The 115343-nt window shown below is 34.1% G+C and carries 120 protein-coding genes, 16 tRNA genes and 2 other annotated features (2 of these 138 cut by a window edge); of the genes, 98 read left to right on the top strand and 38 right to left on the bottom strand.

The genetic code is table 11. The features are described from left to right. From hydF to tnpB, 7 genes are all read right to left on the bottom strand, one after another. Window positions 1-489: the beginning of a [FeFe] hydrogenase H-cluster maturation GTPase HydF gene (gene hydF, locus CKV65_RS07515; protein ID WP_027890628.1), read on the bottom strand. The gene continues 711 nt to the left of window position 1, outside the view; the window shows 489 of its 1200 coding nt (coding positions 1-489); the start codon lies at window positions 487-489; the stop codon falls past the left edge of the window. 15 nt (window positions 490-504) lie between these two features. Further along, a complete protein-coding gene (gene hydG / locus CKV65_RS07510; protein ID WP_027890627.1) occupies window positions 505-1923 on the bottom strand; it encodes a [FeFe] hydrogenase H-cluster radical SAM maturase HydG in 1419 nt (472 codons plus the stop codon). Between the two features lie 57 nt (window positions 1924-1980). Beyond that, on the bottom strand, window positions 1981-3048 hold the full coding sequence (gene hydE, locus CKV65_RS07505) for a [FeFe] hydrogenase H-cluster radical SAM maturase HydE (protein WP_027890626.1): 1068 nt from the start codon (window positions 3046-3048) through the stop codon (window positions 1981-1983). Between the two features lie 2 nt (window positions 3049-3050). After that, a complete protein-coding gene (locus CKV65_RS07500; protein WP_027890625.1) occupies window positions 3051-4793 on the bottom strand; it encodes an NADH-dependent [FeFe] hydrogenase, group A6 in 1743 nt (580 codons plus the stop codon). Window positions 4794-4808: 15 nt separating this feature from the next. After that, window positions 4809-6050: a complex I 51 kDa subunit family protein gene (locus tag CKV65_RS07495; RefSeq protein ID WP_027890624.1), complete on the bottom strand. Its 1242-nt coding sequence runs from the start codon at window positions 6048-6050 to the stop codon at window positions 4809-4811. A 33-nt stretch (window positions 6051-6083) separates the two neighbouring features. Continuing rightward, on the bottom strand, window positions 6084-6584 hold the full coding sequence (locus CKV65_RS07490) for an NADH-quinone oxidoreductase subunit NuoE family protein (protein ID WP_027890623.1): 501 nt from the start codon (window positions 6582-6584) through the stop codon (window positions 6084-6086). Window positions 6585-6734: 150 nt separating this feature from the next. Beyond that, window positions 6735-7844 carry an IS200/IS605 family element RNA-guided endonuclease TnpB gene (gene tnpB, locus CKV65_RS07485; protein ID WP_095197723.1) on the bottom strand — a complete coding sequence of 370 codons (1110 nt, stop codon included), beginning with the start codon at window positions 7842-7844 and terminating at the stop codon, window positions 6735-6737. An 805-nt stretch (window positions 7845-8649) separates the two neighbouring features. Between tnpB and CKV65_RS07480 the strand changes: the two genes are divergently transcribed. From CKV65_RS07480 to CKV65_RS07470, 3 genes are read left to right on the top strand one after another with little or no spacing between them, the layout of a single operon-like run. After that, window positions 8650-10575: a hypothetical protein gene (locus CKV65_RS07480; RefSeq protein WP_036254287.1), complete on the top strand. Its 1926-nt coding sequence runs from the start codon at window positions 8650-8652 to the stop codon at window positions 10573-10575. Next, the gene (locus tag CKV65_RS07475; RefSeq protein ID WP_027889327.1) at window positions 10559-11425 is read left to right on the top strand and encodes a hypothetical protein; all 867 of its coding nucleotides are present in this window, start codon (window positions 10559-10561) and stop codon (window positions 11423-11425) included. Before CKV65_RS07480 ends, CKV65_RS07475 begins: the two co-directional genes overlap by 17 nt. Before the next feature lie 16 nt (window positions 11426-11441). Continuing rightward, window positions 11442-12161, top strand: a complete 720-nt coding sequence (locus tag CKV65_RS07470) for a DUF6339 family protein (RefSeq protein WP_155909537.1) — start codon at window positions 11442-11444, stop codon at window positions 12159-12161. A 55-nt stretch (window positions 12162-12216) separates the two neighbouring features. Here CKV65_RS07470 and argH read toward each other — a convergent pair whose 3' ends face one another. The 10 genes from argH to CKV65_RS07420 all read right to left on the bottom strand — a co-directional run bounded on the left by argH (window position 12217) and on the right by CKV65_RS07420 (window position 22842). Further along, on the bottom strand, window positions 12217-13641 hold the full coding sequence (argH, locus tag CKV65_RS07465) for an argininosuccinate lyase (RefSeq protein ID WP_027889329.1): 1425 nt from the start codon (window positions 13639-13641) through the stop codon (window positions 12217-12219). Further along, window positions 13641-14855, bottom strand: a complete 1215-nt coding sequence (locus tag CKV65_RS07460) for an argininosuccinate synthase (RefSeq protein ID WP_027889330.1) — start codon at window positions 14853-14855, stop codon at window positions 13641-13643. Before CKV65_RS07460 ends, argH begins: the two co-directional genes overlap by 1 nt. 67 nt (window positions 14856-14922) lie before the next feature. Further along, a complete protein-coding gene (gene argF / locus CKV65_RS07455; RefSeq protein WP_027889331.1) occupies window positions 14923-15855 on the bottom strand; it encodes an ornithine carbamoyltransferase in 933 nt (310 codons plus the stop codon). 41 nt (window positions 15856-15896) lie between these two features. After that, a complete protein-coding gene (locus CKV65_RS07450) occupies window positions 15897-17093 on the bottom strand; it encodes an acetylornithine transaminase (protein WP_027889332.1) in 1197 nt (398 codons plus the stop codon). A 14-nt stretch (window positions 17094-17107) separates the two neighbouring features. Beyond that, window positions 17108-18010: an acetylglutamate kinase gene (gene argB, locus CKV65_RS07445; RefSeq protein ID WP_027889333.1), complete on the bottom strand. Its 903-nt coding sequence runs from the start codon at window positions 18008-18010 to the stop codon at window positions 17108-17110. Then, complete coding sequence (gene argJ / locus CKV65_RS07440; protein WP_027889334.1) at window positions 18010-19215, bottom strand: bifunctional glutamate N-acetyltransferase/amino-acid acetyltransferase ArgJ; 1206 nt, start codon at window positions 19213-19215, stop codon at window positions 18010-18012. The genes argB and argJ overlap by 1 nt, the downstream gene beginning before the upstream one ends. A 21-nt stretch (window positions 19216-19236) precedes the next feature. After that, window positions 19237-20274, bottom strand: coding sequence for an N-acetyl-gamma-glutamyl-phosphate reductase (gene argC, locus CKV65_RS07435; protein WP_036254290.1), 1038 nt, complete (start codon window positions 20272-20274; stop codon window positions 19237-19239). 222 nt (window positions 20275-20496) lie between these two features. Further along, window positions 20497-21084 carry a hypothetical protein gene (locus CKV65_RS07430; RefSeq protein WP_027889336.1) on the bottom strand — a complete coding sequence of 196 codons (588 nt, stop codon included), beginning with the start codon at window positions 21082-21084 and terminating at the stop codon, window positions 20497-20499. 105 nt (window positions 21085-21189) lie between these two features. Beyond that, window positions 21190-22110, bottom strand: a complete 921-nt coding sequence (locus CKV65_RS07425; protein ID WP_027889337.1) for a SufB/SufD family protein — start codon at window positions 22108-22110, stop codon at window positions 21190-21192. Between the two features lie 12 nt (window positions 22111-22122). Further along, window positions 22123-22842 (bottom strand): ABC transporter ATP-binding protein, encoded by a 720-nt coding sequence (locus CKV65_RS07420; RefSeq protein ID WP_027889338.1) that lies wholly within the window; start codon window positions 22840-22842, stop codon window positions 22123-22125. Window positions 22843-23131: 289 nt separating this feature from the next. On the opposite strand from CKV65_RS07420, the gene CKV65_RS07415 reads away from it, so the two are divergent. From CKV65_RS07415 to truA, 50 genes are all read left to right on the top strand, one after another. Beyond that, window positions 23132-23207: transfer RNA gene (locus CKV65_RS07415), tRNA-Thr, on the top strand. A 17-nt stretch (window positions 23208-23224) separates the two neighbouring features. Continuing rightward, a tRNA-Met gene (locus tag CKV65_RS07410) sits at window positions 23225-23300 on the top strand. Window positions 23301-23314: 14 nt separating this feature from the next. Beyond that, window positions 23315-23390, top strand: a tRNA-Thr gene (locus CKV65_RS07405). 19 nt (window positions 23391-23409) lie between these two features. Further along, window positions 23410-23486: transfer RNA gene (locus CKV65_RS07400), tRNA-Met, on the top strand. A gap of 233 nt (window positions 23487-23719) precedes the next feature. Further along, window positions 23720-23869 (top strand): 50S ribosomal protein L33, encoded by a 150-nt coding sequence (gene rpmG / locus CKV65_RS07395; protein WP_027889339.1) that lies wholly within the window; start codon window positions 23720-23722, stop codon window positions 23867-23869. Between the two features lie 31 nt (window positions 23870-23900). Continuing rightward, a complete protein-coding gene (gene secE / locus CKV65_RS07390) occupies window positions 23901-24119 on the top strand; it encodes a preprotein translocase subunit SecE (RefSeq protein ID WP_027889340.1) in 219 nt (72 codons plus the stop codon). 33 nt (window positions 24120-24152) lie between these two features. After that, on the top strand, window positions 24153-24710 hold the full coding sequence (gene nusG, locus CKV65_RS07385) for a transcription termination/antitermination protein NusG (protein WP_027889341.1): 558 nt from the start codon (window positions 24153-24155) through the stop codon (window positions 24708-24710). A gap of 58 nt (window positions 24711-24768) precedes the next feature. Beyond that, window positions 24769-25194: a 50S ribosomal protein L11 gene (gene rplK, locus CKV65_RS07380; RefSeq protein ID WP_027889342.1), complete on the top strand. Its 426-nt coding sequence runs from the start codon at window positions 24769-24771 to the stop codon at window positions 25192-25194. Window positions 25195-25261: 67 nt separating this feature from the next. Beyond that, the gene (rplA, locus tag CKV65_RS07375; protein WP_027889343.1) at window positions 25262-25966 is read left to right on the top strand and encodes a 50S ribosomal protein L1; all 705 of its coding nucleotides are present in this window, start codon (window positions 25262-25264) and stop codon (window positions 25964-25966) included. 8 nt (window positions 25967-25974) lie between these two features. Next, window positions 25975-26111, top strand: a sequence feature (ribosomal protein L10 leader region). 34 nt (window positions 26112-26145) lie between these two features. Next, the gene (rplJ, locus tag CKV65_RS07370) at window positions 26146-26688 is read left to right on the top strand and encodes a 50S ribosomal protein L10 (protein ID WP_027889344.1); all 543 of its coding nucleotides are present in this window, start codon (window positions 26146-26148) and stop codon (window positions 26686-26688) included. A gap of 69 nt (window positions 26689-26757) precedes the next feature. After that, window positions 26758-27126: a 50S ribosomal protein L7/L12 gene (gene rplL / locus CKV65_RS07365; protein ID WP_027889345.1), complete on the top strand. Its 369-nt coding sequence runs from the start codon at window positions 26758-26760 to the stop codon at window positions 27124-27126. 325 nt (window positions 27127-27451) lie between these two features. Beyond that, window positions 27452-27688: a L7Ae/L30e/S12e/Gadd45 family ribosomal protein gene (locus CKV65_RS07360; protein WP_051177557.1), complete on the top strand. Its 237-nt coding sequence runs from the start codon at window positions 27452-27454 to the stop codon at window positions 27686-27688. 114 nt (window positions 27689-27802) lie between these two features. Then, the gene (gene rpsL / locus CKV65_RS07355; RefSeq protein WP_008538888.1) at window positions 27803-28180 is read left to right on the top strand and encodes a 30S ribosomal protein S12; all 378 of its coding nucleotides are present in this window, start codon (window positions 27803-27805) and stop codon (window positions 28178-28180) included. Between the two features lie 39 nt (window positions 28181-28219). Next, window positions 28220-28690 (top strand): 30S ribosomal protein S7, encoded by a 471-nt coding sequence (gene rpsG / locus CKV65_RS07350; protein WP_008538887.1) that lies wholly within the window; start codon window positions 28220-28222, stop codon window positions 28688-28690. 42 nt (window positions 28691-28732) lie between these two features. After that, the gene (gene fusA / locus CKV65_RS07345) at window positions 28733-30811 is read left to right on the top strand and encodes an elongation factor G (protein ID WP_027889347.1); all 2079 of its coding nucleotides are present in this window, start codon (window positions 28733-28735) and stop codon (window positions 30809-30811) included. 20 nt (window positions 30812-30831) lie between these two features. Continuing rightward, window positions 30832-32019, top strand: coding sequence for an elongation factor Tu (gene tuf, locus CKV65_RS07340; RefSeq protein WP_027889348.1), 1188 nt, complete (start codon window positions 30832-30834; stop codon window positions 32017-32019). Between the two features lie 168 nt (window positions 32020-32187). Beyond that, on the top strand, window positions 32188-32499 hold the full coding sequence (gene rpsJ / locus CKV65_RS07335) for a 30S ribosomal protein S10 (RefSeq protein ID WP_027889349.1): 312 nt from the start codon (window positions 32188-32190) through the stop codon (window positions 32497-32499). 16 nt (window positions 32500-32515) lie between these two features. Beyond that, entirely contained in the window at window positions 32516-33157 is a 642-nt protein-coding gene (gene rplC, locus CKV65_RS07330) for a 50S ribosomal protein L3 (RefSeq protein ID WP_027889350.1), read from the top strand. Between the two features lie 26 nt (window positions 33158-33183). Beyond that, a complete protein-coding gene (rplD, locus tag CKV65_RS07325; protein WP_027889351.1) occupies window positions 33184-33807 on the top strand; it encodes a 50S ribosomal protein L4 in 624 nt (207 codons plus the stop codon). A 1-nt stretch (window position 33808) separates the two neighbouring features. After that, window positions 33809-34090, top strand: coding sequence for a 50S ribosomal protein L23 (rplW, locus tag CKV65_RS07320; RefSeq protein ID WP_027889352.1), 282 nt, complete (start codon window positions 33809-33811; stop codon window positions 34088-34090). A gap of 30 nt (window positions 34091-34120) precedes the next feature. After that, window positions 34121-34945, top strand: a complete 825-nt coding sequence (gene rplB, locus CKV65_RS07315; RefSeq protein ID WP_027889353.1) for a 50S ribosomal protein L2 — start codon at window positions 34121-34123, stop codon at window positions 34943-34945. A gap of 62 nt (window positions 34946-35007) precedes the next feature. Then, window positions 35008-35289 (top strand): 30S ribosomal protein S19, encoded by a 282-nt coding sequence (gene rpsS / locus CKV65_RS07310; protein ID WP_027889354.1) that lies wholly within the window; start codon window positions 35008-35010, stop codon window positions 35287-35289. 21 nt (window positions 35290-35310) lie between these two features. Continuing rightward, entirely contained in the window at window positions 35311-35643 is a 333-nt protein-coding gene (rplV, locus tag CKV65_RS07305; RefSeq protein ID WP_008538875.1) for a 50S ribosomal protein L22, read from the top strand. A 19-nt stretch (window positions 35644-35662) separates the two neighbouring features. Further along, window positions 35663-36337: a 30S ribosomal protein S3 gene (rpsC, locus tag CKV65_RS07300; RefSeq protein WP_027889355.1), complete on the top strand. Its 675-nt coding sequence runs from the start codon at window positions 35663-35665 to the stop codon at window positions 36335-36337. Continuing rightward, window positions 36337-36774: a 50S ribosomal protein L16 gene (gene rplP / locus CKV65_RS07295; protein WP_027889356.1), complete on the top strand. Its 438-nt coding sequence runs from the start codon at window positions 36337-36339 to the stop codon at window positions 36772-36774. The genes rpsC and rplP overlap by 1 nt, the downstream gene beginning before the upstream one ends. Continuing rightward, entirely contained in the window at window positions 36764-36958 is a 195-nt protein-coding gene (gene rpmC / locus CKV65_RS07290) for a 50S ribosomal protein L29 (protein WP_027889357.1), read from the top strand. The genes rplP and rpmC overlap by 11 nt, the downstream gene beginning before the upstream one ends. A gap of 46 nt (window positions 36959-37004) precedes the next feature. Next, entirely contained in the window at window positions 37005-37262 is a 258-nt protein-coding gene (gene rpsQ, locus CKV65_RS07285; protein ID WP_027889358.1) for a 30S ribosomal protein S17, read from the top strand. Window positions 37263-37301: 39 nt separating this feature from the next. Then, window positions 37302-37670 carry a 50S ribosomal protein L14 gene (rplN, locus tag CKV65_RS07280; protein ID WP_027889359.1) on the top strand — a complete coding sequence of 123 codons (369 nt, stop codon included), beginning with the start codon at window positions 37302-37304 and terminating at the stop codon, window positions 37668-37670. Between the two features lie 24 nt (window positions 37671-37694). Further along, window positions 37695-38027, top strand: a complete 333-nt coding sequence (gene rplX / locus CKV65_RS07275) for a 50S ribosomal protein L24 (protein ID WP_027889360.1) — start codon at window positions 37695-37697, stop codon at window positions 38025-38027. A 21-nt stretch (window positions 38028-38048) separates the two neighbouring features. After that, window positions 38049-38588, top strand: coding sequence for a 50S ribosomal protein L5 (rplE, locus tag CKV65_RS07270; protein WP_027889361.1), 540 nt, complete (start codon window positions 38049-38051; stop codon window positions 38586-38588). Between the two features lie 24 nt (window positions 38589-38612). Further along, entirely contained in the window at window positions 38613-38798 is a 186-nt protein-coding gene (locus CKV65_RS07265) for a type Z 30S ribosomal protein S14 (protein ID WP_027889362.1), read from the top strand. Window positions 38799-38825: 27 nt separating this feature from the next. Continuing rightward, window positions 38826-39224 (top strand): 30S ribosomal protein S8, encoded by a 399-nt coding sequence (rpsH, locus tag CKV65_RS07260; protein WP_027889363.1) that lies wholly within the window; start codon window positions 38826-38828, stop codon window positions 39222-39224. Window positions 39225-39252: 28 nt separating this feature from the next. Beyond that, entirely contained in the window at window positions 39253-39798 is a 546-nt protein-coding gene (gene rplF / locus CKV65_RS07255) for a 50S ribosomal protein L6 (RefSeq protein ID WP_027889364.1), read from the top strand. Window positions 39799-39834: 36 nt separating this feature from the next. Beyond that, window positions 39835-40194, top strand: coding sequence for a 50S ribosomal protein L18 (gene rplR / locus CKV65_RS07250; protein ID WP_027889365.1), 360 nt, complete (start codon window positions 39835-39837; stop codon window positions 40192-40194). A 22-nt stretch (window positions 40195-40216) separates the two neighbouring features. Continuing rightward, window positions 40217-40717, top strand: a complete 501-nt coding sequence (gene rpsE / locus CKV65_RS07245; protein ID WP_027889366.1) for a 30S ribosomal protein S5 — start codon at window positions 40217-40219, stop codon at window positions 40715-40717. A 14-nt stretch (window positions 40718-40731) separates the two neighbouring features. Further along, window positions 40732-40917: a 50S ribosomal protein L30 gene (rpmD, locus tag CKV65_RS07240; RefSeq protein ID WP_027889367.1), complete on the top strand. Its 186-nt coding sequence runs from the start codon at window positions 40732-40734 to the stop codon at window positions 40915-40917. A gap of 21 nt (window positions 40918-40938) precedes the next feature. After that, window positions 40939-41379: a 50S ribosomal protein L15 gene (gene rplO / locus CKV65_RS07235; RefSeq protein ID WP_027889368.1), complete on the top strand. Its 441-nt coding sequence runs from the start codon at window positions 40939-40941 to the stop codon at window positions 41377-41379. After that, window positions 41380-42636 (top strand): preprotein translocase subunit SecY, encoded by a 1257-nt coding sequence (gene secY, locus CKV65_RS07230; protein WP_027889369.1) that lies wholly within the window; start codon window positions 41380-41382, stop codon window positions 42634-42636. It abuts the gene before it with no gap. A gap of 11 nt (window positions 42637-42647) precedes the next feature. Next, window positions 42648-43292, top strand: a complete 645-nt coding sequence (locus CKV65_RS07225; protein ID WP_027889370.1) for an adenylate kinase — start codon at window positions 42648-42650, stop codon at window positions 43290-43292. 261 nt (window positions 43293-43553) lie between these two features. Then, a complete protein-coding gene (gene infA / locus CKV65_RS07220) occupies window positions 43554-43772 on the top strand; it encodes a translation initiation factor IF-1 (RefSeq protein WP_027889371.1) in 219 nt (72 codons plus the stop codon). Window positions 43773-43821: 49 nt separating this feature from the next. Then, window positions 43822-43935 (top strand): 50S ribosomal protein L36, encoded by a 114-nt coding sequence (gene rpmJ / locus CKV65_RS07215; RefSeq protein WP_004092858.1) that lies wholly within the window; start codon window positions 43822-43824, stop codon window positions 43933-43935. A 15-nt stretch (window positions 43936-43950) separates the two neighbouring features. Then, window positions 43951-44319 (top strand): 30S ribosomal protein S13, encoded by a 369-nt coding sequence (rpsM, locus tag CKV65_RS07210; protein WP_027889372.1) that lies wholly within the window; start codon window positions 43951-43953, stop codon window positions 44317-44319. A 19-nt stretch (window positions 44320-44338) separates the two neighbouring features. Further along, complete coding sequence (rpsK, locus tag CKV65_RS07205; protein ID WP_018998532.1) at window positions 44339-44731, top strand: 30S ribosomal protein S11; 393 nt, start codon at window positions 44339-44341, stop codon at window positions 44729-44731. Window positions 44732-44752: 21 nt separating this feature from the next. Further along, complete coding sequence (rpsD, locus tag CKV65_RS07200) at window positions 44753-45346, top strand: 30S ribosomal protein S4 (RefSeq protein ID WP_027889373.1); 594 nt, start codon at window positions 44753-44755, stop codon at window positions 45344-45346. A 43-nt stretch (window positions 45347-45389) separates the two neighbouring features. After that, window positions 45390-46346, top strand: a complete 957-nt coding sequence (locus tag CKV65_RS07195; RefSeq protein WP_027889374.1) for a DNA-directed RNA polymerase subunit alpha — start codon at window positions 45390-45392, stop codon at window positions 46344-46346. Between the two features lie 20 nt (window positions 46347-46366). Further along, the gene (gene rplQ / locus CKV65_RS07190) at window positions 46367-46708 is read left to right on the top strand and encodes a 50S ribosomal protein L17 (protein WP_027889375.1); all 342 of its coding nucleotides are present in this window, start codon (window positions 46367-46369) and stop codon (window positions 46706-46708) included. A gap of 225 nt (window positions 46709-46933) precedes the next feature. After that, on the top strand, window positions 46934-47791 hold the full coding sequence (locus CKV65_RS07185) for an energy-coupling factor transporter ATPase (protein ID WP_036254301.1): 858 nt from the start codon (window positions 46934-46936) through the stop codon (window positions 47789-47791). Next, a complete protein-coding gene (locus tag CKV65_RS07180; RefSeq protein WP_027889377.1) occupies window positions 47782-48648 on the top strand; it encodes an energy-coupling factor transporter ATPase in 867 nt (288 codons plus the stop codon). Before CKV65_RS07185 ends, CKV65_RS07180 begins: the two co-directional genes overlap by 10 nt. Beyond that, window positions 48642-49469 carry an energy-coupling factor transporter transmembrane component T family protein gene (locus tag CKV65_RS07175; protein ID WP_027889378.1) on the top strand — a complete coding sequence of 276 codons (828 nt, stop codon included), beginning with the start codon at window positions 48642-48644 and terminating at the stop codon, window positions 49467-49469. Before CKV65_RS07180 ends, CKV65_RS07175 begins: the two co-directional genes overlap by 7 nt. A 24-nt stretch (window positions 49470-49493) precedes the next feature. After that, the gene (gene truA, locus CKV65_RS07170) at window positions 49494-50264 is read left to right on the top strand and encodes a tRNA pseudouridine(38-40) synthase TruA (RefSeq protein WP_027889379.1); all 771 of its coding nucleotides are present in this window, start codon (window positions 49494-49496) and stop codon (window positions 50262-50264) included. Between the two features lie 74 nt (window positions 50265-50338). Here the strand turns inward: truA and CKV65_RS07165 are convergent, their stop codons facing one another. Then, a complete protein-coding gene (locus CKV65_RS07165; protein WP_027889380.1) occupies window positions 50339-51118 on the bottom strand; it encodes a DUF134 domain-containing protein in 780 nt (259 codons plus the stop codon). A gap of 158 nt (window positions 51119-51276) precedes the next feature. Between CKV65_RS07165 and CKV65_RS07160 the strand changes: the two genes are divergently transcribed. The 5 genes from CKV65_RS07160 to mgrA all read left to right on the top strand — a co-directional run bounded on the left by CKV65_RS07160 (window position 51277) and on the right by mgrA (window position 54991). Further along, window positions 51277-51765, top strand: coding sequence for an NAD(+) diphosphatase (locus CKV65_RS07160; RefSeq protein ID WP_027889381.1), 489 nt, complete (start codon window positions 51277-51279; stop codon window positions 51763-51765). A gap of 187 nt (window positions 51766-51952) precedes the next feature. Beyond that, window positions 51953-52399, top strand: a complete 447-nt coding sequence (locus tag CKV65_RS07155) for a DUF6978 family protein (RefSeq protein WP_051177559.1) — start codon at window positions 51953-51955, stop codon at window positions 52397-52399. Window positions 52400-52417: 18 nt separating this feature from the next. Next, window positions 52418-53176, top strand: a complete 759-nt coding sequence (locus CKV65_RS07150) for a DUF1829 domain-containing protein (RefSeq protein ID WP_027889383.1) — start codon at window positions 52418-52420, stop codon at window positions 53174-53176. Window positions 53177-53254: 78 nt separating this feature from the next. Next, window positions 53255-53839 (top strand): sugar O-acetyltransferase, encoded by a 585-nt coding sequence (locus CKV65_RS07145; RefSeq protein WP_027889384.1) that lies wholly within the window; start codon window positions 53255-53257, stop codon window positions 53837-53839. A gap of 156 nt (window positions 53840-53995) precedes the next feature. Next, the gene (gene mgrA, locus CKV65_RS07140; RefSeq protein WP_027889385.1) at window positions 53996-54991 is read left to right on the top strand and encodes an L-glyceraldehyde 3-phosphate reductase; all 996 of its coding nucleotides are present in this window, start codon (window positions 53996-53998) and stop codon (window positions 54989-54991) included. 53 nt (window positions 54992-55044) lie between these two features. On the opposite strand, the gene CKV65_RS07135 is transcribed toward mgrA, so the two are convergent. Continuing rightward, entirely contained in the window at window positions 55045-55692 is a 648-nt protein-coding gene (locus CKV65_RS07135; RefSeq protein WP_036254304.1) for a flavodoxin, read from the bottom strand. Between the two features lie 86 nt (window positions 55693-55778). On the opposite strand from CKV65_RS07135, the gene CKV65_RS11005 reads away from it, so the two are divergent. Beyond that, window positions 55779-57005, top strand: a complete 1227-nt coding sequence (locus tag CKV65_RS11005) for a methylated-DNA--[protein]-cysteine S-methyltransferase (RefSeq protein ID WP_071601697.1) — start codon at window positions 55779-55781, stop codon at window positions 57003-57005. A gap of 3 nt (window positions 57006-57008) precedes the next feature. On the opposite strand, the gene CKV65_RS07120 is transcribed toward CKV65_RS11005, so the two are convergent. Then, window positions 57009-58169 carry an MFS transporter gene (locus CKV65_RS07120; protein ID WP_027889387.1) on the bottom strand — a complete coding sequence of 387 codons (1161 nt, stop codon included), beginning with the start codon at window positions 58167-58169 and terminating at the stop codon, window positions 57009-57011. A 97-nt stretch (window positions 58170-58266) separates the two neighbouring features. Continuing rightward, window positions 58267-59106 (bottom strand): SDR family oxidoreductase, encoded by an 840-nt coding sequence (locus CKV65_RS07115; RefSeq protein ID WP_027889388.1) that lies wholly within the window; start codon window positions 59104-59106, stop codon window positions 58267-58269. Between the two features lie 247 nt (window positions 59107-59353). Here CKV65_RS07115 and CKV65_RS07110 point away from each other — a divergent pair, with 247 nt between their 5' ends. Both CKV65_RS07110 and CKV65_RS07105 read left to right on the top strand, forming a co-directional pair. Beyond that, window positions 59354-60244 (top strand): LysR family transcriptional regulator, encoded by an 891-nt coding sequence (locus CKV65_RS07110; protein WP_027889389.1) that lies wholly within the window; start codon window positions 59354-59356, stop codon window positions 60242-60244. 82 nt (window positions 60245-60326) lie between these two features. Beyond that, window positions 60327-60806: a flavodoxin gene (locus CKV65_RS07105; RefSeq protein ID WP_027889390.1), complete on the top strand. Its 480-nt coding sequence runs from the start codon at window positions 60327-60329 to the stop codon at window positions 60804-60806. A gap of 76 nt (window positions 60807-60882) precedes the next feature. Here the strand turns inward: CKV65_RS07105 and CKV65_RS07100 are convergent, their stop codons facing one another. From CKV65_RS07100 to CKV65_RS07085, 4 genes are all read right to left on the bottom strand, one after another. Then, window positions 60883-61332 carry an Hsp20/alpha crystallin family protein gene (locus tag CKV65_RS07100; protein WP_027889391.1) on the bottom strand — a complete coding sequence of 150 codons (450 nt, stop codon included), beginning with the start codon at window positions 61330-61332 and terminating at the stop codon, window positions 60883-60885. A gap of 61 nt (window positions 61333-61393) precedes the next feature. Beyond that, on the bottom strand, window positions 61394-61855 hold the full coding sequence (locus tag CKV65_RS07095; RefSeq protein WP_027889392.1) for an Hsp20/alpha crystallin family protein: 462 nt from the start codon (window positions 61853-61855) through the stop codon (window positions 61394-61396). Between the two features lie 64 nt (window positions 61856-61919). Beyond that, on the bottom strand, window positions 61920-62399 hold the full coding sequence (locus CKV65_RS07090) for an Hsp20/alpha crystallin family protein (RefSeq protein ID WP_027889393.1): 480 nt from the start codon (window positions 62397-62399) through the stop codon (window positions 61920-61922). 353 nt (window positions 62400-62752) lie between these two features. Beyond that, complete coding sequence (locus CKV65_RS07085; protein WP_027889394.1) at window positions 62753-63484, bottom strand: putative quinol monooxygenase; 732 nt, start codon at window positions 63482-63484, stop codon at window positions 62753-62755. 466 nt (window positions 63485-63950) lie between these two features. On the opposite strand from CKV65_RS07085, the gene CKV65_RS10990 reads away from it, so the two are divergent. Further along, window positions 63951-66806, top strand: coding sequence for an autotransporter domain-containing protein (locus CKV65_RS10990; RefSeq protein WP_051177560.1), 2856 nt, complete (start codon window positions 63951-63953; stop codon window positions 66804-66806). 41 nt (window positions 66807-66847) lie between these two features. Here the strand turns inward: CKV65_RS10990 and CKV65_RS07075 are convergent, their stop codons facing one another. Then, window positions 66848-71071 (bottom strand): 2-hydroxyacyl-CoA dehydratase, encoded by a 4224-nt coding sequence (locus CKV65_RS07075; protein WP_027889395.1) that lies wholly within the window; start codon window positions 71069-71071, stop codon window positions 66848-66850. A 304-nt stretch (window positions 71072-71375) separates the two neighbouring features. Between CKV65_RS07075 and CKV65_RS07070 the strand changes: the two genes are divergently transcribed. The 11 genes from CKV65_RS07070 to CKV65_RS07020 all read left to right on the top strand — a co-directional run bounded on the left by CKV65_RS07070 (window position 71376) and on the right by CKV65_RS07020 (window position 76250). After that, window positions 71376-71452, top strand: a tRNA-Asp gene (locus CKV65_RS07070). A gap of 1 nt (window position 71453) precedes the next feature. Then, a tRNA-Phe gene (locus tag CKV65_RS07065) sits at window positions 71454-71529 on the top strand. A gap of 5 nt (window positions 71530-71534) precedes the next feature. Then, window positions 71535-71610: transfer RNA gene (locus CKV65_RS07060), tRNA-Thr, on the top strand. 3 nt (window positions 71611-71613) lie between these two features. Continuing rightward, window positions 71614-71687 (top strand) — tRNA-Gly (locus CKV65_RS07055). An 86-nt stretch (window positions 71688-71773) separates the two neighbouring features. Then, a tRNA-Leu gene (locus tag CKV65_RS07050) sits at window positions 71774-71862 on the top strand. Window positions 71863-71892: 30 nt separating this feature from the next. After that, window positions 71893-71978, top strand: a tRNA-Leu gene (locus CKV65_RS07045). A 23-nt stretch (window positions 71979-72001) separates the two neighbouring features. Next, window positions 72002-72087 (top strand) — tRNA-Leu (locus CKV65_RS07040). 64 nt (window positions 72088-72151) lie between these two features. Beyond that, a tRNA-Glu gene (locus CKV65_RS07035) sits at window positions 72152-72226 on the top strand. Between the two features lie 224 nt (window positions 72227-72450). After that, window positions 72451-73647 carry an SAM-dependent methyltransferase gene (locus CKV65_RS07030; protein WP_027889396.1) on the top strand — a complete coding sequence of 399 codons (1197 nt, stop codon included), beginning with the start codon at window positions 72451-72453 and terminating at the stop codon, window positions 73645-73647. A 159-nt stretch (window positions 73648-73806) separates the two neighbouring features. Next, window positions 73807-74766: a biotin synthase BioB gene (gene bioB / locus CKV65_RS07025; protein ID WP_027889397.1), complete on the top strand. Its 960-nt coding sequence runs from the start codon at window positions 73807-73809 to the stop codon at window positions 74764-74766. A gap of 140 nt (window positions 74767-74906) precedes the next feature. Beyond that, window positions 74907-76250, top strand: a complete 1344-nt coding sequence (locus CKV65_RS07020) for an anaerobic C4-dicarboxylate transporter (protein ID WP_027889398.1) — start codon at window positions 74907-74909, stop codon at window positions 76248-76250. Between the two features lie 120 nt (window positions 76251-76370). Here CKV65_RS07020 and CKV65_RS07015 read toward each other — a convergent pair. Next, window positions 76371-76455 (bottom strand) — tRNA-Tyr (locus CKV65_RS07015). An 8-nt stretch (window positions 76456-76463) separates the two neighbouring features. Beyond that, window positions 76464-76541: transfer RNA gene (locus CKV65_RS07010), tRNA-Arg, on the bottom strand. A gap of 137 nt (window positions 76542-76678) precedes the next feature. Here CKV65_RS07010 and CKV65_RS07005 point away from each other — a divergent pair. Next, window positions 76679-77293, top strand: coding sequence for a hypothetical protein (locus CKV65_RS07005; protein ID WP_027889399.1), 615 nt, complete (start codon window positions 76679-76681; stop codon window positions 77291-77293). A 12-nt stretch (window positions 77294-77305) separates the two neighbouring features. Beyond that, on the top strand, window positions 77306-78778 hold the full coding sequence (locus CKV65_RS07000) for a hypothetical protein (RefSeq protein ID WP_169711914.1): 1473 nt from the start codon (window positions 77306-77308) through the stop codon (window positions 78776-78778). A 52-nt stretch (window positions 78779-78830) separates the two neighbouring features. Here the strand turns inward: CKV65_RS07000 and CKV65_RS06995 are convergent. Both CKV65_RS06995 and CKV65_RS06990 read right to left on the bottom strand, forming a co-directional pair. Further along, window positions 78831-78915: transfer RNA gene (locus CKV65_RS06995), tRNA-Tyr, on the bottom strand. Between the two features lie 8 nt (window positions 78916-78923). Next, window positions 78924-79001 (bottom strand) — tRNA-Arg (locus CKV65_RS06990). Window positions 79002-79264: 263 nt separating this feature from the next. On the opposite strand from CKV65_RS06990, the gene CKV65_RS06985 reads away from it, so the two are divergent. The 4 genes from CKV65_RS06985 (at window position 79265) to aroF (ending at window position 83210) form a co-directional block, all read left to right on the top strand. Continuing rightward, window positions 79265-80107: a Rossmann-like and DUF2520 domain-containing protein gene (locus tag CKV65_RS06985; RefSeq protein ID WP_027889401.1), complete on the top strand. Its 843-nt coding sequence runs from the start codon at window positions 79265-79267 to the stop codon at window positions 80105-80107. After that, a complete protein-coding gene (panB, locus tag CKV65_RS06980; protein ID WP_027889402.1) occupies window positions 80104-80931 on the top strand; it encodes a 3-methyl-2-oxobutanoate hydroxymethyltransferase in 828 nt (275 codons plus the stop codon). The genes CKV65_RS06985 and panB overlap by 4 nt, the downstream gene beginning before the upstream one ends. A 63-nt stretch (window positions 80932-80994) precedes the next feature. After that, window positions 80995-81246: a binding site (T-box leader), on the top strand. 52 nt (window positions 81247-81298) lie between these two features. Next, window positions 81299-82138: a prephenate dehydratase gene (gene pheA, locus CKV65_RS06975; protein WP_027889403.1), complete on the top strand. Its 840-nt coding sequence runs from the start codon at window positions 81299-81301 to the stop codon at window positions 82136-82138. 34 nt (window positions 82139-82172) lie between these two features. Beyond that, window positions 82173-83210 (top strand): 3-deoxy-7-phosphoheptulonate synthase, encoded by a 1038-nt coding sequence (gene aroF, locus CKV65_RS06970; protein ID WP_027889404.1) that lies wholly within the window; start codon window positions 82173-82175, stop codon window positions 83208-83210. A 59-nt stretch (window positions 83211-83269) separates the two neighbouring features. On the opposite strand, the gene CKV65_RS06965 is transcribed toward aroF, so the two are convergent. The 4 genes from CKV65_RS06965 to CKV65_RS06950 all read right to left on the bottom strand — a co-directional run bounded on the left by CKV65_RS06965 (window position 83270) and on the right by CKV65_RS06950 (window position 87485). Continuing rightward, window positions 83270-84214: an AEC family transporter gene (locus CKV65_RS06965; protein WP_036254309.1), complete on the bottom strand. Its 945-nt coding sequence runs from the start codon at window positions 84212-84214 to the stop codon at window positions 83270-83272. Between the two features lie 172 nt (window positions 84215-84386). Then, a complete protein-coding gene (locus tag CKV65_RS06960; RefSeq protein ID WP_027889406.1) occupies window positions 84387-85361 on the bottom strand; it encodes a TDT family transporter in 975 nt (324 codons plus the stop codon). Between the two features lie 165 nt (window positions 85362-85526). Continuing rightward, on the bottom strand, window positions 85527-85883 hold the full coding sequence (gene aroH / locus CKV65_RS06955) for a chorismate mutase (RefSeq protein ID WP_027889407.1): 357 nt from the start codon (window positions 85881-85883) through the stop codon (window positions 85527-85529). Between the two features lie 60 nt (window positions 85884-85943). Beyond that, on the bottom strand, window positions 85944-87485 hold the full coding sequence (locus tag CKV65_RS06950; protein ID WP_248616159.1) for an ABC1 kinase family protein: 1542 nt from the start codon (window positions 87483-87485) through the stop codon (window positions 85944-85946). Window positions 87486-87886: 401 nt separating this feature from the next. On the opposite strand from CKV65_RS06950, the gene CKV65_RS06945 reads away from it, so the two are divergent. The 11 genes from CKV65_RS06945 (at window position 87887) to CKV65_RS06895 (ending at window position 100947) form a co-directional block, all read left to right on the top strand. Beyond that, a complete protein-coding gene (locus tag CKV65_RS06945) occupies window positions 87887-88102 on the top strand; it encodes a helix-turn-helix transcriptional regulator (protein ID WP_036254313.1) in 216 nt (71 codons plus the stop codon). A 597-nt stretch (window positions 88103-88699) separates the two neighbouring features. Continuing rightward, on the top strand, window positions 88700-88945 hold the full coding sequence (locus tag CKV65_RS06940; RefSeq protein WP_081654830.1) for a helix-turn-helix domain-containing protein: 246 nt from the start codon (window positions 88700-88702) through the stop codon (window positions 88943-88945). Between the two features lie 89 nt (window positions 88946-89034). Further along, window positions 89035-90339 (top strand): hypothetical protein, encoded by a 1305-nt coding sequence (locus CKV65_RS06935; RefSeq protein WP_027889410.1) that lies wholly within the window; start codon window positions 89035-89037, stop codon window positions 90337-90339. A 34-nt stretch (window positions 90340-90373) separates the two neighbouring features. Continuing rightward, a complete protein-coding gene (locus CKV65_RS06930) occupies window positions 90374-90877 on the top strand; it encodes a hypothetical protein (RefSeq protein ID WP_027889411.1) in 504 nt (167 codons plus the stop codon). Next, entirely contained in the window at window positions 90874-92349 is a 1476-nt protein-coding gene (locus CKV65_RS06925) for a hypothetical protein (protein ID WP_051177562.1), read from the top strand. The genes CKV65_RS06930 and CKV65_RS06925 overlap by 4 nt, the downstream gene beginning before the upstream one ends. A gap of 12 nt (window positions 92350-92361) precedes the next feature. Continuing rightward, the gene (locus CKV65_RS06920; protein WP_027889412.1) at window positions 92362-95721 is read left to right on the top strand and encodes an acetate and sugar kinases/Hsc70/actin family protein; all 3360 of its coding nucleotides are present in this window, start codon (window positions 92362-92364) and stop codon (window positions 95719-95721) included. Beyond that, window positions 95708-96745: a hypothetical protein gene (locus CKV65_RS06915; RefSeq protein WP_027889413.1), complete on the top strand. Its 1038-nt coding sequence runs from the start codon at window positions 95708-95710 to the stop codon at window positions 96743-96745. The genes CKV65_RS06920 and CKV65_RS06915 overlap by 14 nt, the downstream gene beginning before the upstream one ends. Before the next feature lie 26 nt (window positions 96746-96771). Beyond that, window positions 96772-98610, top strand: coding sequence for a zinc ribbon domain-containing protein (locus CKV65_RS06910; RefSeq protein ID WP_027889414.1), 1839 nt, complete (start codon window positions 96772-96774; stop codon window positions 98608-98610). Between the two features lie 60 nt (window positions 98611-98670). After that, on the top strand, window positions 98671-99831 hold the full coding sequence (locus CKV65_RS06905) for a glycoside hydrolase family 3 protein (RefSeq protein WP_036254318.1): 1161 nt from the start codon (window positions 98671-98673) through the stop codon (window positions 99829-99831). A 27-nt stretch (window positions 99832-99858) separates the two neighbouring features. After that, on the top strand, window positions 99859-100416 hold the full coding sequence (locus tag CKV65_RS06900) for a DUF805 domain-containing protein (RefSeq protein WP_051177563.1): 558 nt from the start codon (window positions 99859-99861) through the stop codon (window positions 100414-100416). Window positions 100417-100437: 21 nt separating this feature from the next. After that, window positions 100438-100947, top strand: coding sequence for a hypothetical protein (locus CKV65_RS06895; RefSeq protein WP_027889417.1), 510 nt, complete (start codon window positions 100438-100440; stop codon window positions 100945-100947). A gap of 80 nt (window positions 100948-101027) precedes the next feature. On the opposite strand, the gene CKV65_RS06890 is transcribed toward CKV65_RS06895, so the two are convergent. Together CKV65_RS06890 and CKV65_RS06885 are read right to left on the bottom strand one after the other, a co-directional pair. Next, window positions 101028-101837, bottom strand: coding sequence for a glucosaminidase domain-containing protein (locus tag CKV65_RS06890; RefSeq protein WP_027889418.1), 810 nt, complete (start codon window positions 101835-101837; stop codon window positions 101028-101030). 31 nt (window positions 101838-101868) lie between these two features. After that, window positions 101869-103170 (bottom strand): NCS2 family permease, encoded by a 1302-nt coding sequence (locus tag CKV65_RS06885; RefSeq protein ID WP_027889419.1) that lies wholly within the window; start codon window positions 103168-103170, stop codon window positions 101869-101871. A gap of 181 nt (window positions 103171-103351) precedes the next feature. On the opposite strand from CKV65_RS06885, the gene CKV65_RS06880 reads away from it, so the two are divergent. The 8 genes from CKV65_RS06880 (at window position 103352) to CKV65_RS06845 (ending at window position 113814) form a co-directional block, all read left to right on the top strand. Continuing rightward, a complete protein-coding gene (locus CKV65_RS06880) occupies window positions 103352-103969 on the top strand; it encodes a hypothetical protein (protein ID WP_027889420.1) in 618 nt (205 codons plus the stop codon). Window positions 103970-104017: 48 nt separating this feature from the next. Beyond that, window positions 104018-105625, top strand: a complete 1608-nt coding sequence (locus CKV65_RS06875; RefSeq protein ID WP_231922652.1) for a DUF4127 family protein — start codon at window positions 104018-104020, stop codon at window positions 105623-105625. Between the two features lie 62 nt (window positions 105626-105687). Further along, window positions 105688-107337, top strand: coding sequence for a DUF4127 family protein (locus CKV65_RS06870; RefSeq protein WP_036254321.1), 1650 nt, complete (start codon window positions 105688-105690; stop codon window positions 107335-107337). Between the two features lie 158 nt (window positions 107338-107495). Then, a complete protein-coding gene (locus tag CKV65_RS06865; RefSeq protein ID WP_027889423.1) occupies window positions 107496-107870 on the top strand; it encodes a YkvA family protein in 375 nt (124 codons plus the stop codon). Window positions 107871-107883: 13 nt separating this feature from the next. Next, window positions 107884-110241, top strand: a complete 2358-nt coding sequence (locus tag CKV65_RS06860; protein ID WP_027889424.1) for a DNA topoisomerase 3 — start codon at window positions 107884-107886, stop codon at window positions 110239-110241. A gap of 198 nt (window positions 110242-110439) precedes the next feature. Next, window positions 110440-111765 (top strand): hemolysin family protein, encoded by a 1326-nt coding sequence (locus tag CKV65_RS06855; RefSeq protein ID WP_027889425.1) that lies wholly within the window; start codon window positions 110440-110442, stop codon window positions 111763-111765. A gap of 121 nt (window positions 111766-111886) precedes the next feature. After that, a complete protein-coding gene (pfkA, locus tag CKV65_RS06850) occupies window positions 111887-112849 on the top strand; it encodes a 6-phosphofructokinase (RefSeq protein WP_027889426.1) in 963 nt (320 codons plus the stop codon). 92 nt (window positions 112850-112941) lie between these two features. Continuing rightward, window positions 112942-113814 carry a DUF5131 family protein gene (locus tag CKV65_RS06845; protein ID WP_027889427.1) on the top strand — a complete coding sequence of 291 codons (873 nt, stop codon included), beginning with the start codon at window positions 112942-112944 and terminating at the stop codon, window positions 113812-113814. Window positions 113815-113856: 42 nt separating this feature from the next. On the opposite strand, the gene CKV65_RS06840 is transcribed toward CKV65_RS06845, so the two are convergent. Continuing rightward, a complete protein-coding gene (locus CKV65_RS06840; RefSeq protein WP_027889428.1) occupies window positions 113857-114600 on the bottom strand; it encodes a tRNA threonylcarbamoyladenosine dehydratase in 744 nt (247 codons plus the stop codon). Window positions 114601-114617: 17 nt separating this feature from the next. Further along, window positions 114618-115343, bottom strand: partial view of a cell division protein FtsZ gene (ftsZ, locus tag CKV65_RS06835; RefSeq protein WP_027889429.1) — the 3' portion only. 438 nt of this gene lie beyond the right edge of the window; only the last 726 of its 1164 coding nucleotides appear in the window; its start codon lies off the right edge, out of view; it ends in the stop codon at window positions 114618-114620.

Genomic DNA, 115343 nt, shown 5'->3' with positions numbered 1-115343 from the left:
TAATTTTTCTTTTAGTTCATGAATGCCTTCACCAGTTGATGCACTGACAAAAATAGTGTGTTCATCTGTTTGTAATTGCTGTTTTAAAGATTTTTGTAAATCTATTTTGTTATAGGCGATTACATACGGTATTTTTTGCTTTATGATTAAATTTAAAATTTCTTCATCAAAAAATGAAATACCGCAAGTGCTATCAACTACGAGCACGGCAATATCTGTTTTGCGCAGTATTTGCATGGTTTTTTCTGTGCGCAATTTGCCGAGAGCTCCTGTATCATCAAGCCCAGCCGTATCAATGATGGTTACAGGGCCGAGTGGTAAAAGTTCCATTGATTTTAAAACAGGGTCAGTTGTCGTTCCTTTTACATCAGATACAACGGCTAGATTTTGACCGGTAACGGCATTCATAAGACTTGATTTGCCAGCATTGCGCATGCCGAAAAATGCAATGTGAATGCGGTTAGCTGATGGTGTTTGATTTAAATCCATGAGAAAATACCTCGCTTAAAATCTGAAATCGCGTTGTCCGTCTTCGATTAAATGAAGTTGTTTTTCTACGATAGCGCGTACTTTATCACTTTTTATCAATGGAATTTGTTTTGCGATTAAAGCATTGCCAGTATTTTTAGTATCTTCACTAGCATAATCGCAAAGGTATTCTTTTAAAGTCATTAAAGCATTTGGCAAACAGCAATTAGAGATTTGACCGCTCTTGCACAAGCTCATAAATCTATCGCCGACACGACCGGCACGATAGCAAGCTGTGCAGAAGCTTGGAACAAAGTCTTGCTTCATGAGCCAATTTACTACTTCATCAAGCGTTCTATTATCGCTTACATCGAATTGACTGGAATTTTCTTCTGGTAATTCTTTTTCAGCATAACCGCCAACGCTAGTGCGAGAACCACCGCTGATTTGAGAGATACCGAGTTGAAGTACACGTTCACGGCATTTTTGGCTTTCGCGTGTTGATACAATCATTCCTGTATATGGTACAGCAACGCGAATACAAGCGACAATTTTAGCAAAAGTATCATCATCAATGCCATTATCAAAAGTAGATGGGTCGATATCATCAGCACGGCGAATGCGTGGAACGCTGATGGTATGAGGACCAACGCCGAAGCGAGCTTCAAGATGTTCAGCGTGCATTAGTAATCCTGCAAATTCATAGCGATATTTTTCAAGACCGAATAATACGCCACAGCCAACATCATCGATACCGCCTTCCATTGCTCTATCCATAGCTTCTGTATGGTATGCATAATCGTGTTTTGGTCCTGTTGGGTGAAGTTGTTCATAGCTTTCTTTATGGTAAGTTTCTTGGAAAAGAATATAAGTGCCAATGCCTGCTTCTTTTAATTTGCGATAATTTTCAACAGTTGTTGCAGCGATGTTGACATTTACACGGCGGATTGCTCCGTTTTTGTGTTTTATGCTGTAGATTGTTTTGATGCTTTCAAGCACGTATTCAATTGGATTGTTTACAGGGTCTTCGCCAGTTTCTAGAGCTAAGCGTTTATGTCCCATATCTTGAAGTGCGATTACTTCGCGTTTAATATCTTCTTGAGTTAATTTTTTGCGTGGAATGTGTTTATTTTTTGCATGGTATGGGCAATAAACACAGCCATTGACGCAGTAGTTAGAAAGATAAAGCGGAGCGAATAAAACAATTCTATCGCCGTAAAAGTCGTCTTTGATTTTTTTAGCGAGATGGAAGATTTCTTCATTTAGTTCAGGAATATCGCAAGCTAAAAGTACAGAAGCTTCACGATGGGATAAGCCTTTTTCTAATTTAGCTTTAGCTAAAATTTCTTTGATTAAAGTTGCATTGTGTTTGTTTTCATCTGCATAAGCAAGTGTAGCGAGAATTTCTTCATGGTTGATGAATTCTTCTGCTTTTGAAGATTTTGGATTGTACAAAGCTATCATACTTCTTTCTGAAAAATATTATTGATAATTGTATTTAAATATTGATATCTATATTAAACTATCTCCACGAGTTGCGACTGCTTGATAACCGTGAGCATTTAGCATGTCTTTTAATTTGTTAATGCCTTCAAGCGACTCACCGCCCGTTATTTTCTTGTTGTTATATAGAGTATATAGATTTCTAATGTCAATAGGAGAAATATTCGGCATTATGACATTAGCACCAGCTTCTAATCCTTTTATTGTGCCGTTTTCACTCAGTGTAGCAAGTGCTGTTGTAGCTGGTAATAATACTTTAGGCAGTAAGAGGCGCACCAAAGATAATATCACGAGTGTGAGTGGTACACTTCCAGCTAATCGGTCTTTAAATGGCGTTTGATTATGAGGTATAAAAGGCCCCATTCCTATCATATGCGGTTTAAAATTGCTTAGAAATTTTAAATCAGTGATTAAATTGTTCATTGTTTGATACGGTGAACCAATCATCATGCCAGCGCCGACTTGAAAGCCGATATCTTTTAATTCTTGTAAGCACTGCATGCGATGTGCGAAGTTCATTTCAGCAGGGTGAAGTTTTGCGTAGTGACTATAGTCAGCCGTTTCATGGCGCAGTAAAAATCTATCGGCTCCGGCTTTAAAATACGCTTTATAATCAGCTAAATCTTTTTCACCGATGGAAAGTGTAATAGCACAATCAGGATAATTTTTTTTGATAGCAGAAACGATATCTACTACTCTTGAAGTGGTGAAATACATATCTTCGCCACCTTGTAAGACGAAGGTGCGAAGTCCGTTATTGTAGCCAATTTTACAACAAAGTAAAATATCCTCTAATGATAGGCGATAGCGAGTGGCTTTACTGTTAGAGCGACGAATACCACAATAATAACAATCGTTTTTGCAGTAATTGGTAAATTCAATCAAGCCACGCAAAAATACTTTATGACCGTAATGAGGTTCACGAACGAAACGAGCCGCCGCAAATAAATATTCGCTAAGCGGCCCTGTATAATTTTCATTTCGTAAATCCTCTAAGATTGATTGAATATCGCCTTCGTTAAAAGAGGGGTTGACTACTAATTCATCAATTATTTTATAGGATTTAGTTTTATTCATGATTATTTATCAAAATCGTACATCTTTTTTCTAGCATGGTAATGTGTATGCAAGAGTTCATGAGCGATTTTACTACCTGGTTTTTCTAAGAATTCAGCGTAAAGTTTCTTCAAATAAGGATTTTCATGTGATTTGCGGTATTTAGTATTTTTATCTATAGTGTAGAGTGCTTCCATACGTTTTTTATTTACAGCCATAGTAGTGTCTACAGGTTGACCGCCACCGCCGAGGCAACCACCAGGACAAGCCATCACTTCAAAGAAATCATATTCGCATTCGCCAGCACGTATTTTATCCATGATTACTTTAGCGTTTTTGAGCGTATGAGCAACAGCTATACGGATTTTTTTGCCGTCAATATTTATTTCAGCTTCTTTGATGCCGTCAAAACCGCGAACAGGAGTGTATTCTACATTTTGCATTTCTTTGCCAGTAAGCCATTCGTATGTTGTGCGAAGTGCTGCTTCCATAACGCCACCAGTAGTACCGAAAATAGCAGCTGCACCAGTTGCTTCACCCATTGGGTTATCGAATTCACTTTCTGGTAAGTTGTTGAAATCAATACCGATGTATTTTATGAGTTTGATTAAGCCACGTGTAGTGATAACAGCATCAGTATCTTGGTAGCCATCACGTCCCATTTCAGGGCGAGTGATTTCATATTTTTTAGCAATACATGGCATAACGGCAACTGTGAAGATTTTTTTCGGGTCAATATGTTTTTGTTGAGCGTAGTGCGTTTTAGTGATAGCAGAGAAAATCTGCATTGGAGATTTTGTTGTAGATAAATGGTCGAGTAAATCAGGATAATGTTTTTCTACATAATTTACCCAGCCAGGACAGCAAGATGTAGCCATTGGCATTTTTTGACCAGACTTAATGCGTTCGATTAATTCGTTAGCTTCTTCTGTGATAGTGAGGTCAGCGCCATAATTTGTATCAAATACTTTATCAAAACCAATCATGCGAAGAGCTGTAACCATTTTTTTAGTTACGATACTTCCTTTTGGTAAGCCAAAGGCATCACCTAAAGCAACGCGCACGCTTGGAGCAGTCTGAACGATTACGATTTTATCAGGGTCGAAAATTGCATCGAGTACGCGTTCAGTATCGTCTTTTTCAACGAGCGCGCCAACAGGGCAAGCTAAAGAGCATTGACCGCAGAGAACGCATTGTGTGTTATTGAATTCATCGTTAAATGGTGTTGTTATATGGATATCAGTGCTACGACCAGCAAAGCCGAGGACTTCAATGCCTTGAATATCTTTACAAGCACGGATACAACGACCGCATTTTACGCATTTTTCTGGGTCATGTAAAAGACTTGGATTGTTGCCAAATTTTGGCTGTGGTTTGCTTACATGTGGAATTTTTGGTTTTAATACATTGAAACGACTGCAAAGGTCTTGCAATACACAATTGCCATTACGTGGGCAAGTGAGGCAGTTTTCTTCATGGTCAGCCATTATGAGCTGTAAAATGCCACGCTGTGTATCGCGAACTACTTGAGTATCTGTATATACTTCCATGCCTTCCCAACATTCTGTAGAGCAAGCAGCTAATAGACGGCGTTTGCCCACTACTTCAACGGAGCAAATACGGCATCTAGCTTTAATTTTTTGGTCAGGATGGTAACATAAATGTGGAATATCGATATGAAGCATGCGAGCCGCTTCAAGGATTTTTGTGCCTTTTTTTACAGTTACAGGCATATTATTTATTTTAAGATGGATTAATTCTTCCATTAACTATAGCTCCTCCTATTCGTTGACTTTAAATACATCAGGGAATATTTTCATAGCGGATTTTAAAGCATTTTGTGCCGTTTCGCCAAGACCGCATAATGAAGACATAGGCATGACTTTAGCAAATGTAGCCATTGTCTTTAAATCTTCCTGTGTATGAGTGCCAGCTTTGATTTTATCCAAGAACATCTTAATATGGCGATTACCTTCACGGCATGGTGTGCATTGACCGCAACTTTCATGTAAGAAGAAATCTTGTGTATAGCGTAGAAAATCAATTACAGAAGTGCGTTCATCAATTACGAGTATAGAACCAGAACCGATGATTAAATCGTGTTTATCAAAATCTTCATAAGTATAAGGTACATCTAAAACACTGCTGTCAGCGATTTTACCAGAAGCTCCACCGAACTGGATTAATTGAATATTTCTATCGCCTTGAATACCGCCAGCCATATCATAAATGATTTCGCGAATAGTTGTGCCAAAAGGAATTTCATAAACACCAGGTTTTTTTACATTGCCACCAACGCTGACGAGTTTTGTGCCGAGTGACTCGCCTACACCGTATTTCATATAAGTTTTAGCGCTATCGCGTAAGAGATGTGGTACGATAGATAAACTTTCAACGTTATTCATGCAAGTTGGACGAGCGAATAAACCACTTTGTTTCATAAATGGCGGTTTCATGCGTGGACGACCGGCTTTTCCTTCCATAGAACGGATAAGCGCAGTACCTTCGCCACATACATAAGCACCAGCACCAGTGTAGAGATGAATTTTATAATCCCAGCCTGTGCCTAAGATATTTTTGCCCAAAAAGCCATTTTCTTCTGCTTGTTTTATGGCATTTAAAAGGCGTGGACGAAGATGGCTGTATTCAGCGCGCATATAGATATAACCATCTTCTGCGTTTACTGCCCAGCCAGCAATGATAATAGCTTCGATTAAATTAAATGGGTCATTTGTGATGAGTTCACGGTCTTTAAATGTGCAAGTTTCGCCTTCATCAGCATTACAAATAACGCAGTGATGTGGGCGCGGAACAGCGCGAGCCTGTGACCATTTGCGTCCCATTGGATAAGCTGCACCACCACGACCTTTGATTTTTGCTTCACTCAAAAGAGCAGCAATATCATCGCCGTCCATAGTTACAGCTTTTTTTAAAGCAGAAAAACCGCCAATGTTCATATAAGATTCAATAGAAAATACATCATATTTGCCAAAATTTTCGGTTATGTACTGTACTGTACTCATATAATAAAAACCCTGCCTTTCCCTAGATTTTGATTAGATAAATTTTTCGAGTAATGCTCTGATTTTTTCTTCGCTGTCGAGATTGCCATAAACCTGACCGTTAATTCTTACAGCAGGAGCTTTATCACAGGCACCGAAACATGATACTTTTTCAAGGGTAAATCTTCCATCATATGTTACACTATCAAAACCGATATTTAAAAGTTTTTGTAGAGTATCAATTAAAAACTGATTGTTGTTTACTTTGCAAGCGATATTATCGCAAACTTCGATTGGATAACGGCCACGTGGTTTATCAGAGAGAGCATCATAGAAAGTGATGCAATCATAGATAACGGATACTTTAACATCAGGTAAATTTTCAGCAATATAATACGCTACGATTTTTGGAATATAATGCTGAGGAATTTCCTGTTGGACTTCAACTAATATACCAACAATTTGAGTGAAATCATAATCATGAGCTGCAATGATATTTTTGATTTTTTCTTTTAATTCATCTGTAAGCTCAAAATTTGTGCTGTCAGCAATCATGTTATCAACCTACCTTTATAATATATACATAAGAATACTCTGAACCTCCCACGACTAAAGTCGCAGGGTTCTCGGTCAAGTATTCTAACGAATACAGTATCTCCGAGCTATCCCCATAGTTCCTACGGTTCTTGTATATGTTATTCAAGATTAAGCTATGTTTAATATTCTTAATCCTTCATTTCTAATATTTATAGCTGCATTTACATCTCTATCGTGATGTGTTTTACATTCAGGACAGTTCCACTTTCTAACATTTAAGTTTTTTACTTCAGTATTTTTATACCCACAAATATGACATAATTGGCTTGAAGGATAAAATTTATCTATTTTGACAATAACCCTGCCAAACCATTTGGCTTTATATGTTAGTTGTCTCATAAACTCTGACCAACTGACATCAGCTATATTTCTTGCTAATTTATGATTTTTCATCATGTTTTCAACTTGCAAATCTTCAAGACAGATTACATCGTAGTTTCTGATAAGTTGACATGTTACTTGATGTAGTAAATTGCGTCTTTGATTGGCAATTCTATCATGCAACTTTGCTACTTTTACTCTAGCCTTTTCCCAATTTGAACTTCCTTTTGTTTTTCGAGAAAGCTCTCTTTGGAGTTTAGCTAATCTAGTCAATGATTTCTGCAAGTATTTAGGATTGCTATATTTTACTGCATCTGAGGTTATGACAAAATCCTTTATTCCTAAATCCAAGCCGACATATTTATTCGTTTTTATGAATTCAGGTTGAGGCAGGTCTGTACAACATAGTGCAACGTAATATTTTCCACTAGGAGTCTGTGATACTGTAGCACTTAAAATCCTACCTTCTATTTGGCAATATTTATCTCTTATTTTTATCTTACCTATTTTAGGTAATTTTATTTTATTTCCTAAAAATACAATGTTGTTATTTGTCATATTTGTTTTGTACGATTTATACCGATTCTTTTTAGATTTGAATTTTGGAAAGCCTACTTTTTGTCTATTAAAAAAGTTTTTATAAGCTGTATCTAAATTCTTTAAAGCATTTTGTAAAGAGGATTTATCTGGTTCTTTAAGCCACTTTTTTTCTTTTTTTAATTGAGTAAGCTCTTTTGAGCATTCATTATAACCTATATTTTTCTTATTTTGTTCATATGCTTTAATTCTTCTATCTAAAAAGTGATTATATATAAAACGTACACAGCCAAAAGTTTTTTGAAGTAAACTTTCTTGTGTTTTATTGGGGTATATCCTAAATTTATAAGCTTTTTCCATAATAAACACTTACGCTTTCTTCTAATTAATGAATAAATATATCCTTTACCACGTATTACTTCCATACTATCATCTAATATAATCATGACATATGTATAGCAATATAACAAGTGTTTATATATTAACTGCCTATTTTAAATAACATATACAAGAACTGTAGGTTCTGCTTTAGTCGTATTATGAGGTCTCGTTCATATAGAAACGCTACTTTCTATACAGTTCTCTTATGAACTTCCGTTACTTTCGTAACGGCACAGACTATATCTTATCCCTCAGCTTTACCTGTTAGAGTCTGTCCACTTCCTCAGTCAATAGCTTACTGAGTACTTCCCTCAAGAGGAATAGTCGTTGAACGTTCTCCTATTCGGAGCTTCGCTGCTGATTGTCCATTTTTCAACACTTAGGATTTAACCTTATGCTATATATCTGATTTTTTCTGCTTTCGCCACATTCACGTTTAACTTTATTTCATGTTTACGTTGTAGTTCAGATATCTTTAGGGCTTTCCAGCAATTCAAACAGTATTGGATAGATCTTAGTCTATCTCTACGTACATATTTCTATATACGCTGACTATTTTGTTCGCCTAACTCATGATTAAAATCACAAGTGTGCGGCTCACAATAATCAAAATTAAATAGAATTTATATTATTTCTATATTATCATAATTTTATTTTAGAAGAAATATATAGATGTAAAGTATACAAAAATATAGATAATGAAGTATTTGTAAATGTATTATAGTAAGAGTATATAGCTTAAATGATATGCTATAATTAATCTAAATAATAGGGAGTGATAAATTTGAAAAAAATAGGCTGGAATTTTCCAAGTAATGATAATGGATGTGTTAATGGTGTTAGTGAAGCGGGTATTGAAACTTTTAGAGGCGATGTATTTAAATCGTTAGCAAAAGAAATATGTCAAAACTCACTGGATGCTCGTTTAGATGATGATAAACCTGTGAGAATAGAATTTTATTTGAGTAATATAGACATAGAAGATATACCTGATTTTGAAAGATTGCAGGAAGTGTTTGTTTTATCTAAAAATTATTGGGAGAATAATAAAAAAGCTAATAATTTTTATGAAAATGCTTTAAAAATTATTAAATCGAAAAAAATAAGATTATTGCGAATAAGTGATTTTAATACAACGGGAATAACTGGTGCAAGAGAAGAAAAATCTTCTAATTGGATTGATTTAGTAAAATCTTCTGGTGTATCGAATAAAACAGGAACAGCAGGTGGCAGTTATGGTATAGGTAAAAATGCACCATTTGCAAGTTCTGAATTAAGAGTTGTTTATTATAGTACATTCGATAAAGATAATATACGGGCATATCAAGGAGTAGCTAAATTAGCTTCTTTTGAGGAAGAAAAATTAAGTAAGGATACTATTTGGGATAGTTTTTCTAAAAAAAAGAAAAAAGTAATGACTCAAGGTATGGGTTTTTATGGAGTTATAGAAAATAATTTACCTGTTTTTGAAGATTTTTCTCTGGATAATTTTAAAAGAACAGAAATAGGTACAGATTTATATATTCTAGGTTTTATAAAAGACGATGATTGGGAAAATGAGATGATAAAATCTGTACTTAGTAGTTATTTATTAAGTATTTATAATGGCGATTTAGAAATAAAAATAGAAAATGTATTAATAAGTAAAATGAACTTAGAAAATTTAGTACAAGAATATGCAGATGATTTAACTAAAGGATATTATCAAGTTTTATGTTCACCAAATACAGTACATAAAGAAAAAGAATTTGCGGGATTAGGAAATATAACTTTAGATATTTTGATAGGAAAAGATTTGAATAAACGTAAAGTTTTAATGGCTAGAGGAAATGGAATGAAAATATTTGATAAAAATCGTATTTCTTCTACCATGCAATTTGCGGGGATTTGTGTTTTAAAAGATAAAAAAGTTGATGAATATTTTCGTTCAATGGAGACGCCGCAACATGATAAGTGGGAAGCAGATAGACATTCTAATAAAAAAGAAGCTGAAAAAATAATAAAAGAATTGAATAAGTTTATAAAGGACGAAATAAAAGATTTAGGAAGAAATACAATTTTGGATGAAATGGATGCAGTAGGAGCTAGTGAATATTTACCAGATGATGTTGTAAATGTAAATACTAAAGAACAACATAAAAAAGAAAGTTTATTAAACAAGACAAGCAGTATATCTAGTTTGAAAAAAGTAAATGTGGTCTCATCAAGTAAGGAAGGAACGCAATTTATTGATGAATCAAATTTAGATGATGGAAATGTCAATACTAATGGAGAAATAAATGATGATGGCAATTTACCAGCTAGAAAAAAACATAATAAGACTAGTAAAAATAAAAATTTTAATGTCTGTGAATATTTTGGAATACCATCTAGTGAAGGTGATAGTTTATTAAAAAATCCTATAAAAATAGAGCCATTAAGTTTTAGGTTATTTCTTTATGATAAGGATAATAAACAATATAAATTGAGTTTTATACCCAAAATGAGTTCTCGTCATTCATATATTCAAATTTATTTAATGGGTGAACAAGATAGATTATCAACCTTAGTAAGAATGGCATATGATAGTAAAAAAAATAAACTATTATGTAAAGAAGATAAAATATATGTTGGAGATTTAATAGCAAATCAAAAGTACACAATTATATATTCTATTGATAGTGATGAATTATGCTCAATGGAGGTATCAATTCATGGATATAATAAATAAATTGTATCCTTATCCAGTTTTATGGAAGAATAATGATGATTATATTAATTCTTCTTTTGACTGTGATATTAAGATAGAAGAGAATTTTAATATTATAACGGTAAAAGCAAAGTTTAAGTTGAAAAATAAAGAAATTAATACTTTGATAGAAAATGGAAAAGCAGAATATTTATTGCATGTAGAGTCACCAGCAACTTCATATCGCTTTATAAAATGTTCAATGCAAAATGAATTTTCTTTTGATATAGAAGATAGCCATTTATTAGGAGAGGTATCGTTATGTCCGTTTATTGTCGTTAAAGAAAAAATAATAGATTATTATAACTCTAAATTTAATGTAGATTATGAAGGTGTAACTTTTAATTTAGATATTGGAAATATCTTAGCTATTGGAGAGCAACGTAAATTTTCTGTTGAAAAAGATACAAAAGACCTTGCAGATGTGCCATCTATTTTTATCATATATAAGCGAGAAGATGATGATAAGATAGATATGAAAGTAGAAATAAATTCTGATAAGATAAGAATTGGTTTAAATAGAGATGTTTATGAGAATTATAATTATGCAGTATCTTTACAGTCAAATATGGTAGATATAGTAAACACAGCAATAATATTTCCAACATTGGTATATGTTTTTGAACAATTAAAAGAAGGTTTAGAGGATTATAAGGATTATCGTTGGTTTAGAGCAATAGAAAGACTTTTAAGTAAAGAGTCAATATATTTAAATGATGAAACAATGGACAGTATTATATCAATTGATTTGGCACAAAAAATAATGTATATGCCAATAGCGAAAGCTTTGTTAACTATAAAAAATATAGATACGAATATAGAGGATGAATAAAGTGAAATTATATTTTATGACAGAAGATGCTTTGGCATATTTTAAAGGAAATGTTAAAAATAACTTACATTATTATAAAGATGATAATACGAATTGGATAAAAACAGTTTATCCAGATAATCCATTACAGGAATTTAAAATTAAAGTAAATGATTTTAAAATGGATATGACAAGAGAAAATCCATCAGATGCAGATTATTATAATGTTAAAATTTTATATGAAAAATTAAGGGATATATCAGATGCACAAGCTACGGATGAGCGATTATGGGTAGGATTAGCACATGATTGTCTTTTTGAATATATGCAGTATAGATTTAATTTGAAAAATGGTGCATTTAGTGAAGATAGAATAAAAAAGAATTTCTTTTTTGCATATGGAAAGAAACGAAGTTTAATACGTCACCCTATTGCTAGACTTTGGTGGATTGGTAGATTAACTTATGATAAAAATGCACAAAATCCATACTATGCAATTGAATATCTAAAAAAAGATTTTCAAACTAAAGTACTTACTTTGTTTTCAAGTAATTTTGCTAATAACTCTAAAATAGCAAGAGTTTTTTTAGATAGTATGAGAATTATTGAAGAAAAGGGAAGAGTTGTAACTCGTGGACAGTATCGAGAATTAATAAAGTATGTTAATCTTTTAAGTGGTACGACAATATTAGATTATTTACCAAAGGAATATTTACAGGAAAAAATAATAAATCATTATTTTAAACAAAATAAGTAAAAAGAAAAGCACGTAAATACGATTTGTATTTGCGTGCTTTCTATATCTTAAGATATTAAAGTTTTATTTGTTTATCTTTATAGATATCAAGTTGAGCTTGTTCATCATTTAAGATTTTATCTGCAAGTTCGAGCTGCATATCTACTTGTTGATAAGAAGTTCCACCATAGGAATTGCGGTTTTTAACGCAAGTTTCTGGTTTGATAGCTTCATAAATGTCGTCTTCAAATAAATCGGACATCTGTTTGAATTCATCCATAGTCAAATCTTCAAGCCATTTTTTATGTTCAATGCAGTAATGAACAGCATGACCAGATACGCTATGTGCTTTTCTAAATGGCATACCTTTTTTAACGAGATAGTCTGCAAGGTCTGTTGCATTAGAGAAGTCTTCGCGAACAGCTTTGAGCATTATATCTGCTTTAACTTTCATACCGCGAATGAGTTGAGCATAAACAGCAAGGCTAAATTTAATTGTATCGATGGCATCAAATAAGCCTTCTTTATCTTCTTGTAAGTCTTTGTTATAAGCGAGTGGCAAACCTTTTACAGTTGTGAGCATAGCCATTAAATGACCAATTACACGACCAGTTTTACCGCGAACAAGTTCAGATACGTCTGGATTTTTTTTCTGTGGCATCATGCTAGAACCTGTGCAATGAGCGTCATCAAGTTCTACAAAAGAGAATTCACGAGAGCACCAGAAGATGATTTCTTCACTGATACGGCTCAAATGAATCATGAGAATAGATGCTGCGGATAAAAATTCCATGATGTAATCTCTATCGCTTACAGCGTCGAGGCTGTTAGAGTAGATAGCGTCAAAGTTGAGTTGTTCAGCTACAAATTGACGGTCGATAGGGAAGGTTGTACCAGCGAGTGCACCTGCACCAAGTGGCATGATGTCGCAACGTTCGTATACGCCTTTAAAGCGAGAGAAGTCACGGCTGAGCATGGAGAAATATGCCATCATATGGTGGGAGAATAAAATCGGCTGTGCACGTTGCAGATGAGTATAACCAGGCATGATTACATCTTTGTATTTTTTTGCTGTATCTGCGAATGCTAATTGAAGTTCTTTGATTAATTTTGCGACTTCAATTGTTTCGCGGCGTACATACATATGTGTATCGAGTGCTACTTGGTCATTACGGCTTCTTGCTGTGTGAAGTCTTCCACCAGCATCGCCAATGGCTTCTGTAAGGCGTTTTTCGATATTCATATGAATGTCTTCAAGGTCAACGGAAAAATCGAAATTACCTTGTTCAATTTTAATTAAGATATTTTTCAGACCTGTGATGATAGCATTAGTATCTTCATCATTTAAAATGCCAACTTTGTTGAGCATTTTTGCATGGGCAATACTGCCAGCAATGTCTTCATGATACATGCGTTTATCAAAATTGATAGAAGCCTGAAATTCATTAATCATTTCGTCGGTAGATTTGGCGAACCTGCCGCCCCACATTTGTTCAGCCATTATTTAAGACCTGCTTTTTCTTTCATTAAAGCGCGAACTTTAAGTGGAAGACCGAAGAGGTTGATAAAGCCTGTAGCATCAGCCTGATTGTAAACATCGTCTTCTTCAAATGTAACGAATTCTTGGCTGTAGAGGGAATATGGAGATTTTGCACCAGCTGGGCAAATGTTACCTTTGTAAAGTTTGAGTTTAACAGTACCAGTAACTGTTTCTTGAGTTGCATCAACGAATGCTGCAAGAGCTTCACGAAGCTGGGAGAACCACATACCATCATAAACAAGTTCAGCGTATTTGATAGCAACTGTTTCTTTGTAGTGAAGAGTCTGACGGTCGAGGCAGAGATATTCGAGTTCTTGATGAGCTGCATATAAGATTGCTCCGCCTGGGTTTTCATATACGCCACGGGATTTCATACCAACGAGACGGTTTTCTACGATATCAGTGATACCGATACCATTTTTAGCACCGATGTCATTTAATGTTTCTAAGAGCTGTACAGGTGCCATTTTTTCACCGTTAACAGCAACAGGAATACCTTTTTCAAAGTCAATTGTTACATATTCAGCTTTGTCTGGAGCATCTTCTGGAGCTTTGCTGATTAAGTACATGCTGTTTTTAGGTGCATTCCATGGGTCTTCAAGGTCAGAACCTTCATGGCTTAAATGCCAGATGTTTCTATCCATGGAGTAAGTTTTATTTTCTTTAGCAATTGGAATACCGTGTTTTTCAGCATAAGCGATTTCTTGTTCACGGGAGCGGAGTTCCCATTCACGCCATGGAGCGATTAATTTGATGTTTGGAGCAAGAGCTTTAACGGAAAGTTCGAAACGAACTTGGTCATTACCTTTACCAGTAGCACCATGAGCGATAGCGTCAGCGCCTTCAGCTTTAGCGATTTCTACAAGACGTTTAGCGATGAGTGGACGAGCAAAAGAAGTACCTAAGAGGTATTTGCCTTCATAAATTGCACTAGCTTTTAATGTAGGGAATACATAGTTTGCTACGAAGTCTTCAGTTAAATGTTCGATATAAACTTTAGAAGCACCAGATTTTAATGCTTTATCATGAACAACATTTAATTCATCGCCCTGTCCGATATCAGCACAAACAGCGATAACTTCACAGCCATTGTAATTTTCTTTAAGCCATGGAATGATAACAGATGTATCAAGTCCGCCAGAATAAGCGAGGACTACTTTTTTAATATTTTCCATTTTGACATCTCCTTAAATCTATTCGAGTAATTTAATCATAAATATGACTAATGATATATTAACAAATTTAGTCGCCCATTAAAAGAGCCATAATTGCTTTTTGTGTATGCAAGCGGTTTTCAGCTTCATCAAAAATAACATTTGCATTGTTTTCGAGAACATCTTCAGCGATTTCTTCGCCACGATGAGCTGGTAAACAGTGCATAACGATAGCGCGTTTATCAGCTACATTTAACAAGTCTTGATTAATTTGATAATCTTTGAAGATTTTTACACGAGCATCGTGTTCAGCTTCTTGTCCCATGCTTGCCCAAACGTCAGTGTATAAAATATCTGCATCTTTAGCAGCTTCATATGGGTCATTTAAAATTTCAATAGTAGAACCGGATTGTGCAGCATCAAGTTTTGCATTAGCTACAACTTGAGCATTTGGTTCATATCCTTTTGGACTAGCGCTAGCAAAATTCATGCCTACTTTAGCGCAAGCGTACATTAAGGAATGAGTCATGTTATTGCCATCACCGATATATGCCATTTTAAGACCTTTTAAGTCTTTGCCTTTATGTTCCTGAGTTGTTAAGAGGTCAGTTAAGGCTTGGCAAGGGTGAAGTAAATCTGTAAGAGCATTGATTACAGGAATATCAGCGTATTGAGCGAATTCTTCTACGATATTATGACCGAAAGTACGAATCATAACGCCGTCTAAGTAGCGGGAAAGTACGCGAGCTGTATCTTTAATTGGTTCGCCACGGCCGATTTGAAGGTCGCGGTTGGATAAGAATAAAGCTTGACCGCCGAGCTGATACATACCAACTTCGAAGGAAACACGTGTACGAGTAGAGGATTTTTCAAAAATCATACCGAGTGTTTTACCTTTTAAAAGGTGATGTTCAATGCCGGCTTTTTGTTTAGCTTTTAATTCATGAGCTAAATCGAGGATTTCAAAAACTTCTTCAGTTGTTAAATCATGTATGGATAAAAGGTCTTTGCCCTTTAGCATTATAAAACCTCCAATTATTGTATAAACGTATTATTTCTATGTTAAGCGTATTTTGGTAATACTTTATCTAAAACAGCGATTAATTCATCAACATGTTCTTTAGTGATATTGAGTGGTGGTACAAAACGAAGTACATTGCCTGCTGTGCAATTTATGATTGCGCCGTAGTCAAGACATTCGTTAGCGATTTCACGGCCTGGACGAGTTAATTCCATACCTAAGATAAGACCGCGGCCACGAACTTCTTTGATGAGTGTAGGATATTTTTCTTTATAAGCTTCGAATTTAGATTTTAAATAAGAGCCTACTTCTTTGACATTATCCATTAAGTTATCGTTAATTAAAGCATCTAAAACAACGCAAGCAGCAGCACAAGCGAGTGGATTGCCACCGAATGTAGAACCATGGTCACCAGCATGGAATGCACTAGCTACTTTATCTGTTGCCATGAATGCACCGATTGGCACACCGCCAGCAAGACCTTTAGCTAGAGTTACGATATCTGGTTTTACGCCGAACTGTTGGCAACCAAAGAATGTGCCAGTACGACCCATACCGCATTGAACTTCATCGAAGATTAAAACGGCATTGTATTTATCGCATAATGCGCGAACTTTAGGAAGGTAATCTTCATCAGGTACATGAACGCCACCTTCACCTTGGATTGCTTCGAGCATAACAGCACATGTTTTATCGCTCATTTTAGCTTCGAGAGCGTCAATATCATTAAATGGAACGTAATCAAAGCCAGCAGGAAGTGGACCAAAGCCATGATGATAGTGGTCTTGACCTGTAGCTGTGAGTGTTGCAATAGTACGGCCATGGAAACTATGGATAGCAGATATTATCTGAATTTTTTCAGGGTCGATATCAGTTGCGTATTTACGAGCAAGTTTAATAGCGCCTTCGTTTGCTTCAGCGCCGGAATTGCCGAAAAATACTTTATCCATGCCACTTAATTTTTTGAGTTTTTCAGCTGCTTCAACTTGAACTTCAGTGTAGTAAAGGTTGGAGCAGTGTATCATTTTTGCAGCTTGGCGACTTACAGCGTCAACGAGTGGTTTATAATTATGACCAACTACGTTTACAGCGATACCAGCTAAAAAGTCGATATATTTTTTGCCCTGTGTATCATAAACATATGGGCCGTCGCCATGGTCTAAAACTATATTGTAACGCGCAAAGACAGGAATGTAATCTTCTTTGTCTTTGGCGAAAATTTGTTCATTAGTTAACATATAAATTCCTCCGATTAACGAACAACTTCTGTACCAATACCTTGAGATGTGAATAATTCAAGGATTAAAGAATGGCTTTCACGTCCATCGATGATGCAGGCTTTACCTGTACCACTATCGAGAGCATGAAGGCAAGCTTCAACTTTTGGTATCATTCCGCCAGCAATATTACCGCTATTTATGAGTTTTTTAGCTTCATTTTGTGTGAGTGTAGAAATAAATGAAGATTTATCTTCAAAATCGCGATAAATACCTTTTGTATCAGTGAGTAATAATAATTTTTCTGCTTGCAGTGCACCAGCTATTTCAGCTGCTACATAATCGGCATTGATATTAAATGACTCATCTGCTTTGCCTGCACCGATTGGAGCGATTACAGGTACATAATCTTTGTCGAGTAAATCGTTGATTAAAGGTGTGTTTATTTTTTCAACTTCACCTACATAGCCGATATCTACATGTTGAACTTTATCAGAACCATCATGAACTTCAGCTAATTTTTTGTGAGCGATGATTAAATCAGCATCTTTACCACTTAATCCTACAGCATGGACGCCGAGGCGGTTGAGTCGATTTACGATTTCAGAATTTATTTTGCCAGCGAGAACCATTTCAGCAATTTGAACTGTTTCTTTATCTGTAACGCGCAATCCGCTGATAAATTCAGTTGCTTTGCCGAATTTTTTCAAGAATGAAGTGATATCAGGGCCACCACCGTGTATGATTACAGGGCGAATGCCAACGTATTTCATGAGGACGATATCCTTCATTACTTGTTGTTTGAGTTCTTCGTTAATCATGGCATTACCACCGTATTTGATTACAATGGTTTTGCCATAGAATTCTTGGATATAAGGAAGGGCTTCTACAAGGATAGAAGCCTTATCTTCAGCTGTAATTTTTTCAATATTGCTCATCAGGTGTGATACTCCCCATTAATTTTCACGTATTCATAAGAAAGGTCACAAGTCCATACAGTAGCATCACTGTCGCCTAAATTGAGTTCAATATCGATGACAATATCATTTTCTCTCATAACTTTAACGAGTGCTTCACTGTCGTATTGTGCGCCTACGCCACAATCAAAAATAGTGATGCCACCGAATTTAACGACTGTTTTTTCAGGAACCATATCTGCTCCGGAATAACCTACTGCGCAGATTACACGACCCCAGTTAGGGTCTTCACCGAAGAATGCAGTTTTAACAAGTGGAGAATTAGCAACAGCCATACCAACTGTCTTAGCATCAGCGAAAGATTTTGCACCTTTTACATTGATTGTTAAGAATTTGCTAGCGCCTTCACCATCTGCTGCGATTTCTTTAGCGAGTTCAACGCATAAAGCCATTAAGTTAGAGCAGAAAATATCGTAATCAGCATTTTCTTCTGTGATTTTTTTGTTGCCAGCTAAACCATTAGCGAGAACAACAACAGTATCATTTGTGCTCATGTCGCCATCAACGGAAATCATGTTGAAGGATTTTTCTACACAAGTAGATAATGCTTTTTGTAAAAGAGATTGTTCAATATCAAGGTCAGTTGTGATATAGCAAAGCATAGTTGCCATATTAGGGCGAATCATACCAGAACCTTTAGCGATAGCACCCATATGAACTTCTGCATCGCCGATATCGAATTTAACTGTCATTGTTTTGCAATGAGTATCAGTTGTGATGATAGCATTAGCAGCGTTGATACTGCCAGTTTCGGATAAATCAGCTACAGCATCTTTGATGCCTTTTTCTAATTTGTCCATAGGAAGAGTAACGCCGATAACGCCAGTGGAACCAACGATTACATCATCTGCATTGATGCCAAGTTCTTTAGCAGCGATTTCTCTTGTTTTATATGCATCGTCCATGCCTTGTTTACCAGTGCAAGCATTAGCACAACCTGCATTAGCTACGATAGCACGAGCACTGCCAGTAGCAACTGTTTCTTTAGAAACGTATACAGGAGCAGCAGCTACTTTATTTTGAGTGAATGTACCAGCAATTGCTGCTGGAGTTTCTGTATAGATTACAGCAACATCAAGGTTACCGCTTTTCTTTATACCAGCTTTTACGCCGGCTGCTTTAAATCCTTTAGCGTAAGTTACGCCTTGAGTATCTTTTTTTATCATGGAAATCCTCCTTATAATCAATCATGGATAAATTGGAGTAATATCTAAACCAGTTTTTTCATCTAAACCGCAAGCGATATTCATATTTTGAATTGCCTGTCCAGCTGCACCTTTTACGAGGTTATCGATAGCAGAAAGGACGATTATGCGACCTGTGCGAAGGTCGATATGCCAGCCGATATCGCAGAAGTTAGAACCGCGAACTTCTTTAGTAGATGGATAGCCACCACGACCTAAGAGGCGAATGAAATATTCTTTGCCATACATTTCATTATAAGCGGCGTCAATCATTTCTGGAGTAACCCATTGTTTAATATTGGCGTAGCAAGTGCTTAAAATGCCACGGCTCATAGGCACGAGATGAGGTGTGAAGTTAAGCATAACTTTGCGGTGACAAAGATGACCGAGTGCTTGCTCGATTTCTGGAGTGTGGCGGTGTGTAGCTACACCGTAAGCTTTAAAGTTATCATAGAATTCTGGGTAGTGGTTCATGAGTTTTGGAGAACGACCAGCACCAGAAGTACCAGATTTTGCATCAACAATGATGGTATTTGTTTCAATGAATTCATTTTTTACGAGTGGAGCAAGTGCCAAAATACTTGCTGTAGTATAACAACCCGCATTACCGATGATTTTAGCTGATTTTATTTCATCACGATACAGTTCAGCTAAACCGTAAACACGTGGAGCATCTTTATGTGTATGAGGTACTTTATACCACTGTTCATAAACGGTAGTATCATCAAATCGATAATCTGCTCCGAGGTCTATAATACGTACATTAGTATCAGCTAAAGCTTTGCCGACTTCCATTGCATGACCATGAGGCAGACCGATGAAAACGAAGTCACTATCTTTAGCTATTACGTCTAAATCCTTCATGCTGATTAATTTTTGGTCGTATAAACCGCGCAGATGAGGATAGACTTCTGATATAGCCTTACCAGTGTGACTTTCAGAGGTAATGTGCACTACTTCGACTTGAGGATGATTGTACAAAAGACGTAGCAATTCTGCTCCTGCGTAGCCGGTAGCACCGATAATACTTACTTTTATCATGATACCCTCCTATAAAAATAATTGTGTAAAATTGTAAATCACAGCACAAATATTATAGCACAATATTACAATTTAAATTAAATAAAAACGCCAATGAATAAGATGTTAATAATTATACAACCATTAACAATAAAATTTCAATAGTAATTTGTTAATTTTTTAAAATAAAAATAGCAATATGTATAACTATGAATAAAATATACATATTGCTATTTAAATAATTTATTTTTCGTTTGTGAGTGTAAGCATGCGATAGAATTTATGCATAAACATGTTGTAATTTTCTATAGTATCATTTTCGGTTTTACCATTGACAATGCGATAAGATAAAATCCAGCTGTTGTCTTTAGCGTTATAAATATCAGCAGTCATAGAAACGAAACTATCATTAGAGAAAGTGAATACTACGTAAGCATCAGCATAATTTTTTATGTTATCTTTGTATAGTTTTTTAGCATTTACTTTATCAAGTGTAGTGATATCTGTACCCGTACTATTTAAAATAGCACTGTTGATTTGTTTGTCAGATAAAACATTAATGCCAGTGCCATCTTCTTTAGCTACATCAACGGCTGCTTGAACAATCATATCAGTAGTGACAAGTTTTGGAGCGTTAGGACGATTGTTTTCGTTAAGATAAACGCTTAAAGCTGAAGGCTTGTAATATGGAGTAGCGATAGCTAAGGTTTTAATGGATTTTAAGTCGTAATTTTCATCAATGACAGTGGTCTTTTCCGTTGCAGCAAATGCTGTAGCAATACTGAAAAGCATCATAGCCAGTAAGGAAACAATAAAAATAGATTTTTTCATAAAGTAACCTCCTATTATTTTATATTCTATAAAAGAATATTCGAGTTAAAAAAGTCTATTCCTGCAAAAAAGTCTAGGATAAAGTACTCTTAAATTTATAGAAGGTTATTTTAAGAAACCATTGATAATCTGATTTTCAGCTTCTTTTTCTGTAAGACCGAGGCTCATTAATTTGATGAGTTGTTCTCCAGCAATTTTACCGATAGCTGCTTCATGGATTAAGTTGGATTCTGGATGATTTGCTTTGATTTCTGGAATAGCGGAGATATTTGCTTCATCCATGATGATTGCATCACATTCAGAATGGCCATGACATTTATTATTACCGTAAATTTTAGCGATAAATATTTGTTTGGATTTATCTTGAGCAACAGCGCGGGAAATGATGTTAGAATGAGAATTTTCACCATCTAAATTTACTTCAAAATCACTTTCAGCAAATTGTTGACCATGAGTTAATAATTTTTCTTTTACAATCAATGTAGAATTTTTGCCAACTGTTCCTTTTGTAATACGTTTTGTGGAATTTATACCGCGGATTTGAGTTGTTTCCATTTCCATATAGGAATTTTCATCCATTTCAACGATAGTGGTAGGGTTCATGATACGTTTGCCTTCGCCGTCACCAGAACCGTAATGTTTTTCAAGGTATTTTACTTTAGAATTTTTGCCGATATAAAAAGTATGGATACCATCATGTTCGGAGTCAGCTTTACCACAATTATGAATACCACAACCAGCAACGATTGTAACATCGCAGTCATCACCAATGTAAAAATCGTTATATACGCATTCTGTGATACCAGCTTTATCCATGATTACAGGAATGTAGCAAACTTCTTTTTTTGTACCAGGAGCGATGCGGATATCGATACCATCTTTATCTTCTTTTTTTGTAATGGCGATATTAGAGCTAGAAGAGCGGTCAATGGCTTTGCTGTTTAAACGAATGTTATAAGCTCCTTTTGGTTTATCTTTAAGACCAGAAACTTTTTCTAGTAAATCTTTTTCTATATTATCAAGCATGAGATTACCTCCTTATTTTTTATAGAAATCGCATACACCAGCAACTTCCATGAGTTGAGGCATGATTTCTTCTTTAGTACCGATTTGCTGAATAGAGCCGTTAGCGATTAAAACGATTTCGTCAGCAATATTTAAAATACGTTCTTGATGGGAAATAATCATAATAGAGCGCTGTTCTTGGTGCATTTTTTCAAATACACTGATGAGTTTTTGGAAACTCCATAAGTCAATACCAGCTTCTGGTTCATCAAAAACTGCTAATTTTGTCTGTTTGCGAGCTAAAATTGTAGCGATTTCAATACGTTTGATTTCGCCACCGGATAAAGATGTATCTACATCACGGCGCACGTAATCAGCAGCGCAAAGTCCAACTTCAGAAAGATAAGTGCATGCGCCACTTGTAGTTAATTTTTCACCAGCCGCAATGCTTAGTAAATCTTTTACGCCGATACCTTTAAAGCGAACTGGTTGTTGAAAAGCAAAGCTTATGCCAGCATTAGCACGTTTAGTGATATCCCAATCAGTGATATCTTCGCCGTTGAAAATGATTTGACCAGATGTAGGTTTTTCTATACCCATGATTATTTTGGCAAGTGTGGATTTACCGCCGCCATTAGGGCCTGTTATTACAATAAATTTTTTGTCATCAATTTTCAGATTGATATTGTTAAGAATTTCCTTAGATGAATTGCCTTCATTAACGGAAAATGATAGATTTCTTAATTCTAACATTTAACAAACTCCTATCATAATATATTTATTTGATTTATTATTAAACTACATATAATATATCATAACTATAATATACCATAAATATTATACAGTTTTTAGTATGGATTAGCAAAATTATAATTTTTGAATAAAGGTTTCCTTATTAATATATACATATTGTTTGTGAAAGAGCAAAATAAACTTTTTTAAACTTTTTTTAAATTTTTTTCAAAAAAGGGGTTTACAAACTCGTTGCGTTGTGATAACATTATTAACTGTCAGCGCGGTGCTGAGCAAGAAAACAAAAAATGCTGGTGTAGCTCAATTGGCAGAGCAGCTGACTTGTAATCAGCAGGTTGGGGGTTCGATTCCTCTCGCCAGCTCCATAAAATCTTTACCAAATCGCGGGGTGGAGCAGTTGGTAGCTCGTCGGGCTCATAACCCGAAGGCCAGAGGTTCAAGTCCTCTCCCCGCAACCAAAAAGCCGATTTCTGCTGATGTAGCTCAGTCGGCAGAGCGTATCCTTGGTAAGGATAAGGTCACCGGTTCAATCCCGGTCATCAGCTCCATTATAAAATATCATAACATGGCGGCGTAGCTCAGTTGGCTAGAGCATGCGGTTCATACCCGCAGTGTCCGGAGTTCGAATCTCTGCGCCGCCACCAATAAAAACGATAACCCCTTAAAATTAGGGGCTTTATTTATGTTAGTGGCTTTGTGAGTTTAATTTGAATATTTCAAATTAAATATTAATATTGCCAGTGTCAGGCGGTTTTGGTATTCTCAATTTCGCCTGTAGTCGTTATTTATTTGACACAAACAATCAATTGTGATAAATTATATAGACGACGTTCTAAGACGAATATTATACTAATTAATGTAAAGAGGGGTGCATGAGATGCGCAATGCTATTACTTTAGCCTGCACTGAATGCAAACAGCGCAATTATAGGACTAATAAAAATAAAAAAAATGATCCTGATAGAATTGAAATGAAAAAGTATTGCAAATTCTGTAAAAAACATACTTTACACAGAGAAACTAAATAAGTTTTTTTCGTTAGTGTGAGGATGTGAAAAAATGGCACAGAATGAAAATACTCCAGTAAAACAGGAAAAGTCTGGTATAATAGGTTTTTTATCCGGTGTTAAAACTGAATTAAAAAAAGTTGTTTGGCCTACTCGCAAAGAACTTGTTTCTTATACAGGAGTAGTTTTTATTGCGGTAGCATTTGTTTGTGCTTTAATTTGGGTATGTGATACTGTTTTTGCCCGTATATTTAATCTCATATTACAATAATTTACAGGAGGTGGAGATGTCTTGTCCCTTGGCATGGAAACAGAAAAGAAATGGTATGTAATCCATACATATTCCGGTTATGAAAACAAAGTAAAAGCCAATCTTGAAAGAAAAATCCACTCCATGGGCATGGAAGACAAAATCTTCAATGTAATCGTGCCTGTAGAAGAAGAGATTGAAAAGAAAAATGGCAAAGAAAAAGTAGTTCAAAGAAAAATCTTTCCGGGCTATGTGCTTTTGGAAATGATTGTAGATGAACGTTCCTGGTATATCGTTAGAAATACTCCAGGAGTAACAGGTTTCGTTGGTTCAAATACAAAACCTGTTCCATTGACTGATGAAGAAGCAAAAAGAATTTTAAAAGCAATGGGTATGGATGAACAGGGTGAAGAATCTACTGAAGATAAAAAACTTGTTGATTTAGATATTGAAATAGGCGATAAAGTAAATATTAAATCCGGAGCTTTTGAAAATTTTGTTGCAACTATAACAGAAATTGATTATAGTAAGAATAAGATTAAAGGCGTTGTTGATATGTTTGGAAGAGAAACTGCTGTTGAATGCGGTTTTGACCAGATAGAAAAAATATAAATCAGCAAATAAATATAACAAACGTTATATTCAAAATCCTAAGGAGGTGTAAATAACAATGCCAAAGAAAGTTGTTAAACTTGTAAAACTGCAAGTTCTCGCTGGTAAAGCTACTCCTGCTCCTCCAGTTGGTCCTGCTTTAGGTCAGGCTGGTGTTAATATCATGGCTTTCGTTAAAGAATTTAACGAAAGAACTGCTAAACAGGGCGGTTTAATCATCCCAGTTGAAATTACAGTTTTTGAAGATAGATCCTTTACATTTATTACAAAAACTCCACCGGCAGCTGTACTCTTAAAGAAAGCAGCTGGAATTGAAAAAGCATCCGGTGAACCAAATAAAAAGAAAGTAGCTAAATTGCCACGTGCAGAAGCTATGAAAATTGCTGAAACAAAAATGCAAGACCTCAACGCTGCAGATATTGAAGCAGCAACTCGCATGATTGAAGGTACTGCACGCAGCATGGGTATCGAAATCGTTGACTAATTGTCGGTGATAGATGCTTATCTGTGGGAGGCTTATACCGTTAAAACCACAAAGGAGAGATTTTTAAATGGCTAAATTTGGTAAAAAATACCAAGAAGCTGCTAAATTAGTAGAAGCTGGTAAAGCTTATGATTTAGTAGAAGCTGTAGAAGTTGTTAAGAAAACTGCTACTGCTAAATTTGATGAAACTGTTGATGTAGCTGTTCGTTTAGGTGTTAACCCTAAATATGCTGATCAGCAAGTTCGTGGTGCTGTTGTACTTCCACATGGCACTGGTAAAACAAAAAAAGTATTAGTTTTTGCTAAAGGCGATAAAGTTGCTGAAGCAGAAGCTGCTGGAGCTGACTATGTTGGTTCCGATGAATTCGTAACAAAAATTAAAGAAGGCTGGTTCGACTTCGACGTTACTGTTGCAACTCCAGATATGATGGGTGTTGTAGGTCGTCTTGGTAGAATCCTCGGTCCTCGTGGCTTAATGCCAAACCCTAAACTTGGTACTGTTACAATGGATTTAACAAAAGCTGTTAAAGAAATTAAAGCAGGTAAAGTTGAATATAGAACAGATAAAGCAGGTAATGTTCATGTTCCAATCGGTAAAGCTTCTTTCGAAAGCGAAAAACTCGTACAAAACTTACAGACATTACTTGATACATTAGTAAAAGTAAAACCAGCAGCAGCTAAAGGTCAGTATATGCGTAATATCACTATTAGCACTACTATGGGACCAGCTGTTACTGTTAACACAAACTTTAAAGCTGTTAAAGCAGAATAAAATTAAATATTTATTTGATAAAGCGACTTAAGACAGCAGGTGTTGCTACGGCAACATAATAATAGCCTGCCGAGGTCAGATACTTGGCAAGGCATGAAAATTGCGGTCTCTGGTCGTCGGCTAGAGACCGTTTTTAGATTTCGTAATAAATATATCCACTTGAGAGGGGGTGTCATGAAATGGCAAACATTCGTCCAGAAAAACAAGCCGCTGTAGCTGGCTTAAAAGAACAATTAAGCACTGCAAAAGGCGTTGTATTAACAGGTTATAAAGGTTTAACTGTAGCTCAGGATATGAAACTTCGTGCTAAATTCCGTGAAGCAGGTGTTAGCTATCATGTAGTAAAAAATACTATGCTCCGCATCGCTGCTAACGAAACTGGTTTAGAAGGTTTAGATCCAGTACTCAACGGTACAACAGCTATCGCTGTATCCGCTGATGATGCAGTAGCTCCAGCTAAAGTTATTTATGATTTCATCAAAGAAAATAAACTTGAAAAAACAGAAGTTTTAACTATTAAAGCTGGTGTTGTTGAAGGTAAAATTATTGGCGTTGATGAAGTTAAAGCTTTGGCATCCCTACCATCTCGCGAAGTTCTCATCGCAAAAGTGCTTGGCAGTATGCAAGCTCCTATCTCTGGTATGGTCAATGTACTTCAAGGTACTATCCGCAATATGGTATATGTGCTTGATGCAATCCGTGCTCAGAAAGAATCTGCATAAGCAGACTCTCTCTATATAAATAAATTATAAAAAAAGAAATTAACGATTTAAATTTGGAGGAATATAAAAATGACTAAAGAAGAAATTATGCAAGCCATTGAAGAAATGACTGTTCTTGAATTATCCGAACTCGTAAAAGCTATGGAAGAAAAATTTGGTGTTAGCGCTGCTGCTCCTGTAGCTGTAGCTGCTGCTCCTGCTGCTGGCGCTGCTGCTGCTGAAGAAAAATCTGAATTTGATGTTGTTTTAGCTTCCGCTGGCGACAAAAAAATCAACGTAATCAAAGTTGTTCGTGAAATCACTGGCCTTGGCTTAAAAGAAGCTAAAGCTCTCGTTGATGGCGCTCCTAAAGCTGTAAAAGAAGGCGTTTCCAAAGAAGACGCTGAAGCTTTAAAAGCTAAATTAGAAGAAGCTGGCGCAACTGTAGAACTCAAATAATTTTATTTGATAATACGAAAGGACATTGGACTTGTTCCAATGTCCTTTTTTGCGTTTTAGTGAAAAAATTCATTTAAGTTTGACAGATGTTTTACTCTATTATAAAAAGAAATGTAAATTTTTAGAAAATAATTTTATTGATGTAAGAAAATGCCATTAAATCCTTATATATCAAGGCTTTTCGCCACTTTACACTTTAAAAATGATACGCCAGGCAGCGTGTATATAAAAATACTTGTAAAATAAGTGTTGACAATACTTTTTAATGATGATAATATTAGTAAGTGCCTGAAATCCTGTCAGTTAGTATTTAGGAGTGATAAAAATGGTTACACTAAAAAATGCTAAACGCGTTATCGGTATAAAACAAGTTACTAAAGCGGTAAAAAACGATTTAGCAAAATGTGTTTACATAGCAGATGACGCGGACGATAGAGTTTTAAGCCCTTTAAAAGAGCTGTGTAAGACTAAAAATGTAGAAATGATTTTTGGTTGTACCATGGCTGAACTTGGTAAATCCTGCAATATTGAAGTAGGAGCTGCAGCAGTAGCACTGCTTTAAGGATTACCGCTAACTATGCTGAAAGTCTTACAGAAGTGTGAGATTTCTTAATCTAAATATCCGCAGTTGGATAGGGCTTGGGAGCCTTTTAATCTTTAGGAAGGAGGTGCATGTATGCCTACAATTAATCAGTTGATTCGTAAGAGCAGACAGAGCATGCAGGAAAAATCTACAGCACCGGCATTAAAAAATTGCCCGCAAAAACGTGGTGTTTGTACAAGAGTATATACTACTACTCCTAAAAAACCAAACTCCGCATTGCGTAAAGTTGCCCGTGTTCGTTTAACGAATAGTATTGAAGTAACAGCTTATATCCCTGGTATTGGTCACAATCTTCAGGAACATAGTGTTGTTTTAATTAGAGGCGGTCGTGTTAAAGACTTACCAGGTGTGCGTTATCACATCATTCGCGGTTCTTTGGATACTGCAGGTGTTCAAAATCGTGAACAGGGAAGATCTAAATACGGTGCAAAACGTCCTAAGAAAAAATAATTACTAAATGATTGAAGACTAAGACAAGGAGGGGTAGTAATGCCAAGAAAAGGTTCTGTACCTAAAAGAGATGTATTACCAGATCCGGTGTACAAATCCAAGGTCGTAACTAAATTTATAAATAAAGTTATGCTTTCCGGTAAAAAAGGTGTTGCTGAGAAAGTAGTTTATGATGCATTTGACATCATTAAAGAAAAAACTGGCAAAGACCCAATGGAAGTTTTTGAAACTGCATTGAAAAATGTAATGCCAGTATTAGAAGTTCGTGCACGCCGTGTTGGTGGTGCTAACTATCAGGTTCCTGTAGAAGTTCGTCAGGACCGTCGTATGACACTCGGTATTCGTTGGATCGTTAATTATGCTAGACTTCGTGGTGAAAAAACTATGAACGAACGTCTTTCTGGCGAATTAATGGATGCAGCAAACAATACTGGTGCAGCAATTAAGAAAAAAGAAGATACTCATAAAATGGCTGAAGCTAATAAAGCATTTGCTCATTATCGTTGGTAATTTGAGAGTGTCTTTTATATAAAACAAGGAGCGATGAAGTAAGTGGCAAGAGCGTTTTCACTTGAAAAAACTCGTAATATTGGTATTATAGCACATATCGATGCAGGTAAAACCACCACTACAGAGCGTATCCTGTTCTACACAGGTATTCTTCACAAAATGGGTGAAGTTCATGAAGGTGCTGCTACAATGGACTGGATGGCACAGGAAAAAGAAAGAGGTATCACAATTACTTCTGCCGCAACAACTTGCCATTGGAAAAACCATCGTATCAACATCATTGATACACCAGGCCACGTGGATTTCACAGTTGAAGTAGAACGCTCTTTGAAAGTACTTGATGGTGCAGTTACTGTATTATCTGCAAAAAGCGGTGTAGAACCACAATCTGAAACAGTTTGGCGTCAAGCTGAAAGATATCATGTACCTCGTATGGTATACGTAAATAAAATGGATATCATCGGTGCAGATTTCTATAACGTTTTAAAGATGATGGTTGAACGTTTAAATGCAAATCCGGTAGCAATTCAGATACCAATTGGTGCTGAAGATACTTTCCAAGGACTTATTGACTTAATTAAAATGAAAGCTGTAATCTACGAAGAAGATTATACTAAAGAACCTGATTTAGTAGATATTCCAGCTGAATATAAAGAAAAAGCAGAAGAATATCGTCAGAAAATGCTCGATACAATTGCAGAAACTGATGATGAATTAATGATGAAATATCTTGAAGGTGAAGAACTCACTGAAGAAGAAATCAAAGCAGCTCTTCGCAAAGCTACAGTAGCATGTACTCTTTGCCCAGTTGTATGTGGTTCTTCTTACAAAGATAAAGGTATTCAACCAATGCTTGATGCAGTAGTTGATTACATGCCTTCTCCACTTGATATTCCTGCTATTAAAGGTATTAATCCAGATACAAATGAAGAAGACCATCGTGAAGCAGATGACAGTGAACCATTCGCTGCATTAGCATTCAAAATCATGGCTGACCCATTTGTTGGTAAACTCGCATTCTTCCGTGTATACTCCGGTACATTAAATGCTGGTTCTTATGTATTTAACTCTACAAAAGGCAAAAAAGAACGTATCGGTCGTATCTTACAGATGCATGCAAACCATCGTAAAGAAATCGAAGTTGTTTACAGCGGTGATATCGCAGCAGCTGTAGGTCTTAAAGATACTACAACTGGTGATACACTTTGCGATGAAAATCATCCAATCATACTTGAATCTATGGAATTCCCAGATCCGGTTATTTCCGTAGCAGTTGAACCAAAAACAAAAGCTGACCAGGAAAAAATGGGCATCGCTCTTCAGAAATTAGCTGAAGAAGACCCTACATTCCGTGTAAGAACAGATGTTGAAACCGGTCAGACAATTATTTCTGGTATGGGCGAATTACATCTCGATATTATCGTAGACCGTATGAGCCGCGAATTCAAAGTAGATTGTAAAGTAGGTAAACCTCAGGTTGCTTACCGCGAAACAATTCGCAAAACTGTTAAAGCTGAAGGTAAATTTGTTCGTCAGTCCGGTGGTAAAGGTCAATACGGTCATTGCTGGCTTGAACTTATTCCACAAGACCCAGGTACAGGTTTCTCCTTCGAAAGCAAAATCGTTGGTGGTGCTATTCCTAAAGAATACATCGGACCAATCGAAAACGGTGTCAAAGAAGCTATGGAAAACGGTGTTGTTGCTGGTTATCCAATGGTTGACATCAAAGCTGTCGTATATGACGGTTCTTATCATGAAGTTGACTCCTCAGAAATGGCCTTCAAAGTTGCAGGTTCTATGGCATTCAAAGCTGGTGCAACAAAAGCAAATCCAGTTCTCCTCGAACCATATGTAAAAGTTGAAGTTACTGTTCCTGAAGAATATATGGGCGATGTAATCGGTGACTTAAACTCCCGTCGTGGTCGTATCGAAGGTATGGAACCACGCAATGGTGTAGAAGTAATCAATGCATTTGTTCCACTTTCTGAAATGTTCGGTTATGCAACCGACTTACGTTCTAAAACACAGGGTCGTGGGAACTACTCCATGGAAGTTTCTTACTATGACGAAGTTCCTAAAAATATATCTGATGCTATTGTCGCTAAAGTTAAAGGCGAATAATAAGGGAGGAAAAAATTTAAATGGCTAAACAAAAGTTTGAAAGAACTAAACCACATGTAAACATTGGTACAATTGGTCACGTTGACCATGGTAAAACTACTTTAACTGCTGCTATCACTAAAGTATTATCCGAAAAAGGTATGGCTCAGTTCGAAGATTACAGCATGATTGATAAAGCTCCAGAAGAACGTGAACGCGGTATCACAATCAACACTGCACACGTTGAATATGAAACTGATAAAAGACATTATGCTCACGTAGACTGCCCAGGCCATGCTGACTATGTTAAAAACATGATCACTGGTGCTGCTCAGATGGACGGTGCTATCCTCGTTGTTAGTGCTGCTGATGGTCCTATGCCTCAGACTCGTGAACACATCCTTCTCGCTCGTCAGGTTGGTGTTCCAGCTATCGTTGTATTCCTCAACAAAGCTGACCAGGTTGATGACCCTGAACTTCTCGAACTTGTTGAAATGGAAGTTCGTGAACTTCTTTCCAGCTATGACTTCCCAGGCGATGACGTTCCAGTAATCACTGGTTCCGCTCTTCAGGCTCTCGAAGGCGACGAAGAAGCTAAAAAGAAAATTCTTGAATTAATGGATGCTGTTGATGATTACATCCCAACTCCAACACGTGACACTGATAAACCTTTCTTAATGCCAGTTGAAGACGTATTCACAATTACTGGTCGTGGTACTGTTGCTACAGGCCGTGTTGAACGTGGCGAACTTAAACTTGGTGACAGCGTTGAAATCGTTGGTCTTTCCGATGAAAAGAAATCCACTACTGTAACTGGTATCGAAATGTTCCGCAAAATGCTTGATAGCGCTGTTGCTGGTGATAACATCGGTGCACTTCTTCGTGGTATTGACCGTAAAGAAATCGAACGTGGTCAAGTTCTTGCTAAACCTGGCACAATTCATCCACACAAAAAATTCAAAGCTCAGGTTTACGTATTAACTAAAGAAGAAGGTGGACGTCATACTCCATTCTTCTCCAACTATCGTCCACAGTTCTATTTCCGTACTACTGACGTTACTGGTGTTGTAACTCTTCCAGAAGGTACTGAAATGGTTATGCCTGGCGATAACATTGAAATGAGCATCGAACTCATCACTCCAATCGCTATTGAAAAAGGTCTTCGCTTCGCTATTCGTGAAGGTGGCCATACAGTAGGCGCTGGTCGTGTAATTGAAATCGACGAATAATTAATCTTTAAATATTAAATTTTTATATGGGGGCGGCATTTTGCTGCCCTTATATAAAGTTTTTTTTTGTAAAATGCGATGACGCGGCAGATTGCTTACCTCGCGTAAGGGAACTGGCGTGGAGAAATTGTCCGGGTCGAGAATCTGGGCGACAAGGAGGAAAATAACTTGGCTAAACAGCAAAAAATTAGAATTCGTTTAAAAGCATATGATCATAAAGCACTTGATCAAAGCTCCGTTAAAATTGTTGAAACGGCTAAAAGAACAGGTGCAATGGTATCTGGTCCTATTCCATTGCCAACTGAAAAAAACATTTTTACAATTTTGAGATCTCCACATCTTAATAAAGACTCCCGTGAACAGTTCGAAATGAGAACTCATAAACGTCTTATTGACATTTTAGAACCTACATCTAAAACTGTTGATGCTTTAATGCGTTTAGATTTGCCAGCAGGTGTGGATATCGAAATTAAATTGTAAGAGGAGGTGGCAATAGATGGCAAAAGTAATTTTAGGTAAAAAACTTGGCATGACTCAAATCTTTACTGAAGAAGGTAAAGTAGTTCCTGTTACAGTTGTAGAATCCGGTAAAAACGTTGTTCTTCAGAGCAAAACAGTTGAAACTGACGGTTATAACGCAGTTCAGATTGGCTTTGGAACAATTAAAGAAAAAAATGTAACTAAACCAATGAAAGGCCATTTCGCAAAAGCTGGCGTTGAACCAGTAAAATTCATCCGCGAATTCCGCCTTGCAGATGTTCCAGAATATAAAGCTGGTGACTCCATCAGCGTTGACATATTTGGTGCCGGTGATTTAGTTGATGTTACTGGTACTTCTAAAGGTAAAGGTTTTGCCGGCGGTATTAAACGTCACAACTTTGCTAGAGGTCCTATGGGTCACGGTTCTAAATCTCATCGTGAACCAGGTTCTACAGGTGCTATGATTTCTGGTCATGGTGGACGTGTACTTAAAGGTAAAAAATTACCAGGCCGTATGGGTGGCGCTAAAGTTACTGTACAGCGTTTAAGCGTTGTTCGCGTTGATGCTGACCGTAACCTTATTTTAATCAAAGGTGCTATTCCAGGTGCTAAAAATAGCTTTGTAGTAATTAAAGATACAGTTAAACCTAATAAATAATAATTGGAAGGAGGATATGCTATATTATGCCTAAAGTAGCAGTTTATACAGTTGCCGGCCAGCAGATCGGTGATATCGAATTAAATGAAAGCGTATTTGGCGTTGAAGTAAACGAAGGCCTTGTTCATCAGGCAGTTGTTATGCAGTTGGCAGCTCAGCGTTTAGGAACGCATGCGACAAAAACTAGAGGTTTAGTACGCGGCGGCGGACGTAAACCTTGGAAACAAAAAGGTACAGGTCGTGCTCGTAGCGGAAGCACCCGTTCCCCACTTTGGGTAGGCGGTGGTACAGTATTTGGCCCGTCTCCTCGTTCCTATGCTTTCAGAATGCCTCGTAAACAGCGTCGTTTAGCAATTAAATGCGCTTTAACAGATAAAGTAAACAATGGTAACTTCATTGTATTAGAAAGTTTAGATTTTGCAGCTCCAAAAACAAAAGAAGTTGTAAAAATGATGAGTGATTTCAACGTAAACGAGAAAGCTCTTATCGTTACTGCTGATGTAGTAGAAAACGTAGAAAAATCTTCTCGTAATATCCCTGGTGTAAAAGCTATCAGTTCTTGCGGATTAAATGTTTATGATATTTTAAATCATAGCAAACTCTTCATTACAAAAGATGCTATTACACGTATTGAGGAGGTATTAGCATAAGATGGAAGCTAGAGATATCTTAATCAGACCACTTGTTACAGAAATGACAACTGAAATGATGGAAGAAGGCAAATACGTATTCGTTGTTGCTAAACAAGCAAACAAAATTGAAATTGCCAAAGCAGTATCTACAATCTTCAATGTAAAAGTTGAATCCGTAAATACAATCAATGTTCTTGGTAAAGTAAAACGTATGGGCCGTAACATCGGTAAACGTTCTGATTATAAAAAAGCAATCGTAAAACTTGCAGCTGGAGAAACTATCGAGTTCTTCCAAGCTTAAGTAAAAAGATAAAAAAAGGAGGTTAATTAAGTGGCAATAAAGAGTTTTAAACCTTATTCTGCAGGTAGAAGATTTATGACTGTTTCTTCCTTCGAAGAAATCACAGCTAAAAAACCTGAGAAATCCTTGGTTGAAAGTCTTAAAAGCAAAGGCGGTCGTAACTTCCAAGGCCGTTTAACAGTAAGACATCAAGGCGGCGGACACAAACGTTTATATCGTGTAATCGATTTTAAACGCAATAAAGATGGTGTTCCAGCACGCGTTGCTACTATAGAATATGATCCAAACCGTAGCGCTCGTATCGCACTGCTCAACTATTTTGACGGTGAAAAACGTTACATCCTCGCTCCAAACGGATTAAAAGTTGGTGACCAGGTAGTATCTGGCCCAGAAGCAGATATTAAAGTAGGTAATACATTACCACTTGCTAATATTCCACTTGGTACATTAGTACACAACATTGAACTTAAAATCGGTAAAGGTGGCCAGATGGTTCGTTCCGCTGGTGCCGCAGCTCAGCTCATGGCTAAAGAAGGTAACTATGCTCTCTTACGTATGCCATCCGGTGAAATCCGTAAAGTTCATATCAACTGCCGTGCAACAATCGGTCAGATTGGTAACTTAGATCATGAAAACCTCACAATCGGTAAAGCAGGTCGTAACCGTTGGCTCGGTATTCGTCCAGAAAACCGCGGTGTTGCAATGAACCCTTGCGACCATCCACATGGTGGTGGGGAAGGCCGTAGCCCAGTTGGTCGTAAACATCCTGTTACTAAATGGGGTAAATGTGCTAGAGGCGTTAGAACTCGTCGTAAAAAAGCATCCGATAAACTCATCGTTAAACGTCGTAAATAATAAAATCATGAATAAGGTAGCCTAATAGATTACCTTATTCTGAAATGAAAGGAGGACATATTTTGTCAAGATCAGTAAAAAAAGGACCTTTTGTCGCAGAAAGCCTTGAAAAGAAAATTGACGCTTTAAATGCAGCAAATGACAAAAAAGTTGTAAAAACTTGGTCCCGCAGTTCGACAATCCTTCCTACATTTGTAGGCCATACAATTGCAGTTCATGATGGTCGCAAACATGTACCTGTATACATTACAGAAGACATGGTTGGTCATAAACTTGGTGAATTCGCACCAACAAGAACTTATAAAGGCCATGCTGGCGAAGAAAGACGTACATCTTTGAAATAATTGTTGAAAGGAGGAGCAGCTGTGGAAGCAAAAGCAGTAGCAAAATATATCCGTATTTCTCCGCGTAAAGTACGTATTGTTATGAACCTCATTCGTGGCAAAAACGTAGCTGACGCGTTTGCAATATTAAAATTCACACCTAAAGCAGGTGCTGATGTAATCAATAAAGTTTTAAAATCAGCAGTAGCAAATGCTGAAAACAATTTCGATATGAATCCTGATAACCTCTATGTGGCTACAGCATTCGTTGACCAGGGTCCTACCCTCAAACGTATTCACCCACGTTCCCGTGGACAGGCATTCAAAATCTTAAAACGTACATCTCACGTTACAATCGTAGTTAAAGAAAAATAATTAGAAGGAGGGAATAGATTTGGGACAAAAAGTTAATCCACATGGCATGCGCCTTGGTATTGTAAAAACTTGGGATGCTAAATGGTATGCTGGTAAAGACTTTGCTGCTAATTTACATGAAGACATTAAAATCCGCAGCTATTTAAAAGATACATTAAAAGTTTCTGGCGTTTCCAAAATCGAAACAGAACGTTCAAAAAATCGTCTCAGATTAACTATTCATACTGCTAAACCTGGTATGGTTATCGGCCGTGGTGGTTCTGGTATTGAACAGCTCAAAAAAGGCCTTAAAAAATATACTGATAAACATGTAGATATTAATATCGCAGAAATTAAACAGCCAGATATGGATGCTACACTTGTTGCTGAAAACATCGCTTCTCAGCTCGAACGTCGTGTTGCTTTCCGTCGTGCAATGAAACAGGCTGTTAGCCGTACAATCCGTATGGGCGCTAAAGGTATTAAAGTAACAGTAGGTGGCCGTCTCGGCGGTGCTGAAATTGCTCGTAGCGAATCTTACCGTGAAGGTAGTATTCCTCTTCATACTTTACGTGCTGATATCGATTATGGTACAGCTGAAGCTCATACAACTTATGGCCGTCTTGGCGTAAAAGTATGGATTTTCAAAGGCGAAGTTCTTCCTGAAAAGAAAACTGCTGTAAAAGCAGAAGCTACTGAAGGGAGCGAAGACTAATGTTAATACCTAAAAGAGTAAAATACCGTAAACAGTTCCGTGGCACTATGAAAGGTAAAGCTCATAAAGGCAATACAGTAGTACATGGCGAATTCGGCTTACAAGCTCTTGAACCTGCATGGATTACAAACCGTCAGATTGAAGCAGCTCGTATTGCAATGACTCGTTATATTAAACGTGGTGGTCAGGTTTGGATTAAAATCTTCCCTGATAAACCAGTAACTGCAAAACCTGCTGAAACTCGTATGGGTAGTGGTAAAGGTTCTCCTGAATACTGGGTAGCAGTAGTAAAACCTGGTCGTGTAATGTTTGAAATGGGCGGCGTTAGCGAAGAAGTTGCTAAAGAAGCTATGCGTCTTGCAAGCCACAAACTCCCAATCAAAACAAAATTCATTAAGCGTGAAGTGCAAGGGGAGGGTGAAGTAAATGAAGGTTAATGAAATACGTGAAATGAGTGCTGGCGAACTTAACCAGAAACTTGCTTCGCTTAAAGAAGAATTATTCAACCTCAGATTTCAGCTTGCTACAGGTCAGCTTGAAAACCCTATGCGTATCAAAGAAGTAAAGAAAACTATTGCTCGCATTAAAACTGTTCAACGTGAACAAGAATTAAAAGCTTAATGGTTTTTGTAGTATAATGATATGCAGAAGGAAGGAGGTTCTCTTAATGAGCGAAAGAAATGTACGCAAAGTTAAAGTTGGTAAAGTTGTAAGCGACAAAATGGAAAAAACTATTGTTGTTGCTGTAGTTGATACAGAAAGTCATCCACTCTACAAAAAAGCAGTTAAGAAAACTGTAAAATTTAAAGCACACGATGAAAATAACGAAGCTCACGTAGGTGACACAGTTTCTATCATGGAAACTCGTCCATTATCTAAAGATAAACGTTGGAGAGTCGTTGAAATTCTTGAAAGAGCAAAATAATCTTTTAGTTTGTTCTAATTTTAAGAAGGAGGTAAAGCAATGATTCAGCAACAGACAATGTTGAATGTTGGTGATAACACTGGTGCAAAAGAAATTATGTGCATTCGTGTAATGGGCGGTTCTTATCGTAAATATGCCAACATTGGTGATATAATCGTAGCTGCAGTAAAATCCGCTTCACCTGGCGGTGTTGTTAAAAAAGGTGATGTTGTTAAAGCTGTAGTAGTACGTTCTAAAAAGGGTTTACGCCGTGCAGATGGTTCTTATATTCGCTTTGATGAAAACGCTGCTGTTATTATCAAAGACGATAAAACTCCACGCGGAACTCGTATTTTTGGCCCGGTAGCCAGAGAATTACGTGACAAAGATTTTATGAAAATCGTTTCACTGGCACCAGAAGTAATTTAATAAATAGACAGGAGGTGCCAAGATTTGTCACAGGCTAAATTGCATGTAAAAAAAGGTGATACTGTTTTAGTATTATCTGGTAAAGATAAAGGTAAACAAGGTAAAATCCTTCAGGCTATGCCTGCTAAAGATAAAGTTGTAGTAGAAGGCGCTAACAAAATTAAACGCCACACTAAACCTAATCAGAAAGCTCCAAACGGCGGCATCATTGAAAAAGAAGCTCCTATGTCTGCTTCTAAAGTAATGGTAGTTTGCCCAGCTTGCTCCAAAGCAACTCGCGTAGCTAAAAAAGAAATCAATGGTAAAATGGTTCGCGTATGCAAAAAATGCGGTGAAGCATTAGACCAAGCAAAATAATAAAGGAAGGAGGATATCTTGGTGGATAGATTACAAGAAAAATATGTCAAAGAAGTAGTTCCTGCACTTACTGAACAATTCGGTTACAAAAACGTAATGGAACTTCCAAAGATTGAAAAAATCATTATTAGTATGGGTGTTGGTGAAGCTGCTCACAACTCTAAAGCATTAGATTCTGCTGTAGCTGACCTTACAATTATTGCTGGTCAAAAACCTGTTTTGACTCGCGCTAAAAAATCTCTTGCAGCATGGAAATTGCGTGCAGGAATGCCTATCGGTGCAAAAGTTACTCTTCGTGGAACTCGTATGTATCAGTTCCTTGATAAATTTATGAATATCGCTTTGCCTCGTGTTCGTGACTTCCGTGGCGTAAGCCCTAAAGCTTTTGATGGTCGCGGAAATTATTCAGTTGGTCTTAAAGAACAATTGATTTTCCCTGAAATTGAGTATGATAAAATCGAAAAAATTCATGGTATGAATATTATTATTGTTACTACGGCAAAGACAGATGAAGAAGCTAGAGCTCTTCTTAAATTAATGGGTATGCCGTTTAGTGCTTAATTCTTAAGAGGAGGTATACTATCTATGGCCAGAAAGGCATTGGTCCAGAAATGGAGTCAAGAACCAAAATACAAGGTTCGTAAATATAATAGATGCAAAATCTGTGGTCGTCCACATGGTTATATGCGTAAATTCGATATGTGCCGTATCTGTTTCAGAGAACAGAGTTATAAAGGTGCAATCCCTGGCGTAACAAAAGCTAGTTGGTAAAGTAGAAAGAAAGGAGGATATCGATTCATGGCAATGACTGATCCTATTGCAGATATGTTAACTCGTTTGCGCAATGCAAACTCCGTGCTTCATGATAAAGTTGAAATTCCTGGTTCTAAAATGAAACGCGCTATTGCGGAAGTTCTTAAAGATGAAGGTTTCATCAAAGACTTCTCCTTCGCAGAAGACAATAAACAAGGTGTTATTACAATCACTTTGAAATACGGCCCAAACCGTGAACAAGTAATCACTGGTATTAAACGTATTTCCAAACCTGGTCTTCGTGCTTACGCTAAGAAAGACCAATTACCTCGCGTACTTGGTGGTCTTGGTATTGCTATCATCTCTACTTCTAAAGGTATTATGAGTGATAAGCAAGCACGTCGTGCTGGTGTTGGCGGCGAAGTATTAGCATACGTATGGTAAAAATTGTTTTAGACTAGGAGGTGTACAAATGTCAAGAATTGGTAGAGAACCGATTACAATCCCTGCTGGGGTTACTGTAACAGTTGATGAACACAATCACGTAGCGGTAAAAGGTCCAAAAGGCGAAATCAGCCGCGACTGTCATAAAGATATGAAAATTACAGTAGGAGACGGCGTTGTAACAGTAGAACGTCCTTCCGAAGATAAATTGCATAGATCTTTACATGGTCTTACACGTACTCTTATTAATAATATGGTTGTAGGTGTAACTCAAGGCTTTGTAAAAAACTTAGAAATTAACGGTGTAGGTTACAGAGCTGCACAAGCTGGTAAAAACCTTAACTTATCTTTAGGTTTTTCTCATCCAGTAGTTGTTGAACCTCCTGTTGGTATTAAATTAGAAGCTCCTGCTCCTAACAAGATTGTTGTATCTGGTATTGACAAAGAAGCTGTTGGCGCTATGGCAGCTAAAATTCGTTCTTACAGAGAACCTGAACCTTACAAAGGAAAAGGTATTAAGTACGAAGGCGAACATATTCGTCGTAAAGCTGGTAAAACTGGTTCTAAGAAATAATAATCTTTAGTTAGAAATAGAAAGGAGAGGCTGATTTTGTTTAAAAAACAGGATAAAAATCAAGCTCGTCAGAAACGTCACTTAAGAGTTCGTAATCATATTTCTGGCACAGCTGAAAAACCTCGTTTAAATGTATTCCGTAGCTTAAGCAATATTTATGCTCAAGTTATCGATGATGTTAACGGTGTTACTTTAGCTGCAGCTAGCACTCAAGATAAAGACTTTAACGGTTATGGCGGAAATATTGAAGCAGCAAAAGTTATTGGTGCTACAGTAGCAAAACGTGCTTTAGAAAAAGGCATTACTGAAGTTGTATTTGACCGCGGTGGCTATGTATATCATGGTCGTGTAGCAGCTTTAGCAGATGCAGCTCGTGAAGCTGGTCTGAAATTCTAATATTGGAACAGGAGGTAAATTAATGGCCAAGATTGACGCAAACGCACTTGAATTAGAAGAAAAAGTTGTGTATATTAATCGCGTTGCTAAGGTTGTAAAAGGTGGCCGTCGCTTCTCTTTCAGCGCTCTTGTTGTAGTAGGCGATAGAAACGGTCATGTAGGTGCAGGTCTCGGTAAAGCTAGTGAAGTACCTGAAGCAATCAGAAAAGGCATTGAAGATGCTAAAAAGAATCTTGTAGAAGTTTCTTTAGTAGATAAAACTATTCCACATGAAAGCATCGGTATATTTGGTGCAGGTCGTGTTCTCTTAAAACCGGCTGCAAAAGGTACTGGTGTTATCGCAGGTGGCCCAGCTCGTGCAGTTTTAGAACTCGCAGGTGTTGGTAACATTTTAACTAAATCCTTAGGTTCTTCCAACCCTAATAATATGGTTCGTGCAACTATTAAAGGTTTGGAACAGCTTAAAAAAGCTGAGCTCGTAGCTGAACTTCGTGGAAAATCCGTTCAGGAACTTTTAGGTTAAGGAGGAAAATTTCAATGGCAAAACTGAAAATTACCCTTACAAGAAGTCTGATCGGCAGACCTGAAACTCAGAGAAGAACTATTCAGGCTTTGGGATTACGTAAATTAAATTCTACAGTAGAACATGAAGACACTCCTTGCATCAAAGGTATGCTTCACAAAGTAGAACATCTTATTAAAGTAGAAAAAATCAGCGAATAATTTAGAGGAGGTGTCCAGGTTATGAAATTACATGAATTATCACCAGCACCGGGCTCTAAAAAAGTTCGTATCCGTGTTGGTCGTGGTTTAGGTTCCGGTTTAGGAAAAACTTCCGGCCGTGGTCATAAAGGTCAGAATGCTCGCTCCGGCGGCGGTGTTCGTACTGGTTTCGAAGGTGGCCAGATGCCTTTATATCGTAGATTGCCAAAACGTGGCTTCAAAAATGTTTTTGCAAAAGAATATGCTGAAGTTAACGTTTCTTCTTTAAATCGTTTTGAAGATGGCGCAACAGTAGACCCAGCAGCATTAGTTGAAGCAGGTATTCTTAAAAACGTTTGCGATGGTGTACGCGTTCTTGGTAACGGCGAAATTACTAAGAAATTAACTGTAGTAGCAAACGGCTTTACTAAATCTGCTGAAGAAAAAATTACAGCAGCAGGTGGAAAAGTAGAGGTGATCTAAGTGCTTTCAGCTCTTAGCAATATCCTCAAAATCACCGAATTGCGACAGAAAATAGTATTTACACTTATTATGTTTGCAATCTTCAGGCTCGGGACTCATATCCCGGTGCCTGGAGTAAATCCTGCAGTTTTAGAACAGTTATTTAACAGCGGTAATTTGTTCGGACTACTCGATTTATTTTCCGGTGGTGCTTTAAGTAAATTTTCTCTCTTTGCTATGAGTATTACCCCATATATTAATGCGTCAATTATTATTCAATTATTGACAGTAGTAATACCAACATTGGAGCAATGGTCAAAAGAAGGCGAAGAGGGGCATAAAAAGATAACCAAGACGACTCGTTATTTAACTGTTGTCTTGGCATTTTTACAAGCTATAGGTATGTCCATTGGTCTTAAACAGGCCATTATAAATCCTAGTTTTACATCTATTTTTATTATTGCTATTACCCTGACAGCAGGAACGGTATTCCTTATGTGGATTGGTGAACAGATAACTGCACACGGTGTGGGAAATGGTATATCACTTATCATTTTTGCAGGTATCGTTGCGGCTCTTCCGCATAATTTGAGTACTATATATAATTATTTACAAGCAGGAACAATCAGTTATTTCAACGTATTGTTCTTTGGAATTATTGCTTTAGCGATGATAGTTTTTGTTATAGCTATCAACGAAGGGCAACGCAGAGTTCCGGTTTCATATGCAAAACGAGTTGTGGGTCGTAAAACATACGGCGGTCATTCTACGCACATTCCGCTTAAGGTAAATCAGGCCGGCGTTATTCCAATCATCTTTGCATCTTCTGTATTGATGTTTCCTCCAACAATCGCTCAATTTGTTCAAAATCCTACGATTAAACAGATTGCCGATTATTTCCAATGGGGAACACCTTTCCAGTCTGCTTTATATGCATTGTTGATTATATTCTTTACGTATTTTTACACAGCTGTTACTTTTAAAATTCCGGACCTCGCTGATAATTTGAAAAAATACGGTGGTTTTATTCCTGGTATTCGTCCGGGACAGGCGACTGCAGATTATTTAGACCGTATTATGACACGTATTACATTAGCGGGTGCATTTTTCCTTGCATTCATTGCAATATTGCCTACAATGATAGCTGGTGCTACTCATATTGAAGGTATTCATTTTGGTGGTACAGCATTATTAATCGTTGTAGGGGTTGCACTTAATACGATGCAACAGATTGAATCAATGGTCGTAATGCGCCATTATGAAGGCTTTATGAAGTAAGGAGGATTCTTATGCACATCCTTTTAATGGGCCCTCCTGGTGCTGGTAAAGGTACACAGGCAGCAAGGCTGGTAGAAGAATTTAAAATTCCTCATATCTCTACAGGAGATATGTTTCGTGCAGCAGTAAAAGAAGGTACTGAGCTTGGTAAACAAGCAAAGGCTTGCATGGATTCTGGTAAATTAGTACCAGATAATGTAACAATCGGTATAGTAAAAGAACGTTTATCTAAAGCTGACTGCGAAAACGGATTTATTTTGGATGGTTTCCCTCGTACAGTAGAACAAGCTGTGGCTTTGGATAAAATTCTCAGTGAATTAAATTTAAAACTTGACTGTGCTTTAAATATAGCTGTTCCATCTAGCGAACTCATAAGAAGAGCAGTTGGTCGCCGTATCTGCAAAAAATGCGGAAGCACCTATCATATAGAATTTAAGCCATCTAAGGAAGACGGAATTTGTGACGTGTGTGGCGGTGAACTTTATCAAAGAGCTGACGACAGCGAAGCAACAATGAAAAATCGTCTTTCTGTTTACGAAGAACAGACAAAGCCTCTTATTTCTTATTATGAAAAAGAAGAACTTTACAAAGAAGTTGACGGTAGTCAGTCAATGGATAAAGTATTCCAAGACATTGTTGCAATTTTGCGCAGTTAATTGATAATATAATACGGTAATATATCTGTAAAAAAAGTGTAAAAAAAATCACTGATAATGATATATTTAAACGCTGTAATATGTTATAATTAATATTCGGGCAGTAAACAAATAAGTTTTACTGCGGCAGATAACAATAATGTTGGGCATGGCATTGCTGTAAAAACGGATTACTGACAGGTTTGGGCATATCATGGGCATGATAATTCAAACCTCATAGAGTTTTCGGCCCAACTTAAGCTTTAATTGAAGGAGAATTTCATGTCTAAGCAAGATGTAATTGAAGTTGAAGGTAAAGTAGTAGAAGCTTTGCCTAATGCAATGTTTAAAGTAGAGCTAGAAAATGGACACATTGTTTTAGCTCATGTATCTGGTAAAATTCGCATGAATTTTATTCGCATCCTGCCGGGTGATAAAGTTACTATTGAACTTACGCCTTATGATTTGACCAGAGGCCGAATCACTTACCGTTTTAAATAAGACCTAATATTTTTTAGGCATTATAGCAATGTAAAAGGAGGTACATGCAGTGAAAGTTAGACCATCAGTAAAACCAATTTGTGAAAAATGTAAAGTTATTAAACGCAAAGGTCATGTAATGGTTATTTGCGAAAACCCTAAACATAAACAGAAACAAGGATAAGGAGGTGCTCATTGTATGGCACGTATTGCTGGTGTAGATTTACCACGCGATAAACGAGTTGAAATTGCTTTAACATATATTTTTGGTATTGGTCTTAAAACTTCTCAAAGTATTTTAGCTGCTACTGGTATTAATCCAGATACTAGAGCACGTGATCTTACTGAAGATGAAGTTGCTAAGTTACGTGAATATATCGATAAAAATCACCTTGTAGAAGGTGACCTTCGTCGTGAAATTTCTTTGAATATTAAACGTTTAGTTGAAATCGGCTGCTACAGAGGTAGACGTCATCGTTTAGGTTTACCTGTACGTGGTCAGAACACTAAAAACAACGCTCGTACTCGTAAAGGTCCTAAAAAGACTGTAATGGGTAAAAAAGGCTAAGAAGAAGGAGGTTTAATAAGTGGCAGCAAATAAAACATCTCGTCCAAAGAGAAAAGATCGTAAAAACGTCGAATACGGTGTTGCACACATTCGTTCGACTTTCAATAATACAATTGTTACTATCACTGATAAAAATGGTAATGCTTTATCTTGGGCTAGTGCTGGTGGACTTGGTTTCAGAGGTTCCAGAAAAAGCACTCCATTCGCAGCTCAGATGGCAGCAGAAGTTGCAGCAAAAGCAGCTATGGAACATGGTTTAAAACAGGTTGAAGTTTATGTAAAAGGTCCTGGTGCAGGTCGTGAAGCTGCAATCAGATCTTTACAGGCAACTGGTCTTGAAGTAAACATGATTAAAGATGTTACTCCAATTCCTCATAATGGTTGTCGTCCGCCTAAACGTAGAAGAGTATAATTAGGAGGTTGAAATAGAAATATGGCTATTGACAGAGTTCCTTCTCTGAAAAGATGTCGCTCCCTCGGCTTAGAAACAGCAGTAGTTGGTCTTGCAAAAAGCTCCAAAAGACAGCCTAAACGTTCTGGCCGTAAAGTAAGCGAATACGGAATGCAGTTAAAAGAAAAACAAAAAGCTAAATTTATATATGGTGTATTAGAAAAACAGTTTAGATCCTACTATGACAAAGCTCAGAAAATGCAGGGTATCACTGGTGAAAACTTACTTTGCCTTCTCGAACGCAGAATTGACAATGTTGTTTTCCGCTTAGGTCTTGCATCTACTCGCCGTCAGGCTCGTCAGCTTGTTTCTCATGGACATATCACTGTAAATGGCAAACGCCTCAACATTCCATCTGCACTCGTTAGTGTTGGTGATGTTATCGGTGTTAAAGAAAAAAGCCGTTCTACTGAATTGTTCAAAGAAATTGCTGAAAGCAAAAATGCTTTAAGCGTACCGGCTTGGCTTACTGCTGATATTCAAAATCTTACTGGTTCTGTTACTAGATTCCCGAACCGTGATGAAATCGATGTTCCAGTTAACGAACAGGCGATTGTCGAATTGTACTCCAAATAATATGTCTGTGTTATATAGCGTATAGAATAGGAGGTTACTTCAGATGATCGAAATCGAAAAACCAAAGATTGAGATTGTAGAAATTAGCGAAGACAGTCGTTATGGCAAATTTGTCTGCGAACCATTGGAACGCGGATATGGTACTACTCTTGGCAACAGCTTACGTCGTATTTTGTTGTCCTCTTTAGAGGGTGCTGCTATAACATCTATCAAAATTGATGGTGTTCTTCATGAATTCTCTACTATTCCTGGGGTTCGTGATGATGTAACAAACATTATCTTAAATTTAAAAGAATTGTGCTTGAAAATGCACGATGAAGAACCTCATACCATTCGTATAGATGTTACTGGTGAAAAAGAAGTAACAGCAGCTGACATCATAGTTGATTCCGATATTGAAATTCTTAATAAAGATTTGCATATCGCTACTGTTGATGAAACTGGTTCTTTGAAAATGGAAATGGTGGTTGAACGTGGACGTGGATATACTCCTGCGGATAAAAACAAAAAACCTGACCAGGTTATTGGTATTATCCCAATCGATTCCATCTTCTCTCCTATTCAAAGAGTTAATTACACAGTAACGGATACTCGTGTTGGTAATGTTACCGATTATGATAAACTTACATTAGAAGTATGGACTGATGGTTCTATTAAACCGGAAGAAGCAGTTAGTAAATCTGCAAGCATCTTGATTGCACATTTACGCTTATTCCAGAACATGGGTGGTTCTGTAGAAGATATCTCTGCAGATGAAGACATTCTTAATAGTCCGGAAGAAGATAATACTTCTAAAGTAATGGACATGACAATCGAGGATCTTGATTTGTCTGTACGTTCTTATAACTGCTTAAAGAGAGCAGAAATCAACACTGTTGCAGATTTAATGCAAAAGAGTGAAGAAGATATGATTAAGGTTAGAAATCTTGGTCGTAAATCTCTCGAAGAAGTTAAAAAGAAATTACAGGAATTAGGATTAACACTCGCTGACAAAGAATAACAGGAAAGGACAGGCTGCTAATGGGCTACAGTAAATTAGGACGCAACTCCAGCGCACGCAAAGCATTGTTCCGCAGTGTACTGGTTTCCTTATTTAAACATGAACGCATTGAAACAACTGAAGCGAAAGCTAAAGAAATCAGCGGTCTTGCAGAAAAACTCATTACACTTGCAAAACGCGATGATTTAAGCGCTCGCCGTCAGGTTGTTGCTGAACTTGTTGATAAAGAAGTTGCTAAAAAATTATTCGATGAAATTGCACCTAAATATAAAGAACGCAATGGTGGATACACTCGTATCCTTAAATTAGGAGTTCGCCGCGGTGACGCTGCTCCTATGGCTCTTCTTGAATTAGTAAAATAATTTAGGTTCATTGAAATATATGATATGAGAGGCGGTCTTTATGGGCCGCCTTCGTCTTATCACGTAAGCTAAAAATTTGAAATGGATTTTTTGGTTTACTTGATAAGATGATTGTGTTGACAATTAAAACTTAGTATAATAAGAACTGTGATTTTACACAGTTCTTATTTTTTTAGTAAAAACATAGTGTATTTGCTATGAATTTTTAATAAATAAATATAGGTGATGAGTTTGGAATTTATAAAAATTGAACATCTTACACATATATTTAAAAGTAATGATGAACAAAAAAAGGATTTAAAAGCTTTAGATGATATTAATTTGAGTATCAATAAAGGTGAATTTATTGCAATCATTGGAGTAAATGGTTCAGGAAAATCTACACTTGCCAAGCATTTAAATGGCTTGTTATTGCCGACAGAAGGGGCTTGCTTTGTAGATGGCATAAAAGTTGAAGACAGTGAAGAAATCTGGAAGATACGACAAAAAGTCAGCATGGTTTTTCAAAATCCAGACAATCAGATAATCGCTACAATCGTGGAAGATGATATAGCTTTCGGCCCAGAAAATATGGGCTTGCCACGAGAAGAGATAAGAGAAAGAGTGGAATTTGCTTTAAAATCTTTGCATATTGAGCATTTACGCAAATTTGCACCGCATTTATTATCAGGCGGTCAAAAACAATTGACGGCAATAGCTGGGGCGATTGCCATGCGTACAAATTGTCTAGTATTAGATGAACCGACAGCGATGCTTGACCCGCAAGGCAGAATTGCTGTAATGAAGGCATTGAAGGAATTGCATGAAAAATATAATATGACGATAATAATGATTACGCATTTTATGGAAGAAGCGATGCAGACTCAGCGTATTATAGTCATGGATGATGGCAAAGTAATTCGAGATGGCACGCCAAAGCAGATATTTGAGGATAAAAAGAAATTAAAGGCTTTGGGACTGGAAGTGCCACTTAGCGTTGATATTGCAGATGAACTCAGACATAGAGGTGTAAAAATTTCTGATGATGTATTTACAGCTGAGCAATTAGCGGTTGAATTGGAGAAGGTCGTATCATGTCGATAGAGATAAGAAATGTAACGCATATTTATATGGAGAAAACGCCATATGAAAAAATGGCATTAGATGATGTGAGCTTGACGATTGAAGAAGGCTCATTTACAGCGATAGCAGGGCATACAGGTTCAGGAAAGTCTACACTCATGCAACATATAAATGGTCTTTTGACTCCAGATAAGGGCATGGTGCATATTGATGGCATAGATATCAATAAGAAAAATAAAGCATCTTTTACAGCTCGTCGCAGTGTAGGACTTGTTTTTCAGTATCCAGAACAGCAGTTATTTGAAGAAACTGTATCAAAAGATATCGCTTTTGGCCCTAAAAATTTTGGGCTTAGTGAAGATGAAATAAAAGAGCGCGTTAAAGATGCAATGGAATTTGTCGAGCTAGATTATGAAGAATATAAGGATAAATCACCGTTTGAACTTAGCGGTGGACAGATGCGTCGCGTTGCAATTGCTGGAATTATCGCGTTAAAGCCTAAATATCTTGTTTTAGATGAGCCGACAGCTGGGCTTGACCCGCAACTTAAAGCTAATTTATTAAACAAAATAAAGAAGTTGCACAGCAAAGAAAAAATGACGATTATAATGGTTTCACACAATATGGATGATATAGCAAAACTTGCCGATAAAGTAGCCGTTATGAACCATGGAAAGCTCATGATATATGATAAGCCTGATAAGGTTTTCGCTAATCGACAAATCATAAAAGATGCTGGGCTTTTAGAACCAGAAGTAATGCAGTTATTACAAAAAATCAAAGATAAAGGCTTAGATGTAAATGTGAATGTTTTAAATAAAAACGATGCCTTGAAAGAAATTTTAACATCTTTGAGAAAGCGGGGAATAAAATGCTGACAGATATAAAAATAGGGCAATATTTTCCTGCCAATTCGATATTGCATAAGATAGATGCTAGATTTAAGATTGTAAGTCTATTATTTTTGATTGTAGGAATTTTTATCTTCGATAATCAATTATCGTATATTATTTGGTGTTTAATCGTTGCTGGATTGATAAAAATATCTAAAATCCCTGTAAAAATGTTTTACAATTCGATTAAGCCGATAATCTGGATTATTTTATTCACTTTTGTGCTTCATATATTCAGTGGAAATGGTGAGCCTTTAGTACAGATATGGAAACTTAGCATAACATGGAATGGTATATCAAATGGCGCTTTTATATGTTTGAGATTATTATTATTAATGTTTGGTGCATCACTTCTCACATTTACAACGCCACCGCTTGTACTAGCTGATGCGATTGAAGATTTGATGAATCCATTGAAAAAAATAGGCGTGCCAGCACATGAATTGGCAATGATGATGACGATAGCGCTTCGATTTATTCCTACATTGTTAGAAGAAACAGATAAGATAATTAAAGCGCAAAAATCGCGTGGTGCAGATTTTGAAACAGGTAATATTTTTGTGCGCATGAAATCCGTCATGCCTGTATTAATTCCATTGTTTATCAGTGCGTTTCGCCGTGCTGATGAACTAGCGATGGCTATGGAAGCTAGATGCTATCATGGCGGTATTGGCAGAACGAGATTAAAAGAATTGAAAATGCAAAGACGCGATTATACAGCTATGATTATCGGCATAGTTATCATCGTTGTTTTAATCGGCATAAAGATATTTTTACCGGATTTAGTTTTGTTTAGTTTAGGTTAATTGCTAATATAAAGGAATGAAAAGATGAGACCGGAACATAAAGAGATGATGAAGGCACGAGCGCGCAATATCAAATTGACGCTATCGTATGATGGAACGAATTATCACGGTTTTCAAAGACAAAATAAAGTGATTGCAGTGCAAAATGTATTGGAAGATGTGCTACATAAATTATTCGGCGATAGCATAGAACTTGCAGCAGCAGGTAGAACAGACGCAGGCGTTCATGCTATGGGGCAAGTCGTAAATTTCTTTACAGATGGAACGATACCGATTGAACGCGTAGCATATGCGGCAAATAGACTTTTGCCTGATGATATTGTGATTACAAAGGCAGAAGAAACGGATAAAGATTTCAGTGCGCTTCACTGTGTACAGTCAAAGATTTATTTGTATAAAATATATCAATCGCCAATAGCTGACCCATTTTTGACGAGATATTATTGGCATGTGAATAAAAATTTAAATTTAGAAAATATGCAAGAAGCTTTAAAATACATTGAAGGAGAACATGATTTTTCTTCATTCCGTTCAGTTGGGGGAAATGATACAAGTCCCGTGCGTGAAATATATGAAGCGAGTTGCAAGCAAGAAGGCAATATTTTCATCTTTAAATTTTGGGGCAGTGGTTTTTTATATCACATGGTTAGAAATATCATGGGGCTTGTTGCCAATATCGGTCTTGGTAGAGTGGATAAAGATGAGATGCCTCGAATTATCGAAGCTAAAAATAGAGCTTTAGCAGGAAGAATGGCACCAGCAAATGGACTATATTTATATAAAGTTTATTATTGAGAAATTATTTATTGATGAAATAATAAAACCCGTAGAAACTAATCTACGGGTTTTTTGTCGTATATGAAGTTTTATTAATGATTGCCAGCACAGCCGTGTTTATCTTCACCGCAGTTATGTTGACCGCAGGAATGTTGATGGTTGTGATGGTTGCATGTTGCATTAGCAGTATAAGTGAGTGTGCCAGCAAGATATGCTTTTACAGCTTCATCAGCGTTGCCCATAACGCCGCCTAAAAGTTTGATACCAGCTTGTGCAAGTGCGTTTTGTGCGCCGCCGCCAATACCACCGCAGATTAAAACATCAGCTTTTGCTTCATTTAAAAATGCAGCGAGAGCGCCGTGTCCATGTCCGTTTGTATCGATGATTTGTTCATTTAAGATTTGATTGTTTTCGATATCGTATATTTTAAATTGAGCTGTATGACCAAAATGCTGGAAAATATTTCCATTATCGTAAGTAACTGCTATTCTCATGATATTGTCTCCTTTTTTTGCAATGGATAAATTAATTTTAAAATGTCTTTCTTGTTTAGGGCAAATTCTATGGCAATTTGTCGGCATTTCACTGCAAATGCGATAGTTGCCACCAGAAATTAATAGTTTTTTGCCGTTGATAATGCTGTCGGCTATTTTATATCGAGCTGTTTCATAGATTTCTGTAACAGTCGTGCGTGAAATCTCCATTTGTTTAGCACATTCTAAATGAGTTAGTTTTTCTAAATCAATCAGGCGAATTACTTCGTATTCATCAACAGAAAGTATGATTTTTTCACCACAGGAAAATCCTTCTGGCGTAAAACTGTCATAAGCAGGTTCAAAACAAATACGGCGACATTTACTAGGTCGTGCCATGAAATCACCTCGCAAAAAACTATTTCCGACATATGTCGATTATTATTATATCATTGTGAATTGAAAAATACAATACTAGATATCAATATGGCTTTAATGGATTATGATATAATAAGAGCATAATAATCTAATAAAAAATATCAGTGGAAGGAAATATAATGAGTGCTAAGTATTGTCATGAATGTAGAAGTAAATTGACTGAAAAAGAACTTGAAAACGAAGGTATTATTCCATTTTGTCCGAAGTGTAATCAATATCGTTTTCCTATGTACAATGTTGCAGTTAGCATGATTGTAATAAATAAAGAAACAAATAAGATACTGCTCGTAAAACAGTATGGAAAACCGTTTTATATTCTTGTGGCGGGTTATGTGAATAGAACGGAACAACTAGAACACGCTGTAGCAAGGGAAATAAAAGAAGAAACGGGAATGAATGTATCTTCTATTAAATTCAACCGAACGAGTTTTTATGAACCTTCAAATGTATTGATGTGCAATTTTACTGCATTTGTAGAAAATGATAGTGATTTTTGTGTCAATGAAGAAATTGATGATTATAGTTGGTTTACCTACGAAGACGCAAGAAAATATATACGTGAAAATAGTCTTGCAGCATATTTTTTAAATGCTTATCTTGATGAATAAATTTATATAATGGAATAAAAAATAATATATAAAATAAAAAGGTTACCTCAAAATATAAGGGTAACCTTTTTGTTTATGTAAAAAACTCTTTTATGTTATAATAAAAATAAAATTGTTTTAATATGAGCAGTTATTTATCAGTAAAAAATAATATTCGATTTATATATAATAAAAGAAGGTAATAAATGTGGCTTCTATAAAAATTACTCAAGAAGAAGCAGAAAAACTATTAAAAATGTTAAAACATACATTAGTAAATGAAATACAATTTCCATCACCAGGGAAATCAATAGAATTTAATGTTGCAGGAAAAACAAAAGAAAATATTTTTGTTATTAATATATTTAGAGGGAAAATAAATCGTTTAAAATATAATATAGGTGCTCGTGTTATGAAGAATGGAATTGTATTGTTAGAATTACATATAAATCCATCAAATAGACCTCCTAATCCAGATGGTGAATTAATAACGGGAAACCATTGGCATATATATAGTGAAAAGTATGAGTTAAAATGGGCTTTTCCTGCTGATGATATAAATAGTGAAGATTTTGAAAAAAATACAATTTTATTTTTAACAAAGTTTAATGTGATTGAAAAGCCAAATATAATTTATCAAGCAGAATTAATATAATTATAGGGAGGTGTAATCTTGGATATTCAGAAATTAATAAATGATTATACTGATTGGCTAAAAAGTGAAATTACTTTTGAAAAAATAGGAGAGTATTATGAGATTACTACTCCATATTTAGATAGTGCAAATGATTATCTGCAACTTTATGTAAAGCAAGAAGATAATCAGATTTTATTTACCGATGATAGCATGACTATTAATAATTTAAAAATGCACGGTATTACGTTGACAAAAAATCGTAAAATTCAACTCCAAAGAATATTGTATCAATATGGTGTTCAATTAGATGGTGATGAATTAATAGCAAAAGCACCAATAAATAATTTTCCTCAAAAGAAGCATTTATTTATTCAAGCTATGCTTAGAATAGATGATATGTTTTCTTTATCTAAAACAAGAGTTTCATCTCTATTTTTAGATGATGTGCAAGAGTTTTTTGCGGAAAAAGAAATTTATTGTACAGATAATGTTCAATTTATGGGTAAATCAGGGTTTTCACATAACTATGATTTTTTGATACAGAGAAGTAAAACAAAACCAGAACGATTATGTCAAGCAGTTAATAATCCTAATAAAACAGCAATGAGTAATATACTTTTTGCGTGGAACGATACAAAATTAGTTAGAGGAAATAATAGTCAATTGATTGTTATTTTGAATGACCAAAATTCTATAGGCAAAGGGATTGAAGAAGCTTTTATTACTTATGAAACAAAAGTAATTCTTTGGAGTAAAAGAAATAATCCTAATAATATAGAATTGTTATCTGCTTAATATTTATATTACTATGATGAAAAATCTATTAATAGATTTATGTTATAATAGAAGAAAAACTAAAAAGGGGCTGGGTTTATGACTGAAAAAGAGAAAATGCAAAAGGGCATGTGGTATGATGCTAATTACGACAAAGAACTTTTAGCGGAACGATTAGAAGCTGATGATTTATGTCATGAATTTAATCAAACTCGTCCAAAAGATGTAGCGAAGAGAGAAGCACTGCTCGCAAAGCTTTTGCCGAATAAAGCGAAAGATGTAAGCATTTTAGCTCCTTTTTATGTGGATTACGGTAAAAATTGTATAATTGGTGAAAGTTGTTTTATAAATCACGGTGCGTATTTGATGGATTGTGCAACAATTAAAATCGGTAAAAATTGTTTCATTGGGCCAAATTGCGGTATGTATACAGCAAGCCATCCAATCATAGCGGAAGAACGCAATGAAGGTTTTGAAAAAGCTACGCCGATTACCATTGAAGATAATGTTTGGCTTGGCGGAGATGTTACGATTTTGCCAGGTGTAACGATTGGCGAAGGCAGTATAATCGGTGCAAAAAGCCTCGTTTGCAAAGACATTCCACCAAATGTTGTAGCTGTAGGCAATCCTTGCAAACCAATTCGCACGATAGGCGAAAATGATAGAATTAATTTGAAAAAATAACATGAGATATGAAAAAGAGTTGTAATAGAATGTGTTTAAAGCATTTTATTGCAACTTTTTTATTTTATAGTGAAAAGCTTATAAGCATATGAATTTTAATATATTTGGTAGTATAATAAAAAATATAAAATACGGCGCAATGGAGGTATATACTGTATGTATACAGCAGCTAAAAGTAGATATGATTCAATGAAATATGTTCATTGTGGTAAAAGCGGTCTTTGCCTGCCACAAATTTCTCTCGGTCTTTGGCATAATTTCGGTGATACAGCTTTATTTGCTAATATGAAACAGCTTTGTTTTACAGCTTTTGACAATGGTATAACTCATTTTGATTTAGCGAATAATTACGGGCCAGAACCAGGCAGTGCTGAAAAGAATTTTGGTCGAATTTTAAAAGAAGATTTAATGGCTTATCGTGATGAATTGGTAATCAGTACAAAAGCTGGTTATGAAATGTGGAACGGCCCTTATGGAAATTGGGGCAGTAGAAAACATATGCTGGCAAGTCTTGACCAGAGCTTAAAACGCATGGGGCTTGAATATGTAGATATCTTTTACCATCATCGCATGGATAAAAACACACCGCTTGAAGAAACGATGAGCGCACTCAACCAAGCAGTTAAAAGCGGTAAGGCAATTTATGCAGGTCTTTCAAATTACGATGGTGAAACACTAGCCAAGGCTACAGCTATTTTAAATGAAATGCATTGTCCATTTATCATTAATCAAAATAGATATTCTATTTTTGACCGCACTATTGAAAATAATGGTTTAAAAGAAACTGCGCATAAATTGCAAAAAGGCATTATCGCTTTCAGTCCTTTGGCACAAGGTATGCTCACGGATAAATATTTGCATGGAATTCCAAGCGATAGCCGTATAAAAACTGATGGCCGTTTCTTAAAAGCAGCTGCACTTACTGAAAGTCGTTTAAATCAGATTGCAAAATTAAATGAAATGGCAAAAGATAGAGGACAGACTTTGGCGGAAATGGCACTTAGTTGGGTACTTAAAGATGGCATAGTAACAAGCGTTTTAATCGGTGCTTCAAAACCTATGCAGATTTTGGACAATATAAAAGCAATAGAAAATACTTCATTTACAGACGAAGAACTTAAAAAAATAGATGAAATATCTTTAGCAGAATAAAAAATAAGCCAAACATTGGAGGAAAGTTAAACTAATGTTTGGCTTTTAATATATTATTTTATATTTAAACTATCAATCCAAGCTGCGATTTCATCTTGTGATGTACTGCGACCGATAAGTCTGCCATCAAGCCAATTCATATTGCTATAAGTGGATTTTAACTGATTGGCACTGTTGGTGATGGTGCTACCGCCAGAAGTGCAAAACGGAATTACTTTTTTACCAGAAAAATCATAGCTTTCTAAGAATGTATTGATGACGCGAGGTGCTTGGTCCCACCAGATTGGATAGCCGACGAAAATCACATCGTATTGTTGGAAGTTGTCGACTGTTCCAGCAAGAGCAGGGCGAATAGATGTATCATGCTGTTCTTTAGTTGCACGAGTTGTATCATCATTGTAGCGCAAGTCATCAGCAGTATAAGGCTCGGCTGGTGTGATTGCGTACAAATCGCCACCTGTTGCTGTAGCGATTTTTTGAGCGGCATTTTCAGTATTGCCAGTGCAAGAAAAATAAGCGACTAATATTTTAGAATTAGAAGATGGCGCATTATCTGTATTTTCATTAGTGGAAGCACTTTGTTGAGTTTCTGGTGTGGTTTTTGTATTGTTATCAGAAGAATTTTCTGAAGCACAAGCACTGAGGCAGAAAATCAATAAAGCTGAAAATATGAGAACGATTATTTTAGATAATTTTTTCATTTTAATGACTCCCTTCGTTGTTTTATTTAAATTTAGTGTAACATTGCAAATAATTGATAGCAAATACTTAGTTAGAATGATGAAAAATGTTTAAAAAGCATGATAAAGTAGGTGATGATGTGTATTTTAATTATAGTGAAGAAGAATTGCTTTATTTAAAGCGAAAGGATAAAAAATTAGCGCAGGTCATTGATAAAATAGGATATATAAAAAGAGAAACGGACACGGATTTATTTTCATCAGTGATACATGCGATAGTGGGACAGCAGATTTCTACAAAAGCACATCGAACGATTTGGCAAAGAATACAAAATCATTATGGGCAAATAACGCCGAGTATTTTAATAAAATCGACTGCACAAGAATTGCAAAAAATGGGAATTAGTCTGCGCAAAGCGGAATACATCATGGATTTTGTGCGAAAGGTTTATTTAGGTCAATTCGTTTTATCTGATGTGCAAAAAGCTGATGATGAAGAGGCTATAACGAAACTTTGTAGTTTAAAAGGCATTGGACGCTGGACAGCGGAGATGATTTTATTATTTTGCCTAGAGAGAAAGAATATTTTTAGTTTTGATGATTTAGCAATACGGCGCGGGTTGTCGATGGTCTATCATCGTAAAAATATCGACCGTAATTTATTTGAAAAATATCGCAAGCGATTTAATCCTTATGGCAGTATTGCGAGTTTGTATTTATGGGCTGTTTCCAGTGGTGCTATTCCAGATATGGTTGATTGTAGAGAAAATAAAAAAGCTGTAAAGATAAAAAAATCTACAGCTTCATTTGAGTATATGAAATACAAATATGAATATTCATCGCCTATAGGCAAGATAATCTTAACGAGTGATGGCGAAAAACTCACAGCATTGTGTTTTGATTTTGACAGGTATTTCAGCGCAAAGGCAAAAATGGCACAGTATAAGGATTTAGAAGTATTTGCGCAGACTGTAAAATGGCTCGATATGTATTTTAAAGGGAAAGAGCCGAATTTTATGCCACCAATTCATTTAGAAGGTACGGAATTTAGAAAAAGGGTATGGGAGATTTTGCAGACAATCCCATATGGAAAAGTTATATCATATGGTGAGATTTCCCGCAAAATAGCAGAAAAAAGAAAAGTGCCGAGAGTATCGGCACAGGCTGTTGGCGGTGCAGTGGGACACAATCCTATATCTATAATCGTGCCGTGCCACCGTGTTGTCGGAGTAAATGGTAATTTGACTGGATACGGTGGCGGGTTGGATAAGAAAATAGCCTTATTGAAATTGGAAAAAGTGGATATGAAGAATTTTTTCGCACCCAAGAAATAAAATTTAATTTAAAATATGTTTAGCTTTTTGGCGATAGAAGAAATAGCCGATTATAGCTAATGGTATCGTTATAAAAAATAATGGATAGAATAAATCTAAAGGGAAATGTTCATAGAAGAAGCCCGCAATAATTGGGCCGAGTGCCATGCCTAAATCAATGCCTATATAAAATGTGCTATTAGCAAGTCCGCGTTTATTTTTAGGTGCAAGCAGTAGCGCAGTAGATTGACAAACTGAATTTAAGATGCCAGTGCCACCAGCCATGAAGACGGAAGCAAGTAGCATATCAAAATCGTTTTGCATGGTGTTTAGAAAATACATGGAAAGGCAAGCACAGATTGTGCTAGATATAAAAAATACGCCGAAAGGCAATTTATCAAATAAGCTTTTTAAACTTATGCGCAATATTAAAAGAGCAATGGCATAAGCTGGGAAAAATAAACTTATATTGATATCGAGTTGTTTCGTTTCGATATAAGTTACGAGAAATGATTGAGTTGCACAGTATGGAATAGCAAACATCATCATGATGAATGCGATGGGAACTACATTTTTATCAATCAATTCTAGTTTAGAATTGGTTTTTGTAGTGGGAATTGGTTCATCTTTATCTTGTACGAATTGAATTATGATGATGGAGATTATTGCTGTAATTGTTGCAATCAAAAAAGCTACAGTGTAGTTGAAATTTTGATAGATGTATATGCCGATAGCTGGAGCGATTGCCATGCTCAAAGCATTCATAGTGCCATAAATGCCCATGCCTGAGCCGATTTTTTCTTGTGGCAATAAATCTGACATCCAAGTGGACATACAAGTCGAACAGCAAGCAAAACCAAGACCATTGATAATTCTAGCAATCATGATGATTATTGAATTAGTAGCTAGAGTATATCCTATGCAGGCAATTATGATGCAAATTATGCCGAATGAGGATATTTTGTATTTATTGATTTTGTCAGCATAAACCCCGATAATAGGTCTACTGATTAAAGAGCAGATATTCATTATTCCGCCGATAAGCCCCATCATAGTGCCACTTGCGCCGAGTGATTCAGAAAATCCTGTGATAATTGGTGTTATTAGCATTGGACTTGTCATATAAAAAAAGCTAGCGATTAGAATTAATGAAATATCTCTGTGTTGTTGATTTGAGTTTACCATATAAACACCGCCTTTATTATATGCTATATCTATATTATAACGCGCTAAAAACAAAAAAAGGCAATAACTAAGTATTGCCTTTTGTAAATTAATTGAATTATTTTTGAGGTTTTAAGGGGCCATAAAAATAAGAAGCAGTGGCTCCACCATCAATAAGGAAATCAGAACCAGTGACAAAAGAAGCTCTATCGCTCATTAAAAATTCAGCAATATTCGCTACTTCATCAGCAGTGCCGGGACGACCAGCAGGGCATTTAGCAAACATATTTTTGTAAAAATCTCCACGAATACCATTGAATTCATCAATTGCTAATGGAGTTACGATAATACCTGGTGAGATTGAATTGATACGCGCATTGCGTTTGCCCCATTTTACTGCTTCAGCCATAACGCGTTTTACGTTGCAACGTTTTGCAAGTTGATAGGCATGTAAAGTATCACGAATATTTTTAGGTTGAAGTATTTCTAATGAGAGCAATTCTTGTGTAGGAGTCATAGCCAATTGTTCATCTTCTTGTGGAGTAAGAGCAGGCATTCTGTGTCCTGATTGGCTGGAAATAGTTATACCAGTGCCACCTTCTTTTATAACTTTGCCTATTTCTTCAAGTAATACGGCTGTGCCGTACAAATCTACATTTAAAATTGTTTTTATAGAAGCTTGACTAGGTGAAACGCCAGCAGCATTTATTAGGGCAGATATTTCGCCGTATTTTTGAGATTCATTTATTAAATTGCATATGGAATCGCGAGAAGATAAATCCATTTCTAAAAAACTTGTATCAAAACCAGCATTTTGCATGATTTTAGAAATATTTTCAGCGTTTTTTATATTTTTATCACCGATTATGATTTTATGATTAAAGCCTACTCTTCTAGCTATAGCCATACCAATTTGACCTGCGCCAGTTAAAATTAATACATCTTTTTGTTTAGACATAGAAAAAATCCTTTCTATTTTGTAATTTTTGTTAAGTGCATAAAATACATTTTTCTTTGCTAGCTAAAGAAGGAATAATAAGTGTTTAAATTTTTACAATAAAATTAATTGGTATAGTAATTTTATTTACAGTAATATTGTAGAATAGTAGTTAAGTAAAAACAATTTTAATTGTAGATAGTATTAATAAGAAAAACTTATTCGAAATAAATTAAATTTTTTAGAGATGGCAAATTGAGGTGTTTTAATGCTTTTACGGCAGATTAAATATTTTGTAACAGTAGTAGAATGTAATAGTTTTACTCAAGCAGCAGAAAAATGTTTTATTTCTCAATCAGCAATTTCTCAACAAATACGAGCATTAGAAAATGATATTGGTGTTGAGCTTCTTCAAAGAGAAAATAGAAAATTTTATTTAACTGATGCAGGTGAATATTTTTATCATCATGGTAAGGAGTTATTAAGTAAAGCAGAGAAAATAAAGCAAGAAACGTATAATATTGGTAAAAATAATAAAATGCAGTTAAAAATAGGTTATTTAAATTTTTATGATGGTATTAAGTTACAAAAAGTAATTGCTGATTTTTATAAAAAATATCCACAAATTGTAATTCAAATTATAAGTGGTAATCATGAAGATTTATATTATGGTTTGCGACATAATGAAATGGATATAGTTTTAAGTGACCAACGAAGAGCTTTTTCCGATGAATATGTAAATTTACATTTAGTTTATGGAAATTGCTATATAAAAATAGCTAAAAATAATGTTTTAGCTAGTAAAAAATTTGTGACTTTAGAAGATTTAAGATTTATACCATGTATTTTAGTAGCATCAAGACAGCAAGAAAATAATGAACAAGATTTTTATCAGAATACGCTTGGGTTTAATACGAAGTTTATTTTTGCTAAAACACTAGAAGAAGCGCAACTTATGGTAATTGCTAATCGTGGATTTATGCCAATTGAATTAATAGGAGATAAACAAGATAAATCGGATTTATTTAGTAAAATTCCGCTGTATCAAGATGGAAAACAGATACGGAGAAATTATTGTGCATTTTGGCGTAAAGAGAATACGAATTTTTATATTGAAGAATTTGTTAGGATATTAAAAGATTTTTTTAAAGAAGTATAATAAATGAATAAAAAATATTGACTTATAGTCGGCTTAAAGGAATAAAATAAGTGTAAATTGATTTTCAAGGAGTGATTATCATATGAAAGCTTTAGTAGCTTATTTTTCCGCAAGTGGACAAACAGCAAGACTTGCTAAAACTATTGCTGAGGTAACAGGTGGCGACTTTTACGAAATTGAACCAGCAGAAAAATACACATCTGCTGATTTAAATTGGAACAATAAACAAAGTCGCAGTACAAAAGAAATGAATGATTCATCTGCACGCCCAGAAATTTCGGGCAAGGTTTCTAATATGAATCAATACGATATAGTATTTATTGGTTTTCCTATTTGGTGGTACGTTGCACCGCGCATAATTCAGACTTTCCTTGAAAGTTATGATTTTGCAGGTAAAACAATAATTCCATTTGCAACTTCTGGTGGCAGTGGTATGGGAAATACGAATAGTGTATTAGAAAAATCCTGCTCTAAAAATGCGATTTGGAAAGATGGAAAACGCATGAGCAGTAGAGAAAGCGCATCTTCTGTGAAAAAATGGATAGATAGCTTGAATTTATAATTGATGAAAATAAAAACGCCCGCTTATACAGGCAATTAGGCTAGTATAGGCGGGCTGTTTTTTTATATATTATCAATCAGTCAATAGTGATTTGACTGGAGGAGGTTATAGTGGTCTTTGGTAAGAGAATTTTAAGAACGCCGTCAGTATATTCAGCTTTAGCATTAGCTTTATCTATCTGACCTACATAAAAGCTTCTCTGCATTGTGCCATAATAACGTTCTTTGCAAATATAATTTTGCTGTTCATCACTATTATCAGTTTCTTTATTCATAACAGCTTTGATAGTTAAATAATCGTTTTGGTAATCAAGCTGGATATCTTCTTTTTTAGTTCCAGGAAGTTCGGCAGTAAGTTCATAACTATCGCCGTTATCTTTTACATCAACTTTAAATGTGTTCATATTCTGCATTGGTGCAAAAGCATTCTGGAAAAATGGTTCATTAAACATATCAAAAACAGATGGAAATTTATTTTCTTCTTTATTCATAGGATTATTAAACATGAAAGGAACTAAACCAAACATAAGGCAAACCTCCAATATATTTAAAACGAGAAATAAATTTTAATTTGTGTATCAAGAAAAATCAATCAACATTGATAGTAGTTGCTGTTTCTTTCTTTGTAGCTTTAGGCAATGTAACAGTTAAAACGCCATCTTTATAAGAAGCTTTGATATTGTCGCTGTCGATATCGCCGATATAGAAGCTACGTTGCATTTCGCCATAATAACGTTCACGGCGTAAATATTTAGCAGTTTCTTTTGCAGTGTCATCAGATTTTTCTTCTTTATCTACAGTAGTTTTTATAGTCAAATAATCTTTATCATAATTTAAGGAAATATTTTCTTTTTTGATGCCAGGAAGTTCAGCAGTCAGTTCATAAGCAGAACCTAAATCTTTAACATCTACTTTAAAGGAATTAGCGCTCTGTACTGGAGCAAAAGCATTCTGGAAAAATGGTTCATCAAAAATATCGAAAATAGAATTAATTTTATTGTCTTCTTTATTAGCAGGATTATTAAAATTGAATGGAACTAAACCAAACATAGAGCAAACCTCCAATATATTTAACAGATTTAAAAATCAAAAAGTCAAAGTGAATTTATAAAAATTAATCAACAGTAATAGTTTTAGCTGTTTGTTCTTCAGTTACTTTAGGCAATGTAACAGTTAAGATACCATCTTTGTAAGCAGCTTTGATATTGGCTTCATTGATGTCATCAATATAGAAGCTACGTTGCATTTCACCATAATAACGTTCACGGCGTAAATATTTTTCAGGTTGTTTTTTATCAGTTGCATTTTCTTCGCCTTGAGCTTCGGCAGGTTTTTCATCTTTTTTATCTACAACTGTTTTTATAGTCAAATAACCTTTATCATAATTTAAGGAAATATTTTCTTTTTTAATACCAGGGAGTTCAGCAGTGAGTTCATAAGCAGAACCTAAATCTTTAACATCAACTTTGAAAGATTTTGTAGCTGAAAGTGGTAACAATGTATTATGGAAAAATGGTTCATCAAAGATATTGAATAAACTGTTGAAATCATCGTCTTTAGAAATATTTTTTGCAAATGGAACTAAACCAAACATAAAGCAAACCTCCATTTTATAACAACCATTAAAGTCAAAAAGTCAAATTTGATTTTAAGAAAAACGAACTCATTAAATTTTTAAGTTCGCATTTGTTATTATTAAAAATTTATCTGTAAGAACTTATCTAAGAGCTCTCTTCGTAAGCCCTTATCGTTCTTACAAGTATTATTATACTCGAATTAGTCAAAAAGTCAATAATTATTTTTGACTTTTTGACATTTTTTATAAAAATTTTTTTATCATGGAAAATAAAGGCTTTTAACCATTAATTTATTTAAAAACTCCCGCTAGAAGATATTAATAAGAACGGGAGTTTTTAGTATAAGAAAGTTTTAAAGAAAGATATAAATTTATTGAGGCTTATTAGAAAGTGTTATATCAGTTGGCAAATATTCAATATGAATTTTTGAATTTATCATATAGCGTGTGAGTCGTTCATAATTTATATATTCAGGTGAATTTATGAAATCAGCATGAGTTGTTGCATCTTTGTAGACTTCTAAAATGTGCAGTATATTGGGATTTTCTTTTTCACTTGTTGCCATTATAGCTAAGATATCAGGATTTTTTTGTATGGAAGTTTTTACAAGTTCAGTTAAATCTTTTTTAAAATCAGCGAGTGCTTCAGGGCGAACTTCTATTTTTGTTGTGATGATATAATTGCCAGTGCCTTGCTCTTGTGTTTCCATCACAACTGGATTTACTTCCATGATGCGAAGTTCTTCAAGAATGGTAGCTCTAGCTATTTGATATTGTTTAAATCCTTCGCTTGAGCGATGAATTTGATAGGCATTTTCATCTTTGTATATTTCTAATAGGCGCTGTATATTAGGATTGTTTTTATCAATACCGCCGTAGATAATATAAGTACCATCTTCTTTGGCAGAATAGGGAGCAACGTGTTTAGCTGCCATATTTTGCATATTTTTCATTTCTCCATCTGTGGAGCGCAGTATTGCCCAATGAATGAGTGGTTGACTGCCATCTGGATTAACAATGGCTTTGGCATCGGTATGTAAGGGAGATAAAAGCAATAAGGAACTAAGGGCGAGGCTAGAGAAAATTTTAAAGCTTAATTTCATTTTAAAGACTCCTTTATATAGATTTTTATGAGTTCATTATAAAATTTCAGATGAATTGTTGTCTAATACTTAAGTTTTATTTTTAAAAATGCCTGCGATGTATTTCTTAGAATATATTGATTTAGAGTTTGCTTAAAAGGATACAATAGAATGGAAGCAGTAGATAGTTTAAATAAATAAAAAATAATTTGTTGACAAATGTTTTTGTGTAATAAAATAGATTTTTGTCTAATATAATAGAACAAAATAAAATATTTTTTAAAAAAAATATAAAACAAATATTGCGGAATTGTTTTGATTTTACAATAAAATATTCGATAAATAATGATTTACAAGTTAATATATGTTATAATGAAAACATACATAAATTGTTATTAAAAACAATAAATGTCCGTTATGAAAGATATTGTGAAGTTTATTAATGTTTGTACTTACAAAGAGATTTTTTATATAGGAGGAAATTTTTATGCAAAAAACTAAACGTTCTAAAATTTTAGTAAGTTTATTAACTGGAAGTATAATTTTTAGTGGTTTAATGGTAACACCATCAGATGCTTATGCACAACTTATGATTAATGGCGGAACCGGTGGCAATGGCGGTGATGGCGGCATTTACGCTAAAGTAGGTAAAGATGGAGAAGCTGCTGGAGTTAGCGGAAATGAACAAGAAAGCAGTTATAATATCGGTAAAGGTGAAGAACCAGACGGCATGAACGGCGGAGCCGGCGGTAAAGGTGGCGATTTGGATTATGAGATAGATACATCATCAATATCAAATTCTGATTATGTTTTAATATTAGGTGGTTTTGGAGGAGATGGTGGAGGTGATGGTACTTCCCAAAATCCAGATTTAAACGGTCTTGGTGGTAAAGGTGGAGATGGCGGAAATCTTAATGTAACTACTGATAATAATTTTTTATGGTGCGATAATTTTGAAATTAGAGGTGGATATGCTGGAGAAGATTTTTATTCTAATCGTAACAAAGTAAGTGATGGAGGGGATGGTGGTTCTGTTAATTTTATAACTCATGGAAGTTTAAGAGCAGAAAAAACACTCCTTATTTCAACAGGAATGTTTGTACCGTCAATATTTTTACCTGGATTTGTAACTACTGGTGGTAATGGTGGTAATGTTAGTTTTCATGGTAATAATATAACAGCTCCTAGTATTTCATTAAATCGATATGGTGATTCTAAATTAAATTTTTATACGTATATGTTAAATGTTAACACAGGTACAATTCTTGGTCTTAATAATACAATAGCTGCTAACAAAGAAACACCAGATGAGGGTGTTTATATTGATACAGTAATGTTAGAAAATGATGATTTAGTTGTATCTTCAAATAATGGTGAAGCGTATATTGATAATTTACATTTAATAGGTAATGGTAATTTAGATGATGCAAATAATGCATTAACATTAGGACATTTATCTATATCAGGCGGTATGATTAACGATACTAACTGGAATGGAATTATCGAACATCAATATAATGATTCTAATGTTTATATGGGACAAAATGGTATAACTTTTGGCATTAATCAGGATAAAGATTTAAATCGTAATATTATAGAAGAAAGATCCACTATTTTACCCGGTAATAAAACTCCTTATAGTTTAACAAAAACAGGTTCAGGTATATTAACTTTAAACGGTACGGCGGATTATTCCGGTATGACCATAGTTCGTGAAGGTAAATTGAATGTTGGAAATAATACACTTGCAAATTCGGCAGGATTGGCTTTATATGGCGGGGCAACTTTTGATCATGGAACAGCTGATGTAAATTGGGATGGAAAACAATTATTAGTAGATGGTTCTAATAATCTTACTGCTAATTATATAGGTGATTTATCTGCTCAAAATAGTGATTTGTATTTTATTTCAAGCGTTAGTCCGACTGAACCATTACTTTCTGTTGATGGTAATGTAAATATCAGTAATAGTAAATATAACGTAGGCTTATCAGGCGGTACACAAATTGCTGATGGTACTAAATTGACACTTATTCAATCAAATGGTACGCTTACTGCAGATAATATTACAAAAGGCGAAGGCTTTGATGGTGTAATTAATATAGGTTCAACGATTGAAGCAGATATTACGAATGCTGTTCAGGTCAGTGAAGACGGTGAAAATTTGGTAATTGGTGAACAGGAACCGACAGATCCAGAAAATCCGCCAGTTGATCCAGATCAGCCAACAGATCCGGATAATCCACCGGTTGATCCAGATCAGCCGACAGATCCGGATAACCCACCAATTGACCCAGACCAGCCGATAGATCCAGATAATCCGTCAGTTGATCCGGACCAGCCAATAGATCCGGATAATCCAGGTAGTGGCGGTAGTATAGTGGTTGATGTTTCTGGTAGTAGAGCAAAATCTGAAAGTAAAATGTTGTCGGAAGGTTTTTTAGGTGGATTAGCATTTAATTTACAAGGTGCAGATTTAATTGCAGATAGAGGAATTAATTCTGCTATTGATGTAACAAATAATGAAAATAGTGCAATTTTTGCACAGATTTCACGTGGTTCTATTGACTACGAAACTGGTTCTAGTGTTGATATGGATGGTACTAATATGTTATTAGGTACAGCATGGAAACGTGGAACAGAAACGACGATGGGAATATTTGCTGAATATGGTGATGGTTCATATGATACCAAGAATAATTTTAATGGAATAGAAATGCATGGTAGTGGAGATACTTCGTATTTTGGTGGTGGCTTATTGGCTCGTAGAGATTTTTCAGGAACAGATGCTGGTCACTATTATTTAGAAGGTAGTATGCGTTTAGGTCGTACAGATAATGAATATACAAATTCTTATTTGCATGATAGTTTAGGCCGTATAGCTCATTATGATATTGACGGAATGTATTATGGTATGCATGTTGGTGCTGGATATTTGCGTCAAATTGATGAACACAGAACATTAGATATGTATGGAAAACTTTTGTGGACACGTCAAGAAGGAGATACGACGATGCTTTCTACAGGCGAAAAACTTAATTTTAGTGATATTGATTCTTGGCGTTGGCGCATGGGTGCTCGTTTTAATTATAATGACGGTGCTAAAGTTGGCTATTATGCAGGATTGGCATGGGAGCATGAATTTGATGGTGAAGCAAGTGCTTCTGTAAATAATTTTGTTATCGATAAGCCAAGTTTAAAAGGTGATAGTGGTATTGTTGAAATTGGATTAAATTATAGACCGTCTATTGATAATCCATGGATACTTAATTTAAATGTACAGAATTATTTTGGCGCACGTGATGGTTGGCGCGGTGGCGTAGAAGCAACATATATGTTCTAAAATAAAAGAACTCTCGACTGTGTAGTCGAGAGTTTCTTTTTTTAAATAGCACTGTTATTTTGTTCAGCTATTTTTTCTTTTGCTACGGAGAGCATTAATTTTATGCGATTTAATTGGTTTACTTCACTGATACCAGCATCACAGTCAATAGCAACGATATTTACATCATCATTTGTGCGCATGAGTTCACGTATCATGCCTTTACCAGTTATATGGTTTGGCAAGCAACCAAATGGTTGTAAACAGATGATATTTTTTACGCCTTCTTGAATGAGTTTTGCCATTTCACCAGTTAAGAACCAACCTTCACCAGCCATATTGCCTAAAGATGCATGTGGTTTAGTGAGTTGTGCAATTTGTTTAATAGTATATGGTGGGCTAAAGCGTTTGCTAGAGCGAAGAGCTTTGCGCATTGGTTTGCGGAAGAATTCCAATACTTTGATGAAGATTTCAGATTTAGCTCTATCAATCCATTTACCGTCGAGCATTTTATATTTAATGATATCATCAAATGCCATGTACATTAAAAAGTCCATTAAATCAGGTGTAACGACTTCAGCACCTTCATCAGCTAAGATTTTTTCTACATGGTTATTAGCTGTTGGATGATATTTTACGAGGATTTCGCCGACAATACCAACTCTTGGTTTTTTGATGTTTTCATCAAGTTCGAGATTATCAAATTCTTTAACAGCATTTTTTATATTATTGCTGAATTTAAAGTAATTGCCGTTGTCGAGTTCGTCCATGCAGATTTTGCGCCATTTGTTATAGAGCATATCAGCAGAACCAGGTACTTTTTCATATGGGCGAGTGCGATTAGCAAGGCGAATTAATAAGTCTGCATAAACAATGGATTTTACAATATCAATCCAAACTTCTGTTTTGATATGGAAATCGTCTGTTTCACGACCAACACAAGCGAATACAGGAACTTGGCTGAGTCCTGCGCTTTGTAATGCTTTGCGCATGAGATTTAAATAGTTAGTAGCACGGCAAGCACCGCAAGTTTGGAATAACATGATAGATGTGTTATTTACATCGTATTTACCAGATTTTAATGCTTTTAAGAGCTGACCGATAACAATGATAGCTGGATAACACATATCATTGTTTACATAGCGTAAACCTAAATCGACATCTTCTTGTGTAGGCATTTCTGGAATTACAATGCGCATGCCAGATTTTTTGCAAGCACGTTGAATGAAATCAAAATGTTTCGGTGACATCTGCGGAGCTAAAATTGTATGTTCACTTTGACATTCTTTAGAGAAGTATGCGCGCTGTTTTGGTGGTTCTAATTCATCAATTTGAGAGAAGCCATATTTCCAAGCAGCCATAAGAGAACGAATACGAATACGAGCAGCACCGAGATTGCTGACTTCATCGAGTTTTATCATGGTGTAGATATCGCCATGTTGTTCTAAGATTTCGCGAACTTGTCCAGTTGTGATAGCATCAAGACCGCAACCGAAAGAACTGAATTGGATTAATGTCATGTTTTCATGGCGAGCAACATAACTTGCTGCATGGTAAAGACGAGCATGGTAGCTCCACTGGTTAACGATATCGAGAGCATCTTCAGGACAATTGAGATGATATACAGAGTCTTCGGAAATGATAGCGATGCCATAGGACTGTATCATTTCTGGAATACCATGGTTGATTTCTGGGTCAACATGGTATGGTCTGCCAGCTAAGACAACGATTGGTTGTTTTTTAGCAGTAGCTTCAGCGATTGTTTTTTCGCCGAATTTGCGTACATCATCTTTATAGTGGTCAAGTTCAGCATATGCTTTTTCTACAGCATTTGCCAATTCTTTTTTAGATATATCAGTAAATGGTAACTGTTCTTGTAAACGTTTAATCATAGATTTTTTATCGTTTAATGGCAAGAATGGTTGTAAGAATTGAATATTTTTTTGACGTAAGATATCCATATTAGCACGGATATTTTCAGCATATGAAGCAACGATTGGACAGTTGTAATTGTTGTCAGATGCGTGAAGAGGGTCTTTTATATTATACGGAATACATGGATAGAATATAGTAGTAATACCTTTTTCAATTAAATCCATGATATGACCGTGTACGAGTTTGCCTGGATAGCAAAGTGAATCAGATGGAATGGTTGACATTCCTTTACAATATAATTGCGCTGAGGATTTACCGGATAAAACGACTTCAAAACCAAGTGCAGTGAAGAATGTAAACCAGAATGGGAAATCTTCATACATATTGAGTACACGTGGAATACCGATGCGACCACGCGTAGCATTAGTAAGTGGTTTATAATAATCGAATAAGCGATGGTATTTATACTGATAAATATTAGGAGCTTTTTCCTCTTTATCAATATGTTTACCAATACCGCGTTCACAGCGGTTGCCTGTATAATAGCGATTGCCATCTGGGAATATCTGCATTGTAATCAAGCAGCTATTACCGCAACCGTGGCAACGATAGGATTTTGTTTCCATTTTGAAATCGATTAAATCTTGTTTTGATAAAACGCTAGAAGTATTTTGTTTGCGTTCCATGCCTAATAAAGCGATACCGTAAGCACCCATTAAACCAGCGATATCTGGGCGAATTACATTTTTGTGAAGTAAAAGTTCCATAGAACGAAGTACTGCATCGTTATAGAAAGTACCACCTTGAACGACAATATTATCACCAAGTTCAGCTGTATCTTTTACTTGCATAACTTTAAATAAAGCATTTTTTATAACAGAAAGAGCAATACCAGCGGAAATATCACTGACGGAAGCGCCTTCTTTTTGTGCTTGTTTTACGCGAGAATTCATAAATACAGTGCAACGAGTACCTAAATCCACTGGATTTTTAGCAGATAAGCCTTTATTGGCGAAATCTTTGACAGACATGTTAAGTCCTTGAGCAAAGTTTTGAATAAAGGAACCGCAACCAGCAGAGCAAGCTTCGTTTAAGATGATTTGACCGATGTTACCATTTTTTACATAGAAACATTTCATATCTTGTCCGCCGATATCGAGAACGCAGGAAACGTCAGGACAAAATTCACGAGCAGCTCGTAAATGAGCAAAGGTTTCAACTTCACCAAAATCAGCATGAATTGCAGCTTTGACAATGTGTTCACCATAACCTGTTGTGCCAACAGAAGCTATGTATGTATCTTGTGGCATAACTTGATAGAAATCACGCATTCTATCTAATACGGTTTTGAGTGGTGAACCATTATTACTACCATAGGAAGAATAAAGAATTTCTTTATTTTGTCCAATCGCAACGAGTTTTGTTGTAGTGGAACCAGCATCAATACCGATATATAAAGGACCTTTATATTCATTTAGAGAAGCTTTTTTTACAATGTCTTTATTATGACGTTGTTTAAACTCTTCATATTCAGTTTCATCTTTAAATAAAGTAAACGGAACGATATTTGTTTCACGAGAAATTTTTTCGCATGTATTTAATCGGTTTATAATTTCATCATAAGTTAAGATAGCAACATCATCACTGAAAGCTGCACCCATAGCTACGAAATAACAACCATCATCTACATTGACGATATGTTCATCATCTAATTTTAATGTTTCGATAAAGCGCTTTTTGAGTTCAGTTAAGAAGTAAAGTGGACCACCTAAGAATGTTATCTTTCCTTCAAGTGGGCGACCTTGTGCTAAGTTACCTATGGTTTGATTTACTACTGCTTGAAAAATAGAAAGAGCAATATCTGGTTTAGAAGCTCCATCATTTAAAAGTGCTTGAACATCAGTTTTAGCAAAAACACCACAGCGAGAAGCTATAGTATAAATTTGCTTGCCTTTAGAAGCAAGTTCATTTAAACCCATAGCATCGGTATTTAAAAGAGAAGCCATATGGTCGATAAAAGAACCAGTACCGCCGGCACATACACCGTTCATGCGTTGTTCTGGTGCTGAACCGAAATATGTGATTTTAGCATCTTCACCACCAAGTTCTACAGCAACATCAGTTTGTGGTATCCATTGGCGTACAGCTTTAGAACAAGCGATTACTTCTTGAATGAATGGTATTTTTAAATTATTAGCCATGCCCATTCCAGCAGAACCAGTTATGGCACAGGAAAATTGATGCCCTTGGAGTATATTTGAGACGGCAACAATATTATCTTTCATAGATTTATAGATTTCTGAAAGATGACGCATGTATTTTTTGTAAATAACATTATTATCCTTGTCGAAAACTACTAATTTAATAGTAGTTGAACCGATATCTATCCCAAGTTTATATGAGATATTCAAAGTATAACACCACCTATAATTTTTTCTTGGTAAATATATTATTACAGAAAGGATTGAATCTACTATAATTGTTATTACGTATATGTATTATATCATAGAATAAAAATATGTACATAATGAACTGCATTCACTTTTTAGCAGATAAATAAATTTTTTATTTGGCTTGTATATATTATAGAAGGAAATTGAACGTTTAAATAAAAATGAAAAAAAGTTATAAAAAAGTGTTGACAAATGAATTTAAAAATAATATACTATAGAAGCTGGCTCGTGAGGCAGTCGCCTTACAGAAGAGTTAGTAAATGGCCCGGTAGTTTAGTTGGTTAGAATGCCGCCCTGTCACGGCGGAGGTCAGGGGTTCAAGTCCCCTTCGGGTCGCCATGCCTCGGTAGCTCAGTCGGTAGAGCAGGGGACTGAAAATCCCCGTGTCAGTGGTTCGATTCCGCTCTGAGGCACCATTTAAGCTGGTGTAGCTCAATTGGCAGAGCAGCTGACTTGTAATCAGCAGGTTGGGGGTTCGATTCCTCTCGCCAGCTCCATATGCGGGTGTAGCTCAATGGTAGAGCCCTAGCCTTCCAAGCTAGTTACGTGAGTTCGATTCTCATCACCCGCTCCAAAAAAACTTAAAAATTTTTCTTGACAAAAGAAACTTAATATGATAAAATATTAAACGTTCTGATGAAGAGAAAAAGAACATAATGTGCCGGGGTGGCGGAACTGGCAGACGCACAGGACTTAAAATCCTGCGGTTAGTGATAACCGTACCGGTTCGATTCCGGTCCTCGGCACCATTTTTATACCATCATTTGCCTTATTGTTTTGCGGTCGTGGCGAAACGGCAGACGCGCTAGCTTCAGGCGCTAGTGGGAGAAATCCTGTGGTGGTTCAAATCCACTCGGCCGCACCAAGAAACAAGAAAAGATAATATATGCGGTTGTGGCGGAATTGGCAGACGCGCTACTTTGAGGGGGTAGTGATCTCTGGTCGTATGGGTTCAAGTCCCATCAACCGCACCATCAAAATCAACTGATATTTTATATCAGCTTTTTTTATGCTTTAAATACAATTTAATATAAATATGGCGCGTTGGTCAAGTGGTTAAGACACCGCCCTTTCACGGCGGCTTCATGGGTTCGAATCCCATACGCGTCACCAATATCAACTCAATTAGAGTTTTTATATAGATTAAAAATGCTTTTTAAAGTTTGGGTATATATCCAGATTTTAAAAAGCATTTTTTATTTATTTGACATTAAAATAAGATAGGTATAATATATAATAAAAGTTAAATAGTTAAGTATTTATCCACAAATTTTTAACATATTTATTTAATGTAGAGTTTATTTACAAATACCAGCAGATTTTTAGGAGGAGCTAATATGTTAGAAAAATTAAAAGAAAAAGCAGAACGCATAGCTGAAGAAAAAGCTATGGTATCATTTTTAAAACGATTTGACGAAAATCCTTTTCTTGTTAAATTTCAGGATGATGAATATTTAATTGGTGAAGGTGAACCGACTTTTGTCGTTGATATAAAAAAACCGATACCGGTATCTGAGCTTATGAAAAGTACATCTCTAGCTCTTGGTGAAGCTTATATGGATAAAAATTTGACGATTGAAGGAGATTTATACAATGCCTTAGTTCATTTTTTAGGACAAATGGGTAAATTTTCTACTGATGAACATTTACTTAGTAAATTACTTCATCCATCCCTTTCTAAGAAAACACAGGCTAAAGAAGTACAGAGTCATTATGATATAGGTAATGATTTTTATAAATTATGGCTCGATAAAACTATGAGTTATTCTTGTGCATATTTTAAAAATGAAGACGATAGTTTATATCAAGCACAAGTAAATAAAGTTGATTACATTTTAGAAAAATTGCATTTAGAAGAAGGTATGACACTTCTTGATATTGGTTGTGGATGGGGATTTTTACTCATTGAAGCTGCTAAAAAATATAAAATTAAAGGCATGGGTATTACTTTAAGCCATGAACAGTATGCAGAATTCAGCAGAAGAATAAAAGAACAGCATTTGGAAGATTATTTGACTGTTGAATTAATGGATTACCGTGATTTACCAAAAACAGGTAAAAAATTCGACCGCGTAGTAAGCGTTGGTATGGTAGAACACGTTGGTCGTGAAAATTATAAGTTATTCAATGATAGTGTAAAAGCTGTATTGAAAAAAGGCGGTTTATTCCTCTTACATTATATTAGCCAATTAAATGAAGATAGTGGTAATGGTTGGATGCAAAAATACATTTTCCCAGGTGGAGAATTACCAAGCTTGCGTGAAATGGTTAATATAATGGCAGATGAAGACTTCCATATTTTAGATATTGAAAACTTGCGCAGACATTATAATAAAACATTGCTTTGCTGGGATAAAAATTTCCATGAACATTTAGATGAAGTTAGACAAATGTTCGATGAAAGATTTATCCGTATGTGGGATTTATATTTAGCAGGTTGTGCAGCAGCTTTCTATACTGGTGTTATTGAAGTACATCAAATTTTAGTAACAAATGGCGTTAACAATGATTTACCTATCGTAAGATGGTACTGATAAGAAGATAAAAAGAGATATAATCACAGTGAGTATCAGCTAATTTGATGCTTACTGTGATTTTTTTATTATTAATGTTAACTGTTAAAATATTAATGGTTGACATAATTTTGATATCGTGTTTTAATAAATTTTAATGAAATAGTTGAAGGTGATAGTATGGATTATATGGAAGAGTTAAGAAATAAAATTTATGCTGGTTATGAAATCAATAAAACGGAAGCTATGTTACTTGTAAAAATGCCTCTTGATGAATTATCACAAATAGCTGATGAAATGAGAAAATATTTTTGTGGCAATAAATTTGATATATGTACCATTATTAATGGCAAAAGTGGTCGTTGTAGTGAAAATTGTAAATACTGCGCTCAATCAGCACATTATAAAACGAAGGTTGAGGAATATCCTTTATTAGATACACAACCAATATTAGATGAAGCGGAATATAATTATAATAAAGGCGTAATGCGTTATTCTGTTGTTACTTCTGGGCGCGCTTTAAGTGATGCGGAAGTTGATAAATTAGTAGATACGATGAAGCAGGTACATGCAAAATGTCCGATAAAATTATGTGTTTCAGGTGGTTTATTAAACGAAATGCAGTTTAAAAAATTACATGAAGCAGGAGTAGAACGTGTGCATAATAATTTAGAAAGCTCGCGAAATCATTTTCCTGATGTTTGTACAACACATAAATTTGATGATAAAATTAATGCTATTAAAGCGGCTCAAAGGGTAGGTATGAGTGTTTGCAGTGGCGGTATCATGGGCATAGGTGAAACTATGGAAGATAGAATAGATATGGCATTAGAGTTGCGTGATTTGGGTGTTAATTCTGTACCGATTAATATTTTAAATCCTATTGCAGGCACACCATATGAACATAATAAGCGCTTATCTGATGAAGAAATTCAGCGAATTGTGGCTATTTATAGATTTATTTTGCCAAAAGCATTTATCAGACTTGCTGGCGGTAGAGGGCTTTTAGCAGACAAAGGCATGAAATGTTTCCAATCAGGAGCTAATGCCGCAATTTCTGGTGATATGCTTACTACAAGCGGTATATCCATTGATACAGATATGCAAATGATAAAACAACTTGGCTTTAAATTAAGCTAAAATTTATTAGAATAATTAATATATAAAGCGGTATATACCGCTTTATATATTATATTGTACAATAAATTATTTTTATGTTATAATAAAGTAATTTTATATGAGCCGATGGGGTTTAATATATAATTTTAGGGGGAAGTTATATGGAAATTTTAGGTTTTATAGTACTCATTGCATGTCTTGTCGTCGGCGTGCGTTTTGGTGGCTTAGGGTTAGCAGCTGTATCTGGTATTGGATTGACATTTTTTGTATTTGTTGTTGGATTAGTACCAGGTAAACCACCTATTGATGTAATGCTTACAATCATGGCAGTTGTTACTTGTTCAGGCTTTTTACAGGCATCAAAAGGGTTAGATGTAATGCTTAAATATGCTGAAAAATTATTGCGTAAAAATCCAAAACAAATAACGGTGCTTGCACCAATTACTACATGGTTTTTAACAGTCCTTTGCGGAACAGGTCATGTTGTTTATACGATGTTTCCTATTATATATGATATTGCTATTAAGCAAAATATTAGACCAGAACGACCAATGGCAGTAGCATCAGTTGCTTCACAAATGGGGATTTGTGCATCTCCTGCTTCTGTAGCAGTTGTATCTATGGTAGCAATGCTTTCTGGTACTAGTCATCCATTAGGAGTTGTGCAAATTTTAATGATATCTATTCCAGCAACTTTTTGTGGTGTTTTGGTAGCAGGGTTATGGAGTTTAAAAAGAGGTAAGGATTTAGCAAAAGATGAAGTTTTTCAGGCTAAAATAAAAGACCCAGAACAGAGAGCTTATATTTATGAAGAACGCTCAGAAAATAATAGTAATATGAAATTGCCTACTAGTGCATATAAAGCTACATTTATCTTTTTATTAGGTATTGTTGTAATTGCTTTGTTTGGTAGTTTTCCAAAAGAATTATTACCACTCGTGCCAAATGCAAAAGGTGCATGGGTTCCACTTTCTATGACACCAACAATTCAACTTTGTATGTTGGTTATTGCTGCAATTATTTTACTTGTTTGTAAAGTTAAAGTTAATGATGTTACAAATGGTTCTGTTTTTAAATCAGGTATGGTAGCTGTTGTTTCAGTATATGGTGTAGCTTGGATGGCAGAAACATATTTTGGTGCATACTTACCACAGTTTAAAGAAACATTAGGTCAAATTGTTATTGATTATCCTTGGACTTATGCTATCGTTTTATTTATAATATCTAAATTAGTAAATTCTCAAGCAGCCGCTTTAGCTATTGTAGTACCTATGGCATTGAGTGTAGGTGTTGACCCACTTATTATTATTTCTTTTATTTCTGCTTGCTATGGCTATTTCTTTTTACCAACATATCCATCAGACTTGGCTTGTATCGGTTTTGACCGTTCAGGAACAACAAGAATTGGCAAGTTTGTAATAAATCATAGTTTTATTATTCCTGGTTTTATTGGTATCACAGTTGGTTGTTGTGTAGGTTATGTAATAACACATATTTTATATTAGTAAATAAAAATAAAGGCGTGGAAATATTTCCACGCCTTTTGTATATGTTTAAAATCTATATAAAATTTGTTCAGCACACAAAAAAACCTTTGAAATAAATCAAAGGTTTAATCTACAAAATGGTGGGCAGGGATGGATTCGAACCATCGTAGCCTACGGCGACGGATTTACAGTCCGTTCCCTTTAACCACTCGGGCACCTACCCATTTTAAATGGTGACCCTGGCAGGACTCGAACCTGCGACCTTTTGATTCGTAGTCAAACACTCTAATCCAGCTGAGCTACAGGGCCGTTATCTGTTCACTGAACAAACAGCTTTTATATAATAGCATAGATATTTTATTTTGGCAATAGTTTTTTTAAAAAAGTATAAAATTTTTTTGGTTTTTGTTAAAATATAGTTAAAAAGGATAAAAAGAGGCGATATTATGAAAATATGGAAAATTATTTCTTTATTGATGCTTAGCATTATATTTTGCGGTGTTGAAGTAAAAGGATTTGCTAATAGTGCATATGGTGATGTAATTTGGAGTAATAACTATGAGCAGATTAGGCAAAATTATCAATTAGGAAAATATAATGACGGATATTCAAATGAAGGATATAGACAGGTGTATCCTGATATAAAAGATGGTCATTTTAATATTTATTGGGGCCAGTCTTTTGATGAATTAAGTGCAGATTATGAGCTAAAATGGGGCGTATGGGGAACAGATATAGCTCATTATGCATTGCAATTAAATAAGATTTATAAAAAAGGTTCACCGTATTTAGTTTTGTGGTTTAATAAAGAAAAATTGTATCGAATATGGATGTATTATCCAAGAGGATTAAATCAAGGCAAGAAGCATCGTAAAAGAGTAGAAAATTATTTGATAGAAAAATTTGGAACTCCTACAGTTCATGGTGAAAATATACTCTGCTGGGAAGATACATCAATAAAAGTCAATGAGAAAGAAGAACAAAAGTTGGAAAAGAAATTTTATCACAACGTTTTTCATGCTAAAAAGCATATAAAATGGAATAAAAATGATAATAAATAAAATTGATTGCGTTTGAAAGAAGGTGATAATTTGAAAAAGATTTGTATATTATTTTGTCTTTGCATTATTTGTGGTTATTCTGTAGTATTTGCTGAGCAAAATATTTCAGTAAATTTAAATTGGGGAGAAACATATTCTGAAATAAAAGAGAAATATCCGCTTATTTATAATAATCATTTAGATGATGAAGATAGTAATACGTATTGGTTAAAATTAAATGAGCCTTATTTAAATGGTAAAAAAGTTGTAGATGGGAAAATTTTAATATATTTAAAGGAAAATAAATTATATAGAATAAAAGTTGATTTTGTTGACGGCACAGAGTTGATTGTTCAAGACAAAACAATAAAAAAAATGAAAGAGATTGGAGAAAATTTATATTGGGGTATGAGTTTTGCACAAGTAAGTAAATTGTATGAACTTAAATATAAAGAACATGATGAAAGTGAAAATGCTTCAGTATATTATTTAACTTTACCAGAAAAAAATTTTAAAAGATCGGTATTAAAATCTAATAAAATATTGGCTTATTTTTGGAATAACCAATTATATAAAATTATGGCAGAAAAAGAAGATGGAACAGAAATAATTTTGCAAGATGATGGTTTATTAAAAAAAGCAAAAATACAAGGTGATTTAAATATTAAACGAAAAGCACATGAAGAAGTAGTAAAAAAAATAAATAAGGAAATAGAAAAAGAAATCGAAACCTCATTAAATAAAATAAATTATGTAAAATTAATACCTGGTTTATATTGGGGTGAAAGTATAAATGATATTGTTCTAGATTATGCTGTTAAATATGTTGAATATTATCGTGATGAAAATGCTCTTGTCTATGAAATGGACTTTCAAAATCCATATACAAAAAAAGATAGAGATTATAATGATTTTATAAATACTTATCAACAAATAACTGAGAAAATACGATTATATTTATGGAATAACCAACTTTATAAAATAGAAATGAAATATAATGATGTGGAGCAGGTAGTTAGTGATAAGACTTTATTAAATCGAGCAATTGTAGATGGACAAACATTGAAATTAGGAGGTACTCTTTTAAAACCTAATCATAGAAATATTTTAACAGACGTCAAGAACGATAAATTATATATGTATTGGGGTCAATCAAGTGAAGAATTATTTAAAATTTATGAATTAAGTAGAGGAGGAATAATCTGGGATACCATTAGTATTAATAGTATTGATTTAGATAATGGTAAAGAAAATTCATCAAGCATTATAGTGATGTTTAGTAATAATCATTTGTATAAAATATTATTATGTGCGAATAAAAACTTGAAAGAGCAACAAAAAGATTTTGTTTATGTTAAAAATTATTTAGAGAAGAAATTTGGAAAACCAAGTGTTTATAAAAAAGATATTTGGTTATGGCAAGATGTAACAATACCTGTTGATAAATCTGAAGAAGATTCTTTACAGGCTCTTTTAAATGAAGAGATTGTTCGTTCATTACAATAAAAATAGATACAAAAAAAGCTTCGATATTATATCGAAGCTTTAAGTTTCAAAATGGTGGGCAGGGATGGATTCGAACCATCGTAGCCTACGGCGACGGATTTACAGTCCGTTCCCTTTAACCACTCGGGCACCTACCCATTTCAAATGGTGACCCTGGCAGGACTCGAACCTGCGACCTTTTGATTCGTAGTCAAACACTCTAATCCAGCTGAGCTACAGGGCCATTCACTTTTTGTTGCCTTAACAACGTATATTATAATAACAGATTAAAATAGTTTTGTCAAATGTTTTTTGAAAAAATTTTTAAAAATATTATCTATACAAATAAGATTATTGATGATATAGTAATGCGTGGATAGTATTCGAATGAAACTGTACCACAATTTTTTTATTTTTAAGCAAAGGATTGTATCAAAAAATTTTGAACAAGACCTTAAAATCAGATTGTAAAATATAGCTGTCCCTTTTTAGAAGGGAAGTGATTAAATGAGAGTAGGATTTATTGGCGCAGGGAAAGTGGGTTTTTCTCTGGGCAAATATTTAGTTAGTAATAATGTTACAGTTACAGGCTATTTCAGTAAATCATCAAAATCAGCTAAATTAGCAGCAGATTTTACAAGTACAAAAGCTTATAGTAGTTTAGAAAATATCTTAGAGGACAGTGATACTGTATTTCTCACCGTGCCAGATGATATCATTGGCGAAGTTTGGGAGAATATAAGAAATCTGGATATTAAAAATAAAAAAATTTGTCATTGCAGCGGTTCGATAGCATCGACCGCTTTTTTTTGTGCAGAAAATGAAGGTGCGTTTGCGTATTCTATCCATCCGCTGTGTGCTGTCAATGATAAATACAATTCTTGGCAAAGTTTAAAATCAGCAGTGTTCACCATTGAAGGCAGTGAAAAATATTTATATCAATTACAGTCTTTGTTTAAATCATTTGGCAATGAGGTAGTCATAATTGATACGAAGCAAAAAGCTTTATACCATGCGGGGGCTGTAATGGCGAGCAATCTCGTCATAGCTTTGATTAATATGAGTGTTGAAGTATTTAAACAATGCGGTTTTGATGAAAATGTAGCTCAAAAAGCGATTTTTTCACTGTTTAAAGGAAATGCGGACAATATTGTAAATAATGGTTTAATAAATGCTTTGACAGGTCCTATTGAACGAAATGATGTAAAAACTGTAAAAAATCATTTAAACAGTTTAGATAATGAAACTTGGGCAAATGTTTATAAATTATTATCGCTTGAATTAGTTGATTTAGCCAAGAAAAAACACGTAGACAGAAATTATGATGAATTGAAAGAGGTTTTAAAATGAAAAATACAGTAAAAACTTTCCAACAGCAAAAAGATGAACATAAAAAAATAACTATGCTTACAGCATATGATTATTCTACAGCAAAAATAATGGATAAAGCTGGTATAAATGGCATATTGATTGGTGATTCATTGGGCATGGTAATGCTAGGTTATGAAGATACTTTATCTGTAACGATGGAAGATATGATTCACCATACAAAAGCAGTAGCAAGAGGTGCAAAAGAGGCTTTAATTGTTGCAGATATGCCATTTATGTCATATCAGACATCTATTTATGATGCGGTTTATAATGCAGGAAGACTTATTAAGGAAGGTAGAGCTCAAGCCGTAAAATTAGAAGGTGGCGCTTCTGTTTGCCCTCAGATTAAAGCAATTGTTGATGCTTCTATTCCTGTTATGGCACATATAGGGCTTACACCGCAATCTGTAAATGCGTTTGGCGGTTTTAAAGTTCAAGGAAAGAGTGAAGAAACAGCAAAACGAATTTTAGAAGAAGCAAAACAGGTAGAAAAAGCAGGAGCCTTTGCTGTAGTTTTGGAATGTGTACCAGAAAAATTAGCCGAATTGATAACAAAATCAATAAATATACCTACTATCGGTATCGGTGCAGGGCCAAATTGCGATGGTCAAATTCTCGTTTATCAAGATATGCTGGATATGTATGGTGATTTTAAACCTAAATTTGTTAAACAATTCGCTCATGTGGGTGCAGAAATGGAAAAAGGCATTAAAGAATATATAAAAGAAACTCAAGATAATGTTTTTCCATCGCAAGAACATGTATTTAAAATAGATGATGAAGTTATAAAAAAATTGTATTAAAATATTACAATGTTACAATTAAGACTTGCATTTTATTTTTAAATATGGTATTATGTATTCACGTCAAAAACGATGAAAAGGAAAAGTAGACAGGTAAAATCATTACAGAGAGTCAAGGCTGCTGAAATCTTGATATGAGAGTATTTGTTGAAGTTCACCTTGGAGTTGCCCGCTGAAGGTATTTATAGGTAGGCGGTGCCGGGACCTTACCGTTAAAATAGGAGAGTATCGGAGTATTCCCGTACTTGATGGAGATATCTATAATTTATTTATAGATAAATAAGGTGGTAACGCGAAATCAGCCTCGCCCTTAATTTGGGTGAGGCTTTTATTTTTTTATTTTATTTTTTTGAAAGGAGGGCTTTAATTGAAATTAGCTTTTTTGGGACCACGTGGTACAAATAGTGAAGAAGCTGCTATTTGCATGAAAAATATTTATAAAACGGATATGGAACTCATCGCATACAATACTATTTATGATGCAATTTGGGCAGTAGCAAAAGGAAATGTGGATTATTGTTTAGTACCGGTGGAAAATTCGATAGAAGGCTCTATTAGAATTACACTTGATACCTTAGCGCATGATGTAGATTTGAAAATTGAAGCTGAATTAGTTTGGAGTGTACATAATCAATTATTAGCTAAAGATACTGATGTACCTATTCATACAATTATTTCACATGCGCAACCATTAGCACAGTGTCGAGAATATTTGAAAACGCATTATCCTAATGCAAAAACAGAAGCTGTGGCGAGTACAGCGAGAGCTGCAGAAAAAGTTAGTCAATTAGGTGATGGTTATGCAGCGATTGCTACGAAATCAGCTGGTACTTTATATAATTTAAAATTAGTTGATAGCGATATTCAAGATGTAGAAGATAATTTTACTCGGTTTATTTTGCTTACAAAAAAAGTTAATGAAAAGCGTTTGTCTACACCGCAAAATATAATGCTCATTTGTCAGATTGATGGTAGAGCAGGCAGTTTATATGAACTTTTGGGAGATTTTGCTAAACGTAAAGTCAATATGACACGTATAGAATCGCGTCCGGCACGTACAGGTTTAGGTGAATATATCTTTTTTATTGAGATAGATATAGATGTTGAAGCTCAAATTTTAGAAGAAGCAATAAGTTCAGCAACTAAAAAATGTTTTTGGTTGAAAAATCTTGGAGCCTTTCCCGTTTTTCGTGGAAATGCCAATTAATATAAAATAAACTCAAGAAAAGGGGAAATATATAATGGTAGTAATAATGAATACAGATGCAACAAATGAAAATATTCAGGCTGTAGTAGAAGCAATTGAAAGCGTTGGCTTAACAGCTAAAATCATGGAAGGCGCTCAGCAAAAAATCGTCGGTGTTATCGGTGATAAAAGAAAAATGAGTTCTCTTGCTGTTGAAGCAATGGACGGTGTTGAACAGACTGTAGCAATTTCTAAATCTTATAAATTAGCTAGCCGTGAATTCCATCCAGCAAACACTGTTGTTGATGTTGATGGTGTAAAAATCGGTGATGGCAATGTCGTTGTAATGGCTGGTCCATGTGCTGTTGAATCTCGTGAACAACTTTTAGAAGCAGCTAAAATCGTAAAAGCTGGTGGCGCACAATTTTTGCGTGGTGGTGCTTACAAACCTCGTACTTCTCCATATTCTTTCCAGGGATTAGAAGAAAAAGGTCTTGAATATTTAGCAGAAGCTAGAGAAATTACAGGTCTTAAAATTGTAACAGAAGTAACAGAAGTTGAAGCTGTAAACACAGTAGCCGAATACGCTGACTTGTTACAAATTGGTGCAAGAAATATGCAGAATTTCCGCTTACTTAGAGAAGTAGGTAGATGCAATAAACCAGTTATGTTAAAACGTGGTCTTTGCGCAACTATTGATGAATGGCTCAATGCTGCTGAATATATCATGAACGAAGGTAATTCTAATGTAATTTTATGTGAACGTGGTATTCGTACCTATGAAACATATACAAGAAATACACTCGATATGAGTGCTGTAGCTGCTGTTAAACATTTAAGTCATTTACCAATTATCGTAGACCCAAGCCATGGCACAGGTAAATGGAGAATGGTAAAACCAATGAGTTTCGCAGCTGTAGCAGCAGGTGCAGATGGTCTTATAATTGAAGTTCATCCAAATCCAGCAAAAGCTTTATCTGATGGTCCACAGTCTTTAACTCCAGAAAATTATGCTGAAGTAATGAAAGGTGTATATAAAATTTCTGATTTAATGAAGAAAGAAAATTTATTCACAGATTACACTAAAGATTAATAGATAGAAAAACAAAAGCAGTTAAATCATAACTATTTAGTATGATTTAACTGCTTTTTTTATACCATAAATAATAAAAACAATGGATAAATAATAAATATGAAAACGGCTGTAGTGATTAAAAACATCGCTTCAGCTATGCTGGTATTTAATTTATATAATTGAGTTACAACGATAGCATTTATGCCGATTGGGCAAGAAGTAATTAAAGTGATGATAGAAATTAATAGAGGGTCGTTTGTGAATTGATTAGCAATGAAATAAGATAAAATTGGAATTATTATAAAGCGAATTGGAATTACAGAAGAGGCGATGTATTTATATATGCGAGCTGCTTTAAAATTTAAAAGATAACCGACTGGTAAGATACCACACCAAGCGCCGATATGTATAAATGCATTGAATATTGGGTCAAAGAAAAATGGAAGTGGTACTTCATTTATATTTAAAATTGCACCGATAATCATGCTTATTAAGCCTATTTGGTTCCAACTGATTAAAATAGAACGCCAATGAGGATGAAACTTAACAGTTCTAGGGCCTGCCTTGATTTTTTGATGAAAATATTCAGCAAGAGGAAAGCCAAAAATTAATGTGAATAAATTTTGTGCCATGCCGATAACTTGTACATAAGCATAAGCTAATTGACCTAAAGCGATGAAAGCACATAAACCACCTAAAATACCGGTGTTAGATAACATACTGCTTATTAAATATGCACCATTGCCACGCAGATTTTTTATTTTTGAATGAGCATATGGATAAGCTAAAAGTCCTGGCAATACAGCGCATAAAAAAATGCCTACAAAGGCTAAGAGAAAAATATTGCTGTCAATTTTAATTATCCAAAAGCTACCGAGACCGACAACTAATGTGATAAAACGAATGTTTATTTTTAATAATAAATTGCAGGTATTAATTGACATGAGTTTGTATTTGTGAAAAAAATAACCAACAATTAGAGGTAAAAAAACATCAATAAAAATAAAAAATAATCGCTCCATAACAAATCCTTCAATATTATATTTAGATTAATCGGGCAACCTATAATCCCATATGTATAATAAACTTATTATATATCATTTTATAATTATTTAGCAAAATCTTTTTAGAAAAAGAAAAAAGGTTTAGAGATAACTCTAAACCTAGGGAATGTTTTTATTTATTGGGGAAAAATTATTTTACTATATGTGCAATAGCACCAAATACAGATTTTGCTCTAGGACCCATATTTACAATCATTTGTTCATGTAAGAATTTTAAATATCTAATGAACACATATAAAACGATAGCTGTTGCTAAAATTGTTTCTATTATTACGAGATAGTTTAAAATTTGAGGAACAGCAATATTGATTTGATTTAAATAAATCACTGTTTGACGTAATGCAATTGCAGTGATAACGAATGGGAATGTGAATGCTGCATAACTTGGATAAAATTTTAAACGTAAAAGTTTTGGCATTTGAGTTAATACAGCGATGAATAAGAGTTGCGCTAAAATTTGCATGATGATAATCATTACTAAAGATTTATCGGCTGCACAAGCTAAATATCCAGTAAGAGATAAACTCATTGGTGCAGTGTAGATACAAAATAATGGCTTAGCTGGTTCAGCAATCGTATGTTTACTGCAATAACGAATTGTAACGAGTAAGAATAAGAGCATATATGCTATAAAACCGAACCAGAAGATATATTCACCTAAATGATGTTGATTAAAAGTTGGAGCTGTTACAGAGGCTACGATAATACCAACATAAGCGATAAAATATGTTGGGAAGACTTCACGAAGGTCAAAATTGATGATGTAACGGTATGTAAACCATGTCATTAAAATGAAATGACCGATGATTGCACCATACCAAATACATTCACTGATAAATGGAATGAATGGAAATGTGTAAGTAGAGAGTTGCATGATTGCCATAAAAAATGTTGCAAAAACACTAGCAAAAATAGAATTACCGTTTAAATCATTTTTTACCATATTAGGGTGTAAGATAACCTTAGAGAATAATAATAATCCTAGAAATGTTGCACTAATACCACAAGCGTATTTTAAAATTAAAGAATATGGAGCTAATAAATTACCGAGTGCAGCAAGACCTAGCATTACGCCAGCTGTAGGAATAGGAACTTTTCTAATCATAATAGGATAAGCCTTCTTTCGTAAGATAAAATATATTAATGTAATGATTTCCTTAAGTTGATAATATTTTACCATTAATTAAATCATAAGTAAAATATATTATTTAATTACAAATAAAAGGTAAATACCTATATAAAAACAATTCCTAAATATTTAGGAATTGTTTTAGTGAATATCAGGACGAAGGGTAGCAGCTCTACCTAAGTAAATATGTTTAATTTCTTTTTGTGTTTTATCAGTATTAACTAAGAGTAATACACGGATACATTTTCTAATGCTATTTTCAATATCTAATTGTTGTGCATCAAATAGAGGAACTAAATTCCAGCCGGGTAATTGGCGGGCAGCAAAAGCAGGAAAAGCAGATTTTATGTCATCAGTAGCACTGAAAATAGCAGCGCCAATATCTTCGCTTGTAATATCATTTTCAGATAAAATAGATTTGAGCATTTTTTGTACAGCTACAATAATTTCTTCTTTTGTATCGTTTTCTACAGTAATAGCACCTCGTATACCTTGCATATTATGACTTCCTTTCTATTGTATATTTATATGAATTATTAATTTATAGCAATGATATGGTCATTTCTCTTTATATATATTTATCATTAAACGGATAGATAAAAATACTGCTACTAGATAACCAACAACACCCAAGATAGGAATTTCCATGATTTGAGGTGTCATATTGGTTGTACAAATTATACTAGAACCTAGTAATAAAGCAGAACAGATTATACCTAAAATAAGTTTATTAATCATTTTATCGAGGCGACGCAATGGTTCTTCAGAACCAGTCACATCGAGATTAACTTTTGTTTGACCGCTCATGGTCATTTTTAAAATATCGGATACCTGTTCGGGGAGATGAAGGGATTTTTGTAGCATTATATAGCTATCACGCTTGAATTTAGTAAATTCTTCTTGCCAGCTAAAATTGCGCTTAAAATCATCTTTCATGTAAGAAGAAAATATATCAATGAAATTTATATCGGGACAGCAGATTTTAAGTACTGATTCAATTGTAACAACGCCGCGGGCAAACATACTTAAACCAGGATTTATAGCAATTTTATGTTTTCTTGATACTGTGATTATGTCATGAGCTAATTCGCTGAGTCGCAGCGTTTGAAAATTAGTATCACCATAACGGTTCATTAAGGTGTCAATATCTTCATAAAGGCTGATATGATTAAGTTTGGCTTGCGGTTTACCTAACGTTAAGACGGCATTTTTCATTTCATACGTATCATGTTGAACAAGTGAAAATACAGCTCTTTTTAGTGCATCGCGTTCTTTTGTAGATAATCTACCCATCATACCTAAGTCGAGCCAGATTATTTTTCCATTTTTTATCCAAATATTACCTGGATGAGGGTCAGCATGGAAATAACCATCATCAACAATTTGTTTTACATAATTTTGACCTAAACGAAAGCCTAATTCTTCGACATTATAGCCTTTAGATTTTAATTTATCAATTTCATCTATGCGAATACCATCTATATATTCCATAGCGAGTACACGAGCTGTTGTTAATTCATGTTTTACATATGGGCAATCAATAAAGGCTTCATCGGAATTTAGGCGACGAAATTCATCAATATGTTCAGCTTCTGTCATGAAATCCATTTCTTGTTTTGTAATACTCCACATTTCATCTAATATGGCATTAAAATCTAAAACACCAGGTGAGGATTTAAACAATTGCAAAATAGAAACGGCACGTTTTAATAAAACAATATCTTTAGCCATAATGTCATAAATGCCAGGGCGTTGAACTTTTAAGACCACTTTTTCACCACTTTTTAAAGTTGCTTTGTGCACTTGAGCAATGGAGGCAGAACCTAAAGCTTCTGGGTCAATGTATTCAAAAATAGCATCTAATTTTTTGTTGTATTCATTTTCAAGACATTTTTCAATTATGGCAAAATCTAAAGGATTGGCTCTTGTTTGTAGTTTTGTGAGTTCAAGAGCATAATCGGCTGGCAAAAAACCAGGTTTTAAAGAGAGAATTTGACCTAGTTTAACAAATGTTGGACCTAAATCTTCTAAAATTAAACGCATTTTTTCAGGTGTTATATTGCCACGAAGAATATTATGCTTACGTAGAACAATAATCATTTCTCTTAAACGACGAGAAGAACTATATTTAGTTTTTTGAGGAATATTAAGCACAATAACACCTTCTAACATTTAAATAGATTATATATAAATATACTTAATTTTGTATCTTTGTAACTTAAAAGTTTATGTTTATTATATCAAATTTCAAATAGAAAAACAGTAAAAATCAATCTTCCATACACTATATTGTATATTTTATAAAAAGAATAAATTAAAAAAATAGTGAAAATGAAATGATATATATGAAAAATTTATACTAAAAATTTTAATTGTTTTATATTTGAATAAAATAATAATGATTATGTATAAAAAAGATATTTAAATTTATTAATAAAATATGATGATTTTTATTGATAAAAGGTATATATTTATTTTATAAAAGGAGGAAAATATTTTTAATGGAAATTAGGGAAGAATTAAAAAAAACGGGAGCTAAAATTATTTATTATAGAAATTTAAAAGAAATAAATCAACAAGATTTAGCCAAAGAAATAGGGGTAACTAGACAATATTTATCTAAGATTGAACATGGAAAATGTTTTTGTAATAGAGGATTAATACATAAAATTGCTGTCGTATTAGAAATTAATTTTATTGATTTAATAAAAGAATAGTTTTTTGTTGAAATTATAAAATTGGAATATTTATTTTAACTAAAATAAAGGTAAGTGAATGTTATATGAATAATTTTATAACATATATAAGAATAATTATTAAATTTTTATTATTGATTGTGATATAAGTAATTAGTAGTTATAATTTGATAATAGGTTTTTAAAATATTATAAAAAGATTTTTGATATAAAGGGATAGGGTTTCTATTAATTAAAAAATTATTTTAAATTAATGAGATTAATATATGGATATAAAAATATAGAAGGTGGTAATAATATAAAAGTAAAAAATAATTATAAATAGCAAGGAAGGTGATAATATAAAAGTATAAATATTTTGCGTTAAATATAGTGAACATATGGAACTACAGATAGAATAATATATATTTTTTTAATAGTATATGAATTTATTAGAAATAGTAAAGAATAGGATTTATTTTAGAGGGTTTTTATAAGAATTTTGATAAAATTACTGGTTATTGTAAAAAATAAATTATTAAAGATGGTAGTAGTTCTATAAAGTTTATTATTACGCCTATTTATACGAAAATGTTATTAATGCAAATGATATAATATTTTGTATAATTTATTATTTTTATGAAGGAATGGGAAAAGAGTTATATGTTGAATAATAAATATCGTCAAATAGGAGCTAAAATAAAATATTATCGTCAATTAAAGGATATAGACCAGACTAAATTGGCGAATATGGTAGGAATTTCACCACAATATTTGAGTAAAATTGAATGTGGTAAGCAGATGCCTAGTATACAAGTTTTACTTTTAATTGCTGAAAAACTATCTATAGACGCAGCTTATTTAATAAGTGATAGAAATGTATAAATTTATAGAAATTTTTATAACTTCAACTAAATACTAGTATTTAGTTGAAGTTTTGAATTATATATATTTTTTTATGGGAGGTTGTAATTATGGTAAAAAATATGAAAAAAGTGATATTATATCTTTTTTGTTGTATATTTTTAACACCAATATTTAGTGGATGTGCTGTAGATGAAACATCTTCTACAGAAATACCATCAATTGTATTTGCTCCTTCGGAACAAGGGGAGAATAAAACAACAGATATTGATGTATATTGGGATGCTACGTATTCAATGAAAGGCTATACTACTATAGCTCAAGATAATGCATATCGAGCTTTACCAGATGATTTAGATGATATTGGAAGTTCAATGGGAAATATAAAATTTTATGGTTTTGGGAAAGATATAAAACCATTAGAAGGTAGAGAACATAGAAAATTTGCAGATGGTGCAAGTTATGATGAAACTATTACAGCTATCTATAATGTTGTAGAAAATGCTGATACAAATCATTTATCAATTATTATTACAGATTTATTTGAAAGTGATTCTGATTGGAGCAATGTAACTAAACAATTAAAGGAAAAATATTTTTCACAGCATTTATCCGTTGCTATTATTGGTGTAAAAAATCCATTTAAAGGTGAAATCTTTGATGTGGGATTAAATGCTGCTAAGTTTGATTATGATAGTGGAAATGATCCATCTAAATATCGTCCATTTTATATGTTTATTTTAGGTCAAGATAGTGAAGTCAAGAAATTTATACAACTTTGGAAAAATAGATATGCAAAAACAAATGAAGTGCAATATCTAGTATTCTCAGAAAATTTAATGGATAAAGCAGCAGACCTTTCAAATATGGAAATAAAGGATAGTAATAATATTTTTTCTGATGAGCAATTATCTTTGCCAAATCAAACTTTAAAAGAATATGATATTGATTCTTTAGATGAAAATTCATCTTTAACAGCAAGTTTTAATTATTCTCCAGCTACTGATGGTTGTAATTTAGATATGAATAAACTCAATCCTGATATAAAAGTATGGGTGTTAAAAGATGGACAATGGCAAGAAAGTGAGCAATCTGGAGATATAAAATGTATATTTAAGCCAGATGAATCTCAACAAGATAATTATTTAGTTTCTGTTAATTTTACAGGAGAAAAAACCTTAACACCAAATAGTATAAATTTAATTCATATAGCTATTAGACCAGAAGATACAGGTCTTATTTTGCCGGACTGGATAAGAGCATGGAATATGGATAGTAGTGCTGTAAACATGGGACAATTTGATGGTTCAAAAACGGTTAACTTTTTACACATTGCAGAATCTCTTAAAGATTCAGTGTTATCTACAGCTCAGCCATCTTTAGTTAATATGAATTTAGTAATACAAACAAAGTGATATAAAATAAATAAATTTGTGAGGATGTGTTTTTATGAACAGAAATACAAAGACAATTGTATCTATAGCTAGTATTATAATAATTTTCTTTGTTATTAGTTTGATAGTTTATTTTATTGGTTCACCAATAGCTAAATCTGTAATCTTAAAAGCTGGTGGAATAAATTATTCTGAATGGGTAAAACATTATAGTGGATTAGTACGAGTTATGGGCATATTATCATGTTTATTAACTTTGTTATGGTATATTTTAACGCGATTCGTAATAAAAATTGTTTATCCAACAATTGTTGGTCGTCGTAGTCTTTGGTGTTTGATTGGTATTATTAATATACTTTTATGCATTATTGTACCATTTATTTATTCAATTATAGATTCAAAATCGCCAATGAGTTTTGCGATTTGTTTATTATTTATTGTATTTTTTGGGGTTATCGGCTATTACGTGTGCAGTGTATTGTTTACTCCGGCAAATTATAAATATACTCCTATTGGAGCTATAAAAATACGTAAAATGAAAGGCGGAATAACAAAATGAGTTATTATTTTATATCTATTGGTGGCTCTGGTGCTAAAGTAATGGAATCATTAACACATTTATGTGTGGCAGGAATGTTTCCAACTGATGAAAATTTTTATGTAATGGCAATTGACCCAGATACAGGAAATGGAAATTTGGCAAGAAGTAGTGCTGCTATTCATTGTTATAATATATTTCAAAAATTAGAAGTAGGAAATGATATGCCTATTTTTAAAAATAAAGTAGAATTAGCTAATCCTTTTGTCTGGAATCCTACAGAACATGATAAGTGTTTAGATGATGTTATGTCGTATCAAGCATATAAAGGTACGCCGATAGGTGATTTATATGAAGTTTTATATACTAAAAAAGAACGTTCTATTTTATTGAATGAAGGTTTTAGAGGACATCCATCAATTGGTGCAGCAGTAATGGCTAAAAAGGTATCAACTGATAGTGATGGAAATAATGAAGAACCATGGAAGCGTTTTGAAACACTTGTAAATCAGGACGCTAAGACAGGTTCCGTAGCTAAAATATTCTTAGCTGGTTCTGTTTTTGGTGGTACTGGAGCTGCTGGTATGCCAACAATAGCTAAATTATTACAAGGAATGTTTAAGGATTTATATGAAGAGAAAAAAGTACTCATAGGTGGAGCTTTAATATTACCGTATTTTTCTTTTTCACCAGATAAAAGTAGTATATCTTCAAATGAAATATATGCTTCATCTGAAAATTTTTTGACTAGTACACAAGCAGCACTTAAATATTATGCAGCTAAAAATAAAGAAGAAAATATATATCATTCAATGTATTTTATTGGAGATAATGTATTAGCACCAGTACAAAAATTTAGTGTTGGGTCTTCAAGTCAAGAAAATGACGCTCATATTGTTGATTTTTATGGAGCTTTGGCAGCAATTGATTTTTATCAGAGTAAACAATTAAAAAAATGTTCATATATCACTCATGCAGATGATAATAAAATTCAATGGAGTGATTTTCCTGATATTGTTGAAATAGATACAAACAGTAAAGATATTGTAGTGAATATTAAAGAACGGTTTGCTCAATTTACGCGATTCATATTTGCTTATGTTCATTTGATAAAACCTGTATTACGCGATTTATCTGCCGGTAAATTGAAAAAGTATCAATATCCTTGGTTTATTGATTATTTGGAAGATACTAATGTTGATATGTTAGAAATAAAAAACTTTGAAGAATATGCAGAGTGCTTTATAAGTTGGGTAAAACAATTAGAAAAGGAAAATCGTGAAATTCATTTAATTAATCCAAGCGTGATAGTAGATGTTCAGCCAGCAAAAATAAATCCATTTATGTTTGAAAGCTGTATAGATGATGAAAATGGAAATATAACGATAAATGAATTATGGTATCGTTTGACAGAAGGTACGTCTGAAAATCAGTATGCTAGTGGATTTGGACGATTTTTGCGCGCACTTTATATTTGTTGTGAAAAAAGATAAGGAGATAAAAAAATGGCAAATCAATATTTTCCAATGTTACCAAAACTAAAAGAAAATTCTGCAGTTACACCAGATAAAACTAGCGTTTGGGAAGATAAAGAATATGATTTTTTAAATGCATTGATAAAAAGTATTGCGGTTAGTGGTTCGATAAAAGATATCGGAACAATAGATTCTATTCCAGATGTTTGGGCACGTCCGTTGTTATTTGAAATGGCTCTTTTTGATAAGGAAGGAACCGAGCAACAATTTGTAAAAGGTTTTCATGAAAGAATTGTTGGTGAATGGCGTAGTATTTTAGCTATGTTTGCATTAAATGATATAAAACATTTAAATTTACGAGTGGAAGAAGTTCGAATTGGGCAAGGTAATGGCAATATAGAACGTATATTAAATATATTAAAACCACAAGAAAGAAATATAAGTGATGATACGAATTGGGATATTTTATATATTATTTTTTATAAAGATATACCGATTGGTCTTACTTCACCAATGACGTTAGTTGCATCAGCAGCTGATTATGTAAGTATGTTTAATGGTAACTTACCAAAACCATGGAGTAGTGATGGTTTATATTTAATGGATCCTATACCATATTTAACAAAAGAAGAAATATGTGCATTGTATAGTTGGTTAAATAAATTAGCAGATAATATAAATGCACATGTAAAAGATAATAGAGATAATGAAAGATTTTTAAATATATTAGATTGTATTAGAAAATTTGCTGATGATGCTAAAAAAGCGTGTCAAAGTTATCAGATATCTAATATGAATAATTTCCAATATAAAAATAATATGTTAAAAATTCATGCTGGTATATTTAAATATCTTGATAGTGCAGTTAAAGCAAAAGAAGCTACAGCGAAAGATAGTGCAGTGCGTTTGATTGTTTCGGATTCAAGAAAACCAGAACAAGATATTTTACTTGTATCTACAAAGATGTTACATGATTTTGCAAATGAATATAATTTACCAACAACACAAATTATTGTTTGGCCAGGTATAACTGCAAATGATATAGACGATATAGATGTATATGATAATGGAACATCTATTGGAAATATAAATTTAAATAATGCTAAGTATTATAATCCAGAAATGTTTTTTACTGAATATATGGCAGTTATGGATCCAGGTGGAGATGCTCTAAAAGGTACTATTAAAATTCGTGGTGAAGAATTGTTAGCTAGTGAAGATTTAGGTGCTATATTACCAATTCGAAAAGAATTATTAGAATTTTTTACACCAGAAGATATTGCAGATCGTTTATCTATTGAAGATGATGGAAATAATTATTTAATACACTTTGCATTTCCTTTGTCTGGAGTATATGGTGAAGGTCATGATTTTGATTTTGTTAAAGCATATCCAAAGAAAGATTTAATTTATTTACAGACAAATATACCTGCAATAGAAATATGGCCAAATATTCGCAGAGAAAATTGGAATAGGTACTATTTGTATTATGAAAATAGTGAAGCACTGAACAATAAAAAGGATTTAGGAAAAGATTTCTTTTATGTAATGCCATGGAAATATAATAAAAATATCATTGAAGGTATAACAGAAAATTCTATTTCTAATCAATATACATTAAGAATGAATGGCTATCCTGAAGTATTATTATGTAGTGTAAATGCTTCTGTCCGTGGCAATGTTCGTACGCAAATGATTGAGACAGGTTTATTATTACTTGATAAACCTAAAATGGTAGAAGCTGATGATTTAAGTAATTGGAGAATAGGTATAGATTTTGGTACTTCTAGTACAATGATTTATTATCGCGATAATAATCAATTACCAAAACCATTAAATTTTAATTCGCATTTATTTCAAGTTACTAATAGTGGACCACTTAGAAATAATACTTTTCTTAGATTTATTCCGTCAACAACACTTGGAACAGATGGTTCATTTTTTAGTATTTTTCATTTGCTTAATACTAAAAAGGTACATGAAGAAATAAAACCATTACAAGATGGACATATATTTAGAATGAATGCTTTAGTTTTAGATTATATGATACGTAAAGAAAAAAATCATATTGATTATAATTTAAAATGGCAAGCAGATGATACTGGTAGATATAAAGCAACTGCTTATCTTGAACAGATTTGTATGCAATCGACAGTAGAAGCTGCAATAGCTGGAGTGACTAAGTTAAGATGGAGTTTTTCTTATCCGACAGCTTTTTCAGATGAAGAAAGAGAGTCTTTTCGTAAAATGTGCATAAAAGCAATAGAATGTGCTTGTGAAGATACTGGTTTTAAACCTGATGTTGATGAATTAGATACAGAACTTGAAAGTGTGGCAACTGCATTGTATTTTAATAAACTGAATAATTCAGATACCAATTTTAGTGATGGTGCAATTTGTCTTGATATTGGTGCAGGTACAACAGATATTTCAATCATTAGTGGGCAGCCGGGTCATATTGTTTATCATACATCGATATTATTTGCAGGTCGTTATTTATTTAATTGCATAATGAGAAGTGGATATTATAAAGAAAAAATGGAAGTACTGAAAAAAAGCGAAACGTATGCAAATATATCAGATATAGATACGATGATGTTTGATAGTGATATGAAAGCAAATAGTGACCAGTATTTAATAGAATTAGCAAATATTACCGGCAAAGAAGATATTAAGAAAATGCTAGAACAAATTCAATTCGCTTTAGCTGGCATTTTATATTATGTAGGTAAAATTTTAAAATATTTAAGTGATAATAATATATATGTAGAAGGTCATGTACCTGATATATATATTGGTGGTAATGGCGCTAGAATTCTTTATTGGATAACAGGTGGCGGTTCATATGATAGGAAAAGCGTTCGTTTGAAAGTTTTGAAGAACATTATTTTAAGTGCTAGTGGTTTACAATCAGATGTAGATTTTAATATTTATTTGAGTGATAAACCTAAAATTGAAGTTGCTATGGGAATGTTAGAAGATAGACCAGTACAATCGATGTTTAATGAAGAAAAAATGTATCAAAAAATATTTGGAGAAACAGAAGATGAATATGTTTTAAATTCTGTTTTATCTGGTGCTGGTTTTAAAATAAGTGATACTGTAAAATCTGATAGAGATTTTGTATCAGCTAAAGATATTTCAGCAGGTATTGCAATTGATGATGTTAATGAATTAGATAATTTTGTTAAGACATTTAATGAAAATCGCAAAAGCATATGGCTAAATGGTATAAAAATAGACGATGTACAAAGAAATGAAATAAAAAAACGTATCAATAGTTATTATGTATCAGAAAAGGGTAAAAAAGTTAAAGAAATTCATGTTGAGCCAATATTTATTATAGGTTTGAAAAAATTAATGGAGATGTTAACTAGTGAACATAAATAAGATAATAAAAAAATGTTTATATAATTTATTTATGACATTAGTGCCATGGGCAATTCTTTCGAGAATTGCCTATGCTGCTAATGGCGAGATAGAAAGTGTAGATGATATAAACATTATCAATGAAAAAGTTAATAATGCACTTGATTTGGCTAGTAGGACACAACAAACAGCTGATAAAATTCTATTACAAGTAAATGATATATTAGGAATAAGTTTAGATTTATGGATATATATTTTATTAGGTATATGTCTGTTCATTATTTTAGGTATGATATTTTTATTAAATCAAAGAGCAAATGATAATAGAATTGTAAATGATAAAATTAGGCAATTGGAAGGAAAAATAGATAAATTAGAAAGATGTATAGAAACTTTTGAAAATGAAAAAAATAAGACAAAAACTATATCTGTAACAACTATAAATAAACCGACAAAAGAGATATTTGATTATAAGACAAATAATGAATTTTTGGGTAGAAATGATGCAAATGAAACTTTACAAAATCAGAATATGAATTTAGTTCAAAAAGAATTTGAACTAAAACAAAGTAAAAAAGAACAAGAAGACGAATTTAAAGAATTAAAAATGAAATATATGGATTTTGTAAATAAATATAATAATTTATATAGATTTTCTGGATATGAAGCAAAACAAAAACGTAAAACTTTTGAACAAGATTTTAATATAAGAACATTTACTTGCAATAATTATGAAAAACGTATAGATGAATTGTCTGATATAAGAGAATCATACAGTGAACCTACATTTAAAGATAGTGGTTCTGATGGTGTATATTGGGCAACATTTATGAAAGATAATATGTATGCTGTAGTACCTAGATTTAATATTACTTATGAAAATCAATTACATGAAATGGCTGGAATGAAAGAAGCATTTAACTCTGATTATAAAAATGAAGGCGCATATAAATATATTAAAGTAATAAAACCAGCCTTTTTTAGTTATTTAAATGGAAATTGGAAATTAGAAGAACAAGGAAAACTTGAATTACGTAAACAGTAAAAAGTTATTGGATGAAGGGATTTTATATGAAAGAAAATAATGATGTTGAAAATTCTGTACAAGAAATATTAAAAGAGTTTTTAGCAAAAGATATAAATTTATTAAGTAGCAGAGATAGTTTATATAATCAACTTGATAATAAAGTTTCTGGGAAATATCGCAGAGATTTATCACTTATTCAAAAAGCTTTGCAAAATAACATCGGTGAATTATTTTTAAAAGCTAGTATAGAGGATACAGATAAAGCTAAAGATGAAGCTAAAAATAAAGCAAGAGAAATTTTACGTCAAAATAATATGCAGGAAAAACCTATTCAGAAAATAATTGATGCTTTTATTTATGCACTTGAATGGGATAAACCAAAAGAAAAAATAGAGATAAATCAGAAAGAAACTGCTAAATCTATAGAAAATGAGATTTCTCAAGCAAAAATAGAAACGGTTGAAACTGAAAAAAAACCTATTGAGAAAAAAGAACCTGTTGCAGAACATATTAAATTAAATGATGAAAAAGAGAAAATATCTGATTTGAATCAACAAGAACAAGAAAAAAATGAAGTATGGACTTGCTCTTGTGGAAAGGTAAATAATAAAAATTTTTGTAGTGTTTGTGGAAAAAAACGTCCAGCAAAATTAGAAAAAAGTGAAAAATGGATTTGTCCTTCTTGTGGGAGAACAAATGATAAAAATTTTTGTTTTTATTGTGGTGAACAACGACCGGATGATGGAAGCCAGGCAGAACCTAAATCATATATAAAAAATAATCAAGTTAGTAATGAAATACCAAATACACTTTCAAATTCGGAAAATATATCTAAAATAGAACAAATAAATCCGCCATTGCAAAATCAATCTAATAATACAAGTACTAAAAAATTTTTAGGAAGTACATTAAGTGGTGTTATTTTAGGTGTAATAGTTGTTGTATTTGTATTAATCGGTTTTTATGTAATAGGTGGTGATGATAAATCATCAAATAATGTATCATCAAATATTTCTAATAGTTTAACGACATCTAAAGATAAGAAAGAAGTTCCATCAGTAGATTCAGATTTATCATTAGGTGGATTAGAATTAGGTTATTCTATTGACCAAATGCATGAAATTTTAGGTAAAGAAACAAGTATTGATGAAAAAGGAATTTATAAATTTTATAATTATAGTGATATTCAAGTTGGTATAAAAGATGGAAAAATAGATGCGCTTGTATCGAATAGTTCTGCTGTGGCTACAAAACGTGGCATACATCAGGGTTCATCTTTAGAAGATGTTTTTAATAAATATGGTGATAATTATAATAAGATGGATTATGATGATTTAGTATTGTATGAATATACTTTTGCCGCAAATAATGATAAGAATGGTATACTTCGTTTTGCGATAAGTAAATCAAATAATCAAGTAAGTTATATTAGTGTTCGTATACCAGAAGAAGAAAATACGGATACAAAATCAAGTGATACAAATTCAAATAAGTCGTCTACTGAAAAAAATACCAATATGGCAAGTGCAAATGAAGCAGTACAAGCACTTAATAGTTATTATGCAGCAATTACTAGACATGATATGAGAGCAGCATATAATGTGTTATCAGATGATATGCAAACACATATGGGAAGTTTAAATGATTATGCTGATGGATATAAAACAACATTATCGGATAGTATTTCTAATGTACAAGTAACATCTAATAGTGGGGATGAAATAGCACTTTCATATACATTGACGGCACGTGATAGTTACAATGGTAATAGTATTAAAGAACAGACTTTTGCTTGTACAGCACTTTTAAGTAAGAAAACAGGTAGCTGGCATATTGTAGATATGTCTGCTAAAAAACAAGGCGAACGTATTATGTCTAGATAATAATTAATTTTATTTTAATAGTTTTATCCTTTAACAAAAAAGAAAGGAATTTATAGATTCATGCGTAAAAAAATAATTATCACTGTTATAGTAATTGCAATTATAATTTTAGGTATATTGTTAAATAATAAAAATATTTTTAGCAATGCCGAAGAAAGTAAATCAGCGCAAGAAGAAACACCGATTGCTCAACAGAATTTAACTATTGATGAAAAAGTAGATAAAATAGTTGCTTCTATGTCTAAGACCGAAAAGATTGGACAGATGGTGATGATAGGCATTCAAGGTACAAAAGTTGATGATGATAGTTTATATATGTTACATCAATTTCATATGGGTGGAGTTATTTTATTTGATAGGAATATGGAAAGTCCTGAGCAAGTAAAACAATTAACATCAGATTTACAAACTCAATCAAATGAAAAAGTTCCTTTGTTCATCGGTGTAGATGAAGAAGGGGGCGATGTGGTGCGTATGGCAGAAAAATTAACACCACCACCATCACAAAAAGAAATTGGTGCAACGGGTGATACTGAACAAGCTAAAACATGGGCTATAAAAACAGCTAAATCACTTAAAGAAATGGGAATTAATGTGAATTTTGCTCCAGTTGCTGATGTTGGTTCTAATGATAATCGTTCATACAGTACTGATGTAAATACAGTAATAAATTTTGTAAAAGCAGCTACTACAGGTTATCAACAAGAAAATATCATATACAGTTTGAAGCATTTTCCTGGTATAGGTAAAGGTCAAGTTGATTCTCATGTGGAAAGTTCCAGTATTAATGCATCTAAAGAAGTATTAATGGCGGAAGATATTTTACCATTTAAAACAATCATCAATGAGAATAAACCGGAAGATTATTTTATTTTAGTATCGCATTTGAATTATCCTGCGCTTGATGAAGAATATCCTGCAAGCTTGTCGTCTAAAATTATGACTGATTTATTGCGCAATGAATTAGGATACAAAGGTATAATCATTACAGATGATATGGAAATGGGAGCAGTGGCAAATCATAACGATTTTAAAACAGTCGGGGTAAATGCCGTAAAAGCTGGTGCGGATATCGTGCTTGTATGCCATGAATATCAACATGAACAAGATGTTTATCTTGGATTATTAGATGCTGTTGATAATGGTGAGATTAGCCAACAGCGCATAGATGAATCTGTAAAACGAATTGTTAAAGCAAAATTATTACACTTGTATCAATAATGTATTTTAAAGAAAGGTAGTATGTTTATGTCAAATAGATTTTGTCCTAATTGTGGAAATTCATTAGAAACAAATGCAAGATTTTGTGGAAACTGTGGAGCAAAGATAGAAGACGAGTTAAATAATGTTACTACTAACCAAAATGAAATTGTAGATATAAAATCTGCCAATAATACAACGATAGCTACAAGAGCAGAAAATGAACAAATGATTTCTAATAGTAATAATATAAATAGGCAAAATATTAATGTACAGGTAATACGACAGAGTATTTTTAGTAGTAAGGGACGTATCAATCGATTACCATATTTTTTATATTCTTTGGGGTTAGGTGTAGTTTGCTTTTTTGCTATGGGAATATGTTTTACAGGTATATTGGCTATAATTGGAATACCTTTAATAATAGCTTGTTGTGTTGCAAATATAATGTTAACGATACAACGTTGTCATGATTTAAATAAATCAGGATGGTTTTATTTCATATTAGTTATTCCTGTTATTGATATAATATTTGCGTTATATTTACTTTTTGCTAAAGGAACAGAGGGACCAAATCAATATGGACCGGATCCATTACAATATTAGAATTATAAGGAGTCTAGTTCTATGTCTAAAATATTAAAATCTACAATGATAACAATATTGTTTTTATTCATATGTATGGCAACAAGTTTTGCATCTATTCCACAGAGTGATATGGTTATAGGTGGTATTACAATGGGAAGTTCTTTAGATTATGTAGAGCAAGTATATGGTTTGCCGAATAAATCATATTATGGGGAAGGCGATTGGATAACAGGAGAATCATTAATATATGAATATGTTAATGGAAATAATTTATTTAAAGTTGTAGCGGGAACAAAAGGAAATTTTAATAGAATTGTATATAGCGTTACTTGTCGGGAAAAAGGATTATCTACACCGAGTGGTTTATCAGTAGGTATGAATTTTAGTGAAGTAAAGAAATTATATGGAAAAGGAAGTGCTATAAAGAAAGATATGGCGGTATTTCCAATAGATAAATGTAGCTATTATGAGTATAATAGTGGTTCTAATATTATGCAGTTTGCTGTAGATTCTGATGGAATTATAAGGCAGATAGTAATTTTTAATTAAAAAATATAAAATAATTGTTGTAAATTGGTATAAAAAAAGCAATAACTATAGGTTTAAATAGTTATTGCTTTTTATTTTATTTATTCTCTTGTTATATTATCCAAAATTTGAAGTATTTCTTGACCGTAGTTGTTGCCAGGAACAGCCCAACGACCGTTTAATCCCTGCCACGTATCGATTGTTGAAGTGGTATAGACAGCGCGCACTAATGAGTAACGTGGGTCTACGACATTTTCACGAGGAGGTCTGACAGAACTATAAGCAAGTAAATGTTGAATATGAGCACGTACGCCAAGGCGAGCGGAAGAAAAATAAGCACCTTTTACAGTGGCACTTGTCGTACCTAAACCACAATAATTATTTTGGTCTGGTGTAACTGTTCCACCATAATTAAAGAAGCCTGTTTCTTTAAGAGCTTGTGCAAATGCCGCATCAGGGCGAATACCTTCTTTACCAGCTTCTTCATAGTAGTAGCGAACTAATTCTTCAGGAGAAACACTGATTTGTGGATTGGGATTTACATCAAGTAAATATTTAACACATTGTTCTTGTGTTGCAATAGCATTGCCCATTATAGAATCACTGCCGTAGTCTACTGGTGGTGGATTGAAAACGGGAGCAGATGGTTTTTCACCATGTAAAATAGCTTCAACTCTATCAGAAATACTGCCGGTAGTTGCTTCTTTGTTGTCAAGAGTATTGTTTTTAGAAGTTGTAGTGGATAATGCTATTACAGCAGTAGTATCATGCTGTTGATGTTGACTCAATCCTTTAAGTGTGATATTACTATGCTGTGCTGGAGTCATGCTTGCGAAAGAAGGTGTTGCCATAGTCAGGCAAGCAGCAGTAATTAAGGAACCATAAAAATATTTGTATTTACGAAAAAACATATAAAGATGGAAGACCTCCTTGTTTTTGATTTTAGATTTGTATAGCAACAAATTGGATAATAAACAAGAGCATAAATGCATAAAGTAAAGGATGAACTTGTTTAAATTTGCCACAAAAGATTTTTATTAAGCAATAAGTAATAATACCTATACCTACGGCATCAGTAATACTATAGGATAATGGCATTAATAAAAATATCAGAAAAGCAGGGAATGCTTCTTGCATGTCATTCCAATCTATGCGAGATAGACTACTCATCATATAAAAACCGACGATAATTAAAGCTGGAGCAGTGACAGCAGGTACTTCTGCTAGTACTTTAGCAATCGGTGCGGCAAATAACATTAAAATAAATAACAACGCTACTATAATATTACTAAAACCAGTACGGCCACCACTAGCAACGCCTGAACTAGATTCAACATATGGCGAAGTTGGACTTGTACCGAAAATTGCACCGACAAGGCTAGCTATGGAGTCTGCTAAAAAAGCACTTTGGACATTTGGAAATGTATTATTTTTCATAAGTCCTGCTTGTTTAGCAATACCAAGCATTGTACCGGTAGTATCAAATAAAGTAACGATGAAAAATGTGAAAATAATAGTGAATAAATTATGAGATATAGCACCTATAACATCCATTTGCATAAAAGTATTGCCAAACTCTGGTGTGTTAAAAATTGTATCTGGCAATGAAATATATCCAAAGAAAAATGAAATAATAGAAATTATAATCATGCCTAGAAATAAGGCACCACGAACATTATTTATAATCAAAACAACACTGATAAATATCCCTAAAAGAGACATATAAGTGATAGGGTCAGTTAAATTACCGAGAGTTACGAGTGTGGACGGTGAAGCGACTATAATATGCGCATTTTGCAGACCAACAAAACTTATAAATAAACCAATACCAGCGCTGATACCTTCTTTCATAGAAGATGGTATAGAATTGATGACGGCTTGGCGAAATGAAGTCAATGATAAAAGCAAGAAAATGAGAGCAGAAATAAAAACAGCTCCTAGTGCTTCTTGCCAAGGAATTCCCATGGATATTACCACGACGAAGGCAAAATAAGCATTCGTTGCAAGACTAGGCGCAATAGCTATGGGATAATTAGCAAATATTCCCATGAATAAACAGCCGACGACAGAAGCTATGATTGTGGCGAAAAAAACACCATCGAAGTCCATGCCTGTTTTGCTTAATACACTAGGATTTAAGATGATAATATATGCCATAGTTAAAAATGTTGTGATACCAGCTATGATTTCAGTAGTATAATTAGTGTTGCGTTCTTTGAATTGAAAATATTGTTTTAAATGCATAAAAAACCTTTCTGATAAAAATTTTAAGAGAAAATCTGGTTCTCTCATATAATACCACAAATGAAAAAATTTTTTTAGTGCTAAATGAATATTAAAGTACAATCTTTAAATTGCAGATTAAATATGATATCATAATATAATTGGATAGTAATAGTATTGCATTATTGTAGGAGGTATTTGCGTGAGCAGATATATATTAATAGGTATATTTTTGGCTGTTTCTTTTTTGTTAGGGCCATTTAATAAAGTTTGGGCAGCAGAGCCTTTTGAACCATTACCAGAAGATGAATTTCAATGGGTACAAGCCACAGCTCGTTCCAGTTATTATTTTAATAAACAGGCAATGACTTATGAAATTGGAAGTGATGGCTATGCTGATACAAATATATTATTAGTGCCTACTGTAAAATTATTTGACAATATGCAAGTTGATGATATTATAATGAAACGTCAATGGCGAAATTTAAGCACGTATAGATTTGACGAATTAGTTGGTGCGGCTGAATATTTGCGTATTGATTTGCAGAAAAAAACCGTAGAATATACGGATTGTATTTATTTAGACCAAGGGTATAACTCACTTTATGCAGGATATGAAAGACCAACTCAAGATATGACAACAATGAGTCCTAAAAATGTAGATTATAAGTTTTATCAAGCTATAGTAGATTATGAACATGAACATCGTAAAGAGCTTTTAGAGAAAATTGCAGACCAAGTAAGACCAAAAGATTTAAAAGCTGCGGGCATAAAAGTGGATAAAGATAAGGTTAAAAAAGAAAGAAAGAGTAAAGAATAAGGGGTGTAAATTTTGTATTGCAGGAGTTGGGGCAAAATATGCCTATTAATGGCAATGTTATTTTGCTTTGTATCATTGACAAATGTAGCGTCAGCAAAAAAAGAAGATGAAAAGAAAGTAATTTTATATGTACCACAAGATGATAGACCGATTTCTTCTGACCAAACGGCAGATGTAATTCGTTCATTAGGGTATACTGTAGAAATGCCACCAAAAGGATTATTAGGTGATAGAAATAGAAACGGTAGACCAGAAGAATTAAATCGTTGGTTAGTAGAAAATGGTGGAAAGAATAAAGTAGCAGTTGTTTCTTCTGATGCGTTGACTTATGGAAGTTTGGTTACATCGCGTAAACATCACATACCAAAAGATATGCTCTTAAGACGTGTAAAAAATATTGGTAGATTGCATGAAATTCATCCTGAAATGCCAGTATATGTATTTTCTTCCGTGATGCGTACACCGCGTGATGGTGCTTCTTCAGGAACAGAAGAACCTGAATATTACGTAGAATATGGTAAAACAATATCTACATATACGAAGATAGATAATGCAGATACTTCAGGACTTGATGAAAGTTATCAAGTAGCACTTAGAGAAGGTGTACCAGAAGCAGCTTTAGATGATTGGTTTGGACGACGCAAGACCAATTTGGAAGTAAGTCGTAATTTAATTGATTTAGTAAAAAAAGGCAATATAGAATATATGGCAATGGGTAAAGATGATAATGCTAAATTTTCTTTAACCCAAAGTGAAAGTGATAAATTAGAAAGTTATGCTAGAAGTATCAGTCTTAATAAAAATAAATTTCAAACGTTAACTGGCTTAGATGAAATAGGCTTACTCGTTTTGACAAGAGTAGTAAACGATTTAGATAATTATCACCCATATATTTATGTAAAATATGCACCAGGATATGGTGGTGCAACAGTGCCTTCTTATTCAGGTGAACCGATTGATAAAACGATTGAAGACGAAATAATAGCGACTGGCTCTATAAAAACATATGATTTAAAAAAAGCTGATTTAGTTTTAATGGTAAATACCAATCGCAGTGGTTGGACATATGATGCAAATACTCCAGTAAATACATTGCAACTTCGTTATAATACACTTGATTTTGTAAATGATATCCAAGAAATGGTTGATAATGGCTATCATGTATCTATTGGTGATATCGCTTTTGCCAATGGTGCAGATAATGCTTTAATGAATTTATTACAAAAAAGAGATTTATTAGATAAACTTTATGGTTATGCTGGCTGGAATACAGCTACAAATAGTACAGGTTTTGCGCTCAGTATGGGTATTGTAGGCAATAGAATAAGCGAAGAAAAGCGTGATAGATTATTGCTTACGCGTTATCTTGATGATTGGGTTTATCAGGCAAATATTCGCCAAAATATAAATTCTTATATTAATTTACTTCCAGGTAAAGGCGATTACTTGACTATTGGAGATAATAAATTACCGCATGCTGAAGAGTATGGAACAAAACTCATGCGTGATTTTGCAGCTGCAAATTTAAGTTTATTTGCTAAAGCAATAGATGTATCAATTACTATGCCATGGGACCGCATTTTTGAAGCAAATATAAATTTAGAACGTGGCAAATATGATGATACAGTATTAAAAAAATATCTAAAAGGTTATTAAAATCTAAAGCCTGCTATTTGGCAGGCTTTATTATTATATAAATATATAAACGAGGTGAAATAATGAGTATCTTAAAGAAAATAGTATTAGTATATGTAATGGTTTTTTCTATTTTTTGTTTTACGGGAAATATTGCACTCGCACATTTAAATAAAACCATTTTATTTGTACCACATGATAATAGACCGATTTCCTTTAAACAGACAGCAGATAATATTCGTGATTTAGGTTATGAAGTATTGACTCCGCCGGAAGAACTTTTGGGAAATAGAACAAATCCTCAAGGTCATCCAGATGAATTGGCAGAATGGGTAATTGATAATGCAAAAAAAGCAGACTCAGCTGTGATATCTGCTGACTCCATGATATATGGTAGTTTAGTTGCTTCACGTAAACATAATTTATCAGTAGAAACAGCACAACAAAGAGCAGAAAATTTTGCGCGTATTCATGAAGCTAATCCAAGTTTAAAATTATATGTATTTGCTTCTATCATGCGTACACCGCAGACAAGTGAAGCTTCAGGCAGTGAAGATGCTTCGTATTATGCTCAATATGGTACAGATATCGCTCGCTATACAGCTCTTACAGATAAAAAAGTACAAGATGGGCTTAATCGTTCTGAACGTAAACAGATGAAGATGTACGAGCAAAACATTCCAAAAGAAGCTTTAGAGGATTGGCTTGGTCGCCGTGCAACTAATTTAGAAGCAAATAAGAAATTAATAGATTTGACTAAAAAAGGCGATATAACATATTTGGCTTTGGGCTGTGATGATAATGCTAAATATTCACAGACTAATATGGAACGAAGAGAACTCGATGATTTTGCTAAATCTCTCGGCAGTAGCAGATATCAATCTGTAGCAGGTATTGATGAAATTGGCTTTGTGCTTTTGACAAGATGCGTGAATAATTTGCAAGGAGACATTCCTTTTGTAAGTGTGCATTATGCAAAAGGGACAGGAGCTAATACTATACCAGCATATTCGAATGAACCGATTAAGGATTCTATAAAAACTCATGTAAAAATGGCGGGTGGTTTGCCTGTAACGAGTGATAAACGTGCAAATTTAGTATTTATGGTAAATACGAATTTTGATGGCACAACAGGTGCTGCTAATGATTTAAGTAATACGTATACTCCAAATGAAAATGTATTGAATTTTGTACAGATGGTGAATACAAAAGTTGCAGAAGGTAAAAATGTAGGTATTGGAGATATCACTTTTGGCAACGGTTCAGATAATTCACTGATGATTACTTTATACAATCAAAAACTTCTTGATAAAATAAATGCTTATTCTGGTTGGAATACACCGACAAATAGCACTGGATATGCACTAGCTATGGGAATGTGCGCTAATTACACAGATAGAGTAGGCATATTGAAGATGTTAGAAGTTCGCTATTTAGATGATTGGTTGTATCAAGCGAATATCCGTCAAACAGTGGCAAATAAATTAAATTCCATGCCGGGTGAAGGTACTTATGGCGATACGAAGACGCGTACAGTGCCAGCAGAAGAACTCGCTACAAAACTTTTACAAGAAAAAATCGCGCAGTATGATTTAGCAACTTTTGATGGTCAATCATATGTAAAAGATACACAGGTAAGATTTCCTTGGGAAAGAATGTTTGAAGCAGATTTCATATTTCCGCAAGAAGAACAAATAAATATGGAAAGTGAACAAAATCCTATTGAAAAATAATGGATTGAAATTTTAATTTATTTTTATTGTATAGATGAAATATGACAGCTATTGATTAATTCAATAGCTGTTTTTCTATTGGCGTGATATGGTACAATATAAAGAAATATATTTGATGTGTTTTATTATATTGTATGTTTAAAATGAAAGGAATTTGTATGTTTTATAGAATTTGGACATTTATTTCCTCACGTAGAAGAGATTTATTGATGCTTTTTACAGCACTGTTTAATCGAGATACACCGCGTACAATAAGAATGATGATAATAGCAGCTTTTTTATATTTAATCAGTCCTGTTGATTTTTTGCCGGATGTAGTTCCGGGTTTGGGACTTGTAGATGATGCTGTATTAGTGCCTACCCTTTTGTATGCAGCTAAGCAATTTTTGCCACCGCAAGTGCGAGCTTTAAGTGAAAAACGAGCAGATTTTTTAATGCCTAAATTGCCATATATATTATTGGTAATGGGAATTTTATTGATAGCTTGGGTTGTATTTATAATCACAGCTATTTATAATTTTATTTTTAATTGACGAGGAGATAGTAATGCGTTTATATATAGCAGAAAAACCTAGTATGGGTGCTGAGATTGCAAAGTGCTTGAATGGGCCAATACAGAGAAAAGACGGTTATCTTATAACGAAAGATGGTATCGTTACATGGGCTTTTGGTCATATTTTACGTCAAGCGGAACCTGATGAATACAATGCAGCTTATAAAAAATGGAATGTCGCTGATTTGCCAATAATTCCGGCGAAATGGAAAATGATTGTAGATGAATCCTGCAAAAAGCAATTTGGAATTATAAAGAATTTAATTGATAAGGCTGATGAAATTGTACATGCGGGTGACCCGGATAGAGAAGGTCAATTATTGATTGATGAAGTCTTAGATTATGTACATTGTCAAAAGCCTGTTAAAAGGATTTTGCTCAATGCATTAGATGAAGAGAGTATAAAAAAAGCAAATGCTAATTTGAGAGATAATAAAGATTTTCTTAACCTAAAAAAATCAGCACTTGCTAGAGCTAGGGCGGATTGGCTTATCGGCATGAATTTATCAAGAGCGTATACGCTGGCGGCAAGACGAGCTGGCAAAAAAGAAGTATTAGCTATCGGCAGGGTAAAGACGCCGACTTTAGCTTTAGTTGTAAGACGTGAGCGAGAATTACAAAATTTTAAACCAGTTGATTATTTTATCATTAAAGCAATCTTTGCTCATCAAAATGGTGAATTTATAACAACATGGAAACCACAAGATACACAAAAAGGATTAGACTCTGAAAATAGATTATTAGATGAGAACATAGCAAAGGATTTAATCGCTAAATTTGCCAGCAAAACGGAACAAGGAAAAATAATAGCGTATCAAAAAGCGCAGAAGAAAGAAGCACAGCGATTACCGTTTTCGTTGTCTACATTGCAAGTTTTGGCGGGAAAACGATTTGGCTATGAACCACAGCTTGTTTTAGATACGGCACAAAAATTGTATGAAAAGAAATTGACAACGTATCCGCGTTCAGATTGCGAGTATTTACCGCAAAGTCAATTTAATGATGCTAAGGTAATTGTGCATAATTTATTAAATTATCAAGATAAACAGCTCAGTACTTGGGCAAAAAAAGCTGATATAAGCATAAAATCAAGAGCATGGAATGATAAAAAAATCACGGCACATCATGCTATAATTCCAACGAAGATAAAAGCAAATTTAAATGCACTATCAGAAGTAGAGCGAAATGTATATTTTTTGATTGCGCAAGCGTATATAGCACAGTTTTATTCAGTGCATATTTACGACCAGACTAAAATTACAGTTATGTACATGAATGAAAATTTCACAGCTAGCGGTCGTACTGTAAAACAACTTGGTTGGAAAGAATTGTATTTGCAAAATGCTAATAAGAATAATTTAAATAATAGCGAAGAAATAAATGGAAAAGAAGAGGAAAATTCATCTTTGCCTTTGATGAAGAAAAATGATGTAGTGGATTATATTGATGGCAAGTATGAAAAGAAATCTACGAAACCGCCTACTCGTTTTACAAGTGCAACATTATTAGCGGGAATGAAAGAAATCCATAAGTACGTTAAAGATGTTGAAGTTAAAAAGAAATTAAAAGACATTTATGGTATTGGTACAGAAGCAACGCGTGCTTCCATCATTGAGGATTTAATAAAAAGAGGCTTTTTACAGACAGAAGGCAAGAAAAAATATTTAATACCGACACAAACTGCATATATGTTAATTGATGTTTTACCAGATGAAATGACATATCCTGATTCAACAGCAATATGGGAAGATTATCTTCATTCTTTATCAGAAGGTGAAGGCACTGTTGAAAAATTTTTGCAAATGCAGGCAAATTTCACGAAGGATTTATGTTTAAAAGCGAATGCAACAGTGCTTGTAGGTCAAAATGAATATAAATGCCCACGGTGTAAGCGTGGAATTTTAGTAAAGCGCAATGGTAAAAATGGCACTTTTTGGGGATGCTCTAATTTTCCTACTTGTCGTATGACTTGTAATGATGTTGATGGAAAGCCAGATTTAAGGACAAAAACATATGTATCATCTAAATACTCAAATGTAAATTATTCTAATTTTTATGATACCTTAAATGAAGTTGAAAAAACGACAGACAGTGGTATAATTTCTGCTTGGGATTTAGTTTTGCAAAATAAGACGAACCCTTCATTTAATAAGGTTAAAAAATCAGCAATGCCACTGGAAAAGCAAGCAAAACAGGGCACGAAAAATGTAAATAGTAAGTATTTGTGTCCGCATTGTAAAGATGGCAATTTAAGGCGAATTCATGGCAAAAATGGTTGGTTTTGGGCTTGTTCTAATTATCCACATTGTACAGCAACGTATGATGATAATAATGGAATGCCAGTGATATAATTTTTGTAAAATTTTTGTGATGTTGATGTAAAACAAAGTTGATATAAACAGCATTGTACAGCTTTTTCAAGTTGTATGACTGTTTATTTCCTTGCATTGACAATAGTACAATTATTTGAGAAAATAATAAATAATAAAACCATGAAAATATGGTTTGATATTTTTATTTTGTAGTATAATAGGAGTGAAATTTTTAACTTGGAGCTAGTTGAAGTTCTATTAAAATTAGTTTTAGTTGTTTTCTTAGTGTTCATGAATGGTTTCTTTGTTGCAGCTGAATTTGCTTTGGTAAAAATTCGTGCTTCACGTTTAGAAACCTTAGTTCAAAGTGGTAATACGCGTGCTAAATATGCTAAAAAACTCACTGACCATTTAGATGCATCATTATCAGTTACACAGCTTGGTATTACGCTTGCTTCACTTGGTTTAGGTTGGGTTGGTGAACCTGCTGTAGCAGCACTTTTAGTACCGGTTGTAGGGTTTTTTGGTTTTGGTGAAGAGACAGCACATTCTGTTGCCTTAGTAGTGGGCTTTTCTCTCATCACGGCATTGCATATTGTTTTAGGTGAGTTAGCACCAAAATCCATGGCTATTCAAAAGGCTGAATCGGTAGCACTTAATATTTCTATACCGATGATTGTATTTCATCGCTTAATGTGGCCAGCTGTTTGGTTATTAAATCATGTGGCTAACTGGGTAATTATTCATCTTGGTTTTGAAGTGGCAAGTGAAGGTGAAGAAGCACATAGTGAAGAAGAGATTCGTTTGCTCATGGAAGAAAGCCATAAACATGGTTATATTGATAAAACAGAGCTTACTTTTGTAGATAATGTATTTGATTTATCCAATTTGACAGTAAGAGAAATCATGATACCGCGTACAGATATGATATGTTTGTACTTGGAAGATTCTTTCGATGAAAATGTAAAAAAAGCATTAGAAGAACAAATGACGCGTTATCCTGTTTGTATTGAAGATAAAGATAATATCATTGGATTTTTACACATAAAAGATTTATTGAAATCGTTATATACAAAGAAAAAAACAGATATTAGACCATTAGTGCGTGAAGCAACTGTTGTTCCAGAATCTATGCCTGTACGTAATTTGCTAAAATTAATGCAGGGAAAACGTTTACAGCTTGCTATCGTTGTTGATGAATACGGTGGCACAGCTGGTATGGTAACGCTTGAAGATATCATGGAAGAAATTGTCGGTGAAATACAAGATGAGTTCGATGAAGAACGACCAATCGTAGAAAAACGAACAGATAAATTGTATTCTGTCGATGCTAAAATGCTTTTAGATGATTTAAATGAAATGTTTGGCACTAATATTGAAGAAGAAAATATTGATACAATTGGTGGTTGGTTATCTACACAGGTAGATACTCCACCACGTGTAGGACAAAAAGCTGCTTTTGGCGATGATGAGTTTTTCGTTGAAGAAGTGGATAGAGTTCGTATTACACGTGTATTAGTTAAAATAAATCATTCATTGAAAAATGAAGAAATAAATGAGTGATGAATATGGTTTTTATCATTGTATAGAGTTAAAATATAATTAACTTTTTAACACAGTTCATAATGCAAAAAAGATATTGTGCATTATATTATATATCAAAGAAGAAAAGGGGTAATTTGATATGTTGAAATCTATTGCAATCATGACTAGTGGCGGAGATAGCCCAGGAATGAACGCAGCTGCTCGTGCAGTAGTTCGTACAGCTTTAAATGAAGGCGTAAGAGTATTTGGTATTTACGATGGTTATAAAGGAATGTTAGAAAACCGTATCGTAGAACTTACTTCTCAAAGCGTAAGTGACATCATCCAGCGCGGTGGTACTTTCCTTGGCACAGCACGTTGCCCAGAATTTAAACAGGAAGAAACTCGTGCAAAAGCTGCTGAAATCTTAAAAAGTCATGGCATTGAAGGTTTAGTAATCATTGGTGGCGATGGAAGTTTAACAGGCGGTTCTCTTTTAAGTAAATATGGTATTCCTATCGTTGGTTTGCCAGGAACAATCGATAATGATGTTTGGGGTTCTGATTATACAATCGGTGCAGACACAGCTTTAAACACTATTTTGGATGCTATTAACAAACTTCGTGATACAGCATCTGCACATCGTCGTATCATCGTATTAGAAGTTATGGGTCGTACTTGCGGTTGGTTAGCTATGATGGCTGCTATCGCTGGTGGTGCTGAATATGTACTCGTACCAGAAGTTCATTTTGACCTTAACAAAATCTGTGATGAATTAAAAGAATCCTATGCAAATGGTCGTCGTTATAGTATCGTAGTTGTTGCTGAAGGTGTTGGCAGTGCTGTAGATATCGGTAAAGAAATCGGCGAAAAAACTGGTATTGATACTCGTGTTACAGTACTCGGTCACGTACAACGCGGTGGTTCTCCTACAGCAGAAGACCGTGTAAAAGCTAGTATGCTTGGTGAAAAAGCTGCACTTGCTCTTATCAATGGTCAACGTAATGTTGTATTTGGTATAAACAACGGTAAAGTTGTTGCTATTGATTTACATGATTCTGTAAATAACAATAAGACATTAGACCCTGAACTCGTTCGTTTAGCACGTGTATTGTCTAAATAATTAAATACGACAAAAGATATTAAGATATGAAAGCACAATTTCGTTGGGAGATTGTGCTTTTTTGTCTAAATAGATAGTTTGGAGGTGATTTTGTGCATGATATTTGGAACCCTTGGCATGGTTGTATAAAATTTAGTGAAGGTTGTCAAAATTGTTATATGTATTTTTTAGATAAAATGCGCGGTGAAAGTGGTGCTAGGATTTATAAGGTAAAGAATAATTTTTATTATCCCTTATCAAAAAATCGTCAAGGTGAGTATAAAATAAAAAGTGGTGAAATGTTGCGAGTATGTATGACATCTGATTTCTTTTTAGAACAGGCAGATATATGGCGCGAAGAAGCATGGCATATCATGCGCGCTAGAAGTGATGTTATTTTTTTGCTAATAACAAAACGTATTCATAGAGTGAAAGACTGTTTGACAAGTAATTGGGGCAATGGTTGGGATAATATTTTTTTGACGGTAACATGTGAAAATCAAAAAAGAGCAGATGAAAGAATACCACAATTATTGAATTTGCCTTTTAAGCATAAAGGGATAATCTGTGCACCATTTATTGGGCGAGTAAGCATTAAAAAATATTTGGAAACTGAACAGATTGAACAAGTGATTTGCGGTGGAGAAAATTATAATGGAGCAAGACCATGTTATTATGAATGGGTAAAATCTTTGAGGCAAGAATGTGTAGATACGAATACTACTTTTTGTTTTATGGAAACGGGCACTTTATTTATAAAAGATGGAAGAGCGTATAATTTGTCATCTAAAAAATTGCAGAGTGAAATGGCATATAAATCGGGCATGAATTATGAAGGTAGGCAAATAGATTTTAAACTATATGACCAATTTGGTAGAATGATTGCTAAGGAAAAATTATATAAAAGACAATTTAAAGAGCGATGCAAACTCTGTGCAAGTCAAATAATATGTAATGGCTGTAGTAACTGCGAAAATTGCAAATAAAAAATGCTTAATTTAGTTTTGTTCTAAATTAAGCACTTTGTTTTATTCATTGATATTACAAATATCCTTGATTACTTCACCAGCGATGAGTAGTCCAGCTATAGATGGCACAAAAGAAAGTGTGCCGAGTGGTTGTTTACGACTGGCTGCTGGGTGGGTATCAGTAGAGGTATTTTCAGTGAAATTTACAGAATAATTTTTATGAGGCTCTTCAGTAGAAAAGAGTACTTTTAAATGTTTTATGCCTCTTTGTTTTAAAGATTTACGCATAATTCTTGCTAATGGACAAGTATGAGTTTTCGTTATATCTGTTATGACGAATTTTTGTGGGTCAAGTTTATTAGCTGTTCCCATGCTACTGATTATAGGAATATGATGCTTTTCAGCTTGGACAGCTAAATCTATTTTACCTTTTATATCGTCAATAGCATCTATAACGTAATCATAATCATTTTGCCAAAATAAATCAGCATTTTCAGGTGTATAAAGTTGTTCTATTGTCTGTATTTGCGCTTGGGGATTTATGGATAAAATGCGTTGTTTCATCACAAGCGTTTTCTTTTGACCGATGGTATTTTCCAAAGCGTGAATTTGGCGATTGATATTAGTTAAAGAAATATCATCACTGTCAATTAAGACAAAATTACCTATGCCGCCGCGCGCTAATCCTTCAGCTACAAAAGAGCCAACTCCACCAATGCCGAAGATAGCCACCTTAGTTTGTGCTAGTTTTTTAATATTTTCTGTGCCTAATAGCAATTCACTGCGACTAAAACGATGTAACATATAGACCTCTGATATGATTATTTTTTATTATTAAAGTTAAAGAAGGAAAAAGCTGAGAAATTACTGGATTTAGTTTCAGTTTTTTTCTTCATAAAATCTGGCAGATTTAATCCTTCATCTTCTGGTTTTGGAGTTTTTGTTGTAGTCTGAGCAGATTTTTGTGTTGCAGGTGTTTTTTCTGCGGTTTTTTCGGCTGGTTTTTCAGCAATTGGTACACTATCAGCAAAATCAGTTGCAATAATAGTAGCGCGAATTTTATCGCCAAGTTCATCGTTTACAACTGTACCTAAGATGATATTTACATCAGGATGTGTATGTTCATAGATGTATTTAGTTGCTTCATTGATATCGTATAAACGTAAATCTTTATTACCGCTGATATTTAAGATGATACCACGCGCACCAGCTAAATCTCTTTCGACAAGTGGACTATTTACTGCTTGTTGTACAGCTTCTACGGCATCATCAGCACTTTCTCCGATACCCAGTAATGCATCTGGATGGTCGCTTTGTTGGAAAATGGATTTTACATCAGCAAAATCGACATTGATAACGCCAACTGTCAAGATAAGTTCAGATACACATCGAATACCTTGTAATAATACATTATCTGCCATTTGGAAAGCATTTATTAAAGTTAGTTTGGAATTTGTTTTGAGTTTTAAAAGGTTGTCATTGTGAACTGCAATTAAAGCATCCATATATGGCGCAACTTCACTAATTGCACAAAGTGCTGCTTTTTG

The sequence above is a fragment of the Megamonas hypermegale genome, assembly GCF_900187035.1.
Taxonomy (GTDB): domain Bacteria; phylum Bacillota; class Negativicutes; order Selenomonadales; family Selenomonadaceae; genus Megamonas; species Megamonas hypermegale.
Note: the sequence above shows the minus strand (reverse complement) of the source record. Positions and strands in the feature narration are given on the sequence as shown.

Coding starts and splice junctions, on each gene's coding strand:
- CKV65_RS07500 (WP_027890625.1), bottom strand. CDS start 4,793: ATGGAAGAATTAATCCATCTTAAAATAAATAATATGCCTGTAACTGTA.
- infA (WP_027889371.1), top strand. CDS start 43,554: ATGTCTAAGCAAGATGTAATTGAAGTTGAAGGTAAAGTAGTAGAAGCT.
- CKV65_RS07105 (WP_027889390.1), top strand. CDS start 60,327: ATGAAAGCTTTAGTAGCTTATTTTTCCGCAAGTGGACAAACAGCAAGA.
- rplQ (WP_027889375.1), top strand. CDS start 46,367: ATGGGCTACAGTAAATTAGGACGCAACTCCAGCGCACGCAAAGCATTG.
- CKV65_RS07115 (WP_027889388.1), bottom strand. CDS start 59,106: ATGTCTAAACAAAAAGATGTATTAATTTTAACTGGCGCAGGTCAAATT.
- CKV65_RS06895 (WP_027889417.1), top strand. CDS start 100,438: ATGTCTAAAATATTAAAATCTACAATGATAACAATATTGTTTTTATTC.
- rpmG (WP_027889339.1), top strand. CDS start 23,720: ATGCGCAATGCTATTACTTTAGCCTGCACTGAATGCAAACAGCGCAAT.
- CKV65_RS07110 (WP_027889389.1), top strand. CDS start 59,354: ATGCTTTTACGGCAGATTAAATATTTTGTAACAGTAGTAGAATGTAAT.
- panB (WP_027889402.1), top strand. CDS start 80,104: ATGAAAAATACAGTAAAAACTTTCCAACAGCAAAAAGATGAACATAAA.
- CKV65_RS07460 (WP_027889330.1), bottom strand. CDS start 14,855: ATGGAAAATATTAAAAAAGTAGTCCTCGCTTATTCTGGCGGACTTGAT.
- CKV65_RS06860 (WP_027889424.1), top strand. CDS start 107,884: ATGCGTTTATATATAGCAGAAAAACCTAGTATGGGTGCTGAGATTGCA.
- rplF (WP_027889364.1), top strand. CDS start 39,253: ATGTCAAGAATTGGTAGAGAACCGATTACAATCCCTGCTGGGGTTACT.
- CKV65_RS06840 (WP_027889428.1), bottom strand. CDS start 114,600: ATGTTACATCGTTTTAGTCGCAGTGAATTGCTATTAGGCACAGAAAAT.
- rpsL (WP_008538888.1), top strand. CDS start 27,803: ATGCCTACAATTAATCAGTTGATTCGTAAGAGCAGACAGAGCATGCAG.
- CKV65_RS07100 (WP_027889391.1), bottom strand. CDS start 61,332: ATGTTTGGTTTAGTTCCTTTCATGTTTAATAATCCTATGAATAAAGAA.
- aroF (WP_027889404.1), top strand. CDS start 82,173: ATGGTAGTAATAATGAATACAGATGCAACAAATGAAAATATTCAGGCT.
- CKV65_RS07265 (WP_027889362.1), top strand. CDS start 38,613: ATGGCCAGAAAGGCATTGGTCCAGAAATGGAGTCAAGAACCAAAATAC.
- secE (WP_027889340.1), top strand. CDS start 23,901: ATGGCACAGAATGAAAATACTCCAGTAAAACAGGAAAAGTCTGGTATA.
- rplW (WP_027889352.1), top strand. CDS start 33,809: ATGGAAGCTAGAGATATCTTAATCAGACCACTTGTTACAGAAATGACA.
- rpsE (WP_027889366.1), top strand. CDS start 40,217: ATGGCCAAGATTGACGCAAACGCACTTGAATTAGAAGAAAAAGTTGTG.
- tnpB (WP_095197723.1), bottom strand. CDS start 7,844: ATGGAAAAAGCTTATAAATTTAGGATATACCCCAATAAAACACAAGAA.
- CKV65_RS07135 (WP_036254304.1), bottom strand. CDS start 55,692: ATGAAAAAATTATCTAAAATAATCGTTCTCATATTTTCAGCTTTATTG.
- CKV65_RS07185 (WP_036254301.1), top strand. CDS start 46,934: ATGAGTTTGGAATTTATAAAAATTGAACATCTTACACATATATTTAAA.
- CKV65_RS06890 (WP_027889418.1), bottom strand. CDS start 101,837: ATGTTTTTTCGTAAATACAAATATTTTTATGGTTCCTTAATTACTGCT.
- rpsG (WP_008538887.1), top strand. CDS start 28,220: ATGCCAAGAAAAGGTTCTGTACCTAAAAGAGATGTATTACCAGATCCG.
- rplC (WP_027889350.1), top strand. CDS start 32,516: ATGGCAAAAGTAATTTTAGGTAAAAAACTTGGCATGACTCAAATCTTT.
- CKV65_RS07420 (WP_027889338.1), bottom strand. CDS start 22,842: ATGTTAGAATTAAGAAATCTATCATTTTCCGTTAATGAAGGCAATTCA.
- CKV65_RS07225 (WP_027889370.1), top strand. CDS start 42,648: ATGCACATCCTTTTAATGGGCCCTCCTGGTGCTGGTAAAGGTACACAG.
- argF (WP_027889331.1), bottom strand. CDS start 15,855: ATGCTAAAGGGCAAAGACCTTTTATCCATACATGATTTAACAACTGAA.
- CKV65_RS06935 (WP_027889410.1), top strand. CDS start 89,035: ATGGTAAAAAATATGAAAAAAGTGATATTATATCTTTTTTGTTGTATA.
- CKV65_RS06925 (WP_051177562.1), top strand. CDS start 90,874: ATGAGTTATTATTTTATATCTATTGGTGGCTCTGGTGCTAAAGTAATG.
- nusG (WP_027889341.1), top strand. CDS start 24,153: ATGGAAACAGAAAAGAAATGGTATGTAATCCATACATATTCCGGTTAT.
- CKV65_RS06875 (WP_231922652.1), top strand. CDS start 104,018: ATGGCAATGTTATTTTGCTTTGTATCATTGACAAATGTAGCGTCAGCA.
- CKV65_RS07005 (WP_027889399.1), top strand. CDS start 76,679: ATGAAAATATGGAAAATTATTTCTTTATTGATGCTTAGCATTATATTT.
- CKV65_RS07450 (WP_027889332.1), bottom strand. CDS start 17,093: ATGTTAACTAATGAACAAATTTTCGCCAAAGACAAAGAAGATTACATT.
- CKV65_RS07095 (WP_027889392.1), bottom strand. CDS start 61,855: ATGTTTGGTTTAGTTCCATTCAATTTTAATAATCCTGCTAATAAAGAA.
- argB (WP_027889333.1), bottom strand. CDS start 18,010: ATGAGCAATATTGAAAAAATTACAGCTGAAGATAAGGCTTCTATCCTT.
- CKV65_RS06945 (WP_036254313.1), top strand. CDS start 87,887: ATGGAAATTAGGGAAGAATTAAAAAAAACGGGAGCTAAAATTATTTAT.
- hydE (WP_027890626.1), bottom strand. CDS start 3,048: ATGAATAAAACTAAATCCTATAAAATAATTGATGAATTAGTAGTCAAC.
- CKV65_RS07490 (WP_027890623.1), bottom strand. CDS start 6,584: ATGATTGCTGACAGCACAAATTTTGAGCTTACAGATGAATTAAAAGAA.
- CKV65_RS06920 (WP_027889412.1), top strand. CDS start 92,362: ATGGCAAATCAATATTTTCCAATGTTACCAAAACTAAAAGAAAATTCT.
- CKV65_RS11005 (WP_071601697.1), top strand. CDS start 55,779: ATGTTTAAAAAGCATGATAAAGTAGGTGATGATGTGTATTTTAATTAT.
- CKV65_RS07475 (WP_027889327.1), top strand. CDS start 10,559: ATGGATATAATAAATAAATTGTATCCTTATCCAGTTTTATGGAAGAAT.
- rpmC (WP_027889357.1), top strand. CDS start 36,764: ATGAAGGTTAATGAAATACGTGAAATGAGTGCTGGCGAACTTAACCAG.
- CKV65_RS06885 (WP_027889419.1), bottom strand. CDS start 103,170: ATGCATTTAAAACAATATTTTCAATTCAAAGAACGCAACACTAATTAT.
- CKV65_RS07470 (WP_155909537.1), top strand. CDS start 11,442: ATGACAGAAGATGCTTTGGCATATTTTAAAGGAAATGTTAAAAATAAC.
- rplK (WP_027889342.1), top strand. CDS start 24,769: ATGCCAAAGAAAGTTGTTAAACTTGTAAAACTGCAAGTTCTCGCTGGT.
- pfkA (WP_027889426.1), top strand. CDS start 111,887: ATGTTGAAATCTATTGCAATCATGACTAGTGGCGGAGATAGCCCAGGA.
- CKV65_RS07360 (WP_051177557.1), top strand. CDS start 27,452: ATGGTTACACTAAAAAATGCTAAACGCGTTATCGGTATAAAACAAGTT.
- CKV65_RS06870 (WP_036254321.1), top strand. CDS start 105,688: ATGAGTATCTTAAAGAAAATAGTATTAGTATATGTAATGGTTTTTTCT.
- CKV65_RS07020 (WP_027889398.1), top strand. CDS start 74,907: ATGGAAATTTTAGGTTTTATAGTACTCATTGCATGTCTTGTCGTCGGC.
- CKV65_RS06965 (WP_036254309.1), bottom strand. CDS start 84,214: ATGGAGCGATTATTTTTTATTTTTATTGATGTTTTTTTACCTCTAATT.
- CKV65_RS07090 (WP_027889393.1), bottom strand. CDS start 62,399: ATGTTTGGTTTAGTTCCATTTGCAAAAAATATTTCTAAAGACGATGAT.
- rplP (WP_027889356.1), top strand. CDS start 36,337: ATGTTAATACCTAAAAGAGTAAAATACCGTAAACAGTTCCGTGGCACT.
- CKV65_RS06900 (WP_051177563.1), top strand. CDS start 99,859: ATGTCAAATAGATTTTGTCCTAATTGTGGAAATTCATTAGAAACAAAT.
- CKV65_RS07430 (WP_027889336.1), bottom strand. CDS start 21,084: ATGAAAAAATCTATTTTTATTGTTTCCTTACTGGCTATGATGCTTTTC.
- rplO (WP_027889368.1), top strand. CDS start 40,939: ATGAAATTACATGAATTATCACCAGCACCGGGCTCTAAAAAAGTTCGT.
- CKV65_RS06950 (WP_248616159.1), bottom strand. CDS start 87,485: ATGATTATTGTTCTACGTAAGCATAATATTCTTCGTGGCAATATAACA.
- CKV65_RS07175 (WP_027889378.1), top strand. CDS start 48,642: ATGCTGACAGATATAAAAATAGGGCAATATTTTCCTGCCAATTCGATA.
- rplD (WP_027889351.1), top strand. CDS start 33,184: ATGCCTAAAGTAGCAGTTTATACAGTTGCCGGCCAGCAGATCGGTGAT.
- CKV65_RS06930 (WP_027889411.1), top strand. CDS start 90,374: ATGAACAGAAATACAAAGACAATTGTATCTATAGCTAGTATTATAATA.
- CKV65_RS06960 (WP_027889406.1), bottom strand. CDS start 85,361: ATGATTAGAAAAGTTCCTATTCCTACAGCTGGCGTAATGCTAGGTCTT.
- rpsM (WP_027889372.1), top strand. CDS start 43,951: ATGGCACGTATTGCTGGTGTAGATTTACCACGCGATAAACGAGTTGAA.
- rpsQ (WP_027889358.1), top strand. CDS start 37,005: ATGAGCGAAAGAAATGTACGCAAAGTTAAAGTTGGTAAAGTTGTAAGC.
- rplJ (WP_027889344.1), top strand. CDS start 26,146: ATGGCAAACATTCGTCCAGAAAAACAAGCCGCTGTAGCTGGCTTAAAA.
- CKV65_RS10990 (WP_051177560.1), top strand. CDS start 63,951: ATGCAAAAAACTAAACGTTCTAAAATTTTAGTAAGTTTATTAACTGGA.
- rplA (WP_027889343.1), top strand. CDS start 25,262: ATGGCTAAATTTGGTAAAAAATACCAAGAAGCTGCTAAATTAGTAGAA.
- CKV65_RS07165 (WP_027889380.1), bottom strand. CDS start 51,118: ATGGCACGACCTAGTAAATGTCGCCGTATTTGTTTTGAACCTGCTTAT.
- CKV65_RS07160 (WP_027889381.1), top strand. CDS start 51,277: ATGAGTGCTAAGTATTGTCATGAATGTAGAAGTAAATTGACTGAAAAA.
- rplN (WP_027889359.1), top strand. CDS start 37,302: ATGATTCAGCAACAGACAATGTTGAATGTTGGTGATAACACTGGTGCA.
- rpsD (WP_027889373.1), top strand. CDS start 44,753: ATGGCTATTGACAGAGTTCCTTCTCTGAAAAGATGTCGCTCCCTCGGC.
- CKV65_RS06940 (WP_081654830.1), top strand. CDS start 88,700: ATGAAGGAATGGGAAAAGAGTTATATGTTGAATAATAAATATCGTCAA.
- CKV65_RS07180 (WP_027889377.1), top strand. CDS start 47,782: ATGTCGATAGAGATAAGAAATGTAACGCATATTTATATGGAGAAAACG.
- CKV65_RS06865 (WP_027889423.1), top strand. CDS start 107,496: ATGTTTTATAGAATTTGGACATTTATTTCCTCACGTAGAAGAGATTTA.
- rpmD (WP_027889367.1), top strand. CDS start 40,732: ATGGCAAAACTGAAAATTACCCTTACAAGAAGTCTGATCGGCAGACCT.
- argH (WP_027889329.1), bottom strand. CDS start 13,641: ATGGCTGAACAAATGTGGGGCGGCAGGTTCGCCAAATCTACCGACGAA.
- truA (WP_027889379.1), top strand. CDS start 49,494: ATGAGACCGGAACATAAAGAGATGATGAAGGCACGAGCGCGCAATATC.
- CKV65_RS07425 (WP_027889337.1), bottom strand. CDS start 22,110: ATGCTTGATAATATAGAAAAAGATTTACTAGAAAAAGTTTCTGGTCTT.
- mgrA (WP_027889385.1), top strand. CDS start 53,996: ATGTATACAGCAGCTAAAAGTAGATATGATTCAATGAAATATGTTCAT.
- rplL (WP_027889345.1), top strand. CDS start 26,758: ATGACTAAAGAAGAAATTATGCAAGCCATTGAAGAAATGACTGTTCTT.
- CKV65_RS07085 (WP_027889394.1), bottom strand. CDS start 63,484: ATGAAATTAAGCTTTAAAATTTTCTCTAGCCTCGCCCTTAGTTCCTTA.
- argJ (WP_027889334.1), bottom strand. CDS start 19,215: ATGATAAAAAAAGATACTCAAGGCGTAACTTACGCTAAAGGATTTAAA.
- aroH (WP_027889407.1), bottom strand. CDS start 85,883: ATGCAAGGTATACGAGGTGCTATTACTGTAGAAAACGATACAAAAGAA.
- CKV65_RS06910 (WP_027889414.1), top strand. CDS start 96,772: ATGAAAGAAAATAATGATGTTGAAAATTCTGTACAAGAAATATTAAAA.
- tuf (WP_027889348.1), top strand. CDS start 30,832: ATGGCTAAACAAAAGTTTGAAAGAACTAAACCACATGTAAACATTGGT.
- CKV65_RS07030 (WP_027889396.1), top strand. CDS start 72,451: ATGTTAGAAAAATTAAAAGAAAAAGCAGAACGCATAGCTGAAGAAAAA.
- CKV65_RS07195 (WP_027889374.1), top strand. CDS start 45,390: ATGATCGAAATCGAAAAACCAAAGATTGAGATTGTAGAAATTAGCGAA.
- CKV65_RS07495 (WP_027890624.1), bottom strand. CDS start 6,050: ATGAGTACAGTACAGTACATAACCGAAAATTTTGGCAAATATGATGTA.
- CKV65_RS06905 (WP_036254318.1), top strand. CDS start 98,671: ATGCGTAAAAAAATAATTATCACTGTTATAGTAATTGCAATTATAATT.
- rpsH (WP_027889363.1), top strand. CDS start 38,826: ATGGCAATGACTGATCCTATTGCAGATATGTTAACTCGTTTGCGCAAT.
- CKV65_RS07145 (WP_027889384.1), top strand. CDS start 53,255: ATGACTGAAAAAGAGAAAATGCAAAAGGGCATGTGGTATGATGCTAAT.
- bioB (WP_027889397.1), top strand. CDS start 73,807: ATGGATTATATGGAAGAGTTAAGAAATAAAATTTATGCTGGTTATGAA.
- CKV65_RS06985 (WP_027889401.1), top strand. CDS start 79,265: ATGAGAGTAGGATTTATTGGCGCAGGGAAAGTGGGTTTTTCTCTGGGC.
- argC (WP_036254290.1), bottom strand. CDS start 20,274: ATGATAAAAGTAAGTATTATCGGTGCTACCGGCTACGCAGGAGCAGAA.
- CKV65_RS07120 (WP_027889387.1), bottom strand. CDS start 58,169: ATGGTAAACTCAAATCAACAACACAGAGATATTTCATTAATTCTAATC.